Origin of the sequence: Perlabentimonas gracilis (assembly GCF_011174675.1) — a bacterium.
GTDB lineage: Bacteria > Bacteroidota > Bacteroidia > Bacteroidales > Tenuifilaceae > Perlabentimonas > Perlabentimonas gracilis.
Genome location: NZ_JAANIG010000009.1, coordinates 1 through 115,343 on the forward strand (window position 1 = coordinate 1; position 115,343 = coordinate 115,343).

104 protein-coding genes, 5 tRNA genes, 1 other RNA gene and 1 pseudogene (1 of these 111 running past the window's edge) are annotated in these 115,343 nt (G+C 43.4%); 74 read left to right on the forward strand and 37 right to left on the reverse strand.

Annotation, left to right across the window (positions count from 1 at the left end; translation table 11 throughout):
• Positions 1-354: 354 nt before the first annotated feature.
• The 3 genes from G8O23_RS05540 to G8O23_RS05550 all read left to right on the forward strand — a co-directional run bounded on the left by G8O23_RS05540 (position 355) and on the right by G8O23_RS05550 (position 1,474).
• Positions 355-441: transfer RNA gene (locus G8O23_RS05540), tRNA-Ser, on the forward strand.
• 244 nt (positions 442-685) lie between these two features.
• A tRNA-Pro gene (locus G8O23_RS05545) sits at positions 686-760 on the forward strand.
• 81 nt (positions 761-841) lie between these two features.
• Positions 842-1,474, forward strand: coding sequence for a class I SAM-dependent methyltransferase (locus G8O23_RS05550; RefSeq protein WP_166362633.1), 633 nt, complete (start codon positions 842-844; stop codon positions 1,472-1,474).
• Between the two features lie 5 nt (positions 1,475-1,479).
• Here G8O23_RS05550 and truA read toward each other — a convergent pair whose 3' ends face one another.
• A complete protein-coding gene (truA, locus tag G8O23_RS05555) occupies positions 1,480-2,277 on the reverse strand; it encodes a tRNA pseudouridine(38-40) synthase TruA (protein WP_166362635.1) in 798 nt (265 codons plus the stop codon).
• A gap of 90 nt (positions 2,278-2,367) precedes the next feature.
• On the opposite strand from truA, the gene G8O23_RS05560 reads away from it, so the two are divergent.
• Positions 2,368-3,240: a DMT family transporter gene (locus G8O23_RS05560; protein ID WP_166362637.1), complete on the forward strand. Its 873-nt coding sequence runs from the start codon at positions 2,368-2,370 to the stop codon at positions 3,238-3,240.
• Here the strand turns inward: G8O23_RS05560 and G8O23_RS05565 are convergent, their stop codons facing one another.
• Positions 3,241-6,132, reverse strand: coding sequence for an ATP-binding protein (locus G8O23_RS05565; RefSeq protein WP_166362639.1), 2,892 nt, complete (start codon positions 6,130-6,132; stop codon positions 3,241-3,243).
• Between the two features lie 128 nt (positions 6,133-6,260).
• On the opposite strand from G8O23_RS05565, the gene G8O23_RS05570 reads away from it, so the two are divergent.
• Positions 6,261-7,277, forward strand: a complete 1,017-nt coding sequence (locus G8O23_RS05570; RefSeq protein WP_166362641.1) for a pirin family protein — start codon at positions 6,261-6,263, stop codon at positions 7,275-7,277.
• Positions 7,278-7,279: 2 nt separating this feature from the next.
• Complete coding sequence (locus tag G8O23_RS05575) at positions 7,280-7,918, forward strand: Pr6Pr family membrane protein (protein WP_166362643.1); 639 nt, start codon at positions 7,280-7,282, stop codon at positions 7,916-7,918.
• A 44-nt stretch (positions 7,919-7,962) separates the two neighbouring features.
• On the opposite strand, the gene G8O23_RS05580 is transcribed toward G8O23_RS05575, so the two are convergent.
• The 6 genes from G8O23_RS05580 to G8O23_RS05605 form a co-directional block, all read right to left on the reverse strand.
• Positions 7,963-8,033: transfer RNA gene (locus G8O23_RS05580), tRNA-Ala, on the reverse strand.
• Positions 8,034-8,039: 6 nt separating this feature from the next.
• Positions 8,040-8,291, reverse strand: coding sequence for a GIY-YIG nuclease family protein (locus tag G8O23_RS05585; protein ID WP_166362645.1), 252 nt, complete (start codon positions 8,289-8,291; stop codon positions 8,040-8,042).
• A gap of 170 nt (positions 8,292-8,461) precedes the next feature.
• Positions 8,462-8,713, reverse strand: a complete 252-nt coding sequence (locus G8O23_RS05590) for a GIY-YIG nuclease family protein (protein ID WP_166362645.1) — start codon at positions 8,711-8,713, stop codon at positions 8,462-8,464.
• 93 nt (positions 8,714-8,806) lie between these two features.
• Positions 8,807-8,877: transfer RNA gene (locus G8O23_RS05595), tRNA-Ala, on the reverse strand.
• Between the two features lie 6 nt (positions 8,878-8,883).
• Complete coding sequence (locus tag G8O23_RS05600) at positions 8,884-9,135, reverse strand: GIY-YIG nuclease family protein (RefSeq protein ID WP_166362645.1); 252 nt, start codon at positions 9,133-9,135, stop codon at positions 8,884-8,886.
• Between the two features lie 93 nt (positions 9,136-9,228).
• Positions 9,229-9,302, reverse strand: a tRNA-Met gene (locus G8O23_RS05605).
• A 253-nt stretch (positions 9,303-9,555) separates the two neighbouring features.
• Between G8O23_RS05605 and G8O23_RS05610 the strand changes: the two genes are divergently transcribed.
• The 6 genes from G8O23_RS05610 to fmt all read left to right on the forward strand — a co-directional run bounded on the left by G8O23_RS05610 (position 9,556) and on the right by fmt (position 16,253).
• Entirely contained in the window at positions 9,556-9,957 is a 402-nt protein-coding gene (locus G8O23_RS05610; RefSeq protein WP_166362647.1) for an START-like domain-containing protein, read from the forward strand.
• A gap of 141 nt (positions 9,958-10,098) precedes the next feature.
• A complete protein-coding gene (locus G8O23_RS05615) occupies positions 10,099-11,565 on the forward strand; it encodes an LptF/LptG family permease (protein ID WP_166362649.1) in 1,467 nt (488 codons plus the stop codon).
• Positions 11,566-12,780 carry a glycosyltransferase gene (locus G8O23_RS05620; protein ID WP_166362651.1) on the forward strand — a complete coding sequence of 405 codons (1,215 nt, stop codon included), beginning with the start codon at positions 11,566-11,568 and terminating at the stop codon, positions 12,778-12,780. It begins immediately after the preceding gene.
• A gap of 93 nt (positions 12,781-12,873) precedes the next feature.
• On the forward strand, positions 12,874-14,037 hold the full coding sequence (locus G8O23_RS05625; protein WP_166362653.1) for a glycosyltransferase: 1,164 nt from the start codon (positions 12,874-12,876) through the stop codon (positions 14,035-14,037).
• Positions 14,006-15,268 (forward strand): bifunctional 3,4-dihydroxy-2-butanone-4-phosphate synthase/GTP cyclohydrolase II, encoded by a 1,263-nt coding sequence (locus G8O23_RS05630; RefSeq protein ID WP_166362655.1) that lies wholly within the window; start codon positions 14,006-14,008, stop codon positions 15,266-15,268. Before G8O23_RS05625 ends, G8O23_RS05630 begins: the two co-directional genes overlap by 32 nt.
• Positions 15,269-15,275: 7 nt before the next feature.
• Positions 15,276-16,253, forward strand: coding sequence for a methionyl-tRNA formyltransferase (gene fmt / locus G8O23_RS05635; protein WP_235942252.1), 978 nt, complete (start codon positions 15,276-15,278; stop codon positions 16,251-16,253).
• An 11-nt stretch (positions 16,254-16,264) separates the two neighbouring features.
• Here fmt and G8O23_RS05640 read toward each other — a convergent pair whose 3' ends face one another.
• A complete protein-coding gene (locus G8O23_RS05640; protein ID WP_166362657.1) occupies positions 16,265-17,209 on the reverse strand; it encodes a glucosaminidase domain-containing protein in 945 nt (314 codons plus the stop codon).
• A 302-nt stretch (positions 17,210-17,511) separates the two neighbouring features.
• On the opposite strand from G8O23_RS05640, the gene G8O23_RS05645 reads away from it, so the two are divergent.
• Positions 17,512-18,003, forward strand: coding sequence for a cytidine deaminase (locus G8O23_RS05645; protein WP_235942253.1), 492 nt, complete (start codon positions 17,512-17,514; stop codon positions 18,001-18,003).
• Positions 18,004-18,081: 78 nt separating this feature from the next.
• On the opposite strand, the gene G8O23_RS05650 is transcribed toward G8O23_RS05645, so the two are convergent.
• On the reverse strand, positions 18,082-18,666 hold the full coding sequence (locus G8O23_RS05650) for a thymidine kinase (RefSeq protein WP_166362661.1): 585 nt from the start codon (positions 18,664-18,666) through the stop codon (positions 18,082-18,084).
• A 78-nt stretch (positions 18,667-18,744) separates the two neighbouring features.
• Between G8O23_RS05650 and G8O23_RS05655 the strand changes: the two genes are divergently transcribed.
• From G8O23_RS05655 to G8O23_RS05680, 6 genes are all read left to right on the forward strand, one after another.
• Positions 18,745-19,617 carry a hypothetical protein gene (locus G8O23_RS05655; protein ID WP_166362663.1) on the forward strand — a complete coding sequence of 291 codons (873 nt, stop codon included), beginning with the start codon at positions 18,745-18,747 and terminating at the stop codon, positions 19,615-19,617.
• A complete protein-coding gene (gene rsmI, locus G8O23_RS05660; protein WP_166362665.1) occupies positions 19,610-20,308 on the forward strand; it encodes a 16S rRNA (cytidine(1402)-2'-O)-methyltransferase in 699 nt (232 codons plus the stop codon). The genes G8O23_RS05655 and rsmI overlap by 8 nt, the downstream gene beginning before the upstream one ends.
• A 12-nt stretch (positions 20,309-20,320) precedes the next feature.
• Positions 20,321-21,049, forward strand: coding sequence for a polyphosphate--glucose phosphotransferase (gene ppgK / locus G8O23_RS05665; protein ID WP_166362667.1), 729 nt, complete (start codon positions 20,321-20,323; stop codon positions 21,047-21,049).
• Positions 21,050-21,118: 69 nt separating this feature from the next.
• The gene (gene ispE, locus G8O23_RS05670; RefSeq protein WP_166362669.1) at positions 21,119-21,937 is read left to right on the forward strand and encodes a 4-(cytidine 5'-diphospho)-2-C-methyl-D-erythritol kinase; all 819 of its coding nucleotides are present in this window, start codon (positions 21,119-21,121) and stop codon (positions 21,935-21,937) included.
• Entirely contained in the window at positions 21,927-22,634 is a 708-nt protein-coding gene (locus G8O23_RS05675) for a hypothetical protein (RefSeq protein ID WP_166362671.1), read from the forward strand. Before ispE ends, G8O23_RS05675 begins: the two co-directional genes overlap by 11 nt.
• 166 nt (positions 22,635-22,800) lie before the next feature.
• The gene (locus tag G8O23_RS05680; RefSeq protein ID WP_166362673.1) at positions 22,801-23,928 is read left to right on the forward strand and encodes a methyl-accepting chemotaxis protein; all 1,128 of its coding nucleotides are present in this window, start codon (positions 22,801-22,803) and stop codon (positions 23,926-23,928) included.
• 31 nt (positions 23,929-23,959) lie between these two features.
• Here G8O23_RS05680 and G8O23_RS05685 read toward each other — a convergent pair whose 3' ends face one another.
• Positions 23,960-24,562, reverse strand: a complete 603-nt coding sequence (locus tag G8O23_RS05685; RefSeq protein ID WP_166362675.1) for a hypothetical protein — start codon at positions 24,560-24,562, stop codon at positions 23,960-23,962.
• A 455-nt stretch (positions 24,563-25,017) separates the two neighbouring features.
• On the opposite strand from G8O23_RS05685, the gene G8O23_RS05690 reads away from it, so the two are divergent.
• The 6 genes from G8O23_RS05690 to G8O23_RS05715 all read left to right on the forward strand — a co-directional run bounded on the left by G8O23_RS05690 (position 25,018) and on the right by G8O23_RS05715 (position 31,362).
• A complete protein-coding gene (locus G8O23_RS05690; protein ID WP_166362677.1) occupies positions 25,018-25,767 on the forward strand; it encodes an electron transfer flavoprotein subunit beta/FixA family protein in 750 nt (249 codons plus the stop codon).
• Between the two features lie 32 nt (positions 25,768-25,799).
• The gene (locus G8O23_RS05695; RefSeq protein ID WP_166362679.1) at positions 25,800-26,771 is read left to right on the forward strand and encodes an electron transfer flavoprotein subunit alpha/FixB family protein; all 972 of its coding nucleotides are present in this window, start codon (positions 25,800-25,802) and stop codon (positions 26,769-26,771) included.
• A gap of 129 nt (positions 26,772-26,900) precedes the next feature.
• Positions 26,901-27,281, forward strand: a complete 381-nt coding sequence (locus G8O23_RS05700; RefSeq protein ID WP_166362681.1) for a four helix bundle protein — start codon at positions 26,901-26,903, stop codon at positions 27,279-27,281.
• A 90-nt stretch (positions 27,282-27,371) separates the two neighbouring features.
• Positions 27,372-28,691 (forward strand): 4Fe-4S dicluster domain-containing protein, encoded by a 1,320-nt coding sequence (locus tag G8O23_RS05705; protein ID WP_166362683.1) that lies wholly within the window; start codon positions 27,372-27,374, stop codon positions 28,689-28,691.
• Positions 28,692-28,757: 66 nt separating this feature from the next.
• Entirely contained in the window at positions 28,758-29,552 is a 795-nt protein-coding gene (locus G8O23_RS05710) for a (Fe-S)-binding protein (RefSeq protein ID WP_166362685.1), read from the forward strand.
• Positions 29,553-29,583: 31 nt separating this feature from the next.
• A complete protein-coding gene (locus G8O23_RS05715) occupies positions 29,584-31,362 on the forward strand; it encodes an acyl-CoA dehydrogenase family protein (RefSeq protein WP_166362687.1) in 1,779 nt (592 codons plus the stop codon).
• An 80-nt stretch (positions 31,363-31,442) separates the two neighbouring features.
• Here the strand turns inward: G8O23_RS05715 and G8O23_RS05720 are convergent, their stop codons facing one another.
• Positions 31,443-32,387 carry a DUF3078 domain-containing protein gene (locus G8O23_RS05720; RefSeq protein WP_166362689.1) on the reverse strand — a complete coding sequence of 315 codons (945 nt, stop codon included), beginning with the start codon at positions 32,385-32,387 and terminating at the stop codon, positions 31,443-31,445.
• Between the two features lie 337 nt (positions 32,388-32,724).
• Here G8O23_RS05720 and G8O23_RS05725 point away from each other — a divergent pair, with 337 nt between their 5' ends.
• Genes G8O23_RS05725 through G8O23_RS05735 form a run of 3 tightly spaced genes read left to right on the forward strand, consistent with a single transcriptional unit; the run spans position 32,725 to position 35,190 of the window.
• A complete protein-coding gene (locus tag G8O23_RS05725) occupies positions 32,725-33,702 on the forward strand; it encodes a PhoH family protein (protein ID WP_166362691.1) in 978 nt (325 codons plus the stop codon).
• A gap of 6 nt (positions 33,703-33,708) precedes the next feature.
• A complete protein-coding gene (locus G8O23_RS05730) occupies positions 33,709-34,671 on the forward strand; it encodes a phosphoribosylaminoimidazolesuccinocarboxamide synthase (RefSeq protein ID WP_166362693.1) in 963 nt (320 codons plus the stop codon).
• 27 nt (positions 34,672-34,698) lie between these two features.
• The gene (locus G8O23_RS05735) at positions 34,699-35,190 is read left to right on the forward strand and encodes a hypothetical protein (RefSeq protein WP_166362695.1); all 492 of its coding nucleotides are present in this window, start codon (positions 34,699-34,701) and stop codon (positions 35,188-35,190) included.
• A gap of 61 nt (positions 35,191-35,251) precedes the next feature.
• Here G8O23_RS05735 and G8O23_RS05740 read toward each other — a convergent pair whose 3' ends face one another.
• Together G8O23_RS05740 and G8O23_RS05745 are read right to left on the reverse strand one after the other, a co-directional pair.
• Positions 35,252-36,640 (reverse strand): TlpA family protein disulfide reductase, encoded by a 1,389-nt coding sequence (locus G8O23_RS05740; RefSeq protein ID WP_166362697.1) that lies wholly within the window; start codon positions 36,638-36,640, stop codon positions 35,252-35,254.
• Between the two features lie 101 nt (positions 36,641-36,741).
• Positions 36,742-39,990: a UvrD-helicase domain-containing protein gene (locus G8O23_RS05745; protein WP_166362699.1), complete on the reverse strand. Its 3,249-nt coding sequence runs from the start codon at positions 39,988-39,990 to the stop codon at positions 36,742-36,744.
• A gap of 131 nt (positions 39,991-40,121) precedes the next feature.
• On the opposite strand from G8O23_RS05745, the gene G8O23_RS05750 reads away from it, so the two are divergent.
• Together G8O23_RS05750 and trkA are read left to right on the forward strand one after the other, a co-directional pair.
• A complete protein-coding gene (locus G8O23_RS05750) occupies positions 40,122-40,913 on the forward strand; it encodes an amidohydrolase (protein WP_166362701.1) in 792 nt (263 codons plus the stop codon).
• 96 nt (positions 40,914-41,009) lie between these two features.
• A complete protein-coding gene (trkA, locus tag G8O23_RS05755; protein ID WP_166362703.1) occupies positions 41,010-42,350 on the forward strand; it encodes a Trk system potassium transporter TrkA in 1,341 nt (446 codons plus the stop codon).
• Between the two features lie 10 nt (positions 42,351-42,360).
• Here trkA and ffs read toward each other — a convergent pair.
• Positions 42,361-42,460: signal recognition particle sRNA small type (gene ffs, locus G8O23_RS05760), an RNA gene on the reverse strand.
• A gap of 128 nt (positions 42,461-42,588) precedes the next feature.
• On the opposite strand from ffs, the gene G8O23_RS05765 reads away from it, so the two are divergent.
• The 4 genes from G8O23_RS05765 to G8O23_RS05780 all read left to right on the forward strand — a co-directional run bounded on the left by G8O23_RS05765 (position 42,589) and on the right by G8O23_RS05780 (position 45,910).
• Positions 42,589-43,122: a DUF4199 domain-containing protein gene (locus G8O23_RS05765; protein ID WP_166362705.1), complete on the forward strand. Its 534-nt coding sequence runs from the start codon at positions 42,589-42,591 to the stop codon at positions 43,120-43,122.
• Positions 43,123-43,134: 12 nt separating this feature from the next.
• Complete coding sequence (locus G8O23_RS05770) at positions 43,135-44,085, forward strand: glycosyltransferase family 2 protein (protein ID WP_166362707.1); 951 nt, start codon at positions 43,135-43,137, stop codon at positions 44,083-44,085.
• 191 nt (positions 44,086-44,276) lie between these two features.
• Complete coding sequence (locus G8O23_RS05775; protein WP_166362709.1) at positions 44,277-45,482, forward strand: 6-phosphofructokinase; 1,206 nt, start codon at positions 44,277-44,279, stop codon at positions 45,480-45,482.
• A gap of 47 nt (positions 45,483-45,529) precedes the next feature.
• The gene (locus tag G8O23_RS05780; protein ID WP_219932431.1) at positions 45,530-45,910 is read left to right on the forward strand and encodes a DUF2784 family protein; all 381 of its coding nucleotides are present in this window, start codon (positions 45,530-45,532) and stop codon (positions 45,908-45,910) included.
• Here the strand turns inward: G8O23_RS05780 and G8O23_RS05785 are convergent.
• On the reverse strand, positions 45,907-48,126 hold the full coding sequence (locus G8O23_RS05785) for a TonB-dependent receptor (RefSeq protein WP_166362713.1): 2,220 nt from the start codon (positions 48,124-48,126) through the stop codon (positions 45,907-45,909). The two genes, G8O23_RS05780 and G8O23_RS05785, sit on opposite strands and share 4 nt — an antisense overlap.
• Positions 48,127-48,235: 109 nt before the next feature.
• Positions 48,236-48,592 (reverse strand): hypothetical protein, encoded by a 357-nt coding sequence (locus G8O23_RS05790; RefSeq protein WP_166362715.1) that lies wholly within the window; start codon positions 48,590-48,592, stop codon positions 48,236-48,238.
• Between the two features lie 199 nt (positions 48,593-48,791).
• Here G8O23_RS05790 and G8O23_RS05795 point away from each other — a divergent pair, with 199 nt between their 5' ends.
• The 4 genes from G8O23_RS05795 (at position 48,792) to G8O23_RS05810 (ending at position 50,860) form a co-directional block, all read left to right on the forward strand.
• Complete coding sequence (locus G8O23_RS05795; RefSeq protein ID WP_166362717.1) at positions 48,792-49,256, forward strand: pyridoxamine 5'-phosphate oxidase family protein; 465 nt, start codon at positions 48,792-48,794, stop codon at positions 49,254-49,256.
• Between the two features lie 51 nt (positions 49,257-49,307).
• On the forward strand, positions 49,308-49,622 hold the full coding sequence (locus G8O23_RS05800; protein WP_166362719.1) for a hypothetical protein: 315 nt from the start codon (positions 49,308-49,310) through the stop codon (positions 49,620-49,622).
• A 402-nt stretch (positions 49,623-50,024) separates the two neighbouring features.
• On the forward strand, positions 50,025-50,306 hold the full coding sequence (locus G8O23_RS05805; RefSeq protein ID WP_166362721.1) for a hypothetical protein: 282 nt from the start codon (positions 50,025-50,027) through the stop codon (positions 50,304-50,306).
• A 23-nt stretch (positions 50,307-50,329) separates the two neighbouring features.
• The gene (locus G8O23_RS05810) at positions 50,330-50,860 is read left to right on the forward strand and encodes a nitroreductase family protein (protein WP_166362723.1); all 531 of its coding nucleotides are present in this window, start codon (positions 50,330-50,332) and stop codon (positions 50,858-50,860) included.
• On the opposite strand, the gene G8O23_RS05815 is transcribed toward G8O23_RS05810, so the two are convergent.
• The 4 genes from G8O23_RS05815 to G8O23_RS05830 all read right to left on the reverse strand — a co-directional run bounded on the left by G8O23_RS05815 (position 50,857) and on the right by G8O23_RS05830 (position 54,095).
• Complete coding sequence (locus tag G8O23_RS05815; RefSeq protein ID WP_166362725.1) at positions 50,857-51,582, reverse strand: M48 family metallopeptidase; 726 nt, start codon at positions 51,580-51,582, stop codon at positions 50,857-50,859. The two genes, G8O23_RS05810 and G8O23_RS05815, sit on opposite strands and share 4 nt — an antisense overlap.
• Before the next feature lies 1 nt (position 51,583).
• Positions 51,584-52,807, reverse strand: coding sequence for an SPOR domain-containing protein (locus G8O23_RS05820; RefSeq protein ID WP_166362727.1), 1,224 nt, complete (start codon positions 52,805-52,807; stop codon positions 51,584-51,586).
• A gap of 188 nt (positions 52,808-52,995) precedes the next feature.
• Positions 52,996-53,373, reverse strand: a complete 378-nt coding sequence (locus tag G8O23_RS05825) for a response regulator (protein ID WP_166362729.1) — start codon at positions 53,371-53,373, stop codon at positions 52,996-52,998.
• 35 nt (positions 53,374-53,408) lie between these two features.
• Positions 53,409-54,095, reverse strand: a complete 687-nt coding sequence (locus G8O23_RS05830; protein WP_166362731.1) for a Crp/Fnr family transcriptional regulator — start codon at positions 54,093-54,095, stop codon at positions 53,409-53,411.
• 166 nt (positions 54,096-54,261) lie between these two features.
• On the opposite strand from G8O23_RS05830, the gene G8O23_RS05835 reads away from it, so the two are divergent.
• From G8O23_RS05835 to G8O23_RS05895, 13 genes and pseudogenes are all read left to right on the forward strand, one after another.
• Positions 54,262-54,624, forward strand: a complete 363-nt coding sequence (locus G8O23_RS05835) for a response regulator (RefSeq protein WP_166362733.1) — start codon at positions 54,262-54,264, stop codon at positions 54,622-54,624.
• A 108-nt stretch (positions 54,625-54,732) separates the two neighbouring features.
• The gene (locus tag G8O23_RS05840) at positions 54,733-56,550 is read left to right on the forward strand and encodes a coiled-coil domain-containing protein (protein ID WP_166362735.1); all 1,818 of its coding nucleotides are present in this window, start codon (positions 54,733-54,735) and stop codon (positions 56,548-56,550) included.
• A 13-nt stretch (positions 56,551-56,563) separates the two neighbouring features.
• Positions 56,564-56,902 (forward strand): STAS domain-containing protein, encoded by a 339-nt coding sequence (locus G8O23_RS05845; protein ID WP_166362737.1) that lies wholly within the window; start codon positions 56,564-56,566, stop codon positions 56,900-56,902.
• Positions 56,903-56,935: 33 nt separating this feature from the next.
• On the forward strand, positions 56,936-57,301 hold the full coding sequence (locus G8O23_RS05850) for a response regulator (protein ID WP_166362739.1): 366 nt from the start codon (positions 56,936-56,938) through the stop codon (positions 57,299-57,301).
• Positions 57,301-59,370 (forward strand): chemotaxis protein CheA, encoded by a 2,070-nt coding sequence (locus tag G8O23_RS05855; RefSeq protein ID WP_166362741.1) that lies wholly within the window; start codon positions 57,301-57,303, stop codon positions 59,368-59,370. Before G8O23_RS05850 ends, G8O23_RS05855 begins: the two co-directional genes overlap by 1 nt.
• Before the next feature lie 38 nt (positions 59,371-59,408).
• Positions 59,409-59,930 (forward strand): chemotaxis protein CheW, encoded by a 522-nt coding sequence (locus G8O23_RS05860; protein ID WP_166362743.1) that lies wholly within the window; start codon positions 59,409-59,411, stop codon positions 59,928-59,930.
• Positions 59,931-60,559: 629 nt separating this feature from the next.
• Positions 60,560-61,420 (forward strand): CheR family methyltransferase, encoded by an 861-nt coding sequence (locus tag G8O23_RS05865; protein ID WP_166362745.1) that lies wholly within the window; start codon positions 60,560-60,562, stop codon positions 61,418-61,420.
• Positions 61,421-61,515: 95 nt separating this feature from the next.
• Positions 61,516-62,418, forward strand: coding sequence for a sensor histidine kinase (locus G8O23_RS05870; RefSeq protein ID WP_166362747.1), 903 nt, complete (start codon positions 61,516-61,518; stop codon positions 62,416-62,418).
• A gap of 9 nt (positions 62,419-62,427) precedes the next feature.
• Positions 62,428-62,907 (forward strand): chemotaxis protein CheD, encoded by a 480-nt coding sequence (locus tag G8O23_RS05875; protein ID WP_166362749.1) that lies wholly within the window; start codon positions 62,428-62,430, stop codon positions 62,905-62,907.
• An 18-nt stretch (positions 62,908-62,925) separates the two neighbouring features.
• Positions 62,926-63,999 carry a protein-glutamate methylesterase/protein-glutamine glutaminase gene (locus tag G8O23_RS05880; protein ID WP_166362751.1) on the forward strand — a complete coding sequence of 358 codons (1,074 nt, stop codon included), beginning with the start codon at positions 62,926-62,928 and terminating at the stop codon, positions 63,997-63,999.
• 120 nt (positions 64,000-64,119) lie between these two features.
• Entirely contained in the window at positions 64,120-65,505 is a 1,386-nt protein-coding gene (locus G8O23_RS05885) for a DUF4407 domain-containing protein (RefSeq protein WP_166362753.1), read from the forward strand.
• 81 nt (positions 65,506-65,586) lie between these two features.
• Positions 65,587-67,869, forward strand: coding sequence for a PAS domain S-box protein (locus G8O23_RS05890; protein WP_166362755.1), 2,283 nt, complete (start codon positions 65,587-65,589; stop codon positions 67,867-67,869).
• Between the two features lie 172 nt (positions 67,870-68,041).
• Positions 68,042-69,136, forward strand: a pseudogene (locus G8O23_RS05895) (DNA polymerase III subunit gamma/tau); the annotation flags it as partial.
• Positions 69,137-69,151: 15 nt separating this feature from the next.
• Here the strand turns inward: G8O23_RS05895 and G8O23_RS05900 are convergent.
• Positions 69,152-69,313 carry a hypothetical protein gene (locus G8O23_RS05900; protein ID WP_166362759.1) on the reverse strand — a complete coding sequence of 54 codons (162 nt, stop codon included), beginning with the start codon at positions 69,311-69,313 and terminating at the stop codon, positions 69,152-69,154.
• Between the two features lie 10 nt (positions 69,314-69,323).
• On the opposite strand from G8O23_RS05900, the gene G8O23_RS05905 reads away from it, so the two are divergent.
• Together G8O23_RS05905 and G8O23_RS05910 are read left to right on the forward strand one after the other, a co-directional pair.
• Positions 69,324-69,806 carry a hypothetical protein gene (locus G8O23_RS05905; protein WP_166362761.1) on the forward strand — a complete coding sequence of 161 codons (483 nt, stop codon included), beginning with the start codon at positions 69,324-69,326 and terminating at the stop codon, positions 69,804-69,806.
• A gap of 84 nt (positions 69,807-69,890) precedes the next feature.
• Entirely contained in the window at positions 69,891-70,400 is a 510-nt protein-coding gene (locus tag G8O23_RS05910; RefSeq protein ID WP_166362763.1) for a ferritin, read from the forward strand.
• A 78-nt stretch (positions 70,401-70,478) separates the two neighbouring features.
• On the opposite strand, the gene feoB is transcribed toward G8O23_RS05910, so the two are convergent.
• The gene (gene feoB, locus G8O23_RS05915) at positions 70,479-72,995 is read right to left on the reverse strand and encodes a ferrous iron transport protein B (protein ID WP_166362765.1); all 2,517 of its coding nucleotides are present in this window, start codon (positions 72,993-72,995) and stop codon (positions 70,479-70,481) included.
• Between the two features lie 192 nt (positions 72,996-73,187).
• Between feoB and G8O23_RS05920 the strand changes: the two genes are divergently transcribed.
• Complete coding sequence (locus tag G8O23_RS05920; RefSeq protein ID WP_166362767.1) at positions 73,188-73,928, forward strand: hypothetical protein; 741 nt, start codon at positions 73,188-73,190, stop codon at positions 73,926-73,928.
• Positions 73,929-73,974: 46 nt separating this feature from the next.
• Here the strand turns inward: G8O23_RS05920 and G8O23_RS05925 are convergent, their stop codons facing one another.
• On the reverse strand, positions 73,975-74,361 hold the full coding sequence (locus G8O23_RS05925; RefSeq protein ID WP_317168993.1) for a DUF3276 family protein: 387 nt from the start codon (positions 74,359-74,361) through the stop codon (positions 73,975-73,977).
• 325 nt (positions 74,362-74,686) lie between these two features.
• Here G8O23_RS05925 and nusB point away from each other — a divergent pair, with 325 nt between their 5' ends.
• The 10 genes from nusB (at position 74,687) to G8O23_RS05975 (ending at position 82,583) form a co-directional block, all read left to right on the forward strand.
• Positions 74,687-75,643, forward strand: a complete 957-nt coding sequence (gene nusB / locus G8O23_RS05930; protein ID WP_166362769.1) for a transcription antitermination factor NusB — start codon at positions 74,687-74,689, stop codon at positions 75,641-75,643.
• Between the two features lie 121 nt (positions 75,644-75,764).
• On the forward strand, positions 75,765-76,121 hold the full coding sequence (locus G8O23_RS05935; RefSeq protein WP_166362771.1) for a DUF1573 domain-containing protein: 357 nt from the start codon (positions 75,765-75,767) through the stop codon (positions 76,119-76,121).
• 35 nt (positions 76,122-76,156) lie between these two features.
• The gene (gene yajC / locus G8O23_RS05940; protein WP_166362773.1) at positions 76,157-76,468 is read left to right on the forward strand and encodes a preprotein translocase subunit YajC; all 312 of its coding nucleotides are present in this window, start codon (positions 76,157-76,159) and stop codon (positions 76,466-76,468) included.
• A gap of 88 nt (positions 76,469-76,556) precedes the next feature.
• Positions 76,557-77,558 carry a YbbR-like domain-containing protein gene (locus G8O23_RS05945; protein ID WP_166362775.1) on the forward strand — a complete coding sequence of 334 codons (1,002 nt, stop codon included), beginning with the start codon at positions 76,557-76,559 and terminating at the stop codon, positions 77,556-77,558.
• Positions 77,558-78,142 carry a dephospho-CoA kinase gene (coaE, locus tag G8O23_RS05950; RefSeq protein WP_166362777.1) on the forward strand — a complete coding sequence of 195 codons (585 nt, stop codon included), beginning with the start codon at positions 77,558-77,560 and terminating at the stop codon, positions 78,140-78,142. The genes G8O23_RS05945 and coaE overlap by 1 nt, the downstream gene beginning before the upstream one ends.
• Positions 78,143-78,156: 14 nt before the next feature.
• On the forward strand, positions 78,157-78,870 hold the full coding sequence (locus G8O23_RS05955; RefSeq protein WP_166362779.1) for a TerB family tellurite resistance protein: 714 nt from the start codon (positions 78,157-78,159) through the stop codon (positions 78,868-78,870).
• A gap of 198 nt (positions 78,871-79,068) precedes the next feature.
• Positions 79,069-79,377, forward strand: a complete 309-nt coding sequence (locus tag G8O23_RS05960) for a hypothetical protein (RefSeq protein WP_166362781.1) — start codon at positions 79,069-79,071, stop codon at positions 79,375-79,377.
• 2 nt (positions 79,378-79,379) lie between these two features.
• Positions 79,380-80,531 carry an ABC transporter substrate-binding protein gene (locus G8O23_RS05965; RefSeq protein ID WP_166362783.1) on the forward strand — a complete coding sequence of 384 codons (1,152 nt, stop codon included), beginning with the start codon at positions 79,380-79,382 and terminating at the stop codon, positions 80,529-80,531.
• A gap of 20 nt (positions 80,532-80,551) precedes the next feature.
• The gene (locus G8O23_RS05970; protein WP_166362785.1) at positions 80,552-81,577 is read left to right on the forward strand and encodes a FecCD family ABC transporter permease; all 1,026 of its coding nucleotides are present in this window, start codon (positions 80,552-80,554) and stop codon (positions 81,575-81,577) included.
• A gap of 1 nt (position 81,578) precedes the next feature.
• Positions 81,579-82,583 carry an ABC transporter ATP-binding protein gene (locus G8O23_RS05975; protein WP_166362787.1) on the forward strand — a complete coding sequence of 335 codons (1,005 nt, stop codon included), beginning with the start codon at positions 81,579-81,581 and terminating at the stop codon, positions 82,581-82,583.
• Between the two features lie 12 nt (positions 82,584-82,595).
• Here the strand turns inward: G8O23_RS05975 and G8O23_RS05980 are convergent, their stop codons facing one another.
• Positions 82,596-83,192: a hypothetical protein gene (locus tag G8O23_RS05980; RefSeq protein ID WP_166362789.1), complete on the reverse strand. Its 597-nt coding sequence runs from the start codon at positions 83,190-83,192 to the stop codon at positions 82,596-82,598.
• A gap of 17 nt (positions 83,193-83,209) precedes the next feature.
• Entirely contained in the window at positions 83,210-85,687 is a 2,478-nt protein-coding gene (locus tag G8O23_RS05985) for a helix-turn-helix domain-containing protein (RefSeq protein WP_166362791.1), read from the reverse strand.
• Positions 85,688-86,128: 441 nt separating this feature from the next.
• Between G8O23_RS05985 and G8O23_RS05990 the strand changes: the two genes are divergently transcribed.
• Positions 86,129-87,655, forward strand: coding sequence for a peptide MFS transporter (locus tag G8O23_RS05990; protein ID WP_166362793.1), 1,527 nt, complete (start codon positions 86,129-86,131; stop codon positions 87,653-87,655).
• 142 nt (positions 87,656-87,797) lie between these two features.
• Positions 87,798-88,808, forward strand: a complete 1,011-nt coding sequence (gene gldB, locus G8O23_RS05995; protein ID WP_166362795.1) for a gliding motility lipoprotein GldB — start codon at positions 87,798-87,800, stop codon at positions 88,806-88,808.
• A gap of 211 nt (positions 88,809-89,019) precedes the next feature.
• On the opposite strand, the gene G8O23_RS06000 is transcribed toward gldB, so the two are convergent.
• From G8O23_RS06000 to G8O23_RS06010, 3 genes are all read right to left on the reverse strand, one after another.
• Entirely contained in the window at positions 89,020-89,403 is a 384-nt protein-coding gene (locus G8O23_RS06000) for a hypothetical protein (RefSeq protein ID WP_166362797.1), read from the reverse strand.
• 174 nt (positions 89,404-89,577) lie between these two features.
• Positions 89,578-90,033 carry an SsrA-binding protein SmpB gene (gene smpB, locus G8O23_RS06005; RefSeq protein WP_166362799.1) on the reverse strand — a complete coding sequence of 152 codons (456 nt, stop codon included), beginning with the start codon at positions 90,031-90,033 and terminating at the stop codon, positions 89,578-89,580.
• 7 nt (positions 90,034-90,040) lie between these two features.
• Positions 90,041-90,610 carry a hypothetical protein gene (locus G8O23_RS06010; RefSeq protein ID WP_166362801.1) on the reverse strand — a complete coding sequence of 190 codons (570 nt, stop codon included), beginning with the start codon at positions 90,608-90,610 and terminating at the stop codon, positions 90,041-90,043.
• A 58-nt stretch (positions 90,611-90,668) separates the two neighbouring features.
• Between G8O23_RS06010 and miaA the strand changes: the two genes are divergently transcribed.
• A complete protein-coding gene (miaA, locus tag G8O23_RS06015; RefSeq protein WP_166362803.1) occupies positions 90,669-91,616 on the forward strand; it encodes a tRNA (adenosine(37)-N6)-dimethylallyltransferase MiaA in 948 nt (315 codons plus the stop codon).
• Positions 91,617-91,783: 167 nt separating this feature from the next.
• Here the strand turns inward: miaA and G8O23_RS06020 are convergent, their stop codons facing one another.
• The 5 genes from G8O23_RS06020 to G8O23_RS06040 all read right to left on the reverse strand — a co-directional run bounded on the left by G8O23_RS06020 (position 91,784) and on the right by G8O23_RS06040 (position 96,116).
• On the reverse strand, positions 91,784-92,842 hold the full coding sequence (locus G8O23_RS06020) for an ABC transporter ATP-binding protein (RefSeq protein WP_166362805.1): 1,059 nt from the start codon (positions 92,840-92,842) through the stop codon (positions 91,784-91,786).
• On the reverse strand, positions 92,835-93,617 hold the full coding sequence (locus tag G8O23_RS06025) for an ABC transporter permease (RefSeq protein WP_166362807.1): 783 nt from the start codon (positions 93,615-93,617) through the stop codon (positions 92,835-92,837). The genes G8O23_RS06020 and G8O23_RS06025 overlap by 8 nt, the downstream gene beginning before the upstream one ends.
• A gap of 350 nt (positions 93,618-93,967) precedes the next feature.
• Entirely contained in the window at positions 93,968-94,870 is a 903-nt protein-coding gene (gene wtpA, locus G8O23_RS06030; protein ID WP_166362809.1) for a tungstate ABC transporter substrate-binding protein WtpA, read from the reverse strand.
• A gap of 97 nt (positions 94,871-94,967) precedes the next feature.
• A complete protein-coding gene (locus G8O23_RS06035) occupies positions 94,968-95,345 on the reverse strand; it encodes a winged helix-turn-helix domain-containing protein (RefSeq protein ID WP_166362811.1) in 378 nt (125 codons plus the stop codon).
• A gap of 51 nt (positions 95,346-95,396) precedes the next feature.
• Positions 95,397-96,116: a Rossmann-like domain-containing protein gene (locus tag G8O23_RS06040; protein WP_166362813.1), complete on the reverse strand. Its 720-nt coding sequence runs from the start codon at positions 96,114-96,116 to the stop codon at positions 95,397-95,399.
• Positions 96,117-96,283: 167 nt separating this feature from the next.
• On the opposite strand from G8O23_RS06040, the gene G8O23_RS06045 reads away from it, so the two are divergent.
• A complete protein-coding gene (locus tag G8O23_RS06045; protein ID WP_166362815.1) occupies positions 96,284-96,862 on the forward strand; it encodes a hypothetical protein in 579 nt (192 codons plus the stop codon).
• A gap of 5 nt (positions 96,863-96,867) precedes the next feature.
• Here the strand turns inward: G8O23_RS06045 and G8O23_RS06050 are convergent, their stop codons facing one another.
• On the reverse strand, positions 96,868-99,852 hold the full coding sequence (locus tag G8O23_RS06050) for a PEP/pyruvate-binding domain-containing protein (protein WP_166362817.1): 2,985 nt from the start codon (positions 99,850-99,852) through the stop codon (positions 96,868-96,870).
• Between the two features lie 80 nt (positions 99,853-99,932).
• Positions 99,933-103,427 (reverse strand): PEP/pyruvate-binding domain-containing protein, encoded by a 3,495-nt coding sequence (locus G8O23_RS06055; protein ID WP_166362819.1) that lies wholly within the window; start codon positions 103,425-103,427, stop codon positions 99,933-99,935.
• Positions 103,428-103,684: 257 nt separating this feature from the next.
• On the opposite strand from G8O23_RS06055, the gene gdhA reads away from it, so the two are divergent.
• The 5 genes from gdhA (at position 103,685) to G8O23_RS06080 (ending at position 112,192) form a co-directional block, all read left to right on the forward strand.
• A complete protein-coding gene (gdhA, locus tag G8O23_RS06060; protein ID WP_166362821.1) occupies positions 103,685-105,040 on the forward strand; it encodes an NADP-specific glutamate dehydrogenase in 1,356 nt (451 codons plus the stop codon).
• A gap of 176 nt (positions 105,041-105,216) precedes the next feature.
• Positions 105,217-105,741: an NADH-quinone oxidoreductase subunit NuoE gene (gene nuoE, locus G8O23_RS06065; protein WP_166362823.1), complete on the forward strand. Its 525-nt coding sequence runs from the start codon at positions 105,217-105,219 to the stop codon at positions 105,739-105,741.
• Between the two features lie 166 nt (positions 105,742-105,907).
• Complete coding sequence (locus G8O23_RS06070) at positions 105,908-107,686, forward strand: NADH-quinone oxidoreductase subunit NuoF (RefSeq protein ID WP_166362825.1); 1,779 nt, start codon at positions 105,908-105,910, stop codon at positions 107,684-107,686.
• Between the two features lie 126 nt (positions 107,687-107,812).
• The gene (locus G8O23_RS06075; protein WP_166362827.1) at positions 107,813-111,499 is read left to right on the forward strand and encodes an FAD-dependent oxidoreductase; all 3,687 of its coding nucleotides are present in this window, start codon (positions 107,813-107,815) and stop codon (positions 111,497-111,499) included.
• A gap of 237 nt (positions 111,500-111,736) precedes the next feature.
• Positions 111,737-112,192, forward strand: a complete 456-nt coding sequence (locus G8O23_RS06080; protein ID WP_166362829.1) for a ferritin-like domain-containing protein — start codon at positions 111,737-111,739, stop codon at positions 112,190-112,192.
• Between the two features lie 4 nt (positions 112,193-112,196).
• Here the strand turns inward: G8O23_RS06080 and G8O23_RS06085 are convergent, their stop codons facing one another.
• Positions 112,197-114,002: a MutS-related protein gene (locus tag G8O23_RS06085; protein ID WP_166362831.1), complete on the reverse strand. Its 1,806-nt coding sequence runs from the start codon at positions 114,000-114,002 to the stop codon at positions 112,197-112,199.
• A 199-nt stretch (positions 114,003-114,201) separates the two neighbouring features.
• On the opposite strand from G8O23_RS06085, the gene G8O23_RS06090 reads away from it, so the two are divergent.
• Positions 114,202-115,343: the 5' portion of a PD40 domain-containing protein gene (locus G8O23_RS06090; RefSeq protein WP_166362833.1), read on the forward strand. Its footprint extends 1,684 nt past the window's final position; 1,142 of the gene's 2,826 nt are visible here — the first part of the coding sequence; it begins with the start codon at positions 114,202-114,204; its stop codon lies beyond the right edge, outside the window.

Genomic DNA, 115,343 nt, shown 5'->3' on the forward strand with positions numbered 1-115,343 from the left:
GCCGGTTGGCGGATAAACTGCCGTTCACAGTAACAGTTCTTTACAATATTTGGTAAGGTGGGTGAGTGCCTGCCTGTCAGCAGACAGGGCTGAAACCATTCGCCGGTTGGCGGATAAACTGCCGTTCACAGTAACAGTTCTTTACAATATTTGGTAAGGTGGGTGAGTGCCTGCCTGTCAGCAGACAGGGCTGAAACCATCCGCCGGTTGGCGGATAAACAGCCGTTCGCAGTAACAGTTCTTTATAATATTTGGTAAGGTGGGTGAGTGCCTGCCTGTCAGCAGACAGGGCTGAAACCATCCGCCGGTTGGCGGATAAACAGCCGTTCGCAGTAACAGTTCTTTATAATATTTGGTGGGGTGGGTGAGTGGCTGAAACCAGCAGTTTGCTAAACTGCCGTACGGGTAACCGTACCGGGGGTTCGAATCCCCCCTCCACCGCATAATGATATTTTCGGGGTGTAGTCTCGTCAGGTATGACGAGACACCTGGTTTGGGACCAGGGTAATCCTTTTTGACATAATGATATTTTTGGGGTGTAGTCTCGTCAGGTATGACGAGACACCTGGTTTGGGACCAGGGTAATCCCTTTTGACATAATGATATTTTTGGGGTGTAGTCTCGTCAGGTATGACGAGACACCTGGTTTGGGACCAGGGTAATCCTTTTTGACAAAGTAATTTTTCGGGGTGTAGCGCAGTCCGGTTAGCGCACCTGGTTTGGGACCAGGGGGTCGCAGGTTCGAATCCTGCCACCCCGACTACTTAAGGGAAGCATTTGCTTCCCTTTTTTATTTTCCGATATTTGTGTTTTTACCCTGATTAATCCAAATATCTTAGTTATGCTGCCTAATTGTCCTCTTTGCAAAAGCCCCTCTAACTATTTACATACTCATTTAGTACGCGATTATTTTACTTGTTCACGTTGTAGGTCAGCATTTGCCGACCCAAGCAATCACTTAAGCTATGCCGATGAGGAGAGCCGCTACCTTGAGCACAACAATGATGTGTTCGATGTGGGCTACAGAAAATTTGTGAAGCCAGTTACTGATACAGTTCTCAATAACTTTTTACCCTATCACCACGGATTAGATTTTGGTGCTGGACCAGGGCCTATCATATCCCAAGTGCTAAAGGAGAGTGGATACTCCATTGAGCAGTTCGATCCATTTTTTTGCAATCGGCCCGAAGTGCTAACGAGGCAGTACGATTATATAGCTTGCTGCGAGGTGATTGAGCATTTTCACAATCCCTACAAAGAGTTTGTTCAACTTAAATCGATGCTAAAGCCAGGTGGAATGCTTATTTGCATGACCGATATTTTTTATGATGATATAGATTTTGCCAAGTGGTACTACAAGAACGACCCCACCCATGTGTTCTTTTATCACCCAATATCAATTGAGTTTATTGAGGCAGAGCTTGGCTTTGCCAAATCTAATTTATGCAAAAGGTTGATTTGGTTCAAACGTTAAGCGACCTATAGTTCCTTCCAACCCGTTAGATTTAAAAGATTGGAGAACATAGAGAAATCATTATTCTCCATAAATGGGTATTCAACCTTTGATAGGTACAACCCCTGTGGGTAAGCCGATTTGTTATAACGAGGCGTTGAGCTGTTGTTAAGGTACGATACAAACTCATCAGTTGAAATGAGTTTAGTGCCAACATTTATCAGCTGTTGTACCATCATTCTAATCATTCCCTGCAAAAAGCGGTTCGATTTGAACTGGAAACGAATCATCTTACCACCGTCCATAGTAAACAGTCTGGCCTGCGAAACGTTACAAGTGGTGCTCTTGTGCCGACTTGGGCATCGGCAAAAGTTTACAAAATCACTATGCAGAGGGATAGCGACAAGGGCTTGTTTGATGATATCTAGATCAAAGTCTTGCGGATAGTAGGCACTAAGCTCGCTAAGGTGCGGATCTTTTTGCGTGTGGATAAGGTAATTGTAGGTGCGAGATGTGGCGCTGAACTGTGCGTGCGTGCTGTTATCAACAGGTATTATCTGATGTATGGCGATATCATCGGGTAGCATCTTGTTTAACCGAAACAATATGTCATTATTGGGCTTTGTATCTATATCGAAATGAAAAAAGAACTGGCTTGCATGCACCATTGCATCTGTTCGCCCACAGCCTATACATATCGTTGGCGTGCCTAGGAGCTTGCTCATACATTCCTCCAAAACCTGCTGAACGGTTATTGCCGTGGGTTGGCGTTGCCAGCCGCTATAGCTGTAGCCTTTGTAGGCTATTTGTGCAAAGTATCTCAAGTTAATAGTGGTTGAATTGCTAATAAAGCACGAAAATAAGTGAAAATACCAGTAAACAGCTGTAGATTTGCAGCTATTATTTTTCTAAAGATGATAAGGAAACTACTTGATTCGCCATATTTAGCTTATATCGCATTGGTTTTTGGCATTATTTGTATTGGCTTTTCGGCAATATTTGTGAAGTTGGCCAACGTGCCGGGTTCGGTGTCAACTTTTTACAGGATTTTTATTGCTGGCCTAGCCATAACCCCCATATGGATTTACAAGGGGAGTAAAGTGCCTCCCAAGCGCGATTTGTGGCTAATATTTATTGGAGCTGTGTTCTTTGCATTTGACCTTTTCCTTTGGAATACTGCCATATTGCTTACCTCCGCTGCAACAGCTACCCTTTTGGCCAATAATGCGCCGGTGTGGGTTGGACTTATTTCCCTGGTTGTGTTTCGCGAGCGTTTGGCTGCTAAGTTCTGGTATGGTTTGCTGCTGGCACTATTGGGGCTAAATATCCTTATTGGCCTCAGGGCCTGGCAAACCATGGATTTTAACTATGGCGATATTCTTTCAATTGTTGCAGGGTTTTTCTATGCATTGTACCTTCTATTCACCTTCGATTCGCGCAAAAGGGTCGATACCATTACTTTTATGACCTTCTCCATCTTTTTTATGGTGATTCTTCTGTTTGTGGCCAACCTGCTGATTGGTAATCCTTTTGTTGGATACTCATTGGGCACTTGGTCTGCCCTTGTGGGGTTAGGGCTTGTAGCCCATTTTGGTGGATGGATCTCCATAAATTATGCGCTGGGACATCTAAAGGGTACCAACGTATCGGTTACCCTGCTTTCACAATCGGTAATCACTGCCTTGTTGGCCATTCCACTTCTAGGCGAAGGGCTTAGCCTAAACCAAATTGTAGGCGGATTACTAGTTCTAAGCGGAGTTTACATTGTAAACCGGAGGAATAAGTAGTTACGATCCTAGGTACTGGCTTATCTTTTCGTAAAGTTCTTTAGCATCAATAGGCTTGGTGATAAACGCATTGCAGCCCGCTTCAAAAGCTTTCTCCGAGTCGGACGAAAACGCATGGGCCGATTGGGCAATTATTGGTAGGCTTTGTCTAAACTTACGAATCTTTTTGGTTGCTTCCAGCCCATTCATCTTGGGTAGCTTGATATCCATAAGCACTAGGTCGATGCTTTTGTTTTCCCTACATTGCTTTACAGCCTTTTCACCGTCATCAACGCTAATTATGGAGACACCTGTGTCGGCTAATACCTCCTTAAGGAAGAATTGGGTATGCACGTCGTCCTCAACTACCAGTATGGTTTTGCCTAACCAATTGCTTGCTGTTTTACTACCTGTGGTTTTGCTGCTCGATTTGTAATCAGCAGGGGAGTAGGGCAGTGTTACCCCAAAGCACGACCCCTTACCAACCTCCGATTCAACCCAAATACTTCCTCCCATTAGTTCCACAAAACCCTTCGATATTGGCAAGCCTAGCCCAGTTCCCTTTCGGCTATCAACCGATGAGCCCTCCACCTGATGAAAGCGTTCGAATATTTGTGAAATATTCTCTTTTGCGATTCCTATACCTGTATCCCTTACTGTAAATTCAAGTGTCGATTCATCCTTGAGTGAGTACGACACTTCAATTGTTCCCTCCTTGGTAAATTTTATGGCGTTTACCAGCAGGTTGGTTAGCACCTGTTGTAACTTAATCTCATCGGTTATGACTTTGCTTTGAGGTGGAGCTAGTTTGTGTGTGAATTCTAACCTAACATTCCTAGTGCTTAATGTAGGTGTAAGGGTACTAACTACATTTTCTATCATAGTATTTAGGTCAACCTCCTTGGTGCTTAGGGAAACCTGACCCGACTCTATTTTGGAGATATCAACAATATCGTTAATTATCCCTAGGAGTTGCTGGCTATTGGTGTTTATTATATCAACATATTCCGATCGCTTCCTCTCATCGAGCGTGCTGCGTTCGAGCAACCTCGAGAACCCACAAATGGCATTCATTGGCGTGCGGATTTCATGGCTCATATTGGCAAGGAAAGTCGATTTGAGCTTGTCGCTCTCTTCGGCTTTGGCTTTGGCCGTTGATAGCTCTTCGTTTAGCCTACGGTACTCCTTGTTCTGCTCCTCAATCTCTTGGGCTCGTTGCTTTAGTAGTAGCTCAGCGTTTTTTTGTTCTGTAATATCGGTAATTGTACCAATGTAACCAGTTATAGTCTCCCCATCCCACTCTGGTTTTGCAAGGCCTAGCACCCACACTATTCGACCATCGGGGCGGATGAAACGGTACTCTGCAGTTGATTGAATCCCTTTACTCGTTCGTTCTTTCCAATTATTCCTAACTAACTCCTTATCGCTTGGGTGAACTGCATTAATCCATCCATCGCCTAAGGCTTCACCGTATGGTAGTCCGGAAAGTTCGCACCACTTTGGATTTACATAGGTTGTGTAACCATCGGCCCGCGTTCTGAATATCCCCACAGGAGACATCTCTGCAAGGGTTTTGAATAGCAGCTGGCTTTCATGCAGTGCTTTCTTGGCTTTCTTCTGCTGCGTAATGTCTTCGGCAAAAGCACATATAAATTCCTCGTTGTCAAATACTAGGTAGAACGACTTAATTACCTTGTCGAGTTTTCTGCCACCCTTGGTTATATGCACTGTTTCGAATGCTGGTACTTCATGGCGTTTTAGCTCGTTAAAATGATCTTCGTAGCTATTGCCGTAAACTGGATCAAAAAGTTTTACGCCCCCCTTGGCAATCTCCTCGCTGGAATAGCCTAGGCTACTGTAAACCGAGTGGTTTGCATATTCAACCTGACCATTAGGCTTAATTAGGTATACCTCTTGTCGTGCATTCTCCACCATAAACCGAAACTTTAGTAGTTCCTGTTCAGTATGTTTGTATTCCTGAACTAGCTTCTCTAGCTTTAGGTTTATGGCCTGTATCTCTTTATTCTGCTTGTTTAAATGTTTGGTGCGGATGTTTATTCTATGCCTTAGTGTGATGATAAAGGCAATGCCTGCGATGGTAACTGCGGAAACAATGAAACCAATAAGCAGAAATATTTTCCTGTAATTTCTTTGATGAATTGGGCGAATCCACTCCTTAATACTGCTGTAATAGGCCGATTCCGAGTCATTCTTGAGATCCATCATATGGTTATCGAATGCCATTACCACTTCATCCTTTTGGTTTTTGGGGAAAGCAAAGAATGTGTACGATGGCCTAAGAATTAGTGATGATGGCCAGATGTTGTTTTCTCTTTCCTTTGAGAAGTAAAAGAATCGGGAGGCAACAATTACATCAACGTGGGTTTTGTTAAGCGCGTCAACTGTCGATGCGTAGTCAGCAAAAGAAACCACATCAAAATTAATGTTAAACTTACTTTTAACCTCTTGCCGAATAAATTCTTCCTGAATTGACCCCTCGAGTACAGCAACCCTTTTACCCTCTAGCCCCAGAACCGATTCGAGCGGGGAATTACTTGGAACAAATATCTCAATCCAGTCGTCAATAACAAAAATCTGGTTAAGCCTAAAGCGTCTAGCTCTTTCCTCCGAGAAGGAAACATCGAGTAGCACATCAATCTCAAAATTCTCAAGCTTCTCAATGTTCTCATTCCATGTCCCGTGGATATACTCCACAGTCCACCCCTCGCGCTTGGCAATTTCGTTCATCACATCAACCAAAAACCCCTTTGGCGTACCCTTCTCATCAACAAATACCTTGGGATGATTTTGGTAAATACCCACCTTTAGACTGGTTGCAAAGGCCGTTGGTGAGCCTGTAAACAGTATTATTAGAAGTATAATAAGGTTGACTAATCGTGTGAATACTTTCATTATCATCAATCTATTTCGTGCTAAAATAGTAATTGCCATAGATTATTGGGTGTAAAAGTGACAAAAAATGATTTGTTTCTGGAAAGATTCGTCATTATTTCGTATTTTACGGGTAAAAATAGGTGCTTATGTACAACAAGATTATTATCAATATTAAGCCTATGGGCTTTATGTGGGATACGGTTGATCCGTTCCTTTTTTGCGTTCATCATTACGATTTGTACCCCAAAGGTAACGATGAAATGGGCCCCGATGCTTCCCTTGCTGGTCGTAACATTGGGCAGGACTTTACCCTGAAGGATGGATGGCGAATGTACCATGGCGATAGGGTACCAGGATTTCCTGCTCACCCGCATCGTGGGTTCGAAACCGTTACCGTTGTTCTCGATGGTTTTGTCGATCATTCCGACTCACACGGTGCTTCAGGAAGGTATGGACAGGGTGATGTGCAGTGGATGACCGCAGGTGCTGGGCTTCAGCATTGCGAGATGTTTCCGTTGGTGCATAAAGAGAAGGATAATAGTACAGAACTTTTTCAGATTTGGATTAATTTGCCCCAATCGCGCAAGTTTTGCGATCCGCACTACAAAATGCTATGGGCCGACGATGTTCCAACGGTACAATTTAAGGATGATGCAGGCAGAAGTACTTGGGTAACGCTGGTTGCAGGATCGATTGCTGGCAAGCAGGCTCCTGAGCCAGCACCCGATTCATGGGCAGTTGACCCAGCCAATGAGGTGGCCATTTGGCCTGTAAAGATGGAGCCTGGTGCCAAGTGGGTGATTCCTGCTGCGTCTCCACAGGTTCGTAGGATGTTGTACTTTTATAAAGGATCTACCATTAGGATAGCAGGCCTTGATATTGACCCAATGAATTCCGTTGAAATGCTTGCCGAGCAGGATGTGGTTGTGGAGTGTGGCAATTCGCCTGGGTTTATGCTGATGCTTCAGGGAATGCCAATTAATGAGCCTGTTGTTCAGCACGGCCCATTTGTAATGAATACCCATCAGGAGATTCAGCAAGCCATTCATGATTTTCAAAGAACACAGTTTGGCGGATGGCCGTGGGATCGGTACGACCATATCCACCCACGCAACAGCGGCCGATTTGCCAAGTATGCCGATGGGAAGGAGGAAACTCCTTAGGCATGAATAGTCAACGTTTATATGCGCTGCTAGGAGCTCTTGTGTCCTGGTTTGCTGTACTTTCGCAGTTTATCACCACCTACTTGAGTGTTGAAGCAACACCTTTGCTTGCCTCTCTGGGTTTGCTAAACTACTTCACAATACTTACAAATGTGTTGGTGGCCATATCTTTTACCCTTATGGCTTTAGAGAAACAGAATAGGTTGTTTTCCCATCCAGAGAGCCAGACGGCTATTCTGGTCTATATTCTGGTTGTTGGCATCGTATACAGTGCCCTTCTTCGCAGTACCTGGAACCCACAGGGCTTTCAGAGAGTTGTTGATGAGCTACTGCATACCGTTGTACCCCTATACTACTTGATATATTGGTTTGTATTTACTCCAAAGGCTGACATTAAGTACTTGCAGATAACACGTTGGCTTGTCTACCCGGCTTTATATTTGATCTACTCACTGGTTAGGGGTGCTGCAACGGGGAAGTTTCCATACCCGTTTCTAAATGCTGCTAGCCTAGGGTGGGGTAATGTACTTTTTGTTTGCCTTGTGTTAACTTTGTTCCTTATGGGGCTGGCTTTTCTATTTGTGTTTATTGGGCAACGGTTAAGCACCAAGAGGGACCCAACAGGAAGTTATTTTGAATAAGGCACTGGAAATACAAAAACCCACTGATTATCAGTGGGTTTTTGTAGCGAGAGGCGGGCTTGAACCGCCGACCTTCCCGATTGCAAATCGGGACGCTCTAACCCCATGGGTCGCTGCTGGGTCATTTTCCCCCTGCTATAAGGCGTTCAATGTACTGCCTGCTTTTCATCCGCTTGATCTCGCGCTCACGCCTAAGGGCAGCCTCCTTGCAGTCAGGCTGTTGTGTCCACGCCACACGCCAGGGCCTATAGGGCTTGGTCGAGGGGGTTGCGCCCTCGTTATGGCGCTTAAGCCTAGCTGGCACGTCCTGGCAGCTGCCCACGTAGTAGCGCCCATTGAGCTCGCTTTCCAGAATGTAGGTGAAGTAGTTCATACTCTGAATGGTAACGTGTGCTGTATGTCAAATTGTATGTACAACAAAAAACCACCTACCTCGCTAAGCGCTGTAAGTGGTTGATTGCTAGTGTAGCGAGAGGTGGGCTTGAACCGCCGACCTTCCCGATTGCAAATCGGGACGCTCTAACCCCATGGGTCGCTGCTGGGTCATTTTCCCCCTGCTATAAGGCGTTCAATGTACTGCCTGCTTTTCATCCGCTTGATCTCGCGCTCACGCCTAAGGGCAGCCTCCTTGCAGTCAGGCTGTTGTGTCCACGCCACACGCCAGGGCCTATAGGGCTTGGTCGAGGGGGTTGCGCCCTCGTTATGGCGCTTAAGCCTAGCTGGCACGTCCTGGCAGCTGCCCACGTAGTAGCGCCCATTGAGCTCGCTTTCCAGAATGTAGGTGAAGTAGTTCATTCTCTGAATAGTAACGTGTGCTGTATGTCAAATTGTATGTACAACAAAAAACCACCTACCTCGCTAAGCGCTGTAAGTGGTTGATTGTTAGAGTAGCGAGAGGCGGGCTTGAACCGCCGACCTTCCCGATTGCAAATCGGGACGCTCTAACCCCATGGGTCGCTGCTGGGTCATTTTCCCCCTGCTATAAGGCGTTCAATGTACTGCCTGCTTTTCATCCGCTTGATCTCGCGCTCACGCCTAAGGGCAGCCTCCTTGCAGTCAGGCTGTTGTGTCCACGCCACACGCCAGGGCCTATAGGGCTTGGTCGAGGGGGTTGCGCCCTCGTTATGGCGCTTAAGCCTAGCTGGCACGTCCTGGCAGCTGCCCACGTAGTAGCGCCCATTGAGCTCGCTTTCCAGAATGTAGGTGAAGTAGTTCATACTCTGAATAGTAACGTGTGCTGTATGTCAAATTGTATGTACAACAAAAAACCACCTACCTCGCTAAGCGCTGTAAGTGGTTGATTGCTAGTGTAGCGAGAGGCGGGCTTGAACCGCCGACCTCGTGATTATGAATCACGCGCTCTAACCAGCTGAGCTACCTCGCCATCAAATTTGCGGGGCAAAAGTATGAAATATTTTTTATCTCCCAAACGTTTAAGTGAAAAAATAAACCATTGAATTTTCTGGCATACTTTGTTCTTTCTTGGTTGTTATTAACACACAACCTTTTGAGATGTTAATAAAAAATAGAACTACGATATAAATTTTAGCAAAAAATAGCCTATATTGCAGAAAGGATGAATTGAAATAATTGATTGTTTCCACTTGTTGCTGGGAGCTTTTCGTAATTGCAGAGATATGGAAAATGTAGATGTGAATAACAAAATTGAGCTTGAGTTTACCCTTAACACCTCGCAAAATATTCTTTTCAATAGGTTAAGCACACCCTCTGGTTTATCGGAGTGGTTTGCCGACGATGTTAATCTTAATGGAGATATTTTCACCTTTATTTGGGACAACTCCGAGAGCCAAGCGCAGATGGTGCATAAAAAGGAGAATAAGAGCATTAGGTTCCGTTGGATTGATGATGGCACGCCAATAGACGAGGAGGCCTACTTCGAATTCCGAATTTCCCCCGATGAGATTACCGGAGGTGTTGCTTTATACGTAACAGAACAGCTGGTTGATAACGATTTGGAAGATGCCATCTCGCTTTGGAACTGCCAAATTGCTGAACTCAAACGTATTCTTGGTATATAGCCCAGCTGCACTGTCTATAGCTATACACGCGCAGTGTATCGATTTGCCGATGCATTGCGTTTGTTTTTTATTATTTAGCTTATCAAATCTTGGTTTACACTCAATTTTCCTATTTTTGCCAACAGTTTAATCGTTGTTAAAGTGAAAAAGCTGCATTGGTTCATTCTCCGATCCTACCTAGGGCCTATGGTCATGACTTTCTTTATCGTCATGTTCATACTGCTAATGCAGTTTTTATGGAAATATATCGACGATCTGGTGGGGAAAGGGCTCGACGTTCACGTGATTGCAGAGCTGCTTCTGTATGCCTCCGCTAGCCTTGTGCCAATGGCTCTTCCATTATCTACCCTGCTGGCTTCCCTTATGACGCTCGGAAACCTAGGCGAGAACAACGAGCTGCTTGCCATGAAGTCGGCAGGTATCTCTTTACCCCGTATTATGCGTCCGCTAATTGTTGTTACTGTGGTTATCTCCATGGGGGCCTTTTTCTTCTCCAACAATGTTTTGCCCTATACAAACCTAAAGATGAGTACGCTCATTTGGGATGTCCGTCAACAGCGTCCAGAGCTACAAATTAGGGTAGGCGTTTTTAATGATGATATTGAGGGGTATAGTATAAAAATTGCTGATAGGGATCCCAAGACTAGCCTCATGCGGAATGTGTTGATATACGATCACCGATCGAAAGAGGGCAACCTAATGGTTACCGTTGCCGACTCGGGATATATGCATATTACCAACGATGAGAAGTATATGGTGATAACCCTCTACAATGGTTATACATACGAAGAATTGCTCGAGAGTCGTGCCGTTAGGCGAACCGATAACAGGAAATTTCCCGCACGTAGGAATTCGTTCGATGAGCAGGTGGTTCTGCTCGAACTTCAAGGATTTGGTTTGGAACGGAGTGGAGACGACCTGTTTAAAAGTAGCTTTCATGCGCTTAATCTAACCCAACTATCAGCAGCTCGCGACTCGCTGAGTGCCGAGATTGAGAAGCGTAAGGAAACAGCGATTAATAATCTATTAAAACACTCCCTATTTCAGAATCCATTTCATCTGTCGCGTGATAGCTCTGCAATTGTAACCTATACCTTCGATAAGGACTCACTTTTTAACCGATTGCCCCCCAATGTGCAGGAGACTACATTGGCCAGAGCCATTTCATCGGCTCGTGCAGCTAAGAGTTCTGTTAGTACAGCTGCAACCGATTTAAATAATCGGAGTAAGCATATGGTAAGGCATACCATTGAGTGGCATCGAAAATTTGCACTGTCCTTTGCCTGCTTTGTATTCTTTTTTATTGGTGCACCACTTGGTGCAATTATCCGAAAGGGTGGCTTGGGTATGCCCGTGGTGGTGTCGGTGCTGTTCTTTGTGGTGTACTACGTAATATCGTTATCGGGCGAAAAATTTGCTCGTGAGCTTATTTGGGATCCTCACCTAGGGATGTGGGTTTCATCGTTCATCCTTTTACCGCTGGGCGTTTTCCTTTCGTACAAAGCAACCACCGACTCAGTAATTATGAATGCCGATTTTTATATCAATGCATTCAAAAAGTTTATTTCCTTCAATAGGAAAGCTAGGCAGTTTTTCAAGCAGTCATAGATGAGAATACTTATTTTAGCCAATAAGATTCCCTTTCCGCCCCGAGATGGCGGCGCTCTCGCAACCCATAACATGATGGTAGGCCTAGCCAAGGCTGGGGCACAAATTACCCTGCTGGCTATGCGTACACCAAAGCATCCGGGCATATCAGGGGGGGGGATGGAAGGAGCGCAAGAACCCATAGAGATAAAGGTTGTTGATGTTAATACAAGAGTATCACCAGTTAAGGCTTTGGTTAACCTTCTGTTTTCCCGTAAACCATACAATGCGCAGCGGTTTGTGTCGAAGAAGTTTGCTAGCACTATTGCGCAAACCCTCACCCAGAACCAATTTGATTTGGTGCAGCTCGAAGGGCTTTACCTAGCACCCTATATCAATCTGATTCGCAAGCATTTTGGCGGCCCAATAGCATTGCGAGCCCATAACGTGGAGTGGGAGATATGGCATAGGGCTTCGCAAAATCAATCGAATCCGATTAAGCGTTGGTATTTTTCCAACTTGGCTAAACGCATAAGGAAAATGGAGCAGCATGCATTAAAGCATATCGACTGGTTGATTCCCATAACAGCTCGTGATGCTCAAATGCTTCAGCAAATGGGTTTTCAGGGAAAGGTGTTTGTTAGCCAGGTGGGCTACGATTTAAGCCTTGCTGCCGATAATGGTGAAAACTCCAATTTTGAGCATCCCTCAATTTTTCACATTGGTGGATTGGATTGGCTACCCAACCAGGAGGGTATCATATGGTTTCTGAAGCATTGTTGGCCACTTATTCAAGCAAAGTTCCCCAACACCCGATTTTACATTGCAGGCCGAAATGCTCCCCAATTGCTCGTAAAACAAATACTTGAGCACCCCAACGTGATTTATAGTGGCGAGGTTCCCAGCGCAATAGAGTTTATAAGGTCGAAAGGAATTATGGTGGTGCCAATACTAACAGGTAGCGGAATGCGCGTTAAAATTGTTGAGGGCATGGCGCTTGGTAAGGCCATCATAAGCACCACCATTGGGGCGGAGGGTATTGATGCCCACAACGGAAAGCAGATACTAATTGCCGACTCGCCAGACGATTTTGTAGTTGCCCTTGAGAAGCTATTGCACAGCAAGCAAAGCATAGTTGACATGGGAGCGCGAGCAAAGGCCTATGCTCAATCGCATTTTGATAATAATAACCTTACGAACCAGCTTCTAAATTTTTTCATCAAGAATATTCAATAATAGGTTGTTAAGCATCTGCGCTAAACATTCGTTAGGGCTAACGCTGAAATGGTAATTCTTTTTAGTAATTTTGCGGAAAATAAATAAGGCGAGGTGTCAATTCTTTTCTTTATTTCCGTATTACTCCTGTTTCACTCGTACATCTTGTACCCTATCCTTTTGTGGCTGTTTGCAAGTAACAAAAGGCTCAACTATCAGCACTATACCCTTGATGATGATCTGCCCAGGGTGACAGTCGTTATGGCAGCACACAACGAGGAATCAGTAATTGAGTCGAAGATTATGAGTGTGCTCGCCACCGATTACCCCCTCGATAGGATTGAACTTATTGTTGGGTCCGATTGCTCCACCGATAGTACCCTCGCAATACTTAAAAACTTAGCCAGTAAGTTCCCTCAGGTAACCATTGTTGAGTTTGAAGAGAGACAAGGGAAAATTGCAATTATTAATCATCTTGTATCCATAGCTAATGCTCCTGTTATTATATCAACCGATGCCAACGTGATGTTTAACCCCACCACAATTTACGAGCTAGCAAAGTATTTTAAAGACCCAGAGATTGGCCTTGTGGACTCGCGGATGGTGAATAAAGGGTTGAGCAAAACGGGTATTTCCGTTCAGGAGAGTACCTATATTACCCATGAGGTGATGATAAAGCATCGCGAGGGATTATTGTGGGGAACTATGATTGGCCCCTTTGGTGGGTGCTATGCTATTCGTAAAGAGGTATTCTGCTCGCCCCCAAACAACTTTTTGGTAGATGATTTTTACATCAACATGAAGGTTATTGAACAGGGCAAAAAGTGCATAAACAACCTGAGCGCCTTGGCTACCGAGGATGTCTCCAACGAGTTGAAGGAGGAGTTTCGGCGGAAAGTTCGGATAGGAACGGGGAATTTCCAAAATCTTAAGCAGTTTGCAGGGATGCTTTGGCCTCTCTCAAGGCCAGTTGCATTTTCATTTTTTTCGCACAAGGTTATTCGGTGGTTTGGTCCCATACTACTGCTACTTATTTTGGTTAGCACCATCACGCTATCATTTAGGAGTGTTTATTTCCATGGAGTGCTTGTTGTAATTATTGCAGCGCTAGCCATTCCTCTTGTCGATTTTATTTTGAAATCCATTAGGATACACATATCACCACTACGTTTTGTAACCCATTTTTTTAGTATGAACTTGGCTCTACTGGTAGGGCTTATTAAATATTTTAAAGGAGTAAAAAGCAATGTTTGGCAACCAACCCAGCGAAATCAGTAAGTTAAATACCATTGATGAGGCAATTGCCGATATCAAAGCAGGTAAAATCATTATTGTTGTAGATGATGAAGATAGGGAGAATGAAGGCGATTTTGTAGCCGCAGCAGAGCTCATAACGCCCGAGATTGTTAACTTTATGGCTAAGCATGGCCGTGGCCTTATATGTGCCCCCCTTTCGGAGGAGCGATGCAAGGAGCTCGATCTCGATTTGATGGTAGGCACCAATACAGCACTACACCAAACCCCATTCACCGTTTCGGTCGATCTTATTGGGCAGGGATGTACCACTGGGATATCTGCATCCGATAGGGCGAAAACTCTAAAAGCATTGGTTGACCCTAATACCAAGCCTGAGGATCTAGCCCGGCCGGGTCACATTTTCCCACTGAAAGCTCGCGAAAAAGGGGTGCTGCGTCGTGCTGGACACACCGAGGCTGTGGTAGATTTATCCCGTTTGGCTGGGTTAAGCGCAGGTGGGGTGCTGGTTGAAATAATGAACGATGATGGCACTATGGCCCGCTTGCCTCAGCTTTTAGAGATTGCCCAAAAGTTTGATCTTAAAATCATATCAATTCAAGATCTGATTGCTTATCGCCTAAAGCTCGAAAGTTTAGTGGAAGTTGGCAAGCGGGTACAACTACCCACTGCCCATGGCAAGTTTGAGGCTGTTGCCTTTAGGCAAAAGTATCAGAATATTGAGCATATAGCCTTGGTTAAGGGAACCTGGGAACCCGACGAACCCATATTGGTAAGAATGCACTCTTCATGCGTAACAGGCGATATTTTCCACTCCAACCGATGCGATTGTGGAACCCAGCTGCATATGGCCATGGAGATGATAGAGAAGGCTGGCAAGGGAGTTCTAGTATACTTAAACCAAGAGGGTAGAGGTATAGGCCTTTTCAACAAGATTCATGCCTACAAGCTACAGGAAGAGGGACTCGATACCGTTGAAGCGAATGTTGAGCTGGGGTACCTACCCGATGAGCGCGATTATGGAGTGGGGGCAAGTATCCTACGCGAGTTAGGCGTTGGTAAGATGCGCCTCATGACCAACAACCCAATTAAGCGCAAGGGTTTGGAAGGTTACGGACTCGAGGTGGTAGAAAATGTGCCCATTGAGGTTCCTCCCATCGATGATAACGAGTTTTATATGCGCACAAAGCGCGATAAAATGGGGCATCATCTGATTTTGCTTCCCCCTTTTAAACCAAGTACCGATACAAAGTAGTATTGTGATGACACACGATGCCCAAAAGTTGAGAATACTATATATGGGAACCCCAGAATTTGCCGTGGAGCCCCTTAGGTTGCTAAATCAAGAGGGTTACACCATCGTGGGGGTGGTAACTGTTCCCGATAAACCAGCGGGTAGAGGGCAAAAGCTTCAGCAGTCGGCTGTAAAGCAGTATGCCCAAAGCTGTGGCTTACCCATATTTCAACCCGAGAGGCTTAAGGATCCTCAGTTTATTGATGAAGTGAAATCACTAAACCCCGATTTGGCCATTGTTGTGGCCTTTAGGATGCTGCCCGAGGTTTTATTGAGAATTCCTCGGTTTGGTACTTTCAACCTACACGCATCGTTACTGCCCAACTATCGTGGTGCTGCTCCCATAAACTGGGCGCTAATTAATGGCGATAAATCAACCGGTGTTACTACCTTTTTTATCGACAAGGAGATAGATACCGGAAATATTCTGTTACAGCGCGAAATAGCTATTGGTAGTAATGACACAGCAGGCGAACTCCACGATAATCTTATGGTAGTTGGTGCACATTTGGTGACGGAAACGGTTAGGGCAATTGCATCCGCAGAGGTAAAACCAACCCCACAGCAAAACCTTTTAGCCTCAATTGAGACAGTTAGCTCTGCCCCAAAACTTTTTAAGAATACTACCCGGATTGATTGGTCAAGATCGGCAGAAAAGGTGCATAACTTTATTCGAGGGCTAAGCCCATACCCCGCTGCATGGTGTGAACTTATAGGTACAAATAGCGATGCGGTGGGTGTAAAGATTTTCCGTAGCGAGATAAGCGAAAACGATAAACCCTCCGAGTCAGGTAAAATTTTCACCGATGGCAAAACATACCTGGAGGTTGGTTGTGGAGCAGGAAGGATCAGGTTGCTTGAACTGCAGCTTGCAGGTAAACGCAAATTATCCGTAACCGATTTCCTTAAAGGATATCGGGATGTTGAGCAATCGGTTTTTAAGTAGTTTCCCTTGTATTAAAGCTTTGGTTTACGGCCCCTAAGGAAAACTTTTTCACCAGCTTCAGGTACATAGTCTTCGTCCACTCTATTTCTGTAGTATAGCGATTTTAGCCTAATCCCATACATCTGGGAGATATCGTAAAGAGTTTCTCCCTCTTCAACAACATGCAGCGGATGGTTTGGCTCCGCTCTCCGTCGTTTGGGTTGGATATACAGTTCTTGTCCTACAGTAAGCTTCTCATCTCTATCTATATCGTTGTACTTAGCCAGCTGCCAAGGCATTAAATCCATCTCCTTGGTAATGCTCTGGTACGAATCGTCCTCCTTAGCTTTAATGAACTTTATCCTATTACGTACGTAAATTTTCCGTTGGTTGTATATATCGATATTATAGCTGCCTGGGTCAAGCAGTTCGCCCATACCTAGGGTGGGCGATTCAATTTTTATATCAACACCCCTGTCTAGTAGATATAGTTTTTCCTCTTCAATTATACGTATCAGCTTGGATGGGTAGTTTGGGTCTGTGGCGTAGCCGGCTTTTCTTAACCCGTGTGCCCAACCTTTATAGTCGGTTGGATCAAGATCGAAAAGAAATGCATATCGACGAGCACCTCTTAAAAACTCGGAGTGATCTTGGTACGATTTCTCTGGGCTTCTGTACTTGCGAAAGCATTCGCCTTTGGCGTCATCATCATGGTAAATACGAGGCCCAGTCCATGTGCTATGGCACTTAATGCCAAAGTGGTTATTGGCTTTTACTGCCAAAGTGCTGTTTCCAGCACCACTCTCCAGTATCCCTTGAGAAAGAATAATACTTGCAGGTACTCCATACTTTTCCATTTGGCCAATGGCCATTTTCTGGTACTGCTGAATATATTCTTGCCTTGTTGTTTGGGTATGTGCAGTAATTATGGCAATACAAAGGATATATGTTGTAAAAAGAATTTTTTTCACCAGCATACAATCAAAATATTTTGGTCAAATATAGTATCTCAAGTTCAGTTTACCTTACATTTTACATTTTTTAATTCTAAGATTAATTACCTAAAAGAGGGTTATATTGTGCTCAATAGCCAGCGTTATAGCGCTTAAAAGAGGTAACTTTAGGTTGCGTATGTAAAAAGTATTCGTTTCGATGGGTAATATGGGTTATTGCTTATGTAACCTATTGTATGGATTATACGATTACACATAAGTATCAGCTTTTTTGTATCTTTGGGGGACTCAAAAAATTGGGTCATAGCAAATTTAAATGCATTACAATGGCTAAAAGTAAAGAGTTATCATTTCAGTATAAAGAGTTCGAACGAATTGAGGATCTACCATTGGAACTCAAGGATCTTGCTAAAAAGGCCAAGGAAGCCCTGACAACCAGCTACTCACCATACTCTGAGTTTGCTGTGGGAGCAGCTGTATTACTCGATAATAGCGAGATTGTTTTGGGTAGCAACCAGGAGAATGGTGCGTATCCATCGGGGTTATGTGCCGAGCGTGTTGCACTTTTTTACGCTGGATCACAGTTTCCGGGAGTAGCAGTTAAGGCAATGGCTGTAGCTGCAAGCTTTAAGGGCACGCCAATTGCTGAACCTGTATCGCCCTGTGGTGCTTGCCGACAGGTAATGATAGAAACCCAGAACTTAGGAGGAAGGCCTTACACCATAGTAATGGTTGGCGAGAAAAGAATAATTGTGCTTGAAGATGCTAAGTTTCTGCTTCCTTTTACTTTTTCAAGTGTAAAAGAGGCCACTAAGTAGTTCTGTAACACAAAAAAAAACTGGCTTTTTGCTGAGTAACTTAATATCCCGGTAATGTGGGGTAAGGATACAATCGGTTTACTTTTTATTTGTTGCCTTATTGAAGCATGATCGGCAAAGAGGCTCATAGATATCGGTCTCGCCAAGCACTACAAGTTTATCAGTATCGGATAATCGGTGCGAATTTTGGGCAAGTGCCCCACACTTAACACAAATGGCGTGTACCTTGGTAACATACTCGGCGCAGGCCATTATTTGTGGAATGGGACCAAAGGGTTTACCCTTAAAATCCATATCAAGCCCGGCCACAATTACCCTTATCCCTTGGTCGGCCAACTTGTTGCATACATCCACAAGATTATTATCGAAGAACTGAGCCTCATCAATCCCAATAACATCAACATCCGATGCAAGCAGCAGGATATTGCCCGATGAGGTAACAGGCGTTGAGTGTATGGAGTTGGAGTCGTGCGATACAACCTCCTCCTCGGAGTAGCGCGTATCAATTTGAGGTTTAAAAATCTCAACCCGTTGCTTGGCAAACTTTGCACGTTTAAGTCTTCGGATTAGCTCCTCGGTTTTGCCCGAGAACATTGAGCCGCAAACAACTTCAATCCAACCCTTGCGGTTTGCACCGCCTAAGGAATTTTCAATAAAAAGCATAGTAATAAATCGAAATAATCTCGTTAGTTTTACAAAAGTAAGCAAATTCTTAATTTTGCAGACAGAATAATTTGAACTATGGGTAATAAGAATAATTTTAAATTAGTACTCGAGCGAATCATCGATGCTCAAGAGCTTCTAAAAGTAGGTATTGAGCGAGGATCACTATCGTCAATTGAACGCGATATATTGTTGGAAAAGCTTAGGGCTAGCTATGAGGTTATCCTTTTTGATAAGGATACAACAGCCAATCCCACACCTATACCGGAGCAAAACGGGCCTGTGGATGATAAGCCAAAAGTGCCCTCAGCGTCAAAAGCTGACGATAATATTTACAATGAGAAAGAGCCCAGCGATAAGGATGCAGTGCAGGAAGTGAAGAGCACCACTCCCGGAAATAAGCTCGAGAATGTTTTAGAAACAGAGGTGAAGTCACAAACCTCGCATCAAGAGGATTTTACTTTAGATGATGAACCCGAACCTAAACCTGATGCTGAGTTAAAGCAACAGGATTATGAAATAGGTAAGGAAGAGCCAGCACCGAGTATTTTGGATGTTGAGGTTGAGCCAGAGGGTAAGCAAATGGATAATAGCAATGGGAATGGGAATATTGAGAATGTATCAACCACACTGGCCGAAAAATTTCAAGGGAAAAAGAAGTTCCGTAACGAGATGCTCGGGGGAGGGAAAAAGGATATGGCTTCGCATTTAAAGAACAAGCCCATTGCCGACCTTACCAAGGCCATAGGAATAAACGACAAGTTCCTTTTTACCAAAGAACTTTTCAATGGCAATGCCGAGCTATACTCCAAGTCAATAAGGCAGCTCAATAGCTATACCGATATTAACGATGCCCTTATTTATATTCAGGAGAATTTTTCATGGGATGAGAATAACGAGGCTGCCAATCAGCTCATCGATTTAGTCCGTAGAAAGCTACTGCATGACTAGCAAGCTATACATAGTGCCTACGCCCATTGGGAACCTCGACGATATGACCCTTCGGGCCATTAAAGTGCTTCAGCAATCGGACATAATTCTTAGCGAGGATACTCGTACAAGCGGAGTCCTCCTTAAGCATTTTGATATAAAAGCACCACTCTGGTCGCATCATAAGTTCAATGAGCACCGCACGGTGGAGCAAATTGCCGAGCGTATTGCATCGGGGCAAACCATTTCGCTTATCTCCGATGCTGGTACCCCTGGAATATCAGATCCTGGTTTCCTGCTTATTCGAACCTGCATAGAGAAAGGCGTTGAGGTTGAATGCCTACCCGGTGCCACAGCTTTTGTTCCTGCACTAGTTTGTAGCGGTATACCCTGCGACAGGTTTGTGTTTGAAGGGTTCCTGCCCCAAAAGAAAGGACGAAATAAGCGTATTGAGGCATTACGAGATGAACCACGCACTCTGGTGTTTTACGAATCGCCTTTCCGCTTGGTAAAACTTTTACAGCAACTATTAACCATCCTAAACGAGGATCGTATTGCCAGCGTATCGCGCGAAATTAGTAAGCTGCACGAAGAAACAGTAAGAGGAACGCTAAGTGAACTTATTGCCCATTTCGAAGCAAAGGGCGTAAAGGGCGAACTTGTTGTTGTGGTGCAGGGAGCTCAATCCGAAAAGGTTTCTAATGATGACTAATATTCAATAGCTATGGAGGTACTAGGTATCGATGTTGGAGGCTCAGCTATTAAAGGTGCAATTGTAAATACCCTCACCGGCGAACTAACTGCCGAAAGGTTCAGAATACCCACTTCGCAGCCCGCTACTATTGATGAAACCGTTGAAACGGTGTGTAAGTTGGTATCGCACTTTAGCTGGAAAGGAAAGGTTGGTTTTGGATTCCCTGCGGTTGTGCAGAATGGCATTGTGAAAACTGCTGCTAATATCGATAAGGGTTTCATAGGTGTTGATATCAACAAGCTGTTTAGTAAGGCTACCGGTTGTGAGGTTAACGTGCTCAACGATGCAGATGTTGCCGGATACGCCGAGCTCAAATTTGGTGCAGTGAAAGATTTTAAGGGTCTAGCGATATTTCTTACCATTGGCACCGGCATAGGCTCTGCACTTTTTAGCAATGGCCAGCTTATACCCAATTCCGAGCTAGGTCACATCTACCTTAAGAATGGAAAAAAAGGGGAACACTTTACCTCCGACTCAGCCCGCAAGCGCGAAGAGTTGGATTGGGTAACCTGGGGTAAGCGTTTTAATAAGTATTTAATTTACTTGGAGCAGCTATTCTACCCCGAACTCTTTATAATTGGTGGTGGTACCAGCAAAAAGCTCGATAAGTTCGAGATGCACCTTGAAACAAACTGTCGCGTTGAGGCTGCAACGCTACTTAATAATGCGGGAATAGTAGGTGCCGCATTGCTTGCCTAGCTTTATCCAAAATTCTTACAAGTTTGATTACCGCATTTTGCGTACTATCTTTGTGCAAAAGCAAATCGTATGATAGCCTTTCCAAACGCCAAGATTAACCTAGGCCTTTATATTACCGAGAAGAGACTCGATGGTTTTCATAATATCGAAACCATATTTTATCCCATTTACACTCTGTGTGATATTTTAGAGATAATTCCTGCTGAGCATAACCATGAACCCATCGCTTTTAGCCAATCGGGTTTGTTGGTTGGTGGTAATCCTCAGGATAATCTATGTGTAAAGGCATACCATTTATTGGCCAAACACACAACATTGCCCAAGGTTGCTATGCATCTTCATAAGCAAATTCCAATGGGCGCAGGATTGGGTGGAGGTTCAGCCGATGGGGCTTTTGCCCTTAAGATGTGTAACGATTTGGCAGAAAATCCATTGTCATTACCGGAGTTAGAAAGTCTTGCCCTTGAGCTGGGAAGCGATTGCCCGTTCTTTCTGAAGAATATCCCATGCCTAGGGAAGGGGAGAGGCGAAATTCTTGAGCCCATCGATATTAAGCTAAATGGATACCTTATGCTAGTTAACCCGGGAGTACATGTAAACACGGGTAGGGCATACGCAAAGTGTACGCCTCGTTCTACTCCATTCGATTTGAATAATCTGGAGAGCCATTACCCAGTTACGTGGAAAGAACTTATTGCCAATGATTTTGAAAACATTGTGTTTCCTCAGTATCCGGTTATTGCTGATATCAAAGATAAACTTTACCAGCTGGGCGCCGTATACGCAGGTATGTCGGGGAGTGGTTCAACTGTTTTTGGACTATTTATTGATGAGCCAAGCATACCCCAAGAGTTCACCGGATATTACAATTCAATTCATGAAATGTAAGGAGATACAAATGGAGATTAGGAGAAAGTTTTGCCTTTTAATAGTTCTTTCCATATCAGTAGCTACTGGCCTTTTTGCTCAGTTCGACCCTATCCCAAGCCCCGATTGGATTGAAGAGCACAAGGATTCGTTGCGAAATGCACTGCTTACTAATAAGGATGTTGAGCCCAACTACGAGCACGCCATTCTCGCTGCACTAATGTATTACCCCAACCTCGAAGAGATTCACATCAACTTTAAAACTCGCAATATCACCACCACTATGGCTGCTATGCCTACCGTGGGTAGTATATTCCGAAAGCGTGAGAACCGACGCTATTCAATCCTTATAAACGAAACCAAAAATCGACGCAAAGCCCCGCTGCTTAAAAACGCTCCGTTTGAAGCACGAGTAGGCGTAATAGGCCATGAACTTGCACATATTGTCGATTACAATAGGAAAAGCTTTATTCGAATTATTGGGAATGGCATAGGCTATGTATTTAGCAATAGTTTTAAGCGCAACTTAGAGCATAAAATCGATAGAATAACCATAAACAAAGGGTTGGGCGAGGGGCTTTATGCCTTTAGGCTTTTTGTGGAGGATGAGGCCAATACCACCGAACGGTATCGCAAGTTTAAGGACAACATCTACATGAGCTCAACCGATATAGCCCAACTTATTGAGACTGTAGCCAATCTAGCCCACGAAGATTGAATTTGTTTTTGTGAGTTCTGAAAACCACAGTAAAACAGTATTTTAAAAATATCCAAAAAGAGATTTTAGTATTGTAGAATCTCTTTTTTTATTTATTTTTATTATCCTTTAGATTTCATTGAGAAGTATAATTTCATCTAACTATCATTAACAAACCATAACAGGTATGAACTTTTTCGTTAGTAACTTCATAAGCATTGTTGCTGCCGGAACGGCTGCAGCCATTATACTGAACAGTTTTTTTAAAAACTCTGTTTTCGTTAAGGTTGGTATTGTATGGCTAATCAATCTGCTTTTCTTAATGTTTACCATTGGGGTTAAGTACAAGTTTTTCGATGGGAACACGCCTGTAAACATCCTTATCACCATTGTTAATATTGCTTTTAGTGTAATGTGCTTCTACTATGGTTCCATTAAGGTGGTACGGCCATTGGCTAAGGCAGTTGAGCAGTTGAATGAGCTAGCCAATGGAAATTTAAGGGTTGATGTCGATACCCAGTGCGTTAACCCCAAGGTCGATTTAGGGCAGCTGGTTTGTGCTACTCAAAAGATAAAAGAGAATTTGGCAACGGTTGTTGGTGAGATAGAAGGCAATGTGGAGAAGCTTGCTAGTTCAAGTCAGCAGCTAAGCTCTGTGTCGCAGAAACTATCGGAGGATGCTCTTTCTGAGGCCTCTTCAGTTGAGGAGGTATCCTCATCAATGGAAGAGATGGCTGCAAATATTCAGCAGAACACAGAGAATGCTCAACGAACTGATAAGATATCGAGTAAGGTTTCGCAGGGTGTTAAGGAGGTGGGCTCGGCATCCCGAGAGAGCTTGGTCTCCATTCGGAATATTGCCGAGAAGATTAACATCATCAACGATATTGCTTTCCAAACCAATATTCTGGCGCTTAATGCCGCCGTTGAGGCGGCAAGGGCAGGTGAGCACGGCAAAGGGTTTGCCGTTGTGGCCGCCGAGGTTCGCAAGCTAGCCGAGCGGAGTAAGATTGCAGCCGACGAGATAGTGTCTCTGGCATCAAAAAGTGTTGACGTTACCGAGGGCTCTGCAAAGCTGTTAGATACCCTTATACCTGATATTGAGGAGACCGCTCGGCTTGTTCAGGAGATAACCTCCGCTAGTATGGAGCAATCGTCGGGGGCAGACCAAGTGAATAGCGCCATTCAGCAGCTTAACCAGTTTGTTCAGCAGAATGCGGAAACGAGTCAGCAAATGGCTGCAAGTTCCGAGGAACTTAAATCCTTTGCCGATAGGCTAAAGGAAACCATCCGATACTTCAACCTATACAATTAGATTGGTAACTGTGCTTAGGGACTAACTCTGATTATTGCCTTGTCTTCATCAGCTTAGCACAAATCTCATATTCCTCACGTTGGGTGTGGTAATCAAGTAGTTGGTCAAAAAAGTCTTGGTCACCAAACTTGGGATGGGCCTTGTTAAAAGCTAATTTACCTGTTGTGGTAATCTCAAAAAGCGATTGCTTCACCTTCTCAGCAAATTCGTTACTGGTAACGGGATGATCAAAGACCTTGGAACTTTGTTCTTTCTCATTCCCAACTGATGGTTCTGTGGGTTTGGGCGTTTGAAGTTTAGCGATTTCTCTACTCCTGTTCTTCGTATCGTGCTCACTCTTAATACTCTTGGTGGCCAGCCCACTCTCAAAACTTTTTATCGAATCGAGTAGCTGGGTATACTCTGGTATATCCTTATAGGTCCTCATAAAGGCCACAATCATATTCTGAATCTTAAGGTTTTCTGCATTCTCGCTTAATATCCTTTTGCTAACCGATTGTCTATTGGTGAGATTGTATGAGCGTTGATTCGAAAGAGGTTCATTAAGAATTTTTCTTATCTCTTTCTCGTTTGCTCTTATGGTGGCTAAATTATCGGTTACTCGTTGCCTAAGCGACTCTAAAAGTTGATTCATTAGTGCTATCATATGGGTAATTGATTTAAGTTTCTACTCTTCAAACTTTGACAATACAAACATATATCAACTTTAAAAAGTTCAAAAGAGTGAAAACACTGAACTTGTTAAGTATCGCTTGGGTAGGTAAAAAGGCGTAGATGATTTTGGACTAATCTATTTTTCGAGGAACTGATCAGAAACCCTTATTTAGAATTATCCTTTTTTAAACAAGTGACTAAGCGTATAATTAGTTGATAAAAAGGGAAATGCTATTTTCAACGTAGAGTTTTTTGGGCATAAAAATTTATGGAATTATTGCTTTTACCCATTTTTCTTATATTTGTACGCCAATAAAATTTGGCAATTAGTACGATTTACGGGATAAGTTCAGCAATGAGTAAAGATTGATAACTTATTCCGTTTGTTCGTTTAAATTAATCTAGAAATTAACTACCAACTAAAAAGGATTATCAATGAAAGTTTTAGTTTGTATCAGTAATGTGCCCGACACAACCACTAAGGTTAAATTTACTGACAATAACACCAAATTCGACGCAAATGGTGTTCAATGGGTTATAAACCCATGGGATGAGCTGGCGCTAACACGTGCGCTGGAACTGAAAGATAACTCAGCATCTGGAGTACAGAGTGTTACTGTTGCTCACGTTGGTCCTGCAACTGCCGAGCCAACAATTCGTAAGGCATTGGCCATTGGTGCCGATAGCGCAATTAGGGTTAATCTTGAGCCAACCGATGCCTATCAGGTGGCAGCGCAGATTGCCGAGGTGGTAAAGACCGAAGGCTTTGACGTTGTGCTTTGCGGTATAGAATCAAGCGATTTTAACGGCTCTACCGTAGGAAGTATGATTGCCGAATTTCTTGATTATCCTTCAGTTTCTGCCGTATCTGGATTAAACTTCGAGAATGGCCAATCGGTAATAACCCGCGAGATTGATGGTGGCAAGGAAACAGTTTCGGTTCCATCGCCATTTGTTGCTGTGGTGCAAAAAGGTATCGCAAAGGAGCCTCGTATTGCTGCTATGCGTGGTATTATGCAAGCCCGAACCAAGCCTATTAAGGTTGTTGAGCCTTCAGCTATTGATGCCTTAACAGAAGTTGTGAGTTTTGAACCACCACAACCACGCGCAAAATGTGTGTTTATTGATGCCGAAAACCCTGCCGAGCTTGTTGCAAAGCTACAGAACGAGGCTAAAGTAATCTAAACCTTATTGTTAATCCGAATAAATCACAAGATATGTCAGTATTAGTTTTCACTGAAAATTGGGACGGAAAATTCAAAAAGCTCTCTTTCGAGCTTGTTTCCTACGCCAGTAAAGTTGCCGAAATGCTTGGCACCACTGCAACAGCCCTTTCAATTGGTAATGTTGCCGACGATGAGCTAACCAAGCTTGGTAATTACGGTGCAAAAAAAATTATTAACCTAAATAACGACGCCTTAAAAACACTCGATAGCCAGGCGTACACCGCTGCTATTGCTGAGATGGCTCAGAAAGAGGATGCTAAGGTTATTGTTGTGGCCAACAACAATATGGGTAAATCAATTGCACCTCGCTTGTCGGTAAGGCTAAAAGCTGCTATTGGATCGGGTGTTAGCAAGCTACCCGTTAGCACCGAGCCATTTGTTGTTTACAAAAGAGCATACTCGGGTAATTCTTTTGCCAATGTTGCCCTAAAAACTGAGGTTAAAATCCTTACCCTCATGCAGAACTCTTTCGATATTGTTGAAACTTCAAATGAGGCAACCATTGAGGCTGGCTCTGTAAGTATCGATGGTGCAATGGTTAAAACTCAGGTTAAAGATGTGCAGAAGCAAACAGGTAAGCTGCTGCTAACCGATGCCGAGATTGTAGTGTCAGGAGGGCGTGGAATGAAATCGCCCGATAATTGGGCTCCCCTTCAGGAGCTGGCTGACCTGCTTGGAGCAGCTACAGCTTGCTCGCGCCCTGTTTCCGATGAGGGATGGCGCCCACACGAGGAGCACACTGGCCAAACCGGTAAAATTGTTGCACCTAACCTATACTTTGCCATTGGTATCTCCGGAGCTACGCAGCACTTGGCTGGCGTTAGCGCATCAAAATACATTGTTGCCATTAATACCGATAAGGATGCACCTATCTTTGAGGCTGCTCAGTACGGTATAGTAGGCGATGCTGCCAAGGTTCTTCCTAAGCTGGTTGAAGCGGTTAAGGAAGCGAAAGCAAAGTAGATGAAATTATGAATTTTGAATGTAAAATGTAGAATGTAGAACCTGCCTGCCGCAGGCAGGTGATGAAGTTTTCTGCTGATTATCTTTAGTCCTTGAGTGAGCGGGATTCAATATTGGCATAAGTTAATTATGGTTGAAAATTCAAGAACATACAACTTAGAGGCAAGGTTAATTTCTTTTGCTGTTCAAGTTCTCGAAATATCAGAAATGCTTCCAAGAACATTTGCTGGCAACCATATTTCAGGTCAAATTATTAGGAGTGGCACTTCGCCTGCATTAAATTATGGCGAAGCACAAGCAGCAGAGTCAACCAAAGATTTCATCCACAAAATGGGAATTGTTTTAAAAGAACTTCGCGAAACAAGCATTAGCCTGAGAATAATAATTCAAAAACCATTAGTTGCTAATATTGACGAGGTTCAAAAGTGCCTGAATGAATGTAATGAGCTTATTGCAATTTTTGCAACAAGTATCAAAACAGCTAAAGCCAAAAGCATTAAGAAACAGTAACCTTTAAAGTATATCATTCATCATTTATTATTTTTACATTTTACATTCAGAATTCTACATTCAATAAAGTTTTCAACATAAATTATTAGTATGATTAACCAACTACTCTTTGCCATTGCGCTGCTCATCACCCTGGGGGTATTTGCGTTTACTGCTTGGCGCTACATTAAGCTGTTTAAGCTTACAAAACCCGATTTCCCTGTTCGCGATTTTGGCAAGCGCATTGGCCTTATGATGAAGGTGGCCATTGGCCAAACCAAAATGTTCCGCAGGCCCATTCTTGGGTTTATTCATGCTCTGGTATTCTGGGGCTTCTTGGTGATTCTTGTGGGAAGCATCGAGATGGTAATAGACGGGCTTTCTGGCATAGAGCGCTCGCTCAACGTAATGGGCTGGTTTTACAATTTCCTAATGGCTACCGGCGACATCTTTGCCCTTATAATTGCCATAGCAATTATTATCTTCCTATCGCGTCGACTGTTTATGCACGTTAAGCGTTTCGAGGGGATTGAAATGAAGCATATCTCGCATATCGATGCCAACGTTGCGCTTACCATCATCTTTTTACTAATGGTTTCGCTGCTGGGAATGAATGCCGCTTACGTTGCGCATAGCTCAGCAGTTAATGCCGATACTCATGGGGTTTTCCCAGTGAGCGAGTATATTGCATTAGCATTTGGTAGCCTTAGCGTTGAGTCAATGCACCTATACCATGAAATATTCTGGTGGTCGCACATCTTGCTAATCTTTGTGTTTGCCAACATCCTGCCTTACTCTAAGCACTTCCATGTGTTCATGTCGGTGCCAAACGTTTTCCTCTCCAGATTAGAGCCGCTAGGCAAATTACCTAATATGGATAGTGTTACCCGCGAGGTGAAGCTGATGATGGATCCCGAAACAGCTTTTGCAGCTGCTCCTGCCGATGCACCGGTTGAGCGTTTTGGCGTGCTCGATGCCGAGGATGCCTCTTGGAAAAACTATTTTGATGCGTTGGCCTGTACTGAGTGCGGAAGGTGTACTGCGGTATGCCCAGCCAATATCACAGGCAAGAAACTATCGCCCCGAAAAGTTATGATGGATTTAAGGGCAAGGATGAAGGAGAAGCGTGATGGATTGCTCAAGCAGGGCAAGGAGTACAGCGATGGCAAGTCGTTAGTTCGCGATTATATCAGCGAGGAGGAGTTATGGGCATGTACTACATGCAATGCGTGTGCTCAGGAGTGCCCAATAAATATCGACCACCCCAAGTTTATTGTTGATATGCGCCGTTACCTGGTAATGGAGGAGGGTTCAGCGCCTGGCGAGCTAAAAGCAACCTTTAGTAATATCGAGAATAATGGTGCGCCTTGGCAATACTCCCCAGAGGATAGGCTTGTTTGGGCAGAGGATCTGGAGATGAATAAGGTATAAACTTTTGCATTCACTCAGAGAATGTAAAATGCTAAATTTAGAATGTAAAAGTTAAGAATTAATCATATGGAAACAGTAAAAATTCAAGTACCAGTAATGGCAGACCTTTTTGCCAAGGGCGAAAAGCCAGAGTATCTTTTCTGGGTTGGCTGCGCTGGTGCATACGACGATAGGTACAAGAAGGTAGCCAGAGCTTTTGCAAAAATTCTTACACACCTAAATATCAGCTATGCTGTGCTTGGTAAGGAGGAGAGTTGCACTGGCGATCCCGCTCGTAGGGCAGGTAACGAAATGCTTTACCAAATGCAGGCCATGCAGAATATCGAGCTATTTAAGATGTACGAGGTGAAGAAAATTATCGCCATTTGCCCTCACTGCTACAATATCTTTAAAAATGAGTACCCCGACTTGGGCGGTAGCTACGAGGTGATAAGCTACGTTGAGTTTCTCGATAAGCTAATGGATAACGGTACGCTAAAGGTTGATATCAGCAGGTTTGCTAACGACCGCATCACCTTTCATGACCCTTGCTACCTTGGGCGTGCCAACGGTATTTACGACGAACCGCGCAGAATTCTCAAAGCGCTTACAACAAACCTTATCGAGATGGGTAGGAATAAGAGCTTTGCGCTTTGCTGTGGTGCTGGCGGTGGGCAGATGTTTAAGGAGGCCGAAAAGGGTGACAAGGAGGTGTTTATTGAGCGCACCGAGGATGCCCTTAAAACCGAACCGCAGATTATTGCCACATCGTGTCCATTCTGTATGACCATGATGACCGATGGCATTAAGTACAAGAACAAAGAGGAAGAAATTAAAAACTACGATATTGCCGAGCTAATTGCAATATCGTTGGGTTTGTAAACAAATAAGCTAACTATAACCTTATAAACACATGGAAACTGTTAATCTGAAAAGCGGCGAATTTCTTGTAAAAGATGTTGATGCCAAGGATATATTTATCCCCGAGGAGTTTAATGAGGAGCAACGTATGATTGCTCAAACCTGTCGCGATTTTATGGAGGCCGAGGTTTTTCCTAATCTCGAGAAAATTGATAAGGGCGACAGAGAGCTTATGAAAAGTATCCTACATAAAGCAGGTGAACTGGGTATGCTAGGTATTGCTGTTCCCGAGGAGTACAATGGCTTTGGACAAGATTTTGTAACACAAATGCTTGTTGCTGAAACCACTGGGGCTGGTTACTCATTCTCAGTTGCCTATATGTGCCATTGTGGTATTGGTACTATGCCCATTATGTACTACGGTAACGAGGAGCAGCGTCAGAATTATGTTTCGAGGCTTGCCACTGGCGAACTAATTGGTGCATACTGTTTAACCGAGCCAGGCGCAGGAAGCGATGCCAACTCGGGTAAAACAACTGCAACCCTTAGCGAGGATGGAAAGCATTACATCCTCAACGGACAAAAGATGTGGATAACCAATGGTGGCTTCTGCGATACTCAAGTTGTATTTGCCAAAATTGATAACGACCGTATCCTAAGTGCATTCATCGTTGAGAGCGATTGGCCTGGCGTAGTTATTGGCCCCGATGAGCACAAGATGGGAATCAAGGGTTCGTCAACCACTCAAATATACTACAACGATGTAAAGGTACCAGTTGAGAATATGATTGGTGCCCGTGGCGAAGGTTTCCGTATTGCCCTTAGCATACTGCATATGGGCCGTATGAAGTTGGGGGCTAACGTAATTGGCGCAGCCAAGCAAACCATTACCGATGCAGTGCGCTATGCCAACGAGCGTAAGCAGTTCAACACCCTGATTTCGAACTTCGGTGCCATTAAGCATAAATTGGCACAGATGGCCATTAAAACCTTTGCTCACGAATCTGCAATTTACCGTGTTAGTAAGGATGTTGAGATCTTAATCAACAAGTATAAATCCGAAGGTTGCGACCAAGGCCGTGCTGCCATTGATGGCATTAGCCACTATGCAGTTGAGGATGCCATACTTAAGGTTTGGGGTTCGGAGATGCTCGACTACGTTGTAGACGAAGGTGTTCAAATTCACGGTGGTATGGGTTACTCTGCCGAGATGAACATTGATCGTGGCTACCGCGACTCTCGAATCAATAGAATATTTGAAGGCACCAATGAGATTAACCGCCTATTGGTAGTTGAGGCTGCAACGAAGCGTGCCATGAAGGGTGAGTATAACCTGTTTGAATTGGCCGAGGAGCTGCATAATAACCTAGATACCATAACCGACGGCGCTAAGAATGGCGAATCCTATTTTGAGCAAAAGCGTAGGTACATGCAGAACTTCAAGAAAGCCATAATGCTCACTATTCAAAGTGCTACTCAAGCACTTGGCAAGAAGTATATGCAGGAGCAGGAGGTGGTTAACAACCTGTCTAACATGATTATGGAACTTTACGAGGCAGAATCGATGGCCCTTAGGGTTGAAAAGCTGGAAGGTTTGAACGGAACCAAGGAGATTTACCGCGATATGCTCGATGTGTTTGTATACGATACAGCAAGCTTGCTTCGTAAGAATGCAAAGGATGCCATATACTCAAGCATTGAGGATGTAAACGAGGCCGAGAAGCTGGTTAAGGCTGTAAAAACGCTTACTCGTGTCGAAGGGGTAAACGTTATGAAGGCTCGTAGGAATATCGCCAATTTGATGATTGAGGAGAACGAGTATAAGTTTTAGCTCATGTACCTTAGATATTAAAAAGCCAGCGCACTTCAATGTGCGCTGGCTTTTTTTATTGCGTTGCTTGCTGCAGTTGGCTAGAACTTGTAGGATATACCCAGTCCAAAAATCTCTTTAAACTGTACCCTTGGGTACGACTCCTCAACGCCATCAACCTCCTTGGCAATTTTAATCTTATCGTCGTAAATAAGGTGGGTGTTGAAATTAACATTAAGGAATTTGTTAATTTTTAGTGATATCAGGTTTTCCCAGTTAACTACAATATTCTGCGGATTCTCTAGATAGTTAGAGAAAAGGTCGAGCTTAGAGGTTATCGAAACGTTTTTAAGGAACTCGCTGTCAAAGTCGTTTTTCGTGAAGATAAACCGAACGTATCCACCAAACTCGCTAAAACTTTTATCTCCGGGATCAACACCAAAAGCACCAGAGTTTGACAGCTCATCATCCATAACAAAGGTAACCTTGCCTGTAACTGGAGCAGCAAAAACACTTAGGTAGCTCGATGGCTTGTAGTCCATACCAATAGCCATAATAATGTATGCTGGTGCAAAGGCATCGGATATCCTGCTCTTGGTACCATCGGCTTTGTAGTTGTAACCAGCCGTCATTTGCGATTTGAAGTTGAATAGCCCTGCATAGTAAAGATTTTTATAGGCCTCGCGACCAAATTTCGATAGGAGGTCAATTTTGTCGTCAGTCTTTTTGTAGTCCGAGCCCTCACCTTGGTTCAATACTCCATAGCCAATATCCAAGGAGTTGTCCCAGGTGGTTTTTCCCTTCTTGTAATTAGCAAAAACGCTGAAGATACCATTCACTGCAAAGGAGTTCTCTCCACCGGCAGCCCAATTAATTAAAGCGGTTTGTGCTACATTAAATCCAACAATACCTCCTGTTTTCCATCCAGGTATTGAATCGGTAGATTGTTCTTTAAGGGTCGATTCTGGTTCGGTTACCTGTCCGTAAACCGCTCCTGCTATAATCATTACAGGAATTACAAGTAGTGGTTTCCAATATCTTTTCATCCTATTTTGCTTGTTAAGTTTGTTGGTTCCTATATCTAAAGGTATGATTTTTTTTTCATGATGAAAAAAACCATAATTAATGTTACTTCAATTATCCCTATAGGACAACGCTTACTCGAATTTGGGAGATGGGCGAAATGCGTTATCCATTCATTATTGACCTAGAACAACTATCATAAGTTTTGGTCCACAGTCCTTAAAATAGCACAGCATGCTTGTAATTTTGAAATAACTTGAGATAATGTAGGGGCCTTCTTGCGCAATTCAAACCCACATCTGTGAGAATTTTACTATTTTTGTCAACATAAATTAATATAATTATTTGGAGCATCGCTTGATGAACGAACGACTTATTCTAATCGAAGGAATCGACCCACTTGCCTTGTACGGAGTGAACAACTCAATTTTTAACCTAATCTCGTCACATTTTCCTAAGCTCAAGATAATTGCCCGTGGCGACGAGCTAAAGGTGCTGGGAGAGGAGAGCGAAATTCAAGTACTTGAGGATAAACTCAACAAAATAATTGACTTTTCCCGTAGGTATAATCGCATAAGCGAGGATGTTGTAAAGGACTTTCTAAACGAAACTGATGATACCATCTCTCAGGCTGAGGAGAATTTTGGGGACGCATTGGTTTATGGGAACAATGGAAGGGTTATTAAAGCGCGTACTGTTAATCAGCGAATGCTGGTTGATAAGTACCTTGATCATGATTTGCTTTTTGCCATTGGCCCAGCTGGATCGGGAAAAACCTATACTGCCATTGCTTTAGCTGTAAGGGCGTTGAAAAACAAGGAGGTGAAGCGGATTATCCTAACCCGCCCCGCTGTGGAGGCAGGCGAGCGCTTGGGCTTTTTGCCTGGCGATTTGAAGGAGAAGCTCGATCCCTACCTACAGCCCCTGTATGATGCGCTTAACGATATGATACCTGCCCGTAAGCTCAACGACTATATGGAGGAGGGTACGGTACAAATTGCACCCCTTGCTTATATGCGTGGCCGAACGCTCGATAATGCCTTTGTTATTCTTGATGAGGCACAGAATACCAGCATGAGCCAAATGAAGATGTTTCTTACCCGAATGGGTAATAACGCAAAGTTTATAGTTACTGGCGATGTTACCCAAATTGACCTGCCTCGCAGGGAAGACTCAGGCTTGGTTCCTACCCTCAAATTGCTTCAAGACATACCAGGGCTCGCTATTGTGCATTTCGACTCAAGGGATATCATTCGTCATAAGCTGGTGAAGTACATTGTACACGCTTTTGATAAGCTCACAAAGAATACAGAAGAAAATAGTAATCAAAACAAATAAATGGCTATGAACAAGGCAGTTGTAAATTCGAACTTCAAGTTTCCTGAGCAAACCAACGTTTACCATGGCAAGGTTCGCGATGTTTACACATTGGCTACCGATGTGCTGGTTATGATTGTTTCCGATCGAATATCGGCTTTTGATGTGGTGCTACCTAAGGGTATTCCGTACAAAGGGCAAGTACTAAATCAGATTGCATCAAGGTTTCTGGATGCAACCAGTCACATTGTGCCCAACTGGAAGATTGACACCCCCGACCCAATGGTAACCATTGGCCATAGGTGCGAGCCTTTTCCTGTGGAGATGATCATCCGTGGATACCTTACCGGCAGCTCATGGCGTGAGTACAAAAAGGGTGCTCGTGAAATTTGCGGAGTCCCAATCCCCGACGGAATGCGCGAGCACGAGGCGTTTCCCACGCCAATTATAACCCCAACTACCAAGGCAGAGCAGGGTGCGCATGACGAGAACATCTCTCGCGAGGAAATTCTTGCTCAGGGGATGGTTTCCGAAGAGGATTACGTAAAGCTCGAGGAGTACACGCTGAAGCTGTTTGAGCATGGCCAGAAAATGGCGAATGAGCGTGGGCTTATCCTTGTGGATACTAAGTATGAGTTTGGCAAGAAGGATGGCCAAATCTACCTAATTGATGAGGTGCATACTCCTGACTCATCACGTTACTTCTACCTCGATGGTTACCAAGAGCGTTTCGATAAGGGTGAGCCTCAGCGTCAGCTATCAAAGGAGTTTGTACGTGAGTGGCTGATGGAGAATGGCTTCATGGGCAATCCGGGGCAACAGGTACCCGAAATGACCGATGAGATTGTGAGCGGCATTAGTGAACGTTACATTGAGCTATATGAGCATATTATAGGCGAGAAGTTTGATAGAGCCTCCACTGATGATATTGAAAGGCGTATCGAGGATAATGTGCTAAACTCTTTACGTAGGAACATGCTATTGGTATAGGCTCTGCTCTTTAAATAAATCAGTTCAATGAGAATACTCAACATTTCTATAGCCCTACTATTGCTCCTTCTTACCGCATGCCATTCAACTAAAAAGGAGGGCGGTAGTGAGGTAGATTCTTCTGCCAGCTGGCAGTACCTGTCGCAAGAGCAGCTAGTTCAGCTGGGTATTCTTGTTAATGATTCAGCAATTATTTACAACAATAAGGTTGATGGTGTAGGAAGCCTCGATTTGGTTATTATGGATAGGGACTATATGGGCAATATGGCATTAACCCAACAGACTAGCCTCCCTTTTTATCCCCGATACATCACCACATTGGATACAATTCAAAGAACTATATATATGCTCTCTGGTAATGAGGCGCATAGCGAGGAGGAAGCACATCGATGGGAATCGTTCGGGAGCCTTGTACCTGTGATTGTTGAGCAAAAGCATGGTGAGAACCAGTTTGGCGAAACGCTTATCTTTTGGATGACTAAGACGCCTGAGCTGGAGAAATTATTAAAGCAATTGTAGCCACATAGAGCTGAAAACAGAAGGGCTTGGAGATTCTCCAAGCCCTTTTGTTCCTTGCTATTTACAGCATCTTCAAATGCTTATCGATTGTAAGTACTGTCTCTGGATCCGAAGGACGAGTTGCTGGGTACTCTATAATTTTCCCTTCACCATCAATAAGAACAAAGGTTGGCACACCATATACCTGGTACTGCTGAGCTGCATCAGAAAGCCACGCCTTTTCGGCATGCAGCTGGTAGCCTCCCAGCTCCTGGTCTTTCACCATTTTTTCCCAAGCAGCCTTGTCGTCATCTATCGATATGGCAATAATGGCAATGGGTTTCCCCTTGTATGCTTCCTTAAGCTTTTTCAGATGGGGTATTTCTCTGCGACAAGGGCCACACCAAGATGCCCAAAAGTCGAGGTAAACCAGTTGGCCTCTAAAATCGCTTAGCGAGTATTCCTTACCATCGATGCTTGTTAGGGTAAACCCAGGTGCTGGTTGTCCGGGTGCTAGCAGCATTCGCTTGGCCAGGGCCTTCTCAACCAGCTGCCTGTAATCGGCTGTTTGTGCATTTGCAATGAAATGCTCAGCTACATTTTTGGCAACCTCTAGGCTCGACCACTTAACAGCCTCCGATGTGGAGTTGAACTTAAAGAAATCTTGCATAGTTTGGTTGAGCACAATGCTGTCAATCATATCAAAGCGCATAAGGGTTTGCTCAAATACCGATTTCCCTTTATGCTGGTCTTTGCTAACTTCAGCATAGTATAGCCTGTTGATATGATTCTCAATAAGCGATGTGTACTCGCTTATGGAAAAATGCTTGATGTTGGCAAAATCAACCTCTTCGATGAATTTATAATCATCCTCATTGGCGGTAAATTCCTCACCCAAAATCCTAGCGTTGTACTCAGGGTAGTTGTATTTCCAGCTGGCAAAAAGATAATTGACACGTGCCTTTTCAAGCGAAGTAAAGATTTTATCTGTATTCTCGATGCTTTCAATTAGAGTGCTAGTAAGGGTGTTTAGAGAGTCTATTGTATTTAAGAACTCCTCCTTAGAGAGCGTGAATAGATCCCTAAAATCTCTACCTACGTTATTAACTGTTTGGTTTACCTCAAAAAGCGTGTTGTTTTGTTGGACTAGAGAACCCCCTTTAAAGGGATTGTCCGAAGCGTTACTAATATCTACCACAAACTCAATATCACCTCCGGGATTTAAGTAGAGCGAATTGTTTATTCTACCTGCTCTAAATCGATAGTAGCTGGGGCCACTTAGCATGATAGTTTGCGAGAAAGAACCATCTTCTCCTAACCAAATGGTGTCGGTTATGCCCTTGCCTATGAGTAGGGCAAAATCGTTATCAAGATTTAATACCTGACCACTTATTTTCGATTCTTTCTGGTCGGTTGTACCGCACGATGCTAGCATAATTAGTGCGAGTGTAATAAACAGTAAATTCCTCATAAATTTATTCTTTTTGGTTTGTGCGCAAATTAGCCAAATATTCTTAAAACAGTAATGGCTAAATAATAATTTTCTGATGTTTTTAGCCTGTAAAGGTGATTTTAAACCGATACCAGTTTCCCAATATCAACATACCAAATATAGCCTTCAACCTTTTGGTAGCCCATATCATTAAGCAGAGCCATATATTGCAGCACCTGCTTTGCATAGCTTGGCATTTCGCCTCCAAACTTAAAATCCACCACAATGGTGTTGGTTGGGCTAGCCATAACCCTGTCGGGGCGGTAGCTATGGCCATTGGGTGTTAGTATCGATTTTTCATTTTTCACATCCCAACCCCCCGAGAACCAGCTTGCAAAGGGTTGCTGGCTGAGTGTTTCTGTAATCTTTAGTTTTAAGGTCTGGGATGTTTCATTATCAATTATACCATCAACTAAAGCCCTATGTAAAGCATTGTCAATATCATCTTTGCTTTGGATGTTTGAGAACAGCTCATGCATAACCTTGCCATGCTCCATTGGCGCTAGGCGCTCGTTGGGCTCCGACATGAAGAACTCCTCCGACTCAAACTTCAGCTTTATACCGCTAAAGCTATTACCAACAGGGTAGGTGTCAATTATCCATTGGTTTTGTTCCCGATCATTGGTTTGCTGATGGAATGGCTCTACTAACTTCTTGCCTGTAAAGTAGGTTCTTAACTCGCTGTCTTCAACTGATGCATTTTGCAGTATATCGATTTTAGGCACTATGCTGCGAATAAGTTTTGATGTGGAGTTTATGCTATCGGGGGTATTCTCCATCTCACTTTTTGTTAGTGGAACATACACGTATAGCTCCTTTTCGGGTCTAGTAAAGGCAACGTAAAGCAGGTTAATGTTATCCACTATTTCTTTCATCTCTTCCTCAAGCGCATCGAGAGCAAATAAACTTTTCGACGCTTTCCCCGATGCCTGAACAGGGTACTTGGGTAGCAGATCGAACGGTTCTTGGGTGGAGCTTACCCATAGCAGGGGTTGGTATGCTTTCCCTCGGAAGTCCCACCCAGCGTAGGGTACCAAAACTACAGGAAACTGTAGCCCTTTCGACTTGTGAATGGTAAGTATAGACACCGCGTTGTTGCTCCCAGGAACTGAGAGCGATAGCCCTTCGCCGTGCTCATCCCACCATTGTAAAAATCTATTTACATCGCTACCACCCTTGCTGCCTTGGGCAGCAATATTCTCATGCAGCTCGGCTAAATGTGCCAGCTCGCCCTTTACGGAAAACAAATTGTAGCGTTGGGCAATTGCCTCAAAAACCTCTTGCAGCGGACGGGTATTAAGGGAACTTAACCAGTCGGCCTCGGCATTGGTAACTTCAGTTGTAAAATGTGTATGCCAGCTCGTGCTATCTGTAATGTTAAGAGTAGCCAACTCCTTGGCCAGTACCCTTTTTGCAATGGCGTTCGAGGGGTCTTGTACTAACCTTAAGGCGGCTAGGGTAAGCCTAACCACCAGCGAGGTTTTTAGCTGTAACCCTTCCTGGCTTACAAAGGCAATTTGCTTTGTTTGGTTGGGTTCGGCTCGGTTATGCTCTAGAAGCATGCTGGCAATTCTTTGCCCATCGCTTTTGGTACGCACCAAAATGGCGATATCGCTAAGTTTATATCTATTTTGTAGATCATTAATAAGTTTAGGTATATGGTGCGATAGGGTTTCGTCGCGGTCGCTATTCTTTTTGTACTCAAAAAGGTTAAACTCCACGTAGCCCAACTTTTCGTTCGATGTCTCATTAGCCTTCTGCTCCACATCGGAGTAGGCCTTGTTAACCTGTTCCTTTAGGGTAGCTATAACTTCTGAATTGCTTGGCTCGCTAGCCTTTGCCTCGAGCTGTTGGATGGCAACATCCTTTGCTTGAGAAAAGAAGCTGTTGTTGAAATCAATTATGCTTTTTTGGCTTCGCCAGTTGGTTTTTAGGGCAATTTCGTTGGTTCCATAGTGTGCAAAATCGTTGGCCACTCCGCTAGCCAGTATGCTCCAATCGCCATTTCTCCATCTATATATCGATTGCTTAACATCGCCCACAATCATGCTGAAAAAATCCTGAGATAAACTATTCTCAATGAGTGGACGGAAGTTGTGCCATTGCACCTCCGAGGTATCTTGGAACTCATCAATCATATACATATCGTACCTTGTGCCCACCTTTTCGTACACAAAGGGAGCATCCCATTCCTTCACAAATTCCTTTAGCAGATGTCCGCTATCGCTAAGCAGTAAAAATCCTTCTTCACGCGATAACTCTCTAACCTTAGTCCATAGGTCGCCAATAAGTGCTAGGTTCTCAAGGTTCTTTAAGATAAGTTTGGCCGATATGTACTCAGCATTTCTGTGGTTAACTAGCTCTGCAATTTTTACTAGCGATGGGTGCAAAACCTCGTGAATTACGTTGCCAAGTGGATCAAATTCTACCTTGTTTTGGTAGGTCGACTTACTTACCCAGTCCTGGCCAGTTGTATCGTTCATCGCTTTCTGCACTCTTTGTCCATCGGGGAGAGGTAGCTCATCGGCACTGCTATCGATCTGTGCTATTTTTCTGAAGTACCCCATTACTCCATTAAATCCATAGGTAAACGACTCCGGAGCGATGGATCGATTTTTAAGCTCCTCAAACACACTAGTGCCCATGGCTTTAACCTCAGTTAGAGTATCGTTAGTTAACTTACTCAACTTAATTTTAAGCAAGTTCACCCTTTCGCGGTCGGTAAATTTTTCAACATCCTCTTGGCTCATTAGCCTGAATTTCTCTGAAAAGAGTTGCTTACCCAGCTCAACCAGCTTATGGCGCACATCCCAACTTTTGCCCTCGTCGAGTTGGGCATAGCCCATGGCCGTGAGCCATTTGAGCAGCTCATCAATGGTGGCTGCCGAATCGAGTAGGTTATCGGCTGCATGTTCCAGCACCGGAACGTTATCGAGTTCAATATCAACACCTCCCTGCTCGCCAATCTCCCATAGAAGTGCCTGAATTACCCTTTGCACAAAGCTGTCGATGGTACTTATAGAAAAGCGACTATAGTCATGCAGAATGAGCGAAAGCGATTGCTGTGCCCTGGTTCTTAGCTCCGTATTATTAAGTCCTATTTCCTTTGCAGCCTCGGAGCCAATGCCCGATTGCTCACCTTTGGAGATGTTGAAAAGTTCGTTAAGAATACGCCCCTTCATCTCGGCGGTAGCCTTATTGGTAAAAGTAACGGCAAGAATCGACTTGTAGCTCTCGGGGTTTTTAACTAGCTGCTTTATGTATTCGGCAGCAAGCCTGTAAGTTTTACCCGAACCCGCAGAGGCCTTATAAACAATTAGTTTGGACATATTGATGCTGATCAGATCTTGGAATCATAAAGGTAGCAATTTGCAACGATTATTAGGGGTTGATATGTTTGCCTTTTATAATTTTTGAGCGTAATTTTAAATGTTATATTTGCCGCTAAACAGAATATGCTATGATTGTCGATAGGTTAAATGTGGCCATAGTTCAGGCCAACTTGCTGTGGGAGCAGACTCAGGGTAATATGCAGCGCTTAGCTAGTTTGCTCGACACAATAGAGGGAAAACCTCATATTGTAGTGCTTCCCGAGATGTTTACCACGGGTTTCTCGATGAATGCCGAGAGTTTGGCCGAAGAGCCAATGGGCAATACTTTTAAGTGGATGGCTCATGAGGCCAAGAGCAGAGGATATGCCATTTGCGGAAGCTATATCGTTACCGAGAAAGGTAAATATTATAACCGCTTTCATTTTGTTACTCCCCAGGGAGAATACTACCACTACGATAAGCGACATCTGTTTACCTTTGCCAACGAGAACCTAAAGTACACACCAGGTAAAGAAAGGCTTGTGTTTGAATACCTTGGTTGGAGAATTTTACCCCAAATTTGTTACGATGTTCGTTTCCCAGTTTGGAGTAGAAGCAGGAACGATTACGATTTGATGATAAATGTGGCGAATTTTCCAGGAGCACGTCGTGATATTTGGACTACGCTGGTTAGGGCTAGAGCCATTGAGAACCAGTGCTTCATGGTCGCATCAAACCGGGTAGGAACCGATGGGCTGGGCATTTACTACACGGGCGACAGCCTATTGATTGGCTCAGCGGGGCAAATAGTTGCTGATATTTTACCAGGTGCCGAAGGGGTTGTTCAGGGCGAGTTCTGCTTATCGGAGCTTAAGGCATTTCGCAAGAGTTTTCCAGTTCTCAATGATGCCGATGGCTTTGCCCTTAACAAAGTTGATTAAATATTTATAAGCTAAGCTACTTTTTGAGCACTTTTATAGTGCAAATCATTTACATTTGATTTTACTTTGCAGCTTATTTTTGGACAATAGAAAACTATGAACATTATTATTGCCGGAGCGGGAGAGGTGGGAACACACCTTGCCAAAATGCTGTCGATTGAATATCATGATATTGTTGTGATTGACCCCGATACGCAGAAGCTAGCTCAACTCTCATCCAGTGCCGATTTGCTTGTGGTTGAGGGCTCTGCTACTACCATATCGGGCCTAAAGGAGGCCAACGTAAAAAAGGCCGATTTATTCATTGCCGTAACTAGCTCCGAAAACGCCAATATCCTTAGCGCAACCCTAGCCAAAAAGCTAGGTGCCAAGAAGGTAATTGCACGAATAGACAATAATGAGTACCTGCTTCCCAACAACAAGGAGCTGTTTCTTAATCTTGGTGTCGACTCGTTGATCTATCCCGAGAAATTAGCTGCCAAGGAGGTGATTAGTCTTTTAGGGCACACCAGCTCTACGGAGTTTGTCGATTTTTCGGGAGGAAAGCTCTCGCTAGCCGTATTTAGGCTCGAGGAGGACGCCCCGGTGATTGACCAAACCCTAATGCAAACCATTAAGGATAATAAGGATTTAGAATTTAGGGCAGTTGCTATTACCCGCGAGGGCGAAACAATTATCCCACGTGGAAGCGACCAGTTTAAGGTGAACGATTTGGTTTACGTTATAACCAATAAAAGTGGTGTGCAGGAGATGCTTGAGTACTCGGGCAAGAAAAACATCGAAGTGCATAACCTTATGATTATTGGTGGCGGACGCATAGGCATTCGTATTGCCAACGACCTTGAAAAGGAAGTTAACATTAAGCTAATTGAGCAGGATAGAGACAAAAGCGTAAAGCTTGCAAATTTTTTCAAGAATGCGCTAGTTATTAATGGCGATGGTCGCGATACCGAGCTGCTTATGCAGGAAGGATTAACCTATATGGATGCCTTTATTGCGGTTACGGGCAATTCCGAAACCAATATCCTAACCTGCCTGGCTGCAAAGCGAATGGGGGTGAAGAAGACCATTGCCGAGGTTGAGAATCTCGACTACATTAAGCTGGCCGAGAGTATGGGAATTGATACGGTGATTAACAAGAAACTTATTACAGCAAGCCGAATATTCAGGTATACCATGAGCACCGAGGTGTCGGCCATAAAATGCCTTACCGGAACCGATGCTGAGGTTTTAGAGTTTATTGTTAAGCCCAATTCCCTGGTGACCCGAGGTAAGATCAAGGATATTAACTTTCCCAAGGATGCCATTATTGGTGGGGTGGTAACGGGCGATTCGAGCCATATTGCCAAAGGCATTACAGAGATAAAAGCCTACGATAGAGTGGTGGTATTTGCCTTGCCTTCAGCCATTAACAAGGTTGGGAAGTTCTTCAATTAGGGATATAAAAAGTGGGTAGGCTACTTACATCGCACCGCTACAACCGCCTACCCTTGCTACCTTCCGATCCTGGGGGAGTTCAGCAGGAGCTGGTCGTGTAAGACCTACCCAGGCCACAAAGATAGCAACATCTTTATAACTCTTCAAACCTTTTTGGGCATTTTTTATTTTTTCTAATATCTTTGTTTCATCATTAACGCGTTGTACCAACTATTAACCTACACATATTAATTAAGTTATGGAAGAAAAGAAAGTCAATACTTTAAGAAGCGCTATGACCTATGGCCTTATGCTGGCATTGGTGCTTATTGTTATACACCTTGTACAGTACCTTATGGATGTATACAAGCCCCCAATGTGGGTCAATATTTTAACCTATGCAGTAATTGTGGGTGGCATTGTTTACGGTACTATTCGCTTTCGCGATGATGAACTGGGTGGATATATTTCTTATGGCAAAGCCTTAGGTTTCGGGGTGCTGTTAAGCCTTTTCGCATCGATTGTTTACGGCTTCTACAACTACTTGCTTACTGCAGTAATTGACCCCAGCTACATGGAGGGGGTTTACCGAATGCTTGAGGAAACATACCTTGAAATGGGAATGGATTACGATCAGGTTGAAACCATGATGGAAACCGTTAAAAAGTTTCAAACGCCACTTATGATGGTATTTTCATCGGTTTTTGGCTTTACATTCATGGGAACAGTATTCAGTCTAATCACTTCAATCTTTCTGAAGAAAGAGGAGCCTCTTTTCGAAACCGAGGAGTAACATTTTTTATTGATGGATATTTCTGTTGTAGTTCCCCTTTTTAACGAGGAAGAATCGCTTCCTGAGTTGGTAGACTGGATAAACCGTGTGATGACCAAGCATGGTTTCTCATTTGAAGTTGTACTGGTAGATGATGGCAGCAACGATTCGAGCTGGAGTGTAATTAAAGATCTTAAAGGAAAGTTTCCCTTTATCCACGGAATAAAATTTCGGCGCAACTATGGTAAATCAGCTGCCTTGCATACCGGATTTCAGGTAGTTAAGGGCGATGTGGTTATAACTATGGATGCCGATCTTCAGGATAGCCCCGAGGAGATTCCCGAACTTTACAGGATGATTAAAGAGGAGGGCTTTCACTTGGTTTCGGGTTGGAAAAAAAAGCGTTACGACCCCATCTCCAAAACAATCCCCAGCAAGCTTTTCAACCGAACTGTTAGAATTTTTACCGGTATTAAGCTCCATGATTTTAACTGTGGCCTTAAAGCCTACAAGCGCGAGGTGGTGAAAAGCATTGAGATTTTTGGCGAGATGCACCGATATATTCCCGTGCTGGCCAAGCAGGCCGGATTTAAAAGGATAGGGGAGAAGGTGGTGCAGCATCAGGAGCGTAAGTATGGCGTTACCAAGTTTGGGCTCGAACGCTTTGTGAACGGTTTCCTCGATCTGTTTACAGTAATTTTCGTAAGCCGATTTGGGAAAAAGCCCATGCACCTGTTTGGAACGCTCGGTTCCCTTATGTTTCTTATTGGCGGTGGTATGTCAATTTGGATAGTGGCAAGTAAACTTTACGCCCAGTTCCATCGACTTCCTTACCGAATGGTTACCGATCAGCCTTTGTTTTACATTGCCCTTGTAATGGCAATAATTGGAGTTCAACTTTTTATGACTGGCTTTTTGGGCGAATTGGTTTCGCGCAGCTCAGTCGATAGAAATCATTATCTAATCGAAGAGGATATAGAATAGCTCTCCCTAGACACAAAGCGTAAACGCCAACCATAGCAATGGGTTGGCGTTTTTTTTGTAACGCAGCCGAACTCAAACGTTTGCGACAAATTTAATTTGCTGCTGCTGCTGTATAGCATAAAAATCACTTTTTTCTTATACATTTAACGTGCTTATCATCGTTACGTATCAATTAACTAATTTTTCGAACCATGGCTAATGTACAGAAATCAAAGGGCGTAATAGCAATTCTAACCGGTGGTGGTGATGTGCCAGGCTTGAATCCGGCAATTAGAGCGGTAACCATTCGTGCACTTCGCGAGGGCTATAGGGTGGTAGGTATTCGACGGGGCTGGGCGGGTATGATTGAAATTATCCGCGATAAAGAGGCCGATAACAGCCATTGCTACGAGTGGCTTACCGAGGAAAGGGTGAATCGTTCGTTCCGAACTGGAGGTACATTTCTGCATACTTCTCGTACTAACCCTTCAAAAGTAGCAAAGGATAGGGTGCCTAAGCATCTTCAGGAGAAGTACAATAAGGATATCAACGACCTTACACCCGAGGTGATAAAGAATTTGGATTTTCTTGGCATCGACTATCTTATTCCAATTGGTGGCGACGATACCCTAAGCTATGGCGTGAGGCTTTATCAGGAGGGCGAAAAGGTGATTGCCATTCCCAAAACAATGGATAATGATGTGCCCGGAACAGACTATTGCATCGGCTTTAGTACTTGCATTACCCGTACCATTGCCATGACCGATATCCTCCGAACATCGGCAGGTTCGCATGAGCGAATACTTGTGATGGAGGTGTTTGGCCGCTATGCTGGCTTTACGGCTATGCTTCCAACTATGGCAGGTGTGGCTAATCGCTGCGTAATTCCTGAGCATAAGTTTGATATTGAGTTGCTTACACAGCTACTGGTTGAGGATAGGCTCAAAAATCCAAGTCGCTACTCATCGGTAATGATTAGCGAAGGTGCCATGTTCAAAGGTATGGACAAGATGGTATTTGAGGGGACAGAGCTGGATGCCTTTGGCCATGCAAAGTTGGGTGGAATTGGTGATATAATATCGCAGAAAATTAAGGAGTTGAGCCCTAAGTTTAACAAGGGTAAAACGGTGAATACCATAAACCAAAAGCTGGGATATTTAGTGCGTGGTGGTGAACCCGATGCCATCGACTCCATTGTGCCAATGGCATTTGGGAACCTGGCCCTCGACCTTATCCTCAAGGGTGTACATGGCCGACTAATTGTGCTCAAGAATGGCCGCTACGACAATATGCCAATTGATGTGGTTACCAGCCAAAAAAAGGTTGTAAATGTTGATAAGCATTACAACATTGAGAGACTAAGACCATACTATCAGAAGTTTGAAATGTTACCGCTGTTCATAATGACCAGCGAGTAGAGTATACAGGGGTGGCCATGACCACCCCTCTTTTTTACCCTTGCGCTATGCTATACAGTGTACTCGATATCTTCTTTATGGTTTTACATTCATCCCTAATACTTTTTAACCTTTTAGGGTGGGTATGGAAACCAACCCGTAGGGCAAATCTTATAACCCTTTTGCTTACTGGTTTTTCATGGATTGGACTAGGAATGATATATGGCCTAGGGTATTGTCCACTTACCGATTGGCATTGGAGTGTCCTTGTTGAGCTTGGTCAGCCACCCCAAACCCCATCGTATGTTGCATACCTCTTTAAACGTATTCTAAATGTTGAAATAAGCAACAAATTGGCCGACTTGCTAACCCTATACTCATACCTAGCAGCACTTATTCTTTCGTTGATATTTAACTTTTGGCACAGAATCAAGAAGTTACCAAGCTAGAAGAACCACCGGTATGCCAATGAAATGTTCCTGCCCGGCATTGGGAAGTTCCGATCCTCAATTCGTGACAAATGATCGCGATACCTTTGGTTTAGTAGGTTATCAACCCTTAATATCAACACGTGGCGTCCATATTTCGATAGACGATATCCGGCCGATAGGCCAACAATCGTATAGCCATCGGTTTCTTCCTCATCGGGAGCAACTCTATCCTGCTTTGCAGCCGATACCATGTTGGCACCTATCCATCCCGCTTTAAAGTCGTACTCCACACTAGCAGTAATTCTAAAAGGAGGTATAAATGGCAGATATTCCTTTCCGTTGGTTATACGCCTTCCATCAACAAAGTCGGAGCCAAGTCCAATCTCAAAACCATTGAATGGTCTCAACTTGGCAGAAAGTTCAGCACCCATAAGGCTGGCTTCGTCGCCAGAGTATTGAAAGATTGGATAGCCCGATTCGGGATCAAAATTCCCTGTGGGCTCAAAAATGATGTAATTTCTGAATACATTTACAAAGCTGGCAAGCTCAACATCAATAATTTCGCTTGTCCAACGTATAAAGAAATCGCCTCCTTGTCCTATCTCATCTTTTAGGTTTATATTGCCAATCTCATATACCCCAGCACCTAGATGAACGCCATTGGCATAAAGTTCCTCTACGGAGGGGTTGCGGTGTGAGCGAGCAAATTGTCCGCCAACCTCAAGCCCATCGATAGGGCGATGGTTAAACCCTAGCGAACCTGTGTAGTTTAGTGCATTCCGCTTACCGTTTGCAAATGGAGTATTGTCGCTAAAAATGGCGCTGGTATGCTGAAAATCGATGCGCAAACCGGCTTGTAACCGCATTTTATTTGAAAGTGGAATTTCCTGAAAAGTGAAAACACCAAGGTTAACCCTTACCTCACCAGGGGTATAGGCATCCTCGCCTCTAACATCCATATTATGAGCATGCAGGTTTACTCCCACCGCACCTCGATCGAAAAAGCCAAATGGTTTGTGCTGCAGAGTGGTTGTTGAGCTGAGCGAGTACTTTTCGTACTCAAGCTCTACCTCATCGTCTCTATCCTCATCTATCCATTCGTATTCAACTTCCTGTTGGAACATACGCGAGGTGTTAAATCTTAGCTGAGCCTTATCGAAAAAGCCCTTGCGCTCAATGTTCATACGCCCTTGCAAGGCCAGGCGCTGCATCTGAATTTCTACACCCTCCTCAGGAATTTCAATATGTTCGGGAATTTCGTAAACCTGATTGGCAAGCGAAAAGCTTAAACCTCCGCTCTTGTTCTTCGATTTAAATCCATACCCAGCGGCGGCATCCAAATTACTCATCGATGTTCCGTGGATAACTCCATCGGGAGTGGTTATATCCGATGACTGCCTGTAGGCAACACGGCCAGTGGCGGCCCAGGTTTCATCTCCATAGGTGTAACGACCAAATCCAGCCCCCATAGTATTCATTGTAGCACCCTGAAGCGAGAACACACCGCGAGAGCCTTCGTCCCAACGGTCAGGAATATCGGTTGTCATGATGTTGATTACTCCTCCTAAAGCACTTGAACCGTAAAGCAGGCTGGCAGGGCCACGGATTACTTCAACTCTACTGGCGGCTAGTGGATCTAAAGCAATGGAGTGGTCGGCTGATGTTTCGGATATATCGCCCATACGCTCTCCGTTCTCAAGAACAAGAATCCGGTCGCCGTCCATACCTCGTATCACAGGTCGGGCAGGGGTTGATCCCATAGATCGCATGGCTACTCCGGGCGAGTTATTAAGCATTTCGCCAAACGATATTTCGGAGCGTTTCTGTAGCTCCTCGCCCATGTAGCTCATGTCGGGTTGGTAACGAAACCCACTGGCTGTTGGCGATGAGGTGATAACTATGGCATCGAGGTTAATGTCGGTTGGTACAACCTCAACATCAATCTCTATAGTTTGTTTGGCTTGAATTGAAAAGTCGATTGCCTTAGTTTCGAAACCCATACCGGTAACAATTAGGGTGTGCTCGCCTATGGGAATATTGGTGAGTATGTAGTGTCCCGAAGCATCGGTGATAGTCCCAATTCGGGAATCCTTTACCAAAACGTTTATAAATGGTATATGTTCGCCATCGGCAGTGCTAATGATATGGCCAAATATATTGGCATCGGTTTTGGTTTGACCCAAACTATTTAGGTATGCAATGGATAGCATTGCAATAATGGTTATTTTTCTCATAAAGATTTGCGTATATAGTAATTTTTTGAGCCGTAATTGAGCCCAACTTGTAAAAATTTAATTTGATGTGAGAAATGCAATTGGTGAGGCAACTGCATAACAGGGCATGCTAAATGCTTGGTGGACCACGATAGGTATGGGGGGATAGAATAGCGACTGGAGTAAAGTATCGATATGCTATTGGCGTTTCGTGCTTGTTTCCAAAATCGAGCTTAGCAAAAAGGAGGAAGAACAGTATAAGGAGCGTAGTAATGGATGTTATTACTTCGTAGATAAACATCTCCCAGCTGCTATGCGAATGTTTTTGATAGGGTGAATCGGTTGATTTTGAGGGCGAAAACGGGTGGGCGTGCTCAACTACTATACCGTTGTACAGTACGTGCAAATGCCAATTGGCTATTCTATTGTGGAATAGCAATAGAATAACAGGGATTGATAGCAGCGCAACGAGTTTTCTTAACCGCATTTTTTATTCTTTAGCAAATGCAAAAATAGTATGTTCTGTGAATCATGCTTTGGAGGTTAACAGTAATTTACCAGTATTGTTCATAGTTGCGGGGCTAATAGCTATACCGCTACAAAATTATATTTTATTAAATAACTGCCTGTTTTATTGTCCTAATTTTTCTGATATTTGCGTAGGATTTGAATAAAATAATTTGCTGATGAAACCACGCACAAATTTACCTCAAAACGAAATAGATCAGATAATTAATGGCTGCGAGGCCTGTATGGTAGCTATGGTTGACCTAGCGGGAAAGCCTTACGTGTTGCCCTTTAACTTTGGTTACAAAGATGGCCGACTTTACATTCACTCTGGCCCCGATGGGAAAAAGATTGATATTTGGAAGAAAAATCCGGAGGTTTGCGTCTCGTTTAGCTCCGATTACAAGATGAATGTTCGCCATGAGGAGGTGGCCTGCTCCTATTCTATGAAGTACAAAAGTGTACTGGTTCATGGTGCTATTAATTCAATCACCGATTTGGATGAGAAGGCTCGTATTCTGAATGTTATAATGGAAAAGTACTCGGGACGTAATGACTTTTCCTACGGCGAGCCAGCGCTTAAAAACGTTGCCGTTTTTGAAATTGACATCCAGAAGGTGGAGTCAAGGGCATATTTGTACTAACAAGCAGTAATCTGCCAAATGGGAATCTTGCTAAAACATATTCAAAAAAAAATGGTTGCAATAGCTGCTTTTATGCTAGTTGCCAGCATTGCCATTCTGCAAGTCCCCACGTTACATAGTATCAATTCTGATGAATGGTTCGATAACGATCATCTCGAAAAGGTAGATTTATACCTAAATATATCGGGAATTGTTTTCGATTTGGAACCTTTCGAAAAATCTTATTCTTCCATAGGTAATCTCTCCAAGCCCAAGCTAGATGATACTTATAGGTTGTTAACTCCAACATCAAAATTTAAGCAGCAATTCTTTCCAAATCCCATTATTTGCTCTCCAACGGGCATATATATGTGTCTAAGGTTATGATTAGGTAAACTCCACTACTACTATGCTATGCGTTTCATAATAAATTGGGGCGCTTTAACCAAAGTTTACTTAATATAATACAATAGATATGAATACTGTAGAAAGAAAACCCATACCTACATGGGTTAGCATACTGCTTTTTGTAGCAATTATGACAGTGGTTATGGTTATTGGAATGATGCTATAATTTGTTTGATGTTAACAATAGAAAATTGAGTCCAACGCAAGTGCGCTGGACTCAATTTATTTTCTCACTATTAATTAACGATTTCAAGGCTTACAGAGATTACTAATAGGGGGTGGGCAAATAATTTTTCAAAAAAATCGATAAATCTTTACATCCTATTCAAAAATCTATATATTAGTAATTAAATTGAAGTTGCTAAAAAAGACGATTATAATATGGCCAATATAAGAGACTTTAAAATGGATGTTAAGCAAATGGTGAAGCACTTTATGCAGGAATGCTACGTGCATCTGGCATACTCGCCACCATTGCATCAGGAGAATGTACTCGACATCATCTCAGATGCTATGCAGCTTGAGATTGATACCATTAAAAAGATAAACAAGCCCGAGCAAGAGGGCAAATCAAACCTAAAATTGTACTACAAGGCTGTTAGCAACGATTTTTACGATAAGATTGTTGAGCTTACCGAGCGCCTAAATTCACTATCCTACTAGTTCGTTTTTTAAATCTTTTAAATATGAAATCTTTCCTAGACCTAGCAAAGAGTAGATATTCGTGTCGCTCATATAGCGAGCAGGTGGTGCCCAAAGACACCATTATGAATGTGCTTGAGGCGGCTCGTATTGCTCCATCGGCAACCAATGCCCAGCCGTGGCGCTTTGTAATTCTTACCCAACCCGAAGTGCGCCATGAAGTAGCGAGTTGTTACAGCGGCGAGTGGTTAAAATCTGCCCCCGTAATTATTGTGGCTTGTGGTAACCACAGCGAATCTTGGCGCAGAGCCGATGGTAAGGATCATTGCGATATTGACCTGGCCATAGGTATTGACCATATTACCCTTGCAGCAGCAGAGCATGGGTTAGGAACCTGCTGGATATGTAAGTTCGATGCTATGCGCTGTGCCGAAATGCTTAAACTACCTAAGGGAGTTGCTCCCATAGCACTTATTCCGCTTGGTGTACCTGCCGAGAAAAACAATTACTCCGAGAGGCATTTGGTGCGCAAGTCAATGGATGAAATTGTAACGTGGGAGGGGTATAACTTTTAAACCCCAGTGCTATACTTTTTAACGCGAAGGTTTAGTCCTTTGGCATTACCCGTAATTCTATTAAGGTGTTTCCAAAAGTTTGGGCCATGGTTTTTATGCACTGTATGGGTTAGCTCATGCAGAATGATGTAATCGATTAGCTCGTCGGGGAGCTTCATTAGGTATATGCTTAGGTTAATATTGTTTGTGCCTGAGCAGCTGCCCCATCTCGATTTTATGTTTTTTATCCTCAATGCATTAAAGCTAAAGCCAAACTGTTTGGCCAGCATTTCTACCCTTTGGGGTAGGTATTTTAGCGCTTCGTTCCGGTATAGCTGCTCAATGGTAGTGCGAGCAATTGTTTGCACCTCATTGCTGCTTTTGCTAAGAAGCTTTGGGTAGGTTAGGGTAACCTCTCCGTTCGCAATGGTTACAGATATATCTTTAGAATCGTCGGGAACAAGAAGCAATGTATGGTTTCGGGTTTTATAGCCCGACTCGATGATACCCAAAGCACCTTTTCTGGCAAGCTGACTTTGCTTTTCGGCTATCCATTCCTTTTTTTGCACAACAAACTGCTTGGCAGTATCAACGGGTAGAAAGGCTGGTATGGTAACACGCACGCCCTTTTGGGGGTGAACCGAGAGGGTTAATCGTTTGGCTCTGGGGTTATATCGTAATAAAATATCGCCTACCCCGGGCAAATGCCAAAGGGTAGAGGAGTTGCGTTTCGCTAAAGGCATACTACTGATTCAGAATCCAAATGTTTGGGTTTTTCTGTTTCCAAACGTTCATTGAGTCTACTGCCTGCTGACGAGTAAGAAACGATCCCAGCGTTACGGCATGCATTCCGGTGGGTTGAGCCAATACTCTTGAGTTGTAGCCCGATGATTGCATATCGCGCGAGAACTTCTCTGCATAGTCGGCATTGCGGAAGCTACCTGCAACTATGTGAAACATCCCCTCCTGGGTAACCGGTATGCTAATGGCTGGTTCAGCACTTTGATGTGATTTGGAAATTTTTTTCTCTGCAGGTTTTGAAGTTTGCTCGGTGCTTACTACATCAGTTGACTGATCCATCTCGGCACTAAGTTTTTCGAACTCATCCTCAAATTTTCCCTTTTCGGGCTCAGCTTTTTGCTCTTTGGTGGGTTGTGTTGCAACTCTCTCAACTTTTTGTGTTACGCCCTTCTCTCGGCTAGAGCTGAAAACACCCTTGCTGTATAAATACCATCCGCTTGCAGCAACTACAACAAAGCCAATCCCAATCAGTGTACCAAACAGTATTGCTTTACCTGCACCACCGCCACTACTACTTTGTTTTGATTTGGGAGTGGGTTTTGATTGTGCAGGTTTTTGCTGCTTTGGAGTTACAGGCTTGGCTTTTTCTTGTGGTTTAGGAGGTATAATTGTTTCAATTTTAGCTTTGGGCTCAGGTTCATTAGCCATTTCTTTGGGTTGCTCAGCTATTATCTGCTCAGTAGCCTTTTCTATTGGAGGTTCTGGTTGTTTAGCCTGTTCTTCCTTAGGCTTTTCTTCCTTTGGGGTTTCAGCTTTTGGCGCGTCGGGTTTTTGCTTTGTCTCTTTTGGCTTCGCCTCTTCAACTTTTGGGGTTGGCTTTACAGGAGCAGTAACACTTTGCGATGTGGAGAATTGGATACTCCCCCGGCCATCGATTTGAAGCGAACCAAGACCTTGGATTATAAATACCTTTTTGCTCTGCAGCTCGTCCTTCATCATCTCGATGAAACTTTCAAGTTTTGCCCTGGCCTGATCCTTGCCAACTTTCAATTTTGTGGCAAGTTTTTCCTCAACCATCCCGTCGTTGTATCGGAGGAAAGGACTAAAAGTAACATTTTGGGGCTTGAATACTCCAGTGCCATCATCCTTTACTAAAAATGCGCCAAACTCGGGTAGGATAACCCGGGCGTTATTCTCTATAAGCTCTTTAAGAAATTGAGTTTCCATTGGGTAAAGGGTTTCCGTTTGAGTATCTACATAGGGGACAAATATAAAAACTTGGCTTGTAAAAACTGGTTTAGCCTAAAAACTATGTTATTATGTATTCCTCTATCTAATAACACTTATTACTTCAATTCTATTGTAAGGTTGCATTCTTTTCAATAAATGAAAAAAAAATCAAGAGCTCTATGAAACTATTTGCATACCTCCTGAATTACAGAAAGAACTTTTGATACAGAGTAGGGCTTAGTCATTAACTGATCGAAACCAACGTCCTTAAAATCGTCAAAAAAAGTTAAAGGGTTGTGCGCTGTGAGCGCAATTATTGGAATATTCTTCTTCTCCACTGGAAACTTCTCGCGAATATACTTGGTGGTTTCAAGCCCATTCATAACTGGCATTTCAATATCCATTAATATTATGTCGATATCGTTCTCTTTAAACATATCTAAGGCCTGCTGCCCATTTTCCGCTTCGTAGCACTGGGCGTTTATCTTTTTAACTATTTCTTTAATAAGAAGCCTGTTAACGAATATGTCGTCAACTATAAGAATTTTGTAAATATTTTCCATTGTTTACAATTACTATTCTTGCAAATATAGTTGTTCTATCCTAATCGGCTTAAGGTTTTTAAAATATTTAAGCTGTTAATGGAAAAACCATTTCGCGTCATATCAATAATTTTATCATGCTTGAATTCCGATAGGGTTCTTATGAGGCTTTCTTTGGTAGTACCTGCTAGTTCTGCCAGTTCCTGTCTTGTTAAAGGAATAGAGAACTCGTGGCTACCAAAAATTTCCTCGGAAAAGTACAGAATGATGTCGGCCACTCGCCCTGGCAGCTGTTTTGAGAGCAGGCTCGACAGCCTACCTATATTAAATAGGTTATCGGAGCTAATACGTTGGATTACTTCGCGGGCAAAATCCTTATTCTCCGATACTAGAAATTTAAAGGTTTCTATATCAATAAACTGAACTACCGTTGGCTCAAGGGCACACACAGAGTAGTCATAGTTATCGTTCGATAGGGCAGAGGATATTCCTAAGAAAGCTCCTGGCTGGGCAATACGCAGTATTAAGTTCTTGCCTTTACGCATTTCGCGTGTAACCTTAGCCATTCCCGAAATGATTATAGCCACCTCAGTAACTCTTGAGTTTTGCTTTATAATGGTATCCCTTTTCTGATACTCCATTCGGTTCGACGAACTGATTAACCTCTCCCGCTCGGTACCCGTCAGAAGCTCTTCAAGCTTAAAATGTAACTCTCTAATATCTTGTTTGTTTGTGGCTTCCATATTGTTCATCGCCTTTATATGTTATATTATAACCAATCATAAATATACAAAAATAATCAAATAGTGATTCAAATCATCTTTTTTTAGTGAGCAAACTCATTAAAATACTGTTGCAACTACTTTTAATTACTTGTATTTTTGATTGAATATTTCATAACAATAAATCATGATTTTAATAGTAGACGATTCAACAACTAATCAAGTACTGCTTGAAGCCATTCTGCAAGAAGAGGGCTACCAAACAATTACCGCATTTAGTGCTCGCGAGGCCTTTAAAGTAATTGAAAAGGAGAAGCCAGAGCTAATATTGCTCGACCTTTTAATGCCAGAGGTTAGTGGGTTTGACTTTTTAAAGGATATTAAGTCGAAGCCAACAATGTCTGATATTCCTGTTATTGTAGTATCGGCGGTGGGCTCTCAGGAGAATGTTGAACTATGCAAAAGCTTAGGTGCAGTAGAGTTCTTCAGTAAGCCAATCGAAATTTCTGTGCTGATAGATACTGTAAAGCGAATGGTTGCCGTTAGCTAATGCTATTTTTTACTAACGATTTTAGCGCGCTAACCTTTTTCTCGTTTTATCGTTGTATATTTAAGTTCCGAAGTTTTATAACTAAATATTAAAACTAAATACACGCTTATGCCCAAAGCTGATAAACCCAACAAGTTTACCGCAAGCATCTCAATTAGTGAGTTTACCGACGTATTCTTGGGCATCGACGAACAGATACTTCAGCTACACCAGTGCTCATCCGACGATTTTCTTGGTCTCAATGCTGATTTCAAGCAGTATTATCGTCAGGCCAAGGCATTGTCCGATAATGCCGCGCAAATATTTAATGCCTTAGCCGAGAACGAAACCAAGGCATTGCTTCGAGATATTGAGAAGCTTTATAAGGATTTGAAGCAAATTCAGCTTCAGTTTACCAACCACCTTAACACCACCATTGGTTTGCTGCGCGAAATTGTTGAGCTCCAAGGTAGACTATTCCTGCCAGTTAAGAATATGAACCAGGATTTGTTAACCCTTAAATTTTTGCTGGCCAATATCAAGATATCAAACTCAAACCTTGGTAAGACTGAGCTCAATAACTTGGAAAGACTTCTTCACAGATACAATGATGTAATAAACGACTTTAAGATTTGTGGTTATCAGAACGAGAGTAACCTAGATTTACTTAAGGGAGTAGTGAGTAAATCGCTAAAACACTTCGAGTCGATAAGCGATAAGCATTTGCAGGATTTGGATGGAATACTGAACAATACACATTACGGAATAATCCTCTTTGCGGAGAAGCATGAAGAGGTGGCTCGCCAAATCCCTGAGCTTACCCAAAAAACGGAAAATTCTTCAAGAAGTATAGCTGATATTATTACCAATCTGCAGTACCATGATATTATCCGCCAAAAGATGGAGCACGTGCAGGCAACCCACAAGAAGCTGCTTGCCGAATTGGAAAGTACTGCCACCGAAAAGAAAGACGAATTCGAAAAGGATCAAAAATTGCTTGTACGCATCAGGGATATTGCCAACCTGCAATCGGCCCAGTTGGTTTATGCCAACAAGGAGTACCAGCAGGCCATAGAGGTAATCACAAATAAGTTTATTGCCATAAGCAACGATATGACCAATATCGCATCGATGTGTAAGGACATAAACCTTTCACAGGATAATTCCGATGAGCTATACCTTCAGAATCTTATCGATAAGATGCAGAACTCATCGCAGGTACTAAACAGGTTTCTTGAGGCAAGCCAATCCTTCCATGAACATATCGAGGAGTTAACCACCAAAATTACTGGAACTAACGATAGCGTGGCCAAATTTTCAAAGTCGCTTCAAAGTTTAAGGGAGATTACTGGAGAAACCATCAAAATGCTTTCCGGAAGTGGCGAGAATACTAGAGAGCACTCCGAGACCCTAAAGCTTGTTCAAAGCCTGTATTCGGATGTGGAAAAGTTTGAGGGCGAAATTCAGGAGGTTTTTGGCAAAATTGCCAGTATCGGAAGCCAGCTGCTGCCCAACATAGGCAAAAATCTTAAGGGAGCAATAAGCGATGGTCTATTTGTTCAGGCTGCTCATTCCATGACCAACATCATCAATCAGCTTAATCAAAAGCACATTACCATAAAATCACTGCTCGATGAAAACCTTTCCTCAAGCAAAGTCGTTTCAGCCGATGTTAGGGAGTCGATTAGTAAAGTAAGGTATTACGATTTTTTTGAGAAAGTAATTGTAGACATTATCGCAGAGTTTAACCACATATACCAAATGCTTAGGGCAGAGCTTAACGAGGGTGAAAAAGCAGAGGATTTGGAAGCAATTAAGAACCTTTACACCATGGCCAGCGAGCATAAAATTCACGATAAGGTTTCAAACACCGAGGGTGACATCGATCTATTCTCCGACGATGAACCTGTTACAGATGAGGATGACGATAACTTAGAACTATTTTAAGATAACAAACACTATGGCAAAATCACAAAGTATCACCTTAAAAGCTCAGGCATCTAAAGCTAAAGGGAAATCGGATGAGCTTGTTCTGCAAATGCAGGGCGAGCTTACCCTCGACAACGCCACCAAGGTTAAGGAGTTTCTCCTTAGCAATATGCCCAAGGGCAAGACATTCAATGTGAAGATTAGCAATGTCGATAATATCGATTTGGGGTTCTTGCAGCTTTTAAAACGATTTTGTTGGGATGCCCAGCAGGAACAGAAAGGTGTAGATATAACAATGAATATCAGCGAAGATCAAAAGATGTTACTTATCCGATCGGGCTTTGAGTCTATAATCACCCTAACTAATTAACATATTTAATTCAATACCAAATACAGAGTTACCATGGCAAAAACAATTCTAATTGTTGACGACTCCGAAAGCATTCGCGAAGTGGTTAGCTTTACCCTCGAAAATGAAGGCTACAACGTCCTCATTGCTAACGATGGTACCGATGCCCTCAAGTTTTTAGATGGAACGCATATCGACCTGATTATTACCGACCTTCATATGCCCGAGATGGATGGTATTACCCTTATTCGTCAAGTTCGTAAGATGGAGCAGTATATGCGTATACCCATCCTTTTCCTTACCACGGAGTCGCAAGCCGCTAAAAAGATGGAAGCCAAAGAGGCTGGGGCAACCGGTTGGATTATTAAGCCCTTTGTTCCTGCTAAGCTAATTGCCGCACTAAATAAAGTACTACGCTAATGGATAACTTTAAGAAAAAATTTGTTGAGGAAGCGGTCGATCTTATCGATGGGCTCGAGAAAACCTTACTCGAGCTAGAGGAGAACCCCGAGGATGAAGCCATTGTGCAAAAGGTTTTTAGGGTTATGCATACCCTAAAAGGCAATAGCGGTATGTTTGGGTTCGAAATGATTGACAGCTTTACCCATGAAATGGAAACGGTATACGATATGATTCGTAATCATAAGCTTTCTGTTTCGCGCGAAATTCTCGATTTAACTCTCGCTTCCGTCGATCATCTGAAAATCCTGCTCGATGAGGATAACTATAACGACCCTGACGTTCAGGCTAACCACAAGATGTTGCTTAGCAAGGTTGCCCAAATTATTCAGGCTGATAGTGAGACCTCAGTGGCTTCAGGCCCTTTGCCAACGGCTAACAATAATCTCAATGGAGATTCCGATAAGGGGAGCAGCTACTATATACTGTTTGAGCCCAATGGCAATATCTTTAGCAACGGCACAAACCCGTTATACCTGCTCGACGAACTTCACACCCTTGGAGAGGCTAAGGTTTACGCTCATCTAAACAGGGTACCGCCCCTAAAGGATATCGACGAGAGCCTTTGCTACACATACTGGGAGGCCATTCTATACACCGAGTCGAGCGTAAACGATATAAACGACGTTTTTATATTCGTTGAGGATGAGTCAAACATTGAGATTCAGAAGATAATGGATGGCAATGTGCTCGCCAATGAACAGTTTGTTAGCGAGTTGGACAACCTGTCGAGTATTCAGAAGGATATTGGATTTAATTCCGTGCAAAGGATTGCTGTAAACATCTCCAAAAGTAGTACCACACAACAAAATGTTCAGGTTAAGGGTAAGGATAGAGTAGTGGCTAAGGATGCTACCATTAGCAGCATCCGTGTGGCTGCCGACAAGCTGGATATGCTTATGAATCTGGTTTCGGAGCTAGTAACAACTCAGGCACGATTAAGCCTTTTTGCCGAGGAGAGCGCTGTGCCCGGTTTGGTTCCTATTGCCGAAAATGTTCAGAAATTGTCGCGCCAGCTCCGTGACATTGCTTTTAGCATTGTGCTAATTCCCATCGAGAATATGCTAACCCGCTTTCAAAGGCTTGTGCGCGATCTCTCATCGGAACTAGGTAAGGATGTTGTTTTTGCCACCGAGGGAGCCGAAACCGAACTCGATAAGACTATTATTGAAAGTTTGGCCGATCCGCTAATGCATATTCTTCGTAATAGCCTCGACCATGGAATTGAAGATGCAGCTCAACGGGAGAAGGCTGGGAAACCTAAGCAGGGGAAAATCACCCTCAAAGCATTCTACTCTGGGGCCAATGTCATGATCCAGATAAGTGATGATGGTGCAGGTATCGATCCTGAGATGATCACACATAAAGCCATTGCGAAGGGGATAATATCAGCCGATCGCAAACTTTCCAAGCGCGAGGTTCTTGAGCTTGTTTTCCTACCCGGATTTAGTACTGCCACCAAGGTAACCGATGTGTCGGGTCGTGGTGTAGGGATGGATGTGGTAAAGCGTAAAATTGCCGATATTAGGGGCGAGGTTGAGATAGACTCAGAAAAAGGAGTGGGTACAACTATAACCATTAAGCTGCCATTAACCCTTTCTATTATCGATGGGTTGCTTGTTAAGGTTGAGGACACACATTTCATTATCCCCTTGTCGGTAGTTGATAAAATTTACGCTGTTGAGCATGAAAAGATAGCCAAAACCTTTAATAACGTGGTGGTGCTCGATGGGAAACAGATCCCATTCTTCTACATACGTCGAGAATTTGAACACACTGAAAGCACCGAAAAGTTTGAACAGGTTATTGTAGTTAATTTTGAGGAGAAAAGCGTTGGCCTTGTTGTTGATACAGTGATAGGAGAATATCAGGCCGTGCTTAAACCTTTGGGTAAGCATTACAAAAACCAGGATATGATATCAGGAGCTACAATACTAGGCGACGGAACGGTTGCTCTAGTTATGGATACCAATAAAATTATTAAGCTTTTTGCCAATCATAAAGATTTTGCCATGGAGGGCGAAGAGTAATACCATTTGTAAAAATAACCGAAAACGGAGGAAATCATATGAATCAGGACAACTTATCAAGAATTAACTCTTACTTGTCGTTTAAGCTGGGCGACGAGGAGTTTGCTGCTCACGTAGGCAAAGTGCTAAACATCTTGGAAATGACCAAGATTACCGAAGTACCTAAGGCGCCAGTTTATATGAAAGGCGTTATTAACCTCAGAGGAACTGTACTGCCAGTTATCGACACTCGAATAAAGTTTGGGATGACACCCACTGAATACACTACCAACACTTGCATAATTGTGCTTGACATCGATGTTGATGGTGAAACCATTCAGGTGGGTGCTCTTGTTGATGCAGTTCAGGCAGTGCTTGAAATTGAGAAGGGGAAAATTATGCCACCCCCAAGCATTGGTAGTAAGTACAAATCGGAGTTTATTGAAGGAGTCGCCAATATTGATGAGAAGTTCATTATGATTCTCGATATGGACGCAGTGTTCTCAACCGAGGATGTAACCGATTTACTTAACAAAACCGAGGAGACACAAAGTACAACTGAAATTGAGGAGGTAAGCTAGCGAAAAAGTTTAGCATTCACTTGCTTTTTAACTAAAAATATCTTATTTTTAGTAAGTAGCGTTAATAGTATTGTTGGCTGAAATATAGCGTTTTATTAATTTCTATTGCAAAGAGTTGGGGGCAAATTCAAATTTTAGGCTGGAGCTAATAATTTTTTTATGACCCCCTTGGGCTGTTCAAAAAGCGAAATTCAGGTTTAGGGAAAAGCCATTAAATGAGTGGAGAAGCTTTTTGAACAGCCCTCTTTGTTTGAAAATGGAAGCCATACCATACTAATCGCTTCGCCTATTTTTGCCAGTTGGCTCATCTCCCAAATTATTTTTCGTACTTAATGCTCTGTATTCAAGTTGATTGAATCTTTTGTGTTTTGCTATTACCCTGATAGGTTGATTGTTGCGTTTGAAGAGTAAATCTTGCAAAAATGTAACACTATTTACAGAAAATATCTATATTTAATTCCATAATTGAAAGTTTTTGAAGTTTTATTTGGATTATCAAATGGTTCGTAGGACAATGCGCTTCTATTCATTTCACGAATTATGTTTATTGAGTTTAGTATTGTCCACATTACAATTCAATTTTAAGTGCAGCTTAACGTATTAACCTTTTTTATTCTTTTATTCATAAAATGATGTTTAACTTACGTTTAAACGAGATTTTCAGAGCCCAGCTATCGCAAGAAGAGTTCGATAAGCTAAGTCGTTTCATTTACAAGGAGAGTGGTATAAAGATGCCTCCAGTAAAAAAGGTGATGCTACAAAGTAGGCTCCAAAAGCGGCTTAGGGAGCTAAATATGACTACATTCAAGGAGTACATCGATTATGTCTTTGGCAAAGATGGGCTAAATGCTGAGATAATTCATATGCTCGATGTGGTAAGCACCAACAAAACCGATTTCTTTAGGGAACCAGTCCACTTCGATTTTTTAACTAGCACCGTTCTTCCTGAGTTTGTTCAGCAAAAAGCTGGATCGCGCACCATTAAAGTATGGAGCGCTGGCTGCTCTAGTGGCGAAGAACCCTACACCCTGGCCATTGTTATGGCAGATTTTGCAGAGAAAAACCCGGGTTTCGACTACTCAATTATTGGAACCGATATCTCAACCCAAATCCTGCAAAAAGCAGTGGATGCCGTTTACAAGGAGGAGAGAGTGTCAATTATTCCAATGGAAACCAAACGCAAATACTTTTTAAAGAGTAAGGATAGATCGAGCCCCACGGTTAAAGTGGTAGGAGACTTGAGGCGAAGGGTTAGGTTTGGCAGGCTAAACTTTATGGATAATTACTACGATGTGCCCGAGACCTTTGATGCTGTTTTCTGCCGAAATGTGCTAATCTACTTCGATAGGGAAACTCAGGAGAAGGTTATTAATAAGCTGTGCGATAAGCTACGACCAGACGGCTACTTCTTCCTTGGTCACTCCGAGTCAATTATGAATATGGATGTGCCCCTTAAGCAGGTAAAGCCCACAATATTTAAGCGATTGTAGAATTTGCGCTTTTAAACTAATATTTTCTTTCGTATCTTGAGAAGATAAAATTTATCAATAGGGTATTCTCAAAAATATTATAACTACCAATTGCTATGGGACATAAAATTACCGACGACGAATTGCTTGATGAGCTCAAACGTCGCTTTGAGCAGAACAAGATAGCGGTTAAGGAGCTCAAATCGGTAAACGAGGAGCTCAAAACTGTAAACAAGAAGTTGGAAGAATCCGAAGCGCTGAAAAGCCACTTTATCTCCAATATCACTAACGAGATAATCAATCCCTTTACTTCCATCCTGGGTCTTTCTAAGGCCATCCTTTCGGTTGATAAGGAGAACTGGAAAAAGGTTGTTTCCATGATTGCCCTGATTCATTCCGAAGCCTTTACCCTCGATTTTCAGTTCCGCAATATATTTGTTGCGGCCAAAATTGAAGCTGGCGAAATTTTTCCCGAAATTGTTAATGCTGATGTCATTAATATTATCGACAGCGTGATTGAGTCGTTCAAGCTTGAGGCAAGGCGCAAGAAGGTTCAGGTTGTATTCAACCATAGTTTCCCTCTCGACAAATCTGAGTTGTTTCTTTTCAAAACCGATCCCGAGAAGCTCAAGCTAATTCTGGCAAACCTCCTTAGCAACGCCATTAACTTTAGCTTCGAAGGAGGGCTAGTGGAGATTAAAGGGGAGATGAAGAATAAAAATTTGGCTATCTGCGTTCGCGATCATGGCATTGGAATTAGTAAGGAGAACCAACGAATTATTTTTGATAGATTTAAAAGGTTAGACTCCGGTATTAACTCGCTCAACCGAGGGCATGGTCTTGGGTTATCAGTAAACAAAGCGGTTATTGAGATGCTTGATGGAAACATAAAGATTGAGAGTGAACTAGGTGACGGGGCATGTTTTACCATAAACATCCCCGAAAGCGAAGAGTCAACCACAGACTATGCTTCGGATGCTAACGAAACTTTTTTTGAGTCGGACGAGGAAACCTTTTAAGCTCCACCTATGGATCAAATAAGTACTCACTTCTTATACCCATCGGCGTTATTTGCTAGCATTGAGCCCCATAAGGTTTCAACCATACTTGGCTCATGTGTAGCCGTTTGCCTTTACGATCCCATTGCTAAAATTGGAGGAATTAATCATTATATGCTACCTTTCTGGAATGGTCAGGGGCTTGCGAGCCCCAAGTATGGCAATATTGCCATAGAGCGTTTAGTTGAAAAGATGGTTAGCCTGGGATGTAAAAAAAACAATATAAAGGCAAAGGTATTTGGCGGCGGAGAGGTGATCGATACAAATATCTCCCAATTTCACATTGGCGAACGCAACATTAAGTTAGCATTGGAGATGCTCGATGAGCTTAGGATTCCTGTTGTTGCTAAAAGCGTGGGGGGAAAACTAGGAAGGAAAATAGAGTATTGTACGGGCACTGGTGAAGTTAAACAGCGATATATCGATAGAACAATCAGCTCAAAGACATAATAAACTCTGGTTTTACATATGACAAACAAGATTAGAGTTCTAATTGTAGACGACTCGGCGGTAGTTAGGCAAACCCTAAGTCAAATAATCTCCTCCGACCCTCATCTAGAGGTGATGGGAACAGCCTCCGATCCTTATTTTGCTGCCAAGAAAATTGCAGAAGAGGTTCCCGATGTTATTACCCTTGACGTGGAGATGCCCCGCATGGATGGTCTTACCTTCCTGAAAAAAATAATGACACAACACCCTATTCCTGTGGTTATTATTTCCAGCTTGACCGAGAAAGGTACCGAAACGGGAATGAAAGCGCTCGAACTAGGTGCTGTAGATATAATTACCAAACCACAGGTAAATACCAAAACCTTTTTTGAGGAGTCGCGCATTAGAATTTGTGATGCCGTTAAAGCTGCTGCGCATGCTCGAATTGCACGAAAGCGGATTAAGCTAGAGCCACATGTTGTTGAGCCTAAATACTCAGCCGATGCAGTGTTACCCCCCTCGTTGCCCAACATGAGTATGATTAAAACAACTGAGTATGTTGTGGCCGTTGGGGCATCAACCGGAGGTACTGAAGCTCTAACTACATTCCTCAAGGCGCTTCCTCTTGACTCGCCCGGGGTAATTATTGTTCAGCATATGCCCGAAAAGTTCACCACATCGTTTGCCGCAAGGCTAAACGAAATCTGCAAAATAACGGTTAAAGAGGCCGAGAATGGCGATTCGGTTATTCGTGGTAGAGCACTTATAGCCCCAGGTAACTTTCATATGCTATTGAAACGCAGCGGTGCCCGGTACTACGTCGAGATAAAGGATGGCCCTTTGGTAAATCGTCACCGGCCCTCGGTTGATGTACTTTTCCGGAGCACTGCTCGTTATGCTGGAGCCAATGCGGTAGGTGTTATCATGACCGGTATGGGCGACGATGGGGCAAAAGGAATGCTTGAGATGAAGCAGGCTGGTGCCAAAACCGTAGCGCAAGATGAGAGTTCATGCGTTGTTTTTGGTATGCCCAAGGAAGCCATTAAGCTAGGAGGGGTCGATAAGGTGCTCTCGCTCGAAGCAATTGCTCCGTTTGTGATTAAGAATCACTAGCATTATAAGCGCTTACCAAAGCGCTTTTTTTGCATTGTACCATTGCCATTTTTTTCTTATACTTGCTTTTTAATCATATCAACTGCCATTTTAGCTAATGGCATATGCAACAAACAGATTATGCAAACCTTATCCGATACTAAGCCCGATAAAGCAAAACCGATACAGCATAAATTACCGTTGCTATACAAATTTTTTTGCTGGTGCTCGGGTGCAAGGATTTACATTTTAAAGCAGTGCCCATCGGAGTATAACAAGTTTTATGGCATTGGCGTAATTGTATTTCTTACAGGTGTTATGGCCTCCCTATCTGGAGGTTATGCCATTTATACTGTGTTTCGAAAGTTTGAGATTGCCGTAGCTTTTGGTTTGCTCTGGGGATTCCTTATTTTTTCAATTGACTGGTACATAGTTGCAAGCTTAAGGAAGCAGCAAAGTAAGCTCAAAGAGTTCGGTATGGCTTTGCCCCGTTTTGTGTTGGCTGTAGTAATTGCCTTTGTGGTATCGATGCCACTCAAGCTTAAACTATTTGAGCGCGAAATTGAGCAGCAAATAGTTTTCGATCAGCAGCAAAGCAACATTAGGTATTCAGAACTGATATCCAAAGAGTTTGCAGATATCGAACGGCTCGAAAATCAGAATGAAGTCCTCCGCCAAGAGCTTACTCGAAAGGAAGATCAGCGAAACCAACTCTTCAATATGATAATTGCCGAGGCCGAAGGTATGAGCCCTACTCAAACTCCAGGTAAAGGCCCCGTTTACAGGGAGAAGAGGATGGAGTACGATAAGGTAGACTCGGAGCTAAGCCAGCTCAGGAGAATAAATAATCAAATAATAGAGCAAAATAATCAAAGCCTAACCTCCCTCCGTAAGCGGCGAGATGATGCTATGGCCAATGCCACTGTGGTAACCAAGCAATCCGATGGCTTTTTAGCTCGGCTACAAGCTATGAATTCGCTTACAAGCAGTAGTAGTAGCATTCAGTGGGCAAGCTGGTTTATAATTTTGCTCTTTATTACCATCGAGAGTGCACCCATAATTGTTAAGCTGCTTTCGGGCCGAGGCCCATACGACGACCTGCTGGAAGCCGAGGAGTACATTAAACAGGTTGAAATACGGCGAGATGTGGTGCAAGCAGAGCTTACTGAGGATCACCATATCGATCTTCATCGATTGTTGGAGAAGGAGCGTAACGATAAGCTATACGAGGTGGAGAAGGATCATATAAAGAATGAAGCTGAGGTGTTGAGCGAGATCAATAAGCTTAAAATAATACGGTGGAAGGAGGAAGAGATAGGTAAGCTACACGCAACAGAGCAGGAGGTCACGCAAACGCAGAGTGATGACGATGCAACCATTACCGACGAGGCTGCTAAACTTTTTGTTCCTGAAGAATCGCCCGAGTTGAAAGATATGCCCGATGATACCGATGATGATATAATGGCAGGAGTTAATGAGCTAAGTAAGGATAATCCTGAAGAAACCAACTCCCCAAAATTTAATTAAAAGCCTTTGTTCGCTAGTTTTTTGGCAACAGTTTAGTGATTATAACAAATAATATCTAATTTTAGTCAAATTTTTCCGACTATGCAGCATAATTACTCAAAGGGGTTTGTTATCCGAATTTCACTTATAACCTTTGTTATAGGCCTAGTTTTTTTAGTTGTATTAATGTTTGTGCAGGCCCTGATGCAAAACATAGCTTTTACTGGTGCAGGGATAGCTCAATTGCATAAACACTCACCCGTCTTCTATCTGCTAGATGCTTTACCTATAATTCTTGCTGTGGCATCGGTTTTTATAGCCAGATTTGTGTCCCGTGTACAGAATGAGGCCAAAGACTTTACAGAGAAAGAAACAACGCATCAGCGTAAGCTATACCGATTTGTTCAAAAGCTAAAAGAAGGTGATATTGAGGCTGATTTTTCTCCTGATGAGAATGATGTGCTGGGGAAGGCCATAGTAAATCTTCGCGATACCCTTAAGCAAAGCAAGGAAGAAGAGGCTGCTCGGAGAAAAGAGGACGAACAGCGCAGTTGGACTGCTGAGGGACTTGCCAAGTTTGGAGAGATTTTAAGAACTCAGAAAGATGATGTTGAAGAGCTTACATATCTAATCATAAGCAATTTGGTTAAGTATGTCGATGCCAATCAGGGTGGTTTTTACTTATTGGACGATACCGACCCCGGCGATAGGTTCTTTAACCTCACGGCCTGCTACGCCTACGAGCGCAGAAAGTATGCCGATAGTCGTGTAGATTGGGGCGAGGGGCTGGTAGGTGCCTGTGCACTGGAGAAGCAAACCACAGTCCTTAAAAAAGTTCCCGACTCATACCTCAAGATCACATCTGGCTTGGGCACAGCCAATCCAAAGAATATTGCCTTAATTCCCCTTAAGGTTAACGATGAGGTGCACGGTGTATTGGAGATAGCGTCGTTCCAGCCATTCGATCAGCATCGTATCGACTTTATTGAGAAGGTTGCTGAAAGTATTGCTTCCACCATATCAAATACAAAAATCAATATTCGTACTGCTAAGCTGCTAAAGGAATCGCAGGAGCAAGCCGAGATACTCCAAGCACAGGAAGAGCAGATGCGCCAGAATATGGAGGAGCTACAGGCAACCCAAGAGGAAGCTGCTCGTCAGGCCGAAAAGTTTATAAGCTTTACCAACTCGGTTAACCATACCCTGATTCGCGCCGAGTACGATGTGAATGGGGTATTACTTTACGCAAACACAAAGTTCTTAAACAAGCTCGAGTACTCTTCGAATTCTGAGGTTGAGGGTAAGCACATCTCCATGTTTATAAATAAAAAGGATAGGGTTTGGTTCGATGAGATTTGGGAAAGCCTAGCAAAGGGAGGTCACCATTTCGAGGGCGATATGAAGCATGTAACCAAGAGTGGAAAGGATCTTTGGACTATTGCAACCTACACCTGCGTGCGTAATCCCAATGGCGGAGTAGAAAAGATCCTGTTTTTGGCCATTGATACCACCGAGCAGAAAAACCAAAGCCTCGACTTTGAGGGGCAAATAGAGGCGCTTAACCGCTCTAGCATAAAGGCCGAGTACACCCCAACGGGCGATATCCTCGATGTGAACGAAAAATTCCAGCAAACCTTTGCCCTCACGTTGGCCGAAGCTAAAGCTAAGACTATTTTCGACCTATTCCATAATAACGATAGAAAGCAGATTGAGGGCATTTGGGACGACGTAACCCATGGCATACCTTTCGAGGGACAGGTAAAGATGCTCATGAAGGATAGCGTGGAGCGTTGGTTCCGAGGTACGTTTACGGCAGTTAACGATATGTATGGCGAGGTGGCCAAAGTAGTATTTATTGGCCATGATAATACCCGTGAGAAACTCATGGAGATTGAGACAATGGAGCAGACCGAGCAGCTTAAGCGCCAAGAGGAGATGCTTAGGCAGAATGAGGTGGAGCTAAACCGTAAACTCCGTGAGGCTAAGGAAGATATTAAGAATCAGTTCAAGGAGATAGAGCGCGTTAAGATTCGAACCGAGAAGACCCTCGAGGGCTTCCTCGATGCAATTATCACCACCGATCAGGATGGTATTGTACAGTTCTTCAATAAAGCAGCCGAGGAACTACTGGGTGTAACCAAGGACGAGATTCTTGGCCAAAGCATTCGTATCTTATTCCCCCCAGAGGCCTCTGATACTGACGAGTTCTTGGCTTCCTATCTCGACCCAGAGAAGCCCGCCATTGTTGGAGAAAGGCGTGAAATTTCTATTATCCGTAAGGATGGCGAGGAGCTAAACGTACTAATGCTGCTCACCGAAGCCAAGGTGGGGCGTGAGTTCACCATAACTGCTTTTATACAGAATATCTCTGTTGATTTATTCTAGCAATCCATTTGTTTAGCAAAACTCAATGCAGGTCAGCACCCTTAGCTGACCTGTATTTTTTTTATTTGTAGCAGATGGCACAAAATTTTTATATGCTTACCAAATTTAGCTACTTTTGTAAATACCAAGTATGGATTATAATTAATGCCAACTGTCAGCAATTTATTGATTTATGGAAAATTTTGTTGTTTCAGCACGTAAGTATCGACCCACCAGTTTTAAGAGTGTGATTGGCCAGCATTCGCTAACCACAACCCTTAAAAATGCTATTCAGCGCAAGCAGCTTGCTCAGGCCTACCTGTTTTGCGGCCCCCGTGGCGTGGGAAAAACAACGTGTGCCCGAATATTTGCCAAAACAATAAATTGCCTAAATCCAACTCCCGAGTTGGAGGCGTGTAATGAGTGTGAGAGTTGTAAGGCTTTTATCAATCAGCGATCGTTTAATATCCATGAACTCGATGCTGCCTCAAACAGTTCCGTTGATGGTATCCGTAAGCTTATAGAGCAGGTGCGTATACCACCTCAAATTGGTAAGTACAGCGTTTATATCATCGATGAGGTGCATATGCTATCGCAGGCAGCCTTCAATGCGTTTCTCAAGACACTAGAAGAGCCACCAGCTCACGCAATATTTATACTAGCTACCACCGAGAAGCATAAAATTCTACCTACCATCCTATCGCGTTGTCAAATCTACGATTTTAATAGGATTAAGGTAGAGGACACAGTGAAGTACCTCGAGTTTATTGCCAAGGAAGAGAATGTAACCTACGAGGTGGAAGGGCTAAATATTATAGCCCAAAAGGCCGATGGTGCCATGCGCGATGCGCTGTCCATTTTCGATCAAGTGGTTAGCTTTAGCGATAATAATATCACCTACCAAAAGGTAATTGAGAACCTGAACGTTCTCGATTTTCAGTATTACTTCACACTCACCGAAGATTTTTTGAAGGGTGATTTCGCCAATGCCCTCCGTACATTCGATGAGCTGCTCTCTAAGGGGTTCGATGTACAGCAGTTCACCTCAGGGATGAGCGATCATCTGCGGAACTTGTTGGTATGTAAAGACCCACAAACTGCGCAGATACTTGAGGTAGGCGCAGCCATTGCCGAGCGATACATCAAGTTTGCCACCGAATGCTCTGTGGAGTTCCTCATTAAAGCTCTCGATGTGGTGAACCAGGCCGATGTAACCTATCGGCAAAGTAGTAATCAGCGGCTTCATGTTGAGCTTATGCTGATTAGGTTGTGCGGACTTAATCAAGAAAAAAAAAAATAACCTCTACGAGTGGTTAGACGAGTATACCAACGAGCTTACCATTCTTACTGGTAGTACCGATGATACTCCAAAGGTAGTTGCAGAACCGAAACCTAAGCCAATTGCAAAACCATTACCCGAAAAGCCCATCCCGGTTTCAAGGGCTACCCCTAAGAGCATATCCATAAAAGATGCCTTGGAGGGTAAACCTATAGCAGCATCCTCAAATGAGGCTGATCAACCCCAGCCAATTATTGATGATGTTGAGGACGAAGATATTGATGTTGATATTCCCGCCGAAGAGGAGGTTCTCTTTAGTCAGGTGGATTTGGAACGCCATTGGCAGCAGTTTATTGAAAGTCACTTGCTGGGGAAGCCAAGATTTATTAGCTTGCTTACAACGTATCAGCCTGTACTGGCGAGTAATTTTCAGGTAAAAGTAGTGTTCGAGGCCCAGCTGCAGCTTGAAATGTTTGCCGAGGTTAAAAATGAATTAACTCATTTCCTTCGCTCGAAGCTCGGAAGTAAGGGGCTCGTAATCGAGGCAAGTTTTCAGAGCCAAGGCAATGGGAATGGTAACGGGAAAATTTATACCGTTGAGGATCGATTTAAGTTCTTGAGTCAGAAGAATCCTAAACTACTAAACCTGAAACAACAGTTGAATTTGGATTTTGACTAACGTTTTAATACCAAACATTTAATTATTTACATTGTTAATGTATACAGAAGTAATTATTAATAACCACTTAAAAATTAATCTACTATGCTAAATCAACGAGTTTACAATGCCATTAACGATCAGATTAATGCAGAGATTTGGTCGGGCTATATGTATCTTTCCATGTCGGCCTACTTCTCATCGGAAGGTTTGAATGGATTTGCCAACTGGATGAGAGTTCAGTGGCAAGAGGAGCTTTCGCACGCCATGAAGTTTTTCGATTATGTGGTGGAGCGGGGCGAAAGACCAATTCTGAAGCCCATTGATGCCGTTCCAGAGAAGTGGGATAGCGCTATGCATGCCATGGAGGAAACCCTTAAGCATGAGCAAAAGGTAACGTCGCTTATTAACAACATTATGGATGTTGCCATCGAGGAGAAGGACCATGCTACAAAGAGTATGCTTCAGTGGTTTATCGACGAGCAGGTTGAGGAGGAAGCAGGTGCACAAGAAATTATTGATAGCCTGAAGCTACTTGATGGCAAAGGCCATGGAATTTATATGCTTGATAAGGAGCTAAAAGCTCGCCAGTTTGTTGATGAAACTGCGGAGTAAAATCAGGTAGCGAGATCCATAAGTGCAAAGGGGGGCGAATATTTCGGCCCCCTTTATGTTTTTTATAGGTAATGATGCCTAAACCAGCAGACTTCCAATTTGATAGAAGGCAAATGATACCAGCCAAGCCAACGCGGTAGTATAGAAAATGGTGAAAGCTGCCCACTTCCAACTTCCCGATTCCTTTTTTATAGCTGCAATAACTGCTACACAGGGAAAGTAAATCAGAATAAAAAGCAGAAACGAGAAGGCACTCAGTGGAGTATAAACCTTTTGGCCCACCTTAGGGCCGCTGGTATGCACCTCATTTTTAAGGTTATGAATTAGCGTTTGGCTTGTCTCATCGGAGTCGCTACCCGCTTGTACCAACACCCCAAGCGTGCTAACCACAATCTCCTTGGCGGCAATACCCGAGAGTAGGCTAACTCCCATTTTCCAATCGAAACCTAATGGTCGAATAACAGGTTCGATGGTTTTACCTATTCTGCCCAGGTACGAGTTGGCTTGCCTTTCGGCAATCATAAGGTTTTCAATGCTTACTATCTCTGCTTCAAGGTCGTTAGTTGAATTTTCCTCATCAGCTATAGAGGTATGCCCTTCCAATTCACTTTTTATTTGCTCAATCTGCGATTGATAATCCTGGCTATACTCAACACCCTTTGGGTAGTACTCGAGTGCCCAAATTATTATAACGGCTATAAGTATTACGCCTCCCATTTTTTTAAGATACTGCGATGCCTTAAACCACATATGCCTAATGGTTGACTTTATGGTTGGAATTCGGTAGGGTGGGAGCTCCATCACAAAGGGAATATCCTCACCTTTGAATAGGGTTTTCTTAAATAGAATGGCCATGAGGATAGCCATGGTTATGCCTATAAGATATATAAGGAAAAGGAGTGAGCCCGCTTTTTCGGGGAAAAATGCACCCAGTATTAGGATGTATACAGGCAGCCGGGCACTACATGACATAAATGGATTTATGAGCATGGTAACCAGCCGGTTGTTCTTGTTCTCAATGGTTCGAGTAGCCATTATGGCGGGTACGTTGCACCCAAACCCCATAATAAGAGGTATGAATGATTTGCCGTGTAGGCCAATTTTGTGCATAAGCTTGTCCATTATAAACACGGCACGAGCCATATACCCAGTATCCTCAAGTATCGAAAGAAAAAAGAAGAGTAACAGAATGTTGGGCAGGAATACAATTACACTACCCACTCCGTTAATTATACCCCCAATGAGTAGATCTTTGAAAGCACCGCTTGGCATCACGTCACCTAGGAAGCCACTAAGTAGTGCTATGCCTTGGTCAATCCAGTCCATAGGGTAGGCACCCAGCTTGAATGTGGTGAAGAAGCTAAACCACATAAATAGCAGAAAGATGGGGAATCCAAAGAGCTTATGGGTAACAAAGGCATCGATGGTTTGCGTATTCTGCCTCTTCTTGTGCTTGTTTTCGGTATAGGTTTCCTTAAGTGCTCCAGCAATAAAGCCATACTTGGCATCGGTAATTAGCGTTTCGGAGTCTTCGTTGTAAATCTCCTCTAACCGCTTAATTTGAGCGTTGGCAACTTCACTAATCTCAACATACCCTCCCGATTTGCCCAGTATTCTATGGGCTTGCTTATCCTTTTCAAGCATCTTTATGGCAAGGTATCGCGATGAGTAGTGAAGATTCAGCTGCTTCTTTTCATGCTTTTTCAAGGGCACTTGAATGGCCTCGATGGCACGCTCAATATGTTCGCCGTAGTTAAGGTGAACATGCCTTAAGGTTTTGTCTTTATCAGTATAAACATTAATCACGGTATCAAACAATTCCTTAATTCCCTTGCCCTTGGAGCTAACAGTTGGCACCATTGGAATACCGATCATTCTGCCCAAATCCTTGTAGTTAAACTTATCGCCTTGGGCTTCCAACTCATCGTACATGTTAAGAGCTAGCACCACTTTTATATCCATATCGATAAGCTGGGTGGTGAGGTACATATTGCGCTCTAGGTTCGATGAGTCAACCACATTGATAACCACATCGGGTTTTTGCTCATGGATAAATCGCCGTACATAGAGTTCTTCAGGGGTGTACGCGCTTAACGAGTATGTACCGGGGAGGTCGGTTATGTTAAAGGTGTAGCCCTTATGCTTGAAGTGAGCCAGCTTGGAGTCGACTGTAACCCCGCTGTAGTTTCCCACATGCTCACGGGCTCCCGATGCATAGTTGAATAGGGTAGTTTTTCCGGAATTTGGATTGCCCACCAAGGCAATATTTACAATCTTGCTAACCTCTTTTGCTCCCGTTTCAGCAATCTCAATCTCATCGTGGTTATCGAGCGTTCCGTTGTAATTGCTTTTAATCAGTTTTTTAGCTTCCTCAGGGGTAACTACCTCTATTAGGTTGGCCTCACTTCGACGGAGCGAAACCTCGTATCCAAGTATCGAGTACTCAATTGGGTCTTTAAGCGGAGCATTTTTTATCACGGTAACTTTTTTACCCTTGATAAATCCCATTTCGATAATTCGCTTGCGGAATGCACCGCGTCCTCTTACTTTTGATATGATGGCGTACTCGCCGTTTTGTAGTTCGCTTAAAAGCATTCTTGTAACTTTATAAAGACTCAATATAAATAATCTGCAAACTTAGCATCTTTTATTAACTTTGGGTATCCCTAATAGTTGGTATTTTGTGCTAAACCAATACAATTTGTTTGGGTCAAACTAGCAAACTACAATTTTGCAATATTTCAATAAAAGTTTTATACTGTAAGCCATAAGAATAGGAGGAATACCTTGAAAGAAGAAGATAACATTTTGGCAAGGATACGTGAAATTTTGGGGGGTGAATCCACCAACTTTAGCATTCTTGAGCACCAGGTGGATATAAAAGTACAGATGGACTACTTTGAGTACTCAAAATCGAAGGATGGAGCCAACAACATAGAGGAAGTTCTTAGCAATGAGCATAAACTGTACGACGATGATGTACCGCTTGATGATAAAAAAGCATTGCTGGTGAACCTAGCTTCGATTGATCAACCCGAAGCATACCGGATTCTTGAACGCTACTCGGCCAAGGCTACCTCAGACCTCAGGGATTGGGCCATTATGGCCACTCAGGAGAGTCGAATGCTCCTTGAGACCCAGCTACTCGATGAGCAGCAGGTTTTCATTTCAACTGGGTTGGGTGGTAAAGCGGGAAAGCTCAGGTATTTTGTTGTTGTTTTTTCCTTAGATGAAGAACCCTTTACCTCATCGCAGCGTAAGCTCATAGAGGGTGAGTTTACCTATAGCCTAAAGCAGAGCGATGCTGAGGTAGAAAAGGTGGAGTTTTCCAAAAATTACGTAACCCTGCTAACCCTGATACCTCTGTCGGTTAAAGTGCGGTTGCCATTTCAGCTGGCCATCGACGAGTGCAACTCCCTTGGTAGGTTTATAAAAGATTCGTTTATCATAACCAACGTGAAGGAGCTAAATGATGCTGAGATTCAGGAGATCGTTCAAAATCCACCCCAACCCGAAGAAGAGCAATGAAAAAACCAGCACTGGTGGTGCTGGTTTTATATTTATTGTAGGTAAACTAGTTGTTGTCTAAGTCGTCGAAGCTGATATTTGAAAGTTCATTCTGCAATACCTCAACTTCTTGTTCTTCCGTAGGTTGTGTTGGCTTATTGTATTCTGGAGCCTCACCATTGTTGGCCTTAATGTAGTCAACAACCTCATTTAAGCCCTCGGCAAACTTCTCAAAATCTTCCTTGTATAGGAAAATCTTGTGCTTTTCGAAGAAAAACTTACCATCTTGTCCAAACCTTTTCTTGCTTTCGGTAATTGTTAAGTAGTAATCGTTCTGACGGGTAGCCTTTACATCAAAAAAATAGGTTCTTTTACCCGCTCTAACTACCTTAGAGAAAATATCATCTCGCTCGTTCCTATCAAGCCCATCGTGATTATTTAACTCATCCATCATTTCTATGTTTTTTAATGATTTAATATTGGATATTTACCGCTCAAAAATAAAAAAATATTTTTAGAACCATTATGATCATAGATATTTTTAAAAAATTGTTAATTTTTTTTAATCATTAGGCAGCAAATAATCGGTTTGGGTAAGCTCCATATATTCACTTGGCACAAGTTAACGGCGGTGTTGATGAGGGAGGGGGACGCCCTGCAGCTTAATCCCTTGCTTCGCGTGGCCAATAGTGTTCATTTTCGTTAAAACCTTGCAAATTCTAAAATTTTGAGCGTATCTTTGCACCTCAAATAGACTCAATATTTACATACGTTCTTAGATGATAAGCAGAAGATTACTTAGGATAAAGGCATTACATATTCTTTTTGCCTTTTTTAGGGGAGAAAACGATTCGTTGGCCAAGGCCGAAAAGGAGCTTTTCCATAGCATTAAAAAAGGGTACGATTTATACAACTACTTATTCTTGCTACTGCTCGAGATTCAAAGTTTTGCCCAGAAGCGAATTGAAATGTCCAGGCAAAAGCTCATGCCTACGCATGAAGACCTTAATCCTAATTTGCGCTTTGTCGAAAACCCCTACTTTACGCTTATTAGCGATAACGAATCAGTTCATGATTACCTATCGTACAATAAGCTTAGCTGGGTAAACTATCCAGAGCTTATAAAGAAGCTTTTCCAAAAGATATCGGCATCAGACTATTACCAAAAGTATATGGAGCTTCCCTCCGCTGACTTTGCAGACCATCGTCAGGTTTTGGTAAACATCTTAACCAAAGAACTTATCGATTTTGATGATTTCGTTCAGTGCCTCGAGGAGCAGAGCATTTATTGGAATGATGACCTCGATTTCATGATTGGTATGGTGGTAAAAACCCTTAAGAAGTTCGAACCCGATCAGGAATCATCAACTCCTGTATTTCCAATGTTTAAGAATGAGGATGATGAGGATTTTGCCAAGCGCTTGCTTCGCAAGGCAGTACTAAACCATGACGAGAATACACAGGTTATCGATCAGTACACCAAGAATTGGGATGTGGAGCGCATTGCCAGTATGGATATTCTGATTATGGAAATGGCCCTTACCGAGATAACCGACTTTCCATCGGTGCCAGTTAAGGTTAGCTTTAACGAGTACATTGAGATAAGTAAGTATTACAGTACCGACCAGAGTAGTACTTTTATTAATGGGGTGCTCGACAAAATTATTGCAGCCTACCGCTCCGAGGGAAAAATACAAAAGCAAGGTCGTGGGCTAGTGGGCGAAGAGGATATGTAGCAAATTTTATATTTATATTTGAATGCGAAAGCTTAGTAGTTCATATATCATATATATCGGTTTTTTACTCATTGTAATCGTGACATTGTCTTCATGTGGTGTAAGAGGGGAATCACAATCAGTGGATAGCGATTTGCCTGAGTATATCGACGATGGACGAGAAAAGCATGCCAGCATGGAGTTTGAAGCCGATTTTATTGACCTAGGAACCATTAAGCATGGCGAGGTAATTACCTATACCTTTCAATTCACCAACACAGGGAATGTACCCCTTGTAGTAAAGGATATTATTGCTGGTTGTGGTTGTACCAAAACCAAACTTAGTAAAGAGGTGGTAAAACCCAACGATAATGCAACCCTCGAAGTAGTTTTCGATAGCAGAGGGTGGTATGGCACGCAGTTTAAATCAGTTACCCTGGTTTCCAATGCAGTAACGCCAAAACGATCTGTAACACTGAAAGTTAATGTAGTAAAGTAGAATATCAATTTGAGTAATCTTTTAAAATCACAGTTATGACAAACACACTTTTCGTAATTCTTCAGGCAGGTGAGGGTAGCCCTTACATGTCATTCATTATGCTTGCCCTAATCATTGTAGTTTTCTACATGTTCATGATTCGTCCACAGATGAAGCGTCAGAAGGAGCTTAGGAAGTTCCAGGAGGCTCTTAATAAAGGCGACAAGGTAATTGTTGCCGGTGGTGTTTTTGGCAAGGTTGCCGATGTTAAAGACGACCACATTGTTGTTGAAATTTCTGACAATGTTAAGATTAAGGTCATTAAGAGTACCGTTTTGCGCGATTCGTCCGATTTGCAGCAGAAGTAGGATTTTTTTATACCTTTACAGAGTTCAAAACGTTTCTTATGGAACGGCTTTGAACTCTGTTTTTTTATAAACTTTACCCTGTAGCCATATGGATTACACTACCGCTAAGCGATTTCTACAGGTTATCACCCAGCGTAATGTTAACCTCAATATCAGGTTAGCATTATTTACCTTTTTTGTGGCTGTGGCATCCATACTTTGGTACTTAAACAAGCTAACCTACGAGTACACAACCGAGATAACATTTCCACTTAGGGTAGAAAATATGCCAAGGGGAAAAGTGCTGGTAGGAGAGCCGCCCCGAAGAATAACGCTTCAGGTAAAGGCCTATGGCTACACCCTACTTCGCTACAAGTTGGGCTCATCATTATCGCCAATAGTAATCGACCTAGAACAAGCACCGTTGCTATCACTAAATGGCTCCAATACTAAAAGCTATCTGCTTACCAATGCGCTTCGTAATTCTATTGCTAATCAGCTGCAGGGTGAACTCCAACTTGGTGTTATTGCTACCGATTCGCTCCACTTCGAGTTCACCACTATGGAGCAGAAAAAGGTAAAGGTTACCCCGGTGCTAAACTACACCCTTGAGCGTCAACATATGTTTACTGGCCCCATACGGGTGAGCCCCGATAGCATCACCATTAGTGGGCCAGGAACGCTCATCGACACCATAAATACCATCAAAACAAGGCCATTAAGAATCGATAGATTATCGACTAATCACTCATCCTCAGTATTGTTGAGCGAAATGCAACAGGTTGGCTTCTCGCATCGTAGGGTAAATATTACCATTCCCGTTGAGAAATTTACCGAAGCAAACCTTTCCAAATCGATAGAGGTTAAGAATTTGCCCGACACCCTCAGGCTTATTCTATTGCCTCGCATTGTTAACCTTAAATGTAATGTCCTTATCAGCTCCTATGGTAACTTGTTTGAGGAGGATCTGGTGAGGCCTTTTGTTGATTTTAGCAATTCCCAAGATGGGACAGGCAACAAGTTAAGGATTCAGGTTGAGAGCGATCCCTTTGTGGTTCGGGTGGTTGACATTGAACCCAAGTATGTTGATTTTATAATAGAACGAATCTGATGCTTAGGGTAGGTATAACGGGCGGAATTGGTAGTGGCAAGTCCACTGTTTGCCAAATTGTAGAGGCAATGGGGTACCCCGTTTACTCTGCCGACCATTGGGCACGTGAGCTTACCAATACAAATCCTACCATTGTTGATGGTGTTAAGCAGCTATTTGGTGAAAATGTATACACTAATAATGAGCTTAACAGGAAGCAAGTAGGGCAGATGGTATTTGCAGACAAGCTACTACTTCAGCAGCTCAACGCCATCATTCACCCTGTTGTAGCCAATCATTTTGAGCAGTGGGTGCGAGCCCGCTCGCGCCATAGGTTGGTATTTAAGGAGGCTGCCATACTGTTCGAGAGTGGTGCGTATAAACAGGTTGACAAAACCGTTGCCGTATGGGCTCCCGATGAGCTCCGCGTTCAAAGGGTTGTGAATCGAGATGGTATTACCCCAGGGGAGGTTAGGCAGCGAATGGCTAACCAAATGCAGCAAGATGAGCTGGTAAAACGTGCCGATTTTGTGATTAACAACGTTGACAATGAGTTGCTCACAACGCAGCTGGTCCGTTTAATAGATAATTTACTAAGACTATAATTTTTTGACGATTTATGGCTAAGTACGGAAAATGGATTGCCGGAGGTTTGGGCTGGGCCTTTCTTGGGCCCATTGGTGGAATTATTGGCTTTGCCCTAGGCTCACTTTTTGAAAGTTCAGAACAAACAGTTTATACTGGGCAAACCAGTCGCAACAGCTTTTTGGTAAGCCTAATAGTGCTGGTTGCCGAGGTGATGCGGGCCGATGGAAAGGTGGTTCGCGCCGAGCTAGAGTATGTAAAGCAGTACTTTCTAAAGAGTTTTGGCGAGTCGGCCTCAAAGGAAGCTTTGATGCTTTTACGTGATATTCTTAAAAAAGAGGTTCCACTTAAGGATGTATGCCATCAGGTGCGCGATAATATGGACTACCCCTCGCGGTTGCAGCTGCTGCATCTACTCTTTGGAATTTCCAATGCCGACGGTATACTTCATCCTAATGAGATAAATGTTATAACAAACATTGCATCATGGATAGGTGTTTCAACTGCCGATTTTGAGTCCATAAAGTCAATGTTTTTCGACTCCATGGAGTCGTGCTACAAGGTACTTGAGGTTTCGCCTAGCGCAACTAATGACGAGATAAAAAAGGCCTACCGCAGCATGGCCCTAAAGTTCCATCCCGACAAGGTGGGCTACCTGGGTGAGGACATCCGTAAAACTGCCGAGGAGAAGTTCCAAAAGGTGAACGAAGCCTACGAGAAGATTAAGAAGGAGAGGGGGTTTGTGTAGTATAAAGTTTAAAGTTTAAAGTCATAAGTCAAAAGTCAAAAGTTAAAAGTTTTAAGATTAAGGTTAATATTCAGAACGCAAAACGCAAAACGCAGAACGCAGAACGCAAAACGCAGAACCTCGTTATCTCAGCAAAAAAACGCTTCGATTCCGAGACACGGCGCTAAACGCAAAACATATATCACAAAATTTCTCTGTATGTCCACACTAAAACCCAAAATCCGCATAGAGTTCGAGAAAACAATCTCGGCTATCAATCCCAACGATTTGCTTAAGCAAAGGCTTATAACCAAGGATATGGGCTTTTATCAGCGAACGCTTAGCCACAAAATAGCAGAACGTATCGATATAAACTCCATTGCCGATAATGATACCCTTATCGTTCGATACGGAATTGATGGTAATAGACAGGTAGATGTGAGTCAGCTGAATCCAGCCATTGCTGCTGTAATTGGTGCGCTTGCCGAGGGGATTTTTCCAAGTAATTATAAGAATGCAAACAAATAGCTATGTATATATTAGGTAGATTATCGTCTTCACTCGTAGTACTTGCATTTATCCTTTCATCTTCCTGCGTTCAGAAGCCAAATCCCGACTCATTGGTTAGTAGCCCCGACTCATTAAAGGTTGCTGTAGACTATGCAAATGGTTTTTCAATCAATAGGCTTTCCCAAGGTTTTGAATTGACCGTTACCAACCCATGGCAAGATGCAAAGGGAATAAGCTATAAATACTTGCTTACATCCTACGGAAAAGTGAGCCCCAAGGGATATTCTGAGGTTATCCCAATTCCAGTAAAGAGTGTTGTATGCCTATCCACTACCCATATCGCATTTATCGATAGGCTTAATATGGCATCATCAGTGGTTGGTGTTTCGGGTACCAATTTTGTTACCAGCAAGAGAGTTCAAGAACGCATAGAGAGTGGTTTGGTTCGCGACGTTGGGTACGAGCAGGCCCTAAATTACGAGCTGCTGGTAAGCCTAAAACCCGATGTGGTGCTGGCCTATGGAGTGGGAGCCGAGATGGCAGGTTACCTACAAAAGCTAAAGGATTTAAATATACCTGTTGTTTTTGTGGGCGATTACCTGGAGGAGAGCCCTCTGGGTAAAACCGAGTGGCTAAAAGCTTTTGGTTTACTTTTCGATGATTTGCCAAAGGCTGATAGTATTTTTAATCGGATAGCATTTGAATATAACTCCGTTATGGGCTATTTGCCTAAAGATCAGAAGAACCCAACAGTTTTTCTGAATTTACCGTGGAAAGATGTTTGGTACTTTCCCGGTGGGCAAGGTTATATGGCCAATCTTATTGCCGATGCAGGTGGAAACTACAGCCTATCGCACCTCAAGGGCAATAGTAGTTACCCTTTTAGTATCGAGAATGCTTTAGAGTACGCCATAACTTCCGATATTTGGCTAAATACTGGGATGGCAAACTCGCTGAGTGAGGTTGCTAATGAGCTCCCCATAGCTAAGAGCCTACCCATTTTGGCAGAGGGAAGGGTTTTTAACAATAACAACAGGGTAAACCCTACTGGTGGCAACGATTTTTGGGAATCGGGCGTGGTCAATCCACATATCATCCTAAAGGATTTAATCAAAATTTTTCACCCCAATCATATTCAGCATGAATTGGTTTACTACAAACCGTTACAATGATTAAAAGTAGTGGCAAACTGATGAAATCAAAAAATCTGCTAATTTTTGGCGGACTGGTTTTGCTGCTACTCGCTTTCTTTGTGTTCGATCTTCTACTTGGTTCTGTTTCCATACCTTGGGTTGATGTGGTGAAATCGCTTTTTGGCCAGTCCGATAACGAGATTTGGACTACCATTGTACGCGATTTTCGTTTGCCAAAATCTGTTACCGCGGTGTTAGCCGGAGCTGCCCTGTCGGTGAGTGGCTTGCAAATGCAAACCACATTTCGAAATCCCCTTGCAGGCCCCTACGTGCTGGGCATTAGCGCCGGTGCTAGCCTTGGTGTAGCCATTATGGTTTTGGGGATAGCATCGGTAGGGGCATCAAGCCTAACAGGCTTGGCAACCAGCTTTAGCTTGGCCGGAGCAGCCATTGCAGGCGCAATGCTGGTACTACTGGTTGTGCTTGCCGTCTCGGTTAGGGTAAAGGATATTATGACTATCCTAATACTTGGGATGATGTTTGGCTCGGGCGCATCGGCATTGGTGAGCGTGCTACAGTTCTTCAGTAGCGAGTCTATGCTTAAGGCTTTTGTTATATGGACCATGGGGAGTCTTAGCTCCGTGGCGGGTATGCAGCTTCAGGTGTTTGCCATAATAATTAGCGTGGGACTGGTGCTAAGTATTATCTCCATTAGGATGTTAAATGTTATGCTTCTGGGCGATGCTTATGCCAAGGGCGTTGGCTTGAACCTAACCATTACGCGTGTGCTAATTTTCTCATCAACAAGTTTGCTGGCAGGTGGTGTTACCGCTTTCTGCGGGCCAATTGGGTTTATTGGTATTGCAGTACCCCACGTGGCCCGAATGGTATTCCGAACGGCCAATCATAGTGTGCTTATCCCTGGTGTTATGCTGCTGGGCAGTATAGCCATGCTATTTGCCGATATCGTTTCGCAGCTTCCGGGGTTTGAGGTAACACTTCCCATCAATTCTGTTACTGCCTTGTTGGGCATTCCCATTGTAGTTTATGTGGTGATTAAAAACCAAAGGTTTGCAGGAGTGTAGTATGGAGCACAGCAGTATATCGATATCAATTAAAGATGTGGAGTTGGGCTATAGTCCTAACAATCCGCTGCTGCCCAAGTTCTCTGCCGATGCACACCTAGGTGAACTTATTGCGCTGGTGGGGCGAAACGGAATTGGTAAATCGACCCTCTTGCGCTCAGTTGTTGGACTGCAGACTCCCCTAAGTGGCGAAATTCTGGTTGAGGGCAAACGGTCAACATCACTAGTCCGTAAGCAACGGGCCAAGGCGCTTAGCTATGTGCCAGCTGAGCCTGTGAGGGTTGCTAACCTTTACATTCGCGATTTTGTGGCTGTGGGCCGTTTTCCGCATCTGAGCTGGTCGCGGGCATTATCGCCAACCGATTGGGAAATGGTAGATTATGCCCTGAAGCTCGTAGGTATTGAGCATCTTGCCCATAGGGATATCACTACCGTGAGCGATGGTGAACGCCAACGGGCAATGATTGCCTTTGCCCTTGCGCAGGATACTCGCATCATCATTCTCGACGAGCCCACCGCTTTCCTCGATCTGCCCAATAAGTTCGAGATGGTGCGCTTGCTATCGCATTTGGCTCATACCAAGGGTAAAACAATAATTTACTCCACGCATGACTTACAGGGAGCAATTCATGAAGCCGATACCATTTGGATGATGCTTTGCTCAGGATTTGCCGCTGGTGCTCCCGAGGATTTAGCGTTGAGCAACAGTTTTCAGCACTTACTAGCCGATACGCAGGTGGTGTTCGATGGCGAGTTGGGGCTATTCCGCAATCGTCGTGAGCCTGGCAAATCGGTTGCCCTTGAGGGGCAAGGAAGCGTGCGCCTGTGGACAGCTCGAATGCTCGAACGCATTGGTTTTAGCACCGACAACTCTGAGCTAGCTCGCTTTAAGGTCACATGCATTGCTGAAAATAGCATTCACTACTGGCTACTAACCGAGAACCAAAATTTGGTTTTTAAAACCAGTAGCCTTGGTGAGTTGGCAAAAAAAATGAGGGCCATTTAGACCCTCAGGAGATTAATCCTCCGAAATCTCTTTTGTCAAATCGAATTTCCCGTGAAATAGCAGCTCGCCATGGTGATGTAGTTGATAGTTGAATGAACTCATATCATCGGCCAGTTCAACCACCCAAACAGAACCCTCGGAGCGAGGATGAACGTTCACAGTGTAGTCGTCGGCAGGGAATTCCTGGCGGAATGGGGTTCCCTTATCGTTTGCGTAACCACCGTAAAGGGTCAAATCTTCTGGAGTACCATCCTCATGCCTGTGATCATGGCGGAATCGGAGCCTACCATCTTCAACGATAAACATCCACGTTCTCGATTTATTCTCGCCCACATGGAATGGGATATGTATCTCCTGATTGTCGCAGCGAGTAACAAACATTTTAAACGGTAGGTGAGCCCAGCTCTCGCGGCCTTCCTTCATGTACACCTCTTGGCCTGCAAACGATTTGCCGCAAAGCGATAGCAGCTTCTGGTAAAATGCGGCTGAGTTCTCATCTGCTAGGCTTAATGCCGATTTTGATGATTTTTCGTCTGATTGCTTTGAACTCGGAGAACCGCACGAAACGCTCATTAGGGCGATGGCAATGATGATAAAATAGTTTCTCATAAGATTTTGATGTTTGGTTATTTAGTCTCTTCAGGTATAATTTTTCCTGTGGATACCAGATGCTTTAGCACCCAACGTAGCTCATTGTATGAGTACTCGTCGCCAAGTGCCTCCTTGGCAGGGGTAAGGTGCGTATCATCGGTATTTAAAAAGTACTGGCTGATGGTTTCAATTTTTTCTGGGGCAACAAGTTCATCAACGGATATCTCTCCCGAGTCGATGTAGCGCGTTAGGTGATTGGCAATGGTTGATTCGGCCATATCACGTTCTGTGGCAATTTGCACAATGTTTTTGCCCTGCTTAAATAGGCCAAACGAAACCTCCCATGACTTGGGCTTTATCGCCTTTTCATTATCTTCAAATATATCTATTTCAGGGGTTTCCAATCCTTTCTCGTCCCTGTACTCTCTAATGATATCGATGATGTCGTTGCCGAACTCCGCTATTTTCTTCACCCCTAAACCTTTGATTGGTTTTAGCAGCAACTTATGGTAGGGTAGCCGATTTACAATATCGTATAGGGTGCTTTGCCTAAGTATTCTGTATATTTTTACCCCACGCTCATCGGCTGCTGCCTGACGCCATAGGCGGAGCTTCTCGAAAAGTTCAGGATGCTCAATGTCTATAGCTTCTTTTTGTGCTTTGGCTTTTTTCTTCCCAAGGTCATCAACTGCTGCTTTGCCCCTTACCTCAAGTAGCTTCGAAAGGTCGAAGCCTGATTCGCAGGCTTTAAGGCAGGTAATCTTTTCGGCTATGGCTTTAGCAATTCGTCCGAATTGCTCCTTGGCCTTGCTCTCCAGCTCGAGGCTATCGGACTCGTACGAAGTATTGCTGAATGCTTGCAAGTAGTCATCGTCGAGTTTCGGCACAAAGTAGACAACTGCCTTTACAATGCGCTCCTGTAGCAAAGGGTTCTTTTGCACGTGCTGGTGCTCGGTTATCAGTTTATCCACCTGATGGCAGAACTTGGTGGCAACATCAAATATATCTGCCTTAAAATGATGGCTAAGGCTGGATAGTTTTTCGCCTAGCTTTGGTGGAAAGCTGCTTGAATTATCTCGTACTAGGCGTTGGGTAAAGTCAATCGATTTTTGGATTTGCATAAAATCGAAAAGTTCTAGCACCAAATCTCGTTGGTACTCCAGCTGCGCTGCGGTGAGCTGCGATTGGGTGGGCTGGTTATTCTCCACCTCACGGGTAAAACCGGTAATGGTTTTATCGCTAATAATGGCATTGGTATTTACTTTGGAGCTCAGTACCAGTCCATCGAGCGAGCGGCAACGGCTCAGCGCCACGTAAACCTGTCCGTGGGCAAAAGCGGCTTGGGCATCTATTATAGCCCTATCGAATGTTAGCCCCTGGCTTTTGTGTATGGTTATGGCCCACGCCAGCTTAAGTGGGTACTGCATAAACTCACCGGTAACATTCTCCTTAATCTCCTTAGTATCGGGGTCGATGGTGTAGTTTGTGTTTTCCCACTCCAATGGTGTAACCAGAATGGGCGAGGGGTCACTTGGGCACTGCACGTATATTCCCTCTTCGTCAATATCTTCAACCGTTCCAATCTTTCCGTTGAAGAAGAGTTTCTCGTAGGTGGGATCGTTTTTAACAAACATCACCTGGGCACCTACCTTAAGCGTTAGCTCATAGTCGGTGGGGTAAGCGTGCTCGGGGAAATCGCCTCTTACGGTGGCAGTGAACGTATGGGGTTCGGTTTTAAGCTCTTTGAGCTTGGCCGCATTAATACTATGGGCCTGGTTGTTATGCGTTGTAAGGGTGATGTAACCCTCGTTATCGCTGGGTTTAAAGCTTGGGATATAGCGCTGGTTAAGCAAATTAACATCATTGAGGTTAAGCTCGTTGTTGCGTACTTTGTTTAGCAAGTCGATAAATAGTTGATCGCTTTGGCGGAAAATGTCCCTTAGCTCAATGCTCACAAAGTTGGTTTGCCTTAGCGCTTTGCTGCTGAAGAAAAATACCGTATCGTAGTATTCGCGAAGGATTGCCCACTCATCGTCCTTAGCTATAGGTGCAAGCTGTTGTAGGTCGCCAATCATGAGTAGCTGAACGCCCCCAAAGGGTTTGTTGCGGTTTTTAAATCGACGCAAAACCGAATCGATACCATCGAGCAGGTCGGCTCGTACCATACTAACCTCATCGATAACCAGTAGGTCTAGGCTTTTTATTATGTTAATTTTTACCTTGCTGAACCGCTGTATTCTTGAACTATCCCTATTTCCACTATTAGAAGCTGAGAATGGCAACTGAGGCCCAAACGAAAGCTGAAAGAATGAGTGAATGGTAACACCACCAGCATTAATGGCCGCAACACCAGTTGGTGCCACCACAACCATCCGTTTTGCGGTTTGGGTCTTAAGATTGTGCAAAAAAGTAGTTTTACCCGTACCCGCCTTTCCGGTAAGAAAAATGTTTTTGCCTGTTGTTTCCACAAAATCGAGGGCAAGCTGCAGCTGAGGGGTAACCGTTATATCCATTTAACAATTTGGTTGCTGAACTGTTATTGATTTTTAGTTAGATATAAATTTTGATAAAGATAATTTAAACTTATATGCCAGCCAAAACAGGCTATTCACAATTTTTCTTTTCCATTGGTGTTTTTAAAAATCGACACTTGGAATATTCTAAATACCAGCAGATTAATGCGATAGTGTTTCGAAAAATTTTAAAGATTGGTTTTTTTTACTTAGGTTTGCAACCTCAAAAACAATTTCAACTATGGGAAACGCTTTGAGTCAGGTAATTTATCGTAACCACTACTTCCTTGGCTTTTGGCATCTGTTGATAAAACAGTAACCACTTACCCATCAATTATCCCTTTCTTAAAATCAGCTAACCCTAGACATTAGCCTAGAGAATAGGGCAACTTGCAAATTTTTCAAAATCAAAATAACAATTAACAATTAAAAACAAGAACTATGAGAGGACATCCAAAAGCCCTTTACTATCTGTTTTTTGCAGAGCTATGGGAGCGATTTAGCTACTACGGTATGCGTGCACTTTTAGTGCTATACGTGGTACAAAGGCTATATGCCGACATGATTAGCGCCGAGGCCGATGCATTAGGCTACGGTATTTACGCTGCCTTTGGCGCGTTGGTTTATGCTACTCCTGTGTTGGGTGGTATGATTGCCGATAAATTCTTAGGGTATCGTAAGGCTATTATGACAGGTGGTGTGATGATGGCCATCGGGTTGTTTATGATGACCATTGAGACCCCAGTATTGTTTTTTGGTGGATTAGGTTTCCTTGTTGCAGGCAATGGCTTGTTTAAGCCAAATATCTCATCGATGGTGGGTAGCCTATACGAACCAGGCGATCCGCGCAGGGATGCAGGTTTCACCATTTTTTACATGGGTATCAACATTGGCGCATGGCTATCGCCGCTTGCCTGTGGTTGGGTTGCTTACCAGTGGGGCTGGTCCTACGGTTTTGGCCTTGCCGGTGTAGGTATGTTGCTAGGACTAGCAGTATTCCAGATAGGTATTAAGAACGGAACATTTACCGATAAAGGATTGCCCCCGCAAACCGAGGAGGCCAAAAGAAAAATTGCCGGATTTAGTATGCCTGCTATCTCTACAATCCTTTCAATTGTTGCAGTTCCAATACTCGCCATGCTTATTTGGAAAAGTGAACTTGCTGGTTACCTACTATACACCGTTTTGGCAGTTGTGGTTTTTGTAGTAGGTAAATCGTTTATTGAGATTACACGGGTTGAGCGCGAAAAGATTATTGCCATATTTATACTTGCCATTTTCAGCACAATCTTTTGGTCGTTCTTTGAGCAGGCTGGTAGCACCATCACCCTATACGCAGAGCGTAATGTTGATTTGGTGTTTATGAATGCCGCTCAAACCAATATGATTAATCCCTTCTTCATCATTACACTAGCTATTCCCTTCTCAATGATATGGGCATGGCTTTCAACTCGTAAGATGAACCCATTTACCCCATTCAAGTTTGCCTACGGTTTGGCTCAGGTAGGTTTGGGTTTTCTAATCTTTGCCTACGGTGCGCGTTTTGCGTCAGAAACTGGTCATGTGCCGCTCATCTTCCTAATTATCGGTTACTTCTTTATCACCACAGGTGAACTGTTTATTAGTCCAATTGGGCTTTCGGTGGTAACTCGTCTGTCGCCTGCCAAAGTGGTAAGTTTCATGATGGGGGTATGGTTCCTGTCTATGTCGTTTGCACACTACATCGCAGGGATTATTGCCAAGCTAACCACTCAGGATGTTGCAGGAAACGGCGGATTGCTTGAGCGTATTACCATGAAGGTTACAGGACTCTCACCCGATGGAATTGCAGAGTTGGGAGGTGGGTTCAGAACCCTTCTTTCGTACTCTCACGTATTCTCTACCATTGCCATTGTGGCGTTTGGTGTTGCCCTTCTTGCGCTACTTACAGCTCCTCTTATCAGGAGGCTTATGCACGGCGAACATTAGGAATATTAACAATATTTTTTTAAGGAGGGGCTTTGGTCCCTCCTTTTTTTCACATTCCTTTTAGCTACTTTTAACGTATAGCAATACGTTGGCTGTTTTACAAAAAGATGTATTTTTAACATCAGTATAAAAATTAAACGTTATGCGTAAAAGAGATATTCTACTGTTAGTTCTTATCGGGTTGCTAGGCTTTGAATCGTGCAAATGTACTAGAGATAAAGTGCCGCTCGATGAAATTGATTTGGAGATTGAGGTGAGGCGTTTTGATAGAGACCTATTCGCTATTCGTAATGATAGCCTTGAGAATGAGATTGCGATGATAAGAGCCAGCTATGAGGGGTTTCTTGATCTTTTCTCGGAGGGCATAATTGGAATTGGAAACCCCGATGCGCCAGACTATCCAGATTATCTCCTGAGCTTTTTAACCGATAATATGGTGCAAGATACCTACCATGAAGTGCAACAGATATTTGCTAATATCGAATGGCTAAACAGCCAGCTAACCAATGCGTTTAAGCGGTATTCATACTACCTGCCCGAGAAGCAGGTGCCTAAGGTATATGGTTTTATATCCGGATTTAATAACTCCATAGTTATTGCTGATAGTACCCTTGCAGTAGGGTTCGATCGCTACTTGGGAAGGGATTGCGAATTCTATCCAATGCTTGGTATCCCTAAGTACTTGCAGTACAATATGCATCCCCAAAAGATTCCTTCGGATATGGTTCGCGCATGGCTTTTTAGTGAGTATCAGTTCAACGATTCCATCGATAATCTGGTTAACAATATGATATACGAGGGTAGCCTGATGTACGCCACAAAAAAATTGCTACACAATGAGCCCGATAGCCTAATATTTGGATTTACCCCCGAGCAAATGAAGTGGTGCCGTAATAATGAATCGCACATGTGGGCGTATTTGGTAGAGCACAAGATGCTTTTTACAACCGATAATTTTGTTATAAACCAGTTTGTTAGTGGAGCCCCATTTACAAAGGGTTTTCCACCCGAATCGCCTGGCAAAGCAGCTGTTTGGCTGGGGTACCGTATAGTAACCCGATTTATGGATAGGAACAAGGACTATACGCTCGATATGCTGATGAACGAGAAGGATTACCAGAGCATTCTTAGCCGAGCACGGTATAATCCATAGCTTTTGAGGATATTACAATTAAAAAACTCGCCGTGGAGAAATCCTTTCGGCGAGTTTTTTTTGTTTAGGCTGGAGTATAAAATCGTTATGTTATTTTCCGATTTACACCCCATAGATGGGAAACGAATCTAAAAGGTTGCGTGGTTAGTAAAAAACAAGTCACATTTTTTTTAGATAGTTAAATACCTTATAAGTCGTAACCCAAAAATTCCTATATGTTTATGGTAACTGTTTTAGTCTCGCCCTTTTTTATGGTGATTGCTGCATTACCTAGTATAATATCATTTTGACCAAATACACCAAAGTAAAGAGTTGTTTGGGTATCAATTGTGTTTAAATCGAATGTTTCTTGTAGTTCAAAGGTTGCAATACCATCGCTTTCAGTTACTACTGATTTACGTGAATGAAACGGTTTAAAAAAACTTGTGGTGGGACCAGTTTGCTCTGTAAACATGTAAACTGTAACTCCCGACTGAGCAACTCCACCTTGTTTCACTTCAACCTTTGCAATTGCACCAACATTGTCATCTTTACCGCATGAAGATGCAATAAGAACTAATGAGAAAATTGAAAATAGAAAATATAGCCTTTTCATAAATACTATAAAATATTAAATCCTACTCTTATGGCTTTTCGGTTACGCCCCGTTTAGTTGGTATCTGGACTCCAATAATTTGTTATGTAGATGAAATACACTTTTGGAATTAGGTTTAATTCCAGAGGCATCACTTTTTCAGATCCTAAGAGATGAAATTGGTTTAAAGAATGGTTAGTACTTCCGCAACCGCTCCATTTCGCGTTTCGAGTCTTTCTTTTTCAAATCCTCTCGCTTATCGTGCATCTTTTTACCTCGGGCAAGGCCAATATCAACCTTGGCTAGCCCCTTGGGGTTAACGAATAGCTTTAGGGCAACAATGGTTAGCCCTTTTTCCTGGGAGCTGCGGAACAGCTTGCGGAGCTCGGTGCGGTTAAGTAGCAGCTTGCGTTCGCGCTTGGGTTCGTGGTTGTTGTAGGTGCCAAAGCTGTACTCGGCAATATGCATCCCCGTGAGCCAAAGCTCACCATTAATAAACTTGCAATAGGCATCCACCATGCTGGCTTTGCTTTGCCTAATCGACTTTATCTCGGTTCCCGTAAGCACAATTCCAGCAGTGTAGGTTTCCAGTATCTCGTACTGGAAGTAAGCCTTCTTGTTCTTTATTGATATCTTGGTTTGCGTTGCCATTTACTGTTTAAAGATGAACAGGTATACTAAAGATTATCACCAGCACCATTTCTAAGATGAAAATAATTAGGGCGAAAATCAGCAGCGAAATTAGTAAAAATCCGGGAACTCTCTCCTTAGGTACTCCCGAAAGCCCAACAAACGCATAGTATAAATATACAACTCCAACGGCGCTAAGAAAATAGAGTATTACCTGTGCCGTGGCTATAAGGTAGGTTAGGCTCGAGAATAGTACCAAAAACGATGCGCTTACCGGGACTATTACTAGCGTTTTATCAAATGGGAGGTTGCCCTTAAAGCCTTTAGAGAGCTTGCTGATTGCATAGCTTGCAAAGTAAAGGCTTAGCATCCATTTAATTGAGGTGAATCCGAAGTACCTAAAAGCTAAGTTTGCCGATTCATTGTGGTGTACAACAATTCCACCTAGGCTTAGCAAGCCTGCAATGATAGACAAAAGGATTATTATTCTGCCACCTATGCTTTTACTTTCACCAATGGGTTTATCCAGAACCTCCCAACCAGTTCTAGGCGATTTTAGAATCGATGAAAAAATATTGAATACCATATGGTTGTTCATATTGCTTATGAGTATGCAAAAATAGCTAATTTTACGGCAAATAGCAGATATAATTGATATGAGCACGTTCGATTGGAATCCCAATAGATATAACCTAATAACCATACTTGGCCCCACAGCAGGAGGTAAAACTAGCGTAGCAACCCATTTGGCATACGCCATAGGTGGCGAGGTGATAAGTGGCGACTCGCGACAGCTTTACCGCGGAATGGATTTGGGCACAGGTAAGGATTTGCACGATTACGTGGTGGATGGAAAGCAGATTCCCCATCATCTTATCGATATTGCCAATGCTGGCTATAAGTTTAATGTTTACGAGTATCAAACCCATTTTCTTAATGCATACAGCGATATTGTGAGCAGGGGGGTAACACCCATTCTTTGCGGTGGCTCGGGACTTTATATCGAGGCGGCTATTCGTGGGTATAGATTGATTGAAGTACCAGAGAACCCTGAGCTGCGCGCCGAGCTGGCCACCAAATCGCATGAAGAACTGGAGCAAATGCTGGCATCGATGAAGAAGCTACACAACCATACCGATACCGATACAAGAAAAAGGTTGGTGAGGGCTATTGAGATAGAGCTGCACTACGCTAACGCACCTGCCAAGGATTATGAGTACCCCGAGCTTAACAATATCATTTTTGGCGTTCGATTTCCTCGCCTACAGCAACGACAGCGGATTACCGATAGGTTAAGACAACGCCTTACTGAGGGGATGATTGATGAGGTGAAACAGCTACTTGAGAGCGGCGTGAAACCCGATGATTTGATGTACTATGGGCTGGAGTACAAATGGCTAACGCAATACATTCTGGGCGATATAACGCACGAAGAGATGTTTAATGGGCTAAACACAGCCATCCATCAGTTTGCCAAGCGGCAAATGACCTGGTTTCGCCGAATGGAGCGAAATGGGCTAACAATCCATTGGATTGATGGGAATTTCACTATGGATGAGAAGTTGGAATTTGTTTTTCACACACTGAAAAATTATAAGGAATGATTGGTTGATTGACTTCCTGGTTTTTGCAGTAATGGTTGATTGATTGCCTCAGCTTGTCTCGAATCTCGTCATCATTTTTAACGAGATGAAGAGGCACAATCAACTTAAACAAATCGATTACCAAGAACTTTGAACTTTAAACTCTAAACTTTAAACTTTAAACTATTTTATAACCCCCCAATAAACCGAACGCTACTGGCCTTAAACGATACCCAAACCTGTGAACCGATTTCAAACCCTAGCTTTTGGATCGATTCCCGGGTAACCAGCGAGTACACGTTTACGCCAATATCTACAACAACCTCAACACCAAAACGCTGAGGATAAATATCAATTACTTTTCCAACAAAAACGTTCTGCGAACTCGAATCAGTTGTAGACTTGCTAATACTTACACCATTCTCAGGAAACGTTATGTAGCCCTCATCATCAGCATTGCCTAGTAAGTTTATTGCGATTTGTTCCCCAATGGTAACCTCTGCTAAATCCTGATTCTTTTTCGATACTGCGTTGACTCTAAAGAAGTTCTTAATCCCCCCAAACCCAGCAACAAAAGATGACGCTGGTTTGCTAAAGACCTCCTGCGGTGTTCCCGTTTGCTCAATAATACCATTATTCATGACAGCAATGCGGTGCGCCAGCGCAATGGCCTCTTCGTAATCGTGGGTTACATGGATTATGGTTTGTCCCTTACGGTTAATCTCACGGAGTAGCTTTCTGATTTCGGCTCTGCGCTCCACATCGAGCGAGGAGAGGGGCTCGTCGAGCAGAAGCACATCGGGCTTGGTAACCAGCGTGCGGGCAAGGGCAACCCGTTGCTGTTCACCACCCGAGAGGGTGGTTGTGCTTCGCCTTAGCAGATGTTCAATGGAAAGGCTTTGCGCAGCCTCAATAACCAAGCGGTTAATCTCCCTTTTTTTTAACCCCTTACTATGGAGAGGGTAAGCAATATTGTGCCGTACCGATAGGTGCGGAAAAATGGCCAAATCCTGAAAAACCAACCCAACATTTCGCTCCTGTATGCGCTTACTATTGAGGTTGATGCCATTAATCTCTATTTCACCCGAGTCGGGTGTTATCAATCCTGCTATAATCTCGAGCACTATGGATTTACCAGCCCCCGATGGTCCCAGTAGTACAAAGTACTCGCCTTTGCTCACCTTAAGCGATACATCCCTAAGGTTAAAAACTCCAAGGGTTTTGTAGATATGGTTTACGTTAAGCATTCTTCCTTCGTTTTATTGCAATTAGCCTTATCGCCACAAAAACTACGAGGCTAATGGCGATGAACAGAACGGCAGCCGGTCGAGCGTATTTCAATCCAAAGGCATTAAACCTATCGAAAATCAGCACCGGCGCAACCATTGGATGGTAGGCCACAATAACCACGGCGCCAAATTCGCTCATTCCACGGGCAAACATCATCACAAGCCCCGATACAATACTTCTCCAAGCCAAGGGTAGCGATATGGTGAAAAACACTCGTGCAGGCGAGGCCCCAAGCACCAGTGCGGCCTTCTCCAATCTTTCGGGAACACCAGCAAAACCATCTCTGGCGGCATTAAGCAGAAACGGAAGGCTTACAAACGCCATGGCGATGGCAATGGCAACTGGACTACCCACCAGGTTAATGCCCATCGATCCGGCAACTTTTCCTATTACCGAATCGCGGCTAATAAAGCCTAGTAGCGCAATACCCGCAGCAGAGTGAGGGATAACGATAGGTAGATCGATTATCCCAAGTACAACATTTTTAAGTGGGAAGTTGTGCCTTGCCAGCATGTAGGCTAGGGGGATGGCCAGAACAGAGAATGCCAGCGTGGCGCCCATCGATACCGAAAGGGTGCGCCAAATACTTTGCTGAACCTCTGTGTCGGCTGCGGTATCAACCAAAGAGGCTAGGGGGGTGGCAAAAACCATTCCTAGTAGCGGCGCAACAATAAAAAGCAGCACCAAACCACCCAGAAAGGCAAAGAGAAGTTTTATAGGAGATTTTTGCATTTGCAATTAGTTTTCTTTATCAATTGTAAACACGGAAGCTTATTGTAATAACAACCAATGATTATTGGTTAAACATCAATTATTCAATCATAATTAAAGTTGGCATAAAGCAAATAGCAGTTGGCAAAGCGTAATCAATCCTACCAGAGGCAGTCAGTCAATCAATCAATCAATCAACCTGCCCGCTCTACCTGCCGCATGCCGGTAGGCAGGGTAGACAGGCCACTGGCGGGTCAATCTATCTATACCTCAACCTTATCAATTCCCAATCATTGAACCGATCACCAATTACCCCTGCCTGACTGCCGTCAAGGCAGGCAGGGATCACCGATTACCGATCACCTAAAAACCTACCTACTAACAAGTGGCCATACAAGAGGCATTCCCATCGATTCGATAATCTTTAAGCCCTTATCCTTGTGGGTGTAGAAGTCCAAAAACTTTTTGGCCAGCTCCTTATTGGGAGCATTGTTGGGAATGGTAATTCCGTAAACCATAGGTTCGCCTACAATGGTTAGCGAATCACCTGGAGCCGAGCCCCTAATGGTAACGCTTGCCTGCTTGTAGAACTCCTCATGAGTTGGGTTTCCCAGGTTAACCTCGGTGGGTAATGCAAGGTAGGGCAGATTGTGTTGTACAGCGACCGAACGGTATAGAAATATATAGTCGATAGCCCCCGTCTCAAGCAGTGCGATAAGGTCAACTTCCTTGGGACGAATAAATCGATTATCCTTATTCTCAATAGATTTTGCTAGATTAAGTTGGTTGTAAAAAATTTCTGAAAGCTGTAGGGTAAGGAGCGTGCGGTAACCGCAGGGATCAGCATTGGGGTCGCTACGACCATAATGTACCTCAGGTTTTTGTAAAATTTCGTACCAGTTATCCTTATTTATTTCACTGGCAAACTTCGATTTATTGGTATGGACTAGCGCCATCTCGTTGCCCGCAAATAGAATATTAAACTCGGCATGCTGGGGGATAAGCAGCTGGTCAATAATCTTGTAATCGGCAGATGCCATAATGTCTGCCTTCCGATTAAGCTCAGTAATTTTTCGTGCACACTCAACGCTTCCTGCGGCCTCAAGAAAAAATCTAACATCAGGATTTTCCGCTTTAAAGCTATCGGCAATGGCTTTAATGGGCATGGAGAGGCTACCAGCGTGGAAAATAGTTAGGGTCTGACTATCCCTGCTGGTTGTGCTGCATGAGGTAATTGCAACTAGGAGTGTTGCTAGGATGAAAAGTCTTTTCATAGGTATTGGTTTTGCGATATGTAAAAAAAGCATAACGTAATGAGAAAACAAAGGAAAATCGAAAAATAGTTTTGGAATATTGATCTAATGTAGGAAGCTAATCGTTCACCTTTGCCCAGAATCGACGGGCGGAGTCGTGCATGAGCGTGTCAATCTCGGCTAAAAACGCCTTGTAGGCTTCAATAAGCTTTTTGCCCTCGGCATTCAGGTGAGTGCTTCCGCCATCCTTGCCACCACGGCTTTTATCAACAATGGCAAACCCAAGGTTCTGCTCAATTTCGCGTAGCTTACCCCAGGCGTTACGGTAGCTTATGTCTAGCTTCTCGGCGGCAGCGGTAAGCGATTCTAACTCCTCGATGCTGAGCAGAAGCTCAAATTTTCCATCGCCAACAATATCATCGCCATTGATATTCTCGAGCCAAACCTTATGCTTCAGAAAGATATCGTAGTACTTACTTCCTTTTGTTCCTGCCATAGCCTTTGATGTTTTTTTTGATACAAAGCAAAAGTATGAAATTTAAATGGCTTAGCCCCTCAACAAGTAAACCTTTTCCATTCTACTCAGAAATGTTCTCGTGCCTCCGCCCTCTGCAATTCTACTTAAAACCTCATCGTCGTGGGGTTTAAATCTGGCTCCAAATAGTCCGCAAACTTCACTATGCATATCCATAACATCGGCAGTTAGTGGGGTAGATGGCCCCAGCATGAATACATTGGATTTACTTGTGGTGAACCCCATAATACGCTGAAATGTTCCGTTTGCCAGAGTTGTTGAAGTAAGTATAACGCCATCGGAATTACTAATCGCTTCCTTTTGATTTTCTATTGGCTCCACGGGTACTTCCTGCTCGTTAAGGTCGAAGATGGTGATCTTTAATCCTTTATCCACAAATTTTTGGACAAGTGAACCAAAATACCCAACCATCACCAAGCTTTTATAGGATGCAAAGTCTATGGCTTCAAATATATCGGCTTTCCCATTAATGCATTCGCTATAGTTTTGGTTTGCGTTAATCCAGGCATTGACTACTATTCGATGTTCGTATATAGTGAAGTCTGGATTTTCAAGAATTTTTTTGAAAGGTGTGTTGATGCTGTGCATAAGTGTGGCACTAACCCCAATACTACCGTTGGTAAGCATTATACCCACATATTTTTGTCCAACGGCAAATTGTTTCACCAAATTTTCACGGTATGGAAATTTGTGGAAAAGCTCAAATAGCGTATCGTTCACTGCTGTGTTCATAGCATTTTAATTATTGTATTATCTTTTTATGATATAGATATACTGGGTTTTATGGTGTTTTGTTTGGCTTTTTCTTGTTAAGGGTAACGCTCTGTTAAATATGGTAAAATGATAACTAATTCCGACTAAATTTAGTTATATTTGTTATAAACGCACCATATTATAAAATGTATATCTCCGAATTCAACATACAGCAGCTGCTCGATAGGCTAAACTATAGCATGACCAAGAAAGAGGTACTGGGCTTGGCCAAAGCATTTGCTGATGAGAAACTTGATTTAGATCTACTAATTTCGCGATCATGCTGTGAGGATAGCGCTTTGGCTTTCCACTCGGCTTGGGTTCTCGAGAATATTTTACTTCTGAAAGATGACGCGCTCGATTACTACCTGCCAAAAATTATTGAACTTTTACCGCGAGTGAAAAGCCCTAGCGTTAGGAGGCATTTTGCAAAACTTATTGCCATTGGTGTTCGGCGGGTTGTAGAGAAGAAAGCATCTAAAGCATGTGAGCGTGAACTATGGACCACTGACTTGGAACCACTCGAGGAGGTGTGCTTTAAATGGTTTGTAGAGGAGAGCACCAGACCAGCAGTAAAAGCCCATTGCCTTGAAATCCTCTATCTACTTTCGACCCGTGAGAAATGGATTGCTGAGGAACTCCCCACAATTATTGAAAATCAAATGGCTTACGGATCTCCAGGCTTAAAAGCCAAGGGTAGGGCAATTCTCAAACTCTTACGGTAGATCTCCTAAATAATAGTTACACCTTCCTTTGCAATTACTCCTGTACGATCATGCCCATCAACAATTGACTGTAGTTGGTTCGAGACCCTTACGTGCCTTACCATGCTTGATTCGAAAACAGCGGGTAAGCTCGACAGGTATTGATAATCGATGAAACCCTCATGCATATATTCGTTCACAGTGATGTAGGTCACTTTAAAGGAGGTGAGATTTTGGAAAAAATGTGTACCCTGGCTGGGGTCAATCTTGTAGTTGTCCTGCCCAGCCTCCACAATAATCTTGGCAGCCGATATTTGCGGCCACTTAACGGGTATGCCTAGCCAGCTATCGCTCGAACCCCAGCGCCCTGGGCCGATTAGAATGTAGTTGCACTCTTTTCTAATGAACCTATGATTTATCCTTTCCAACTCCTGAGCAATCTCTATCGTTTTGGCTGGGTCAAACGCTTCGGCCTTTATGTATACAATATCCTGTATTTCGTTGAAAATTCCATTGCCTAATGCCGATGGGGAGTAAAGCAGCAACTTGTCCTTTGCAATGGAGTTAAGATCAACATTAATCAAATCGCGATTTTGAACTATTGGTCTAATCTGCAGCATGCTAAAAACCTTGGGTTTACCGGCCGGTGGATTAAGATCCACTGCGAATTCTATCTCCACGGGGTTGTTCATCTCATGCTGGCCAAGCTCTAGGATATCTTTTACTATTTCGGGAAGTGGGAATTGTTTGTGCTTAAGTATTCCAGCAAAGGTAATAAGGAGTGTACCCTTCCCATTAAACCCGTCGCTAATGCTTTGGTTCTCATGATCGAATGTTGAGCCTGCTAGGGTGAGCGTACCATTATCAAAGGCTTCTTTTACATTAACTTCTAGCAGGTTAATGTCATCATCGGTTGAGGGGATAAAGCTGGTGGGTTTTAAGTCGAGGGCATAAAATGTTTTTTGTGTCTCTTTAATAGCCATTTCGGGGGTTGATAGCTGCAACAGCTTTTTGGGGTATTTTGGTGAGAACCTTAACGAGGGTTTTCCCTCAACAACATGCTTGCCAAGTCCCAAAGCAATGCTTGCAATGCCATCAACTGGTTTTTCGGGTTCAATGGGGTAGAAGTTGAGCGAACGTGCAACACCCGAAACATTGGGGTAAAATATCTCCCCATAAGCAGTTCCCGTAACCTCCTGCAGCACTATGGCCATACGCTCCTCGCTAATCACATTATGGGTGGCCTCCATATAGCTCTTGCTCTCGCTGTAGTATACCGAAGCGTAAACACACTTTATGGCTTGGCTTAACAGATCCAGCATCTGGTTGGCGTTTCCAGCTACATTGGGAATCATGTAAGTTTTGTAGATCCCTGCAAATGGTTGGTAGTGCGAGTCCTCGAGAAGGCTCGATGAGCGAATGGCTATGGGATTTCGGGCTACAGCTATAAATGCATAAAGATCTTTGTGTATGCGGTTTGGTAGCGATGCGTTTAAGAAATGCCTTAGTATCTCATCGTTGTTGGCTTTGGAGAGGGCAATGCTATACAGGTTGTTGCTCTCCATAAACTCGTCAAACACATCGGTACAAATTACCACCGTTCTGGGTATGGTTATTACCGTACCGTCGTACTTATGCATAAGGTAGCTGCGCTTAATAACCTGATCGATGAAGGCTAAGCCACGGCCCTTGCCACCTAGCGATCCATCGCCAATGCGCGAAAAGATTTGGTACTCATCGTAGCTCTCGCGGTAAAACTTGGCTATTATCCCTCGGCCTTTATTCTGCCTGTACCTATCGATGGTGTCAAAGATAAACCGCCTTACGTCGTCCAGATTACTAAAATCATCGGGGGTGATGTATTTAAAGATATCGGCTATGGGGAAAAGCGCTCGGGCAGTTAACCACTTGGAAAAATGGTTGCGCTCGATATGGTAGGCCAACGACTCGTCGGGGACTTGAAAAATTATCTCCTGCAATGCTTTTAGGTCAGGTGCTCTAAATATTTCACGACCAGTTTCAGGTTCAACGAAAACAAAATCGCCAAAGGCAAAGTATTTCACCACAAAGTCATGAAGCTCTAGCGAAAGGGTTTTGGAGTACTTGTGAATAAACCCAACCTTTAGCTGCTTAGCTATTAGCTGGTTATTTATATCGGACGATTGAAGCAGTATGGGCATAAAGGGGTTATCGGCTTTTATCATATCCACAAGCTTAACGCCAGCTCGCTCAAGCATTTTTCCCTTATGAGGATAGCTCATATCGGTTATTACCCCAAGCATGTTGTGCTTATACCTTTCGTAAAGTATCTCTGCCTGGTCGTAGCTTCGCGCCAGTAAAATTTTGGGTCGGCCCCGCATACGGAGCATTTTTTGGTGTTCGTTTAGGCCTTCGGTCATAAACTCCTTACTCTGCGTAAGGATAATACGGTAAAGGCTTGGTAGGTATGCTGAGTAGTACCTAACGGAGTCTTCTACCAGAAGAATTACCTGTACGCCAACCTCATTTACATCATGCTCGGCGTTCATACTATCCTCAATAAGCTTAATTATGGCAAGCATTATTTGCGCATTGCCAAGCCATGAAAAAACGTAATCGATGGCGCTCAAATCCTCGCGGCTAAGCTTAAGCGAAACCTCTCGCGAAAAGGGGGTAAGCACTACTATAGGTTTTTGAGGATACTTCTCCTTAATCTGCTTTGCGAGGCTAAAGGGATCCATCCCCTCAATATTAAGCATTGTGATGATTAGATCGATGGGTTTGCTCTCGAGCATGCCAAAGGCCTCGGAGGCAGAGCTGACTTGAAAAAACTTGGGCGGATACCGCAGGTTTAGCGTAACGTACTCGTTAAATATTTGTTCCTCAATACGACCGTCCTCCTCGAGCAGAAATGCATCGTACTTACTGCAGATAAGCAAGACGTTTAAAATTCTTCGCTTCATTAGCAGATCAAAAGCAGTCTCTGCAAAATAGTATTTTCCTGTGTCGCTGTCGGGTGTTTTTGGAACCATCTAAAAAGTTGATGTTTAGTTACGTTTTTTCATTATGTGGGCATTATCTTAATTAATACAAATGCTATGGGCTGGCTACCTTAGGTCGAAATCATCACAATTTGTTCTTTCCCATCCATTTGAATAAGGAATGGGCTATCTAGTTGAATATGCCTAAAGTAATGAGTTTCTAACGTTGCAGGGTACTCGTTGAGTTTTTCCCACATAATTTTCGACCTCACATCGCCATCTTGTACCGAGCAGTAGCCCACGTTCATGCTGATAACATTGTGGAAAAAGTGTGATCCCGACGACGCATCGAGCGGAAAACCTTCGAAGCTTGTTTCAACAATAAGCTTGGCGTTTGATATTTGTGGCCATGCTACTGGTATGCCAATCCATCGGTCGCGAGTACCCCATCTTCCTGGGCCAACTAGAACGTATTTTCGTCCTGCATCAATAAGCTTTCTGTTGATAGCCTCAACCTCCTTAGCCATTTCGGGAGTCTTGGTTTTATCAAAATTTTCTCGTCGAATGTACACAATATCGGTAATGTCGTCAATCTTTCCGTTACCCATTCCGTAGTACGAAATAAGTAAAACTTTCGATAAATCTATGTTCTCGGGTAAAATTTTGTACTCCTCGGAGTTCCCAACCATAGGTTTTATCTGCAGAAGAAAGAATGAGGCTTTGTAGTCCTTATCCCTATTCAGGTCGATGGCAAATTCAATTTCGCAGGGCGACCCCAACGCCTCTTCAACCACCTCGAGTACAATTTGAATGGTTTGGGCTAGGGGAATATAGTTGTACTTTAGGATGTTGGCAAAGTTCAGAACTCTTGATCCAGCCTGCGATAACCCAGGTGTTATGGTATTGTTCAGTGGATTAAAAACAGATGCTGCATACTTAAGCGTTCCATGCTTTTCTGCATCATAAAGTTCAAGCCTAGCTAGTCCAGCCTCGTCACCTTCGTTAAGCATATCAATCTCCTTTTTGCTTAGGTCGATGGCAAAAAAATCGGTTTGCGAATTTTTTACCAGGTCCATGGGTGTGTAGTTCATAAGGGTGGGGTACTTGGGGCAAAAGCGGAACGCTTTCTCACCTTCAACAACATATTTTCCAAGTCCTAGAGCAATGGTTGCAAAGCCATCCTCGGGCTTTATATGGCCAAACGGGTAGTAGTTGTACGACTGGGCTACGCCGCTTATATGAGGATAGTAGTAGTTGTCATACTTCGTACCTACCACCTCTTGAATAATTACCGCCATTTTTTCGTCTTCTATCTTAAAGTTTACAGCCTTAATATAGTTGCGTGCTGTATTGGAGAAAACCGATGCAAATACAAGCTTAATGGCATCCATTGTTTGTTGTAGCCTTACCTTAATGTCGGGATTATTGTTGGGTACTAAATAAGTTTCGAAAATGCCAGCAAATGGTTGCATTAGCGAGTCTTCAAGCAAACCCGACGAACGAATGGCCAGTGGCCTATGGTAAATCTGCAGCAAGCGTTCCAATCGATTGATCAGCTGATCCGACAGGGATCCCTCCAGAAAGTACTCCTTGATTTGGTGATAATCAGTTTCGGCAAAAACCTTTTCGTAAAGCCCGTTACGCTGCATAAAGCATTCAAACTCATTAATCCCAATAATGGATGTGCGTGGGCTATACAGGTTGATATTGGGAACGTACTGCGATATTTCAAAGGTGTAAAGCAGGGTGTTGATAAACGAGAGGCCACGCCCCTTACCGCCAATCGATCCTTCGGCTAGGGATACGATATTGCTGGAATCCACCTCCCAAGCAGTGTCGAAGCTAACAATTTTACCTCTACGCTTTTCTTGCCGGTATTTTTTTAAAGTGCTTAGTAAATAATTCCTAATTTCTTCGGGGCCAGAAAAATCGTTTATGCTTGAGGGGTGAATTATTCTTGCTACGTTGATTTCGCCACGTGCCGTGAGCCATAGTGAAAAGTGGTTTTTCTCGGCGTGGTAAAGTATACTTTCGCCAGGTACGTCATGCAGGCATTTCTCAAACTCCTCCATGGTGGTGGCAGTAATAATGGGTTGTCCTATGGCATTTTTAAACACAAAGTCGCCAAACCCAAGGTAGTTACTTATAAAACTTTTTAGCTCCTGCATCAAGCTCACAGAGTTTTTATTGATAAAGCCAACATTATCAATATCCTTGAATACGGAATCGGAAAACCCGCTTATAATTTTACTGTTGAGCAGCTTTACCTTCTCCTCGTTAAACTGCTCGTACGACTGGATTATTACGGGTAAGTTTGGCAGGCTTTTTCGAATCTCCGATATTAGATTAATGCCAGCATTCTCGTCGAGCTTGCCCTTGTGAAAAAATTTTACATCGGAAATTACGCACAGCATGTAATCTTTGTATCGCTTAAAAATTTCGATGGCTTCTTCGTATGTGCCGGTTAACAATATTTTGGGCCGAATACGGATGCGCAGTACCTTATACAAATCGTCGGTACTAACATCATCTATTATTCGTCGGGTTTGCTCAAGGATGCTGCTGTACAGAACTGGCAAGTAGCGGGAGTAATATCGGGGGGAGTCTTCAATTAGCAGTATAACACGTGTTAAGCCAATTCGGGTGTCGTTTTCCAGGTTTACCTTATCCTCTAATAGTTTAATGATGGAGAAAAAGATTTTTGGGTCGCCATTCCATTCGAATACCTTATCAATACTCTCAAAGGCCACAAGGCTTTTTTCCATCTCATTAAGAATAGATGCGTTGTTAACCATTAAGTACAAGGCAATATAGCTGTACTCGGCTTTAATCTTACGGGCCATTTCCAGTGGAGTTACCCGGTCGGCTCCCATCATGATGATCACCATGTTGAAGTGCTTCTCATCCATCTTTTCAAGGGCCTCATCGAGTGTTGAAACTCCGGTAATACGAGGTACGCTGGTTAAGCTAAGCTTAGCATACTCGCCCAGTATGTTGTCGGTAACTCGATCCTCCTTCTCAAGGTTGTAGGCATCGTAAAGGTTGGCAATCAGCAAAATTTCCTTAACCTTAAAGGGCATCAGGTCATGGTATATGTCCCTATCAAAGTTGTGCTGGTTTATGAACTTCTGCAGAAGTTTTTTGCGAGAGTGTGCTCCCTCTGGTTCTGATGGTCTTTTTGTTACTTTAACCTCCTTAACAAAATCTTTTCCTTTAATTGAATTAAGGTAGCCCGTAATTAAATTGCTAATATTCTGAATAAGGTCTCTTTCTTCTTTTAGGAATGGGCCTTCATCTTGGTCGGGGAATTTTTTTGTGTAAAAAATTTCTAAGGTTCCAGTTTCGCCATCTATGGTTTTAAACGACTGGCTTTGTACCCATTGCGTTTCATTAAAACTGGCCGATGTGACCTCTATCCCTTGATATCGAATGCGAGCTACAGTAAACTGAGGGAATTGCCATGCATCTGGCAGTATCAGGCATATTTGTCTTAACGTACCCTCTACAGTTCTTCCCTCCTTAATTATTGAGGTAGTCCGATTTATAGCCGAAAGCTCCTTTAACCTTTCGCGATTTTCTGCTAAAAGTTTGTAAAAATCATCTTGTGAAGTTTCTCTACTACTCATAGTTGCTTATTTTGCAAAGGCTTACCACATACTGTTGGACTCCTAATCTACCAATATACGCCCTTTTTTCTTTAGCACCATTACATCGAAAAACATTTACGTGTTTTACTTATTGCTACTAGGTGTGACTCGTAGAGGTTAGTTAAGTAAATGGCTGAAATTGAGATGGTAGTGTAGCTGTGAGTGTAAAATAGGATTAAATTGTACTCAATATTTGATCGACCTAACTAATTACACCAAACCCAAATTGCAATACTATGAAAAATCCAATTTACGAAGAGAAGGTCAATAAGTTTATGGCTTACATCATGGCTAAAAACCCTGCCGAACTCGAATTTCATCAGGCTGTAAGGGAAGTTGTTGAGAGCATAGTCCCCTACATCGAGGAGAATCCAATTTATACCGAGGAGCGTATCCTTGAGCGCATATGCGAACCCGAGCGGGTAATCATTTTCCGTGTACCATGGATAGATGATAAAGGGAATATTCAGGTTAATAGAGGTTTTAGGATTGAGATGAACAGCGCCATTGGCCCATACAAAGGAGGGCTGCGTTTTCACCCCACCGTAAACCTTGGTATTCTCAAGTTTTTAGCCTTTGAGCAGGTTTTTAAAAACAGCCTCACTACGCTACCTATGGGTGGTGGTAAAGGCGGATCCGATTTCGACCCCAAGGGTAAAAGCGAGAAGGAGGTTATGCGGTTTTGCCAAAGCTTTATGACGGAGCTCTGCAAGCACATTGGACCCAATACCGATGTTCCGGCTGGTGATATTGGGGTGGGTGGTCGCGAGATTGGTTACCTATTTGGCCAGTACAAACGTATACGGAACGAGTTTACAGGGGTTCTCACAGGAAAGAATATTCTATGGGGCGGCTCCTTAATTAGACCAGAGGCAACGGGTTACGGTAATGTGTATTTTGCTCAGGAGATGCTCAAAACCCGTGGTGAAACTTTTGAGGGCAAAATCGTTGCGGTTTCAGGTTCCGGAAACGTGGCTCAGTTTACCATCGAAAAAGTGAATGAGCTGGGTGGTAAGTGCGTTACCCTTTCCGATTCCAATGGATTTATTTATGATCCAAAGGGAATTGATTCCGAAAAGCTAAAATACATTATGTGGCTCAAGAATGAGAAGCGAGGAAGAATGAAAGAGTATGCCGACAAGTATGCCTGCGATTACTTCCCCGATGAGCGTCCTTGGGGTATAAAGTGCGATGTGGCATTACCTAGTGCTACCGAGAATGAGATTAACGGCGAGCAGGCAAAAACTCTTGTTAAAAATGGCTGTATTTGCGTGTCCGAAGGTGCAAATATGCCATCAACGCCAGAGGCTATTGAGGTGTATTTAGCAGCAAAAATTCTTTTTGGCCCTGGTAAAGCAGCTAATGCAGGAGGGGTTGCCACGTCAGGATTGGAGATGACCCAAAACTCGATGCGTCTTTCTTGGACTCGCGAGGAGGTGGATGGTAGGTTGCAAACCATTATGAAAAATATTCACAAAACTTGCCATAAGTATGGCACTAAGGAGGATGGTTTTATTAACTATGTTGATGGTGCAAATATTGGTGGCTTTGTTAAGGTTGCCGACTCAATGATTGCCCAAGGTGCCGTTTAACAAAAATTTGATATGAATATTCTGGGGTCGGGTTGTTTTAAAAGCCCGGCCCATTTAGATTTTGTTATTAACATTTTTCCTAATTGTAAGGATTTAGCCTTTACAATAGGGTAATATTTGTTACTTTTGATTCTCGAAAATTTTGATAGAATAATTACAGCAACTAAAAATACTTTATGCGAGTTCAACGTGTTTATGCTGAGGTAGATAAAGATAAGGACGATAACTCAATTGATCTTTGTCTACTCAATCCACTAATTGAAAAATTTCGTGGTCAAAAGGGTAGCATTATCCCTCTTTTGCAAGGTGCACAAGCCATTTACGGTTACATTCCAGCAGCTGCTTTCAAGAAGATTTCGGAGGAAACAGGTGTAAGCCTTAGCGATATGTATGGCGTAGCCACTTTTTACGCACAATTTAGGCTAAAACCAGCAGGAAAGCACATTATAAAGGTTTGTCACGGTACAGCCTGCCATGTGCAAAATGCCGATGCCATAACCGATGCCATTAAAGAAGCACTTAATGTAAAGGATGGCGAAACCACTCCCGACAGACTTTTTACGCTCGAATCGGTTGCATGCCTGGGTTGCTGCTCTCTTGCCCCTGTAATGATGATTGGTGAGGAAACTTACGGCAAGCTAACAGGTGCCAGCGCTGTAAAGGTTATTAAGGATATAAAGATAAAGGAATTAGAACGCTGATTACGCAGACCCGCCCTGCCTTCCGGCCCGGTAGTCTGCTGCTGGCAGGTTAAACGGATGAATGCGGATAAGAAAATTTTTATATAGGAAATCCGTGAAAATCCGTGAAAATCCGTGAAAATCTGTGTTATCTGTGTTATCTGTGTTCAATTAAATCTTTCTATTAATGTCAAAAACAAAAGTAATAGTAGGTCTGGGTAGCTGCGGAATTGCAGCAGGAGCAAGCAAAGTTTACGATAAAATTCTTGCCCTAAAAAATGCCGACTCGCTCGATTTTGAGCTAAAAAAAACCAGCTGCGTGGGCATGTGCTTCCGCGAGCCGCTGGTCGAGGTGGTTGACGATAACGGCTCTATCACCTACGGCGATGTTACCGAGGATAAGGTAGTTGAGATAATTCAAAACCACGTGCTGGGTCAAAATCCTGTAAAACCCTTTGTGGTTAAAACCGATTTATTTGAGGTGCCCGATAAGGTTTTCTTTGAGGGTCAGGTGAAAATTGCCTTACGTAACTGTGGATATATCGACCCCGAAAACCTCGATGAGTATCAGGCTCGTGATGGTTACAAAGCCATTGCCAAAATTGCCGAAGGCAAAATTAGCCCCGAGAAGGTTATTGAAACGGTGCTAGAATCGGGCATTCGTGGTCGTGGGGGCGGTGGTTTTCCAACCGGAATGAAATGGCGCTTTGCCCGTAATAACCAGTCGGACGATAAGTACATAATTTGTAATGCCGATGAGGGCGACCCCGGTGCCTTTATGGATCGTTCACTGCTCGAAGGCGACCCCCATTCGGTTATTGAGGGGATGATTATTGGTGCCTACGCCATTGGCGCCAACCACGGGGTAATATACTGTAGGGCAGAATATCCGCTTGCCATTAAGCGATTAAACATTGCCCTTGAGCAAGCACGTAAAGCTGGCTTTTTGGGCGAAAATGTGTGCGGAATAAAAGGTTTTAATCTCGATATCTATGTAAAAGAGGGTGCAGGTGCTTTTGTGTGTGGCGAGGAAACTGCGCTAATTGCATCCATTGAGGGCGAGCGGGGGATGCCTCGAAAGCGGCCACCTTTCCCTGCCGAGGCTGGCTTGTGGCGTAAGCCATCTAACATCAACAATGTTGAGACTTTTGCTAATATTCCATACATTATTTTCAACGGAGCCCAATCGTACAATAAGTATGGTACGGAAAAAAGCAAGGGCACAAAGGTTTTTGCTCTTACGGGCAAGATTAAGCACGGAGGTTTGGTTGAGGTGCCCATGGGCATGACCATCCGCGATGTTATTTACAAACTTGGTGGTGGAATTCAGGACGATAAGGAGTTTAAGGCGGTGCAAATGGGGGGGCCATCGGGTGGTTGTATTCCCAAGCATTTAATAGATACCCAGATAGATTACGATAGCATTACTGCTACCGGAGCCATTATGGGCTCGGGTGGTATGGTGGTAATGGACGAGACAACCTGTATGGTTGATGTAGCGCGCTTCTTCCTCGATTTTACACAAAAAGAATCGTGCGGGAAGTGTACCTTTTGCCGCATTGGTACCAAGCGGATGCTCGAAATTCTAACCCGCATAACCCAAGGCAAGGGCGAAGATGGCGATATTGAGAAGCTCGAGGAGCTGGCTCATCAGGTAAAGGATAGCTCGCTTTGTGGTTTGGGACAAACGGCGCCAAACCCGGTACTTACCACGCTTAAGTATTTCCGCCACGAGTACGAGGCGCATATTTACGACAAGAAATGCCCTGCCCATAGCTGCAAGGAGTTGCTTACCTATGTAATCGATCCCGAGAAGTGTACCGGTTGCCGTGTGTGCGCCATAAAGTGCCCCGTGCAGGCCATAACAGGCGAAAAGAAAATGCCGCATTTTATCAACCAGGAAACCTGCATTCACTGTGGCGATTGCTACAGCAGATGTAAATTTGAAGCGATTAAAGTTAGTTGATGATAGAACGCGGATGACGAAGACCCGCCTGCTGCGGGCAGGTTTTAGCAGATTTCCGCAGATTTTTTTACGTTTTATTAAATCTATTATTTGCGTCTTAGCGTCTTAGCGTTTAAATAAATTTGTATGACCAACAAAATCAACATAATTCTAAACGGAAAGCCCGTTACAGCAACCAAAGGCGAGTATATTCTTAGCGTTGCTAAGCGAAATGGAATTGAAATACCAACCCTTTGCCACGACCCACGGCTGGAGCCCTTTTCGTCGTGTTACGTATGCGTGGTAGAGATTGATGGACAGCGCAACCTGCAGCCATCATGCTCAACCCGTGTGGCCGAAGGTATGAGCATCACAACCGATAATGAGCGGGTGCATAAGGCTCGCAAAACGGCACTCGACTTAATAATGAGTAATCACTATGCCGATTGCGTTGCGCCTTGTCGCGAGCGTTGTCCTGCAGGGGTTGATGTTCAGGGCTATATATCGCTCATTGAAAAGGGTTTGTATAGCGAGGCCATCAGACTAATTAAGGAAACCAATCCGCTACCCGCCATTTGCGGTAGGGTATGCGTGCGCCCCTGCGAGGTGGCCTGTAGGCGAAATCTGCTCGACGAAGAAACAGGTGTTGGAATAGACTATATGAAGCGCTATGCCGCAGATGCCGATTTAAACTCACCCAATCGTTTTGTGCCTGAAGTTGCATCATCAACCGGGAAAAAAGTAGCAATTATTGGAGCTGGTCCTGGTGGATTGTCGGCTGCATATTTTCTTCAGCAAAAGGGGCATCAGTGCGATATTTTTGAGGCGCAGCCCTACGCTGGTGGCTGGTTGCGCTACGGCATTCCAGAGTACAGGCTTCCCAACGATTTACTACAGCGCGAGGTTGATGCGGTTACCGAGCTGGGTGTAAATATCTTCTACAATAAGAAGTTAGGCGATAACTTATCGTATAAGGAAATTGCTGAAAAGTACGATGCAACCATACTTACCATTGGCTCGCAGCGTGGTACATTGTTGGGAACTGAGGGCGAGGATGCTGAGAATGTGTTCTCGGGCATCGACTTTTTGCGTAATATGGAGGTAACAGGCCAGCGCTACGATTTTAAGGGTAAAAAAATTGCCGTGGTGGGTGGTGGTAATACGGCTATGGACTGTTGCCGCACTTCAATTCGTTGCGGTAGCACCGATGTTACCGTGGTTTATCGTCGAACCGAGAAGGAGATGCCTGCCAATCCCATCGAGATTCACGAATCGAAGTTGGAAGGGGTGAAATACAAGTTTTTAACTGCTCCCGTTAAGGTGAATAAGGATGATGAGGGTAAGGTTAAATCGATGACCGTTGTTGAGATGGAACTGGGCGAGCCCGATGCGTCGGGTCGTCGTAGGCCTGTGCCAAAGCAGGGTTCCGAGTTCGATATGGAGTTCGATTACATTCTGGCGGCCATTGGCCAAAAAACCGATATCAACTTCCTTGACGATATCAATATCAACATAAAAAGCGGTGAGCTAAAACCCAATAAATGGGGCGATATTGCTGCCAATCCTAATACATTGCAAACCGATATACCATCGGTATTTGCTGCTGGCGATGGGGTAACTGGCCCTGCCACAATTATTGAGGCCATTGCTCAGGCTAAGTTGGCATCGCATAGCTGTCACCAATATCTTAGCGGGCAAGAGGTTAAGCCACCCAAAAAGGAGTTCCTAAGCAAGAAGGATAATTTTAAAAAGCAGGAAACAGACGATTACCTTGGTCGCTACCAAAAACAGCTGCGCGAGGAAATGCCTGTGCTTGAGGCAAATATTCGTAATAATTTTAACGAGGTTGAGCTTGGTTATACCGAGGAGCAAGCCTTACATGAAACTGGTCGTTGCCTGGAGTGTGGCTGTGTGGCCTACTTCGACTGCGACCTAAAAAAGCACGCCGATACCTACGAGGCAGATCAGCAGCGCTTTGCAGGTGAGCATAATGAGTATCAGGTAAATTTCAACCATCCCTACATCGAAATAGATAATAATAAGTGTATTTTGTGCTCGCGCTGCGTTCGCATTTGTAAGGAGGTGGTGGGAGCCAATGCCCTAACGTTGCTAAAGCGAGGGTTCGATACATTTGTTGCTCCAGCAACAGGCGAAAATCTTTCCGAATCAACCTGCGAGAGCTGTGGGCTGTGCCTATCGGCCTGTCCAACCGGTGCACTAACCGAGAATGTACCGTTTAAGCCCGGCCCTGTAAAAATGGATACTTTCGATACCATTTGCACATACTGCTCGGTGGGTTGTAAGCTCACATACCATCATCGTGGCGGGTATATCATGAAGGTAACTGGTGCCGAGGGTATGGTAAATGCCGATGGCAACCTGTGTATGTATGGTAAGTTTGGGTACAAAATATTTAATCGTGCTGATAGGATAACCAAACCTTTGGTTAAGGAGAATGGAGAGTTTAGGGAGATATCGTTTGAGAATGCATACAAAATTATTGAGGCAAAGATTCGTGCTTTTGAACCAGATAAAACTGCGCTGTTTGCAGGGGCAAGGCTAACTAACGAGGAGCAATATCTTATTCAGAAATTTGCCCGTGCTGCCGTTGGCACAAACAACGTGAATAGCTTCCATTACTTGCACGGCGCAAGCGGTTTTTCAAATATATCGTACCAAAACGTACCATTTGAGCAGCTAAAAGATGCTAACCGAGTGTTTTTGTTTGGAACCGAGTTAGATAGATACAATCCGGTTGTTGGGTATATGGTTAACTCGGCAAAAGTTCCTTACGAGGTCATATCAACCCGACAAATGCCTGGGTTGAAGCGTAAGGCTCAAAAGTATATTCAAGTACTTTCGTACTACCATTTTGTGCGTGCGGTAAACCATTATCTGCTCTCAAATAATTTGCACAATGGCTTGTTTATAAGCGATAACTGCGAAGGTTTTGACGAGTACAAGCAAAATCTGCTTAAGGAGAATTACTATGACCTGTGCAAAGCGGCTTGCGATTGCAATGGTAGTTGTGTAGAGGAGTTTGCGCAACGATTTAATGCCGAGATGAATGCCGTGCTTATCTTCTCGGAGCGTGAGCTCAGCCAGCAAACCGCCCTTGAGCTAAAGAATCTTGCGCTTATTACGGGTAAACTCGGAAAAACATCGAGCGGTATTATTGTGCTTAAAGAGAAAAACAATGCACAGGGACTATTCGATATGGGTGTACGCCCCAAAACTGGAGTAGGTATTCAGGATATTGCTAATGCAGATTATGCTAGCGTTGCAAAAGAGTGCTGGGGAGTTAGCACCTTACCTAAGGTTGGTGACAAGTGCTTTACCGACCGTTACTTTAGCAGCGAGTTTAACAATATTTTTATTTTTGGTGAAGACCCTGTGGGCACTTCCGATGCAAATGAAAAAGTTCAAAAACCTCTGAACGATGCTGAGTTTGTAATGGTTCAGGATGCCTTTATGACCGAAACGGCCAAGCAGGCCGATTTAGTTCTACCTGCATCTTTCTGGTTTGAATTGGGAGGTTCATTCACCAATACCCAACGGATGATTCAGGAGTTTGAGCAAGGGCTAAAACCCAAAACCGAGCGAACAAGTATTGACCAGCTGCTCGATTTGCTTAAATCCTTCGGCTTTAATGGTCCTAACGATGTTGATGATGTGCGAAACGAGGCATTCTCGCTGCTACCCCAATCAAATCAAAATAAAAAGCATGCATTTGCCATAACATCAGGCATCATTTCCACATCGATGTTTAACCATGGCTGCGATTACCTAATGGCCGAGTTCGATAGGGAGTTTGGGGAGGCTATGGAGGAGTGATTTAGTAATTGGACTTAGGTGTTTATATATAGTTTTGTACTTTTTTGGCTAGAGTGATTATAAGTGACTAAAATGGCGAGTGATAGATGATTAGGAAAACTATGTGTCTATGAAAAATTATGTTTTCTATTAGTTTAACAGAGAATTTTCTAAATTTTAAATTTTAAACCTTAAACCTTAAACCTTAAACCTTAAACCTTAAACAATTTAACAAACAACCAATAACTGAAAACCGATATGACCCCTTTCACTAACACCAACGATATCCTCGATTTTGCCATCGAGAACGAGCAGAAAGCTGTCGATTTTTATACTCATCTGGCCAAATCGGCTCGCACCGACGATATGCGCGAAACCTTTGAGCAGTTTGCCAAGGAGGAGATAGGGCACAAGGCTCGGCTAGCAAAAATTAAGGAGGAGGGCATTTTCTCGTTATCCAGCGAAAAGGTGGCCGATTTAAAAATTGCCGATTACGTGGTGCGAATCGAGCCAACCGACCAAATGACCTACGAACAGGCGCTGGTTCTGGCTATGAAGCGCGAAAAAGCTGCGTTTAAGCTTTATATGAAGCTCTCAGAGCAAGCCCCAAGCGAGGAGTATAAAAAGCTATTTTTGGGCCTGGCGCAAGAAGAGTCGCGTCATAAGCTGCGCTTCGAACTGGAGTACGATGAGTATGTGCTTCGGGAGAATTAGCAAATTATTGCTTATCAATAATTCCCATTTTTTGCATTAGGAATGAGGCATTTAGCTTTTGGCTAATACCATCCTTTAGCTTGTAATCGAATACTAGCTCGTCGTTTTCCAGCTCAACCTCAAAGCATTTGTTCTGCACAATGTTGGGGTATTTCTTTTCCATTTGCCCAATGGCTAGGTCGTGAGTAGCTATCAGGGTAAAAGCGTTGAGCTTAATAAGTTTTTCAATTAGACCCATGGAGCCAGTTTGTTTGTCGTGCGGATTGGTTCCCCGCAGAATCTCATCGAGAATTACCATCGTGTTGGGGTTACTGGTAACGTGATTTATTATCTCCCTAATCCTTAGCAACTCAGCGTAAAAGTACGACTCGTTTTGCGCCAGCGAGTCGTGAATATTTATGCTGGAGACAATGCTGCAGGGCGTAAACGTAAAATCGTTTGCACAAACCGGACCCCCGTTGTGAGCTAGTATTAGGTTTGTGGCTATGGTTCGCAAAAAGGTACTTTTCCCAGCCATATTTGCACCGGTAACAACAACAACCTTGGGTTTACCAGTACAATCAAAATTGTTATCAACCCTCTTGCTTGTTGGAATCAAAGGATGCCCCAAGCTGCAAGCTTGTATGCCAAAGGGGTGTGCCTTAACCTTGGGGTAGGTTGTTACACTGTTGTTGTTAAACGCAAATCGGCCAAAGCCAATAAGAGCGTCCATCTCGGCCAGAGCATCAAACCATTCAAATGCTTTTTGTTGATGCTGATCTTTCCACCTCTCTAGCTGTTGCAATACTTGTAGTTCGAATAGGGTAGATGTGTTAAACAGGATGTTAACCAAGAAGTTATACCTATAGTCGAACCGATTAAGCAGCAAAAAGAGCCTTTTAATTGAGGTGCTAGCCTTTTGCTCTTCGCCAGCCAACTTACTTTGCAGGCTCTTAAGGTAGGGGCTTTGGAATGGTTCGTTCTCCATAAGTCTCACCAGTGCAGAGTAAACCTCAAATACCTTGGCACTTTTTCCCAGCTTGTCGTGCGCCTCATCCACATACTTTTTATATCTACTTAGTACTAACAAAGCAACTACTATGGGGAAAATGTATACCGATGCGTTTACCAACGATGCTATAACAAGTAGCGTGATTATTGCAAATAGCAAGGGGTATGCTATGAGCAGCATCTTTTCTTTTGATTTTATAGTGTTGGCGGCGCCAAACCATTTCTTTAGATTATCTGCATCATACCCACTGGCTTTGCTAACTAACCCCAACGATTGGAAAGCCTCCATGAACTGATGATGGTTCGATAGCTCTGCAACAGCCTGCTGCTTTTGCTCTATGGTTTTGCTATCCAGATCCCAGTGGCAAAGCTTTTGGGCTAACCTTTTTGCCCCAGCAAAGGTCACCGATCGGTTTAAGTATTGGTATAGAGAGCCCTTGCCAAAAATTTCAAAATCGCTGGCAAACTTGGGATTTAAATCAACAAATCTATCTCCACCATCAAAAGAAAGGTATTGGTGGTCAATGAATTTCTGCTCGTTCTTGTTTATGTCCACCAGGTTTTGTATCCTATTTCGCTTCACGTTTACTGTGTGATTCAACTTTATAACCAGCAGAAAACCTGTTACCAAAGCAGCTCCAAGGTACCATGCTAGCATCCTTTCACCATTAGTATTAATTATCCATATCAAATTGACAATAAGCGATGCGAACAGCACCAATCGGAGTACAAAGAAGTACTGAGATATCCTTGCCAATCGTTTCTGCTCAATATTTAGTTCACTTAATCGTTTTGCGTAGTGAAGAACTGGTTTCTCCATTTAGGTTACATTTTGATTTGTATATGTTGATTATTGGGCATTGCAAACTCCAAAGATAAGCCAATTTGATGGTTGCTGACATGGATAGCAGGCCCATTGAAATCTTTACAACTTTTTAACAGTTGCTGCAACTATGCATACCTCTGGGTATTTCGAATAATTAATGTAATTTTAAGGCAAATTTTTAAGATAGAATTCTATGCTACATCAACGATATGGTTACATCAAAATAGTATTCATTGTACTACTTGTGATATTTGGAAGTGGACAAGCAATGGCGCAGGTGGCGTCTCGGCAGCCCTTATCGCCAGCCGATTCGCTTTTTCAGAAACAAAAGTATGCTCAGGCAATCCCACATCTAATGGCTTTGCTCAATCAGTATCCACAGGATCCAAATTACCACTATCAGCTTGGTGTTAGCCATTTATACGGATCAAAAAATATTGATAAGGCAATTGAGCATTTAAGGTTTGCGTCAACCCGGGAGGTTTCCAACCTGGTATACTATCACTTGGGGTTTGCTTACCAAATGTCCTACCAGTTCGATGAGGCCATAGGGTACTACCGACGTTTTACCATAAATGGTGGCGATCCAACGGTTCCAAATCAGCAAGTAGAGCAGCTGGTGAGCCAATGCGAGAACGGAAACTTTATGCTCAGCTACATTCACCAACCCGTTGTAATGGATAGTAAGCGGGTCTCTATCGATGATTTTACCAACTACATAATTACAAAACCAGCTCATGGTTCGTTTATTCCAACCCCGAAGGATCTCCTTTCGCAGGTCGATTTAAAGCAGAACCATTCATCGTACATATTTTACCCCAACAACCCTAAGCCCGGCGACAGGATTGTTTACTCGAGCTACGGAGCTACTACGCTGTACGGTAAAGATCTTTTTATAATTGAAATGCTTGACGATGGCGTGTGGAGCAAGCCCCAAAATTTGGGCGATGTTGTAAATTCCCGCCTCGATGAGGATTATCCCTACTTACTGCCCGATGGGCAAACTTTGTACTTTGCATCAAAAGGTCATTACTCCATGGGGGGGTACGATATTTACCGAAGCGTGTACAGCCCATCAAGCAGACAGTGGAGCACCCCCGAGAACAAAGGGTTTCCCATTAGTTCACCCTATAACGACTTTTTTTATGTTCCTGATGCCGATGACCAGATGGCTATTTTTGCAACCCAACGAAGTGTTTCCGCCGATAGCGTTGATATTATCCTTGTTAGGGTTGATGAAAGCCCAATCCGACGAGCCATTGGTTCCATTGAAACTATCCGTGAAATAGCCCAGCTTACCCCAAATAGCGATGCTGGCGTATTTGCCCCAACACT

Coding starts and splice junctions, on each gene's coding strand:
- G8O23_RS05955 (WP_166362779.1), top strand. CDS start 78,157: ATGGCTAAGTACGGAAAATGGATTGCCGGAGGTTTGGGCTGGGCCTTT.
- wtpA (WP_166362809.1), bottom strand. CDS start 94,870: ATGAAAAGACTTTTCATCCTAGCAACACTCCTAGTTGCAATTACCTCA.
- G8O23_RS05765 (WP_166362705.1), top strand. CDS start 42,589: ATGGAAGAAAAGAAAGTCAATACTTTAAGAAGCGCTATGACCTATGGC.
- G8O23_RS05815 (WP_166362725.1), bottom strand. CDS start 51,582: ATGCCTTTAGCGAAACGCAACTCCTCTACCCTTTGGCATTTGCCCGGG.
- G8O23_RS06010 (WP_166362801.1), bottom strand. CDS start 90,610: ATGAACAACCATATGGTATTCAATATTTTTTCATCGATTCTAAAATCG.
- G8O23_RS05655 (WP_166362663.1), top strand. CDS start 18,745: ATGGGTAATAAGAATAATTTTAAATTAGTACTCGAGCGAATCATCGAT.
- G8O23_RS05845 (WP_166362737.1), top strand. CDS start 56,564: ATGGCAAAATCACAAAGTATCACCTTAAAAGCTCAGGCATCTAAAGCT.
- G8O23_RS05690 (WP_166362677.1), top strand. CDS start 25,018: ATGAAAGTTTTAGTTTGTATCAGTAATGTGCCCGACACAACCACTAAG.
- ppgK (WP_166362667.1), top strand. CDS start 20,321: ATGGAGGTACTAGGTATCGATGTTGGAGGCTCAGCTATTAAAGGTGCA.
- G8O23_RS05835 (WP_166362733.1), top strand. CDS start 54,262: ATGATTTTAATAGTAGACGATTCAACAACTAATCAAGTACTGCTTGAA.
- nusB (WP_166362769.1), top strand. CDS start 74,687: ATGATAAGCAGAAGATTACTTAGGATAAAGGCATTACATATTCTTTTT.
- G8O23_RS05720 (WP_166362689.1), bottom strand. CDS start 32,387: ATGAAAAGATATTGGAAACCACTACTTGTAATTCCTGTAATGATTATA.
- G8O23_RS05840 (WP_166362735.1), top strand. CDS start 54,733: ATGCCCAAAGCTGATAAACCCAACAAGTTTACCGCAAGCATCTCAATT.
- G8O23_RS05960 (WP_166362781.1), top strand. CDS start 79,069: ATGTCCACACTAAAACCCAAAATCCGCATAGAGTTCGAGAAAACAATC.
- G8O23_RS05975 (WP_166362787.1), top strand. CDS start 81,579: ATGGAGCACAGCAGTATATCGATATCAATTAAAGATGTGGAGTTGGGC.
- G8O23_RS05785 (WP_166362713.1), bottom strand. CDS start 48,126: ATGAGAAAAATAACCATTATTGCAATGCTATCCATTGCATACCTAAAT.
- G8O23_RS06035 (WP_166362811.1), bottom strand. CDS start 95,345: ATGGCAGGAACAAAAGGAAGTAAGTACTACGATATCTTTCTGAAGCAT.
- G8O23_RS05640 (WP_166362657.1), bottom strand. CDS start 17,209: ATGCTGGTGAAAAAAATTCTTTTTACAACATATATCCTTTGTATTGCC.
- G8O23_RS05990 (WP_166362793.1), top strand. CDS start 86,129: ATGAGAGGACATCCAAAAGCCCTTTACTATCTGTTTTTTGCAGAGCTA.
- G8O23_RS05780 (WP_219932431.1), top strand. CDS start 45,530: ATGCTATACAGTGTACTCGATATCTTCTTTATGGTTTTACATTCATCC.
- G8O23_RS05745 (WP_166362699.1), bottom strand. CDS start 39,990: ATGTCCAAACTAATTGTTTATAAGGCCTCTGCGGGTTCGGGTAAAACT.
- G8O23_RS05890 (WP_166362755.1), top strand. CDS start 65,587: ATGCAGCATAATTACTCAAAGGGGTTTGTTATCCGAATTTCACTTATA.
- G8O23_RS05820 (WP_166362727.1), bottom strand. CDS start 52,807: ATGGAAACTCAATTTCTTAAAGAGCTTATAGAGAATAACGCCCGGGTT.
- G8O23_RS05680 (WP_166362673.1), top strand. CDS start 22,801: ATGAACTTTTTCGTTAGTAACTTCATAAGCATTGTTGCTGCCGGAACG.
- fmt (WP_235942252.1), top strand. CDS start 15,276: ATGACACACGATGCCCAAAAGTTGAGAATACTATATATGGGAACCCCA.
- G8O23_RS05590 (WP_166362645.1), bottom strand. CDS start 8,713: ATGAACTACTTCACCTACATTCTGGAAAGCGAGCTCAATGGGCGCTAC.
- G8O23_RS05970 (WP_166362785.1), top strand. CDS start 80,552: ATGAAATCAAAAAATCTGCTAATTTTTGGCGGACTGGTTTTGCTGCTA.
- G8O23_RS06055 (WP_166362819.1), bottom strand. CDS start 103,427: ATGAGTAGTAGAGAAACTTCACAAGATGATTTTTACAAACTTTTAGCA.
- G8O23_RS05685 (WP_166362675.1), bottom strand. CDS start 24,562: ATGAATCAACTTTTAGAGTCGCTTAGGCAACGAGTAACCGATAATTTA.
- G8O23_RS05810 (WP_166362723.1), top strand. CDS start 50,330: ATGAAATCTTTCCTAGACCTAGCAAAGAGTAGATATTCGTGTCGCTCA.
- G8O23_RS05750 (WP_166362701.1), top strand. CDS start 40,122: ATGATTGTCGATAGGTTAAATGTGGCCATAGTTCAGGCCAACTTGCTG.
- G8O23_RS05740 (WP_166362697.1), bottom strand. CDS start 36,640: ATGAGGAATTTACTGTTTATTACACTCGCACTAATTATGCTAGCATCG.
- G8O23_RS05805 (WP_166362721.1), top strand. CDS start 50,025: ATGGCCAATATAAGAGACTTTAAAATGGATGTTAAGCAAATGGTGAAG.
- G8O23_RS06025 (WP_166362807.1), bottom strand. CDS start 93,617: ATGCAAAAATCTCCTATAAAACTTCTCTTTGCCTTTCTGGGTGGTTTG.
- G8O23_RS06075 (WP_166362827.1), top strand. CDS start 107,813: ATGACCAACAAAATCAACATAATTCTAAACGGAAAGCCCGTTACAGCA.
- G8O23_RS05985 (WP_166362791.1), bottom strand. CDS start 85,687: ATGGATATAACGGTTACCCCTCAGCTGCAGCTTGCCCTCGATTTTGTG.
- G8O23_RS05725 (WP_166362691.1), top strand. CDS start 32,725: ATGAACGAACGACTTATTCTAATCGAAGGAATCGACCCACTTGCCTTG.
- gdhA (WP_166362821.1), top strand. CDS start 103,685: ATGAAAAATCCAATTTACGAAGAGAAGGTCAATAAGTTTATGGCTTAC.
- G8O23_RS05925 (WP_317168993.1), bottom strand. CDS start 74,361: ATGATGGATGAGTTAAATAATCACGATGGGCTTGATAGGAACGAGCGA.
- G8O23_RS05855 (WP_166362741.1), top strand. CDS start 57,301: ATGGATAACTTTAAGAAAAAATTTGTTGAGGAAGCGGTCGATCTTATC.
- G8O23_RS05800 (WP_166362719.1), top strand. CDS start 49,308: ATGGTTGCAATAGCTGCTTTTATGCTAGTTGCCAGCATTGCCATTCTG.
- G8O23_RS05910 (WP_166362763.1), top strand. CDS start 69,891: ATGCTAAATCAACGAGTTTACAATGCCATTAACGATCAGATTAATGCA.
- G8O23_RS05830 (WP_166362731.1), bottom strand. CDS start 54,095: ATGGAAGCCACAAACAAACAAGATATTAGAGAGTTACATTTTAAGCTT.
- G8O23_RS05860 (WP_166362743.1), top strand. CDS start 59,409: ATGAATCAGGACAACTTATCAAGAATTAACTCTTACTTGTCGTTTAAG.
- G8O23_RS05565 (WP_166362639.1), bottom strand. CDS start 6,132: ATGAAAGTATTCACACGATTAGTCAACCTTATTATACTTCTAATAATA.
- G8O23_RS06000 (WP_166362797.1), bottom strand. CDS start 89,403: ATGAAAAGGCTATATTTTCTATTTTCAATTTTCTCATTAGTTCTTATT.
- G8O23_RS05900 (WP_166362759.1), bottom strand. CDS start 69,313: ATGGATATGCTCTTAGGGGTAGCCCTTGAAACCGGGATGGGCTTTTCG.
- G8O23_RS06045 (WP_166362815.1), top strand. CDS start 96,284: ATGTATATCTCCGAATTCAACATACAGCAGCTGCTCGATAGGCTAAAC.
- G8O23_RS05620 (WP_166362651.1), top strand. CDS start 11,566: ATGAGAATACTTATTTTAGCCAATAAGATTCCCTTTCCGCCCCGAGAT.
- G8O23_RS05875 (WP_166362749.1), top strand. CDS start 62,428: ATGGATCAAATAAGTACTCACTTCTTATACCCATCGGCGTTATTTGCT.
- smpB (WP_166362799.1), bottom strand. CDS start 90,033: ATGGCAACGCAAACCAAGATATCAATAAAGAACAAGAAGGCTTACTTC.
- G8O23_RS05945 (WP_166362775.1), top strand. CDS start 76,557: ATGGATTACACTACCGCTAAGCGATTTCTACAGGTTATCACCCAGCGT.
- feoB (WP_166362765.1), bottom strand. CDS start 72,995: ATGCTTTTAAGCGAACTACAAAACGGCGAGTACGCCATCATATCAAAA.
- G8O23_RS05850 (WP_166362739.1), top strand. CDS start 56,936: ATGGCAAAAACAATTCTAATTGTTGACGACTCCGAAAGCATTCGCGAA.
- G8O23_RS06050 (WP_166362817.1), bottom strand. CDS start 99,852: ATGGTTCCAAAAACACCCGACAGCGACACAGGAAAATACTATTTTGCA.
- G8O23_RS05695 (WP_166362679.1), top strand. CDS start 25,800: ATGTCAGTATTAGTTTTCACTGAAAATTGGGACGGAAAATTCAAAAAG.
- G8O23_RS05550 (WP_166362633.1), top strand. CDS start 842: ATGCTGCCTAATTGTCCTCTTTGCAAAAGCCCCTCTAACTATTTACAT.
- G8O23_RS05880 (WP_166362751.1), top strand. CDS start 62,926: ATGACAAACAAGATTAGAGTTCTAATTGTAGACGACTCGGCGGTAGTT.
- gldB (WP_166362795.1), top strand. CDS start 87,798: ATGCGTAAAAGAGATATTCTACTGTTAGTTCTTATCGGGTTGCTAGGC.
- G8O23_RS05560 (WP_166362637.1), top strand. CDS start 2,368: ATGATAAGGAAACTACTTGATTCGCCATATTTAGCTTATATCGCATTG.
- G8O23_RS05650 (WP_166362661.1), bottom strand. CDS start 18,666: ATGCTTTTTATTGAAAATTCCTTAGGCGGTGCAAACCGCAAGGGTTGG.
- G8O23_RS05865 (WP_166362745.1), top strand. CDS start 60,560: ATGATGTTTAACTTACGTTTAAACGAGATTTTCAGAGCCCAGCTATCG.
- G8O23_RS05610 (WP_166362647.1), top strand. CDS start 9,556: ATGGAAAATGTAGATGTGAATAACAAAATTGAGCTTGAGTTTACCCTT.
- G8O23_RS06020 (WP_166362805.1), bottom strand. CDS start 92,842: ATGCTTAACGTAAACCATATCTACAAAACCCTTGGAGTTTTTAACCTT.
- G8O23_RS06070 (WP_166362825.1), top strand. CDS start 105,908: ATGTCAAAAACAAAAGTAATAGTAGGTCTGGGTAGCTGCGGAATTGCA.
- G8O23_RS05770 (WP_166362707.1), top strand. CDS start 43,135: ATGGATATTTCTGTTGTAGTTCCCCTTTTTAACGAGGAAGAATCGCTT.
- trkA (WP_166362703.1), top strand. CDS start 41,010: ATGAACATTATTATTGCCGGAGCGGGAGAGGTGGGAACACACCTTGCC.
- G8O23_RS05965 (WP_166362783.1), top strand. CDS start 79,380: ATGTATATATTAGGTAGATTATCGTCTTCACTCGTAGTACTTGCATTT.
- rsmI (WP_166362665.1), top strand. CDS start 19,610: ATGACTAGCAAGCTATACATAGTGCCTACGCCCATTGGGAACCTCGAC.
- G8O23_RS05710 (WP_166362685.1), top strand. CDS start 28,758: ATGGAAACAGTAAAAATTCAAGTACCAGTAATGGCAGACCTTTTTGCC.
- yajC (WP_166362773.1), top strand. CDS start 76,157: ATGACAAACACACTTTTCGTAATTCTTCAGGCAGGTGAGGGTAGCCCT.
- G8O23_RS05825 (WP_166362729.1), bottom strand. CDS start 53,373: ATGGAAAATATTTACAAAATTCTTATAGTTGACGACATATTCGTTAAC.
- G8O23_RS05980 (WP_166362789.1), bottom strand. CDS start 83,192: ATGAGAAACTATTTTATCATCATTGCCATCGCCCTAATGAGCGTTTCG.
- G8O23_RS06085 (WP_166362831.1), bottom strand. CDS start 114,002: ATGGAGAAACCAGTTCTTCACTACGCAAAACGATTAAGTGAACTAAAT.
- G8O23_RS06040 (WP_166362813.1), bottom strand. CDS start 96,116: ATGAACACAGCAGTGAACGATACGCTATTTGAGCTTTTCCACAAATTT.
- G8O23_RS05675 (WP_166362671.1), top strand. CDS start 21,927: ATGAAATGTAAGGAGATACAAATGGAGATTAGGAGAAAGTTTTGCCTT.
- G8O23_RS05735 (WP_166362695.1), top strand. CDS start 34,699: ATGAGAATACTCAACATTTCTATAGCCCTACTATTGCTCCTTCTTACC.
- G8O23_RS05700 (WP_166362681.1), top strand. CDS start 26,901: ATGGTTGAAAATTCAAGAACATACAACTTAGAGGCAAGGTTAATTTCT.
- G8O23_RS05645 (WP_235942253.1), top strand. CDS start 17,512: ATGGCTAAAAGTAAAGAGTTATCATTTCAGTATAAAGAGTTCGAACGA.
- G8O23_RS05575 (WP_166362643.1), top strand. CDS start 7,280: ATGAATAGTCAACGTTTATATGCGCTGCTAGGAGCTCTTGTGTCCTGG.
- G8O23_RS05790 (WP_166362715.1), bottom strand. CDS start 48,592: ATGCGGTTAAGAAAACTCGTTGCGCTGCTATCAATCCCTGTTATTCTA.
- G8O23_RS06080 (WP_166362829.1), top strand. CDS start 111,737: ATGACCCCTTTCACTAACACCAACGATATCCTCGATTTTGCCATCGAG.
- nuoE (WP_166362823.1), top strand. CDS start 105,217: ATGCGAGTTCAACGTGTTTATGCTGAGGTAGATAAAGATAAGGACGAT.
- G8O23_RS05705 (WP_166362683.1), top strand. CDS start 27,372: ATGATTAACCAACTACTCTTTGCCATTGCGCTGCTCATCACCCTGGGG.
- G8O23_RS05795 (WP_166362717.1), top strand. CDS start 48,792: ATGAAACCACGCACAAATTTACCTCAAAACGAAATAGATCAGATAATT.
- G8O23_RS05585 (WP_166362645.1), bottom strand. CDS start 8,291: ATGAACTACTTCACCTACATTCTGGAAAGCGAGCTCAATGGGCGCTAC.
- G8O23_RS05630 (WP_166362655.1), top strand. CDS start 14,006: ATGTTTGGCAACCAACCCAGCGAAATCAGTAAGTTAAATACCATTGAT.
- G8O23_RS05870 (WP_166362747.1), top strand. CDS start 61,516: ATGGGACATAAAATTACCGACGACGAATTGCTTGATGAGCTCAAACGT.
- ispE (WP_166362669.1), top strand. CDS start 21,119: ATGATAGCCTTTCCAAACGCCAAGATTAACCTAGGCCTTTATATTACC.
- G8O23_RS05715 (WP_166362687.1), top strand. CDS start 29,584: ATGGAAACTGTTAATCTGAAAAGCGGCGAATTTCTTGTAAAAGATGTT.
- G8O23_RS05885 (WP_166362753.1), top strand. CDS start 64,120: ATGCAAACCTTATCCGATACTAAGCCCGATAAAGCAAAACCGATACAG.
- G8O23_RS05775 (WP_166362709.1), top strand. CDS start 44,277: ATGGCTAATGTACAGAAATCAAAGGGCGTAATAGCAATTCTAACCGGT.
- miaA (WP_166362803.1), top strand. CDS start 90,669: ATGAGCACGTTCGATTGGAATCCCAATAGATATAACCTAATAACCATA.
- G8O23_RS05570 (WP_166362641.1), top strand. CDS start 6,261: ATGTACAACAAGATTATTATCAATATTAAGCCTATGGGCTTTATGTGG.
- coaE (WP_166362777.1), top strand. CDS start 77,558: ATGCTTAGGGTAGGTATAACGGGCGGAATTGGTAGTGGCAAGTCCACT.
- G8O23_RS05600 (WP_166362645.1), bottom strand. CDS start 9,135: ATGAACTACTTCACCTACATTCTGGAAAGCGAGCTCAATGGGCGCTAC.
- G8O23_RS05730 (WP_166362693.1), top strand. CDS start 33,709: ATGAACAAGGCAGTTGTAAATTCGAACTTCAAGTTTCCTGAGCAAACC.